Here is an 87291-nt window from a genome sequence, read left to right as displayed (position 1 = left end):
GCGATAAAATAAGGAGCTAGAGCATTTTCGGTGAACCGGAGTTCACCGAAAATGCTCTAGCTCCCACACCGGACCCCGCCATGCCCATTCCGACCTACACCCTACACCCCGTCACACCCGCCGACCGGCCGGCCATGGCCGACCTGTGGGTGGCGAGCTGGGTGAAGACCTTGCCGGAGATCGATTTCGAGGCACGCCGACCTTGGCTCGAAGCCCATCTGGACACGCTGGCGGCGGGCGGTGCCCTCACCTGCGCGGCGGAGCGGGATGGGGTCGTGGCCGGCTTCGTGGTGATCCATCCCGGAACCGGATACCTGGACCAGATCGCCGTCGCCCCCGCCTTCTGGGGCCAGGGCGCGGCCGAGGCGCTGATGGATGAGGCCAAGCGCCTCTCCCCCGCCCTGGTGGCGCTGGACGTGAACCAGGAGAACCCGCGCGCCGTGCGCTTCTACCAAAAGATGGGCCTTGCCGTCACCGGCGAGGGGGAAAACCCCATGTCCGGCCGCCGCACTTTCCGCATGGAATGGCGCGGCACCCCCGCGCGGTGAGCATCCGCGGCCGCCCCCTCACCCCGCCCCTCACCCCTCACCCCGCCGCGTTGAACTGGAGCGCGGCGAGACGGGCATAAAGGCCGCCCTTGGCCACCAGCTCGGCATGGCTGCCCTCGTCCACGATCCGCCCCGCCTCCATCACCAGGATGCGATCGGCGGAGAGCACGGTGGCGAGCCGGTGGGCGATGACGAGGGTGGTGCGACCCGCCATGGAGCGCTCCAAGGCGGTCTGCACCAGGGTTTCGCTCTCGGCATCGAGGGCGCTCGTCGCCTCGTCGAGCAGCAGGATGGGCGCGGCGCGCAGGATGGCGCGGGCGATCACGATGCGCTGGCGCTGGCCGCCGGAGAGGGTGACGCCCCGTTCCCCCACCTCGGTCTCCCAGCCGTGCGGCAGGCGCGCCACGAACTCGTCCACCAGGGCGGCCCGGCCCGCCGCCTCCACCTCGGCGTCGGTGGCCTCCGGGCGGCCGAGGCGGATGTTGCCGCGCACCGTGTCGGCGAAGATGGCCACCTCCTGGGGCACCAGCGCCATTTGCCGGCGCACCGCCACCGGATCGCAGCCATGGATGTCCACGCCGTCGAAGCTGATGCGCCCGGCCTGCGGGTCGTAGAAGCGTTCCAGCAGCTGGAACACGGTGCTCTTGCCCGCCCCCGAGGGGCCCACCAGGGCCACCCGCTCGCCGGGGCGGATCTCCAACGACAGCGCGTGCAGGGCCGCGCAATCGGGCCGGCTGGGATAAGCAAAGCTCACCTCGTCGAAGCGGATGGCGCCGGCGACCCGCTCCGGCAGCGCCACAGGCTTCGCATGGCCCTTCACTTGAGCCCTCACCTGAGGTTCCGCCTTGAGCAGCTCGGCGATGCGCTCGGCGGCGCCGGCGGCGGCGGCGGCCTCGCCCCAGGTCTGGGAAAGATCGCCCAGAGCGGAGGCGGCCAGAACGGCATAAAGCACGAACTGGCCCAGCGTGCCGGCGCTCATGGTGCCGTTCAGCACCGATTGCGCGCCCACCCACAGCACCGTCACGATGGAGGCGAACACCAGGAAGATGCCGACCCCGGTCAGGATCGCCCGCGCCCGCGTCGCGTCGCGGGCGGCCTCGAACGCCCGCTCCACCGCGCCGCCGAAGCGGGCGAGGGCCGCGCCCTCCGCGGTCGAGGCCTGGAGCGCGCGCATGGCGCCGAGCGCCTCGGCGGCATAAGCGGAGGCATCGGCCAGCGTGTCCTGGGCGGCGCGGGCGCGCTTGCGCACGCGCCGGCCGGAAGCCACCAGCGGCAGCACGATCACCGGAATGGCGATGAGCACCAGGCCCGAGAGGTGCAGGCTCGTCACCACCATCATGACCATGGAGCCGAGGCACAGCACGAGGTTGCGCAGGGCGGTGGAGGCCGAGGCGCCGACCGCCGCCTTGATCTGGGTGGTGTCCGCCGTCAGGCGCGAGGTCAGCTCGCCCGAACGCGCGGTGTCGTAGAAGGCGCCGTCGAGGGTCACGAGGCGGGCGAACACTGCCGTGCGCAGGTCCGACACCACCCGCTCGCCAAGCGTGGTCACGAGGTAGTAGCGCGCGGCGGACGCCGCCGCGAGCACGGCCACCACCGCCACCAGCACCTCGAAATAGCGGTCCACGAGGCCCGCCTGATCGGCCGCGAAGCCGAAATCGATCATCCGCCGCACCGCGAGCGGCAGCGCCAGGGTGGCGAGCGCGGCCACCAGAATGGCCGCCAGGGCGGCCAGCAGCCGTCCGCGATACCGCTTCAGAACGGGCCACAGGCCCTGAAGCGGCGCGAGTGAACGCCGCTTGGGGCGCGCCGTGGCATCAAATGCGCGTTCGGGGGCGGCTTCGGGGGCGAGGTCGGCTTGTGTCAAGGGTTGCTCTCGGCTATAGACCCGCCACTTCCGGCAGGAAACGAATTTGAGCGCGTCGGGGTCTTATGGGATCGTCTCATGAGCCCGGCGAGGCCAAAAGGATTGAAGACCATGAAGAGCGATATCCATCCCGACTACCACTTCATCAAGGTGGTCATGACGGACGGCAGCGAGTACACGACCCGGTCGACCTACGGCAAGGACGGTGACACCCTCCAGCTCGACATCGATCCGCGGACCCATCCGGCGTGGACCGGCGGCACCCAGCAGCTCATGGACCGCGGTGGCCGCGTGTCGCGCTTCAAGAACAAGTTCGGCGCGCTGCTGAAGGGCTGATCCGGACCAGGCTCCGCCGCCGGGAAAGCTGCGCGCTCCGCAGCTTCCCTCATATCGGCGCGGGTGATCCCCACGCTGCGGCGGCATGGCTCAAGGCAAGGTTTCGAGAGCCGGCCCAATTGAGAGCCAGCCGCGGAAGCCGACCCTAAGGGGCCTCTTCCGGAGAGACGAGACGAAGCCGCGGGTGTCCGGTGGGACGCTGACGCGGCTTTTCATTTTCCGCCTCCTCCAGCGCCACCCACGGGCCAGCGGCATCCAGCGCCGGGGGCAGTTCGGTGGATTGCAGCGTGCTCGCGTGCTGGGCCGAGTGCTCGGCCATGGCATCCAGCAGCGCCAGCACCTGGGCGGCAAGGCCGGAGACCTGCAGCAGCACAACTTGGAGCGCCGGCGCGCGCACCTCGCGCAAGGCGGGGGTCAGGCTGTCGGCCACCTGCTCCGGCAAGTCGAGCCGCGCCGCCTCGTCGCAGGCGGCCTCCGCCGCCATGTCGCCCTCGGCCACCGCGCGCAGCAGCATCAGGGCCGTGGCGAGATCCAACAGCAACACCGACAGGCCGGCGCGCAGACCTCCGTCGAGGCCGGCGGCCAGCCGCTCGTCGGACAGGCGCGCGCGCGCCTGCGACAGCAGCGCCATGCCGCCCGAGAACACCGGCTCCAAGGCCTCGTCCCCCATGTCCGCGTCTCGTCCCAAGCGCTGCCACTCCTCCGGGCCTGTCATGCGGCGTCACAAAACGCCGCCGCGCGCCAAAGGTAAAGGCCAAGGAACGGGTTCAGGCTGAGGAAATCGGGCACGGCGGCCGGCACGGCACCCCCGAAAGAAGAGCCGCCTCACGGCGGCTCATGGGTTGGCAGTCAAAACGCCAAGTGTCCGGGAGGACGCGTCGATTCGATCGACACCCCGATTTTCCCCCGGCGCGGTTAACGAAACATGAACGCCGCCCGGCCCCGATGCCGCCCGCGCCGGATCAGAGCTTGAACGCCGCCTCAGCCGCCGCGCGGGACGTTTCCTTCTGCGCCAGCGCCCCTTCGAGGCGCACGATCTCCGCCTTGAGCGCGGCGATGCGGGCGCGGATCTCGTCCACCGATAGGCGCGACACATCGGCGCCCAGCGGCCCGTCCGGCGGCGGCGCCGGCCTTTCCTCGTCCATGGGGGTCCTCTCCTCTCGCAGCCTGCCGCCCATGGTAGCCGGGCCGTCCCGCCGCTTGAAGGGGGAGACAGCGATGGCAGGCGCTTTGCCGCCACCGACGGGCGGGGTAAAAAGCGCCACCTGCGCCGTGTCGCGGGTCGGCCCCACGCGTCGCGGGCCGGCCCGCGCAGTGGCGCGCCACCTCGCCCGAAGCGCTCCAGGGAGCCCAACCATGACAGAGCCGGCCGTGCCCGCCACCATGACCGCCATCGCCATCACCGCCCCCGGCGGCCCCGAGGTGCTGGTTCCCGAGCAGCGCCCCACCCCAACCGCCGCCCCCGGCGAGGTGCTGGTGAAGGTGGAGGCCGCCGGCGTCAATCGCCCGGACGTGATGCAGCGCAAGGGGCTTTATCCCCCGCCCGCGGGCGCGTCCGACATTCCGGGCCTCGAGATCGCCGGCACCGTGGTCGCCCTGGGCGAAGGGGCGCGCCGGTTCCAGATCGGGGACCGCATCTGCGCCCTGGTCTCGGGCGGGGGCTATGCGCAGTATTGCCCGGCCCCCGAGGCCACCGCTTTGCCGATCCCCGCCGCCCTGTCCTTCGCCGAAGCGGCGGCGCTGCCCGAAACCGTCTTCACCGTCTGGAGCAACGTGTTCCAGCGCGGCGGCCTGAAGGCCGGCGAATGGCTGCTGGTGCACGGCGGATCGAGCGGCATCGGCACCATCGCCATCCAGCTCGCCAAGGCGTTCGGGGCGCGGGTGATCGTCACCGCCGGCTCGGATGAAAAATGCGCCGCCTGCCTCACGCTCGGCGCCGACGTCGCGGTGAACTATCGCGACACGGACTTCGTGCCGCAGGTGAAGAGCGCCACCGCCGGCACCGGCGCCAACGTGATCCTGGACATCATCGGCGGCCCCTACATCCAGAAGAATTACGAGGCCGCCGCCATGGACGGGCGCATCGTCCAGATCGCCTTCCAGAAGGGCTCCAAGGCGGAGGTCGATTTCATGCGGCTGATGCTGAAGCGCCTCACCCACACCGGTTCCACCCTGCGCTCGCGCCCCCTGGCGGAAAAGGCCGCGCTGGCGGCCGAGGTGGTGGAAAAGGTGTGGCCACTGGTGGAAGCCGGCACGCTGCGCCCGGTGATGGACCTCGCCTTCCCCCTCGCCGAGGCCGCCGCCGCCCATGCCCGCATGGATGCGAGCACCCATATCGGGAAGATCGTGCTGACGGTGGGGTAAGGCGCCCACTCCAGGCACCGGCTCCAACATCGGGCGTGCGCCCCTCCCCCGCACGCGGGGCGAGGGGACGCAAAAGCCCCGGCGCGCGCCGGAACGCCAAGGGCGCCCGGCTCAGCCCTCCAGTTCCTCCTTGAGGATCTCCAGCCGCAGCCATTCCTCTTCCGCCGCGTCCAGCTCGGCCTGGGTCTTGGCGAGATCGGCCGAGGCCTTGTCGAAGGCCGCCGGGTCGCGGGCATAGAGGCCGGGGTCGGCCATCACCGCCGCGCGCTTGGCGATCTCGGCGCGCAGCTTGTCCATGGTGGCGGGCAGGGTCTTCAGCGCGTGCTGCTCGTGGAAGGACAGGCGCTTCTTCCCCTTGTCCTTGACCGCCGGTGTCCCCTGGCCCGCCGGTGTCCCCTGGCCCGCCGGCGCCCCCTTGGCGGCCTCGGCCTTGCTCGCGTCCCCCTTGGTCGCATCCCCCTTGGTGGCCGCCTTGGCTTCCACCCCGCGCCCGCGCTGGGCCACCATGTCGGAATAGCCGCCCGCATATTCGCGGAACACGCCATGGCCCTCGGCCATGATGACGCTGGTCACGGTGCGATCCAGGAAGTCGCGGTCGTGGCTCACCAGGATCACGGTGCCGGCATAATCGGCCACCATCTCCTGCAACAGGTCCAGGGTTTCGAGGTCGAGGTCGTTGGTGGGCTCGTCGAGCACCAGGAGATTCGACGGCAAGGCCAGCGCCCGCGCCAGCATGAGCCGCCCGCGCTCGCCGCCGGACAGGACCGAGAGCGGCGTGTTGGCCTGGTCCGGGGTGAACAGGAAGTCCTTGAGATAGCCCATCACATGCTTCGGCTGGCCGCCCACCATCACCGTATCCGAGCCGCCGCCGGTCAGGGCGTCGCGCAGGGGGGTGGTGGGGGCGAGCGCGGCGCGCTTCTGGTCGAGAGAGGCGATCTCCAGATTGGTACCGAGCTTCACCGTGCCCGAATCGGGCGCGATCTCGCCGGTCAGGAGCTTGATGAGCGTGGTCTTGCCCGCGCCATTGGGCCCGACGATGCCGATGCGGTCGCCACGCTGGATGCGGGTGGAGAAATCCGTGACCACCGCCTGCTCGCCATAGGACTTGCAGATGTGCTTGGCCTCGATGACCAGCTTGCCGGAGGTCTCCCCCTCGGTGACCTGGAGCTTCACATTGCCCTGGGCGCGGCGCTCCTCCCGGCGATCCTTGCGCATGGAATGCAGCATGCCGAGGCGGCGCACATTGCGCTTGCGGCGGGCGGTGACGCCGTAGCGCAGCCAGTCCAGCTCGGCGACGATCTTGCGGTCGAGCTTGTGGCGCTCGGTCTCCTCCTGCTCCAGCACGCTGTCGCGCCACGCTTCGAAGCCCGCGAAACCCTGCTCCAGCCGCCGCGTCTGACCCCGGTCGAGCCACACGGTGGCGCGCGACAAGGTCTCCAGGAACCGCCGGTCATGGCTGATGAGCACGATCGCCGAGCGCAGCGACTTCAGCTCGCTCTCCAGCCATTCGATGACCGGCAGATCAAGATGGTTGGTGGGCTCGTCGAGCAGCAGCACATCCGGTTCCGGAGCGATGACGCGCGCGAGCGCCGCCCGCCGCGCCTCCCCGCCGGAGAGATGGGCGGGGTCCTCCTGGCCGGTCAGTCCCAGTTGCTCCAGGAGATATTGAGCGCGGTAGGCTTCGTCGCCGGGGCCGAGGCCGGCCTCGACATAGGCAAGCGTGGTCGCATAGCCGGTGAAGTCCGGCTCCTGCGGCAGGTAGCGCACGGTAGCGCCGGGCTGGAAGAAGCGCGTCCCGTCATCGGGCGCGATCAGTCCCGCCGCCACCTTCAGCAAGGTGGACTTGCCCGAGCCGTTGCGCCCGACCAAGCACACGCGGTCGCCGGCGGAGACGGAAAGCTCCGCCCCGTCGAGCAAGGGGGTGGCGCCGAAGCGCAGGTGGATGTCTTGAAGGAGGATCAGCGGAGGGGCCATGCCGCCCGGATTAAAGCCACCGGCGCCGGAACGCAAAGGGTGTGCGTCCGTTCGCTCAGGATAAGAACCGGCCTTGTCGCAGATACGACATTGCTGTGGCCGGCGCGCACCCGCGACGCCGTCGGCTTCAGCCGCAGTCCGCCGTCCGCCGCCGAGCCCCAACTCGACGTCGGCAACATCCTCACGCCAGCATCAATGAAACGTGATGGGTCCGCCCAGGCGGTTCATTTCGTCTTTGAGAACAAGCTTCTTGCGCTTGAGTTCCGCCACGCGGACCGAGTCCTTGGCGGGCGAGGCGAGTTCACGCGAGAGCTCCTGATCGAGAGCCGCATGGCGCCGCTTCAGCTCCTGAAGGTGCGACTGGATGGACATACTGAGCCACTCCCTGTCTGCATCACGACAGGAAGTCTGTCACGGGTTTGACGTGAAGTCGACCACCTTTCTTGCGGGCGGCGCGGGAAGATGTCTTGCAGTGCGAAAAGCCCATGCCATAGTCGTTTGGCGCGCGGATCGCGCGTCGCCGGCGGTCCCCTGGGGGCGAAGCCTGACGGATATGTGATCGCATGCAGGGCGGTCGCGGCCGGTCGTCATGGCGCGGAATGTCCCCAGGTGGGGGCGAAGGCGAGGCGGGACAGGCCCCGGCGATGCGCGGGAGGCGGCGGACAGGCCGCCATCGGCAAGGCTCCGGCACCGCCCTTTCAAGGGCGGAACCGGAGCGCGGATCACCGGGTACGGGTTGCGACGGATGGGTGCATGACCATTGACGAGGAACGGGATCTGAAGATCCTCTTGGAGCGCTTCCGGCAGGAGCATCGCGACCTTGATGTCGCCATCGAGGCGCTGACCGGGGTAACCGGCTCGGACGTGCTCCAGGTGCAGCGGCTGAAGAAGCGCAAGCTGCAGCTCAAGGACCGCATCACCCATCTCGAAGACCAATTGTTCCCCGACATCATCGCCTGAGGCGGGCGAACACCGCGCCCCGCGCGATGGGGCCTAGAGCATTTCCGGTGAACTCTCGTTCACCTGAAATGCTATAAGTCTTTGTTTTGTCGCAATTCCAGGCGCAAAACCGCTCCACACTTTTGCTGGAATTGCTCTAGAGCTGCGCCAGCAGCGCCGTGGCGCCGGAGATGTCGGCCTTGCCGGGGCTGTCCTCCACATTGAGGATCTTCACCACGCCATTCTCGACCAGCATGGCGTAGCGCTGCGAGCGCACGCCGAGGCCGGCGGCGGTGGCATCGAAGGTGAGGCCGAGCGCGGTGGCGAAGCTCGCATCCGGGTCCGACAGGAACAGGATCTTGCCACTGGCGCCGGACGCGGTTTCCCAGGCCCCCATCACGAACGGGTCGTTCACCGACACCACGGCGATGGTGTCCACGCCCTTGGCGGTGATGGCGTCCGCATGCGCCACATAGCCCGGCAGGTGGTTCTTGTGGCAGGTGGGGGTAAAGGCGCCCGGCACCGCGAACAGCACCACGCGCTTGCCCTTGAAGACCTCGTCCGTGGTCTTCTGCACCGGACCGTCGGTGGTCATCACGCGAAAGGTGGCGGGGGGCAGGCTGTCGCCGACCGAAATGGACATGGCACTCTCCGCAAGGACGCGGCCCGGAACGGCCGCGCGCGGACAATACGTGGTTTTACGGAGGAGGAAAGGGTGTGCGGCCGCCCCGACGCCACCACCTTGGCCGCTCACCGCGGCTGCGGCACCGCCGTCGCGGTCACCGAGCGCGGCGTGTCGGACAAGGTGAAGGTGAGCCGGGCATGGGCCAGGTCGGCATCCGCCGGCACCCCCTCCAGGGGCAGGCTGAAGCGGGCGAGACCGCCGGGCAGCGCCGTCTTCTGCGGCAGCGGCAACGCCCAGCGGGCATCGGGTCCCTCCACGAACAGGTCGGCCATGGGGGTCGCCACCCGCGCCTCCACCACCAGCTGAGGCGGGGTCGATGCCGGATCGAGGCGGGCGGAAAGGATGGCGGGCGCGCCTTCGGCGCCAAGCGCCGCCTCTTCCGGCACCTTGGCGCGGGCGGCGGCGAGACGCTGGGCCACCGCCGGATCGGCGGCGCCGTCGAGCTCCAGGGCGAGGCGCGCGTTGGCGGGCATGCACAAAGCCTCGCACACGGCGAAATCCATGATGAGATCCAGCCGCGCCGGCCGCGCCGGGTCCTTCAGCGTCACCTTCAGCGGAAACACCACGCTTGATTTGTAGCCGATGGAAAAGCCGTTGCCGCCGTCGGCGAAGCGCCGGGGCGCCGGCCACTCCACCCTGACCTCCGCCACATTTTCCGACCCCGAAAACGAGATGACCGGCGGCACACCGCTGTCGCCGGGATAGCGCCAATAGGTCTTCCACTGGGGCGCCAGGCGCATCTCGATGCCGGCTTCGCGCACCGGGCCATCCCCACCGGCGGAGACCAGCCGCACCTCGGCGCCGGGCAGGCTCACCGCATCGGTCTCGGCCGCCTCCGCGGGCGCCACGCACGCCGGGGCCACCGTCGCCAGGGCCACCGCCGCCAGCGGCCAAAGGCGGCGGCGGGCGCCTGAGCCGGACAAGGGGAAGCGCCGATGTGGCGGGCGGGCGGCGCGGCCGGGTGCGAAGCATGTCATGACTGTTGCCGGTACCGCCTCCCGCGCGCCCGGCAAAGGGCTTCCTGCGCACAAGCCTGTGAGCGCGCCACCGCTTCCCAGGCGCGGCCGGGGTGTCGGGCGACCGCCCGCGCGCAGGCGCATTTCCAAAACCCGCGATGCGCGGTAGGCTTGCGCCATGACCGCGACCGATACCCCGAACGCCCCGGCAGGCGGCCCCCGCTTTCTCGACGGGCAGATGCTGATCGCCATGCCCACCATGCGCGACGAGCAGTTCGCGCGCGCGCTGGTCTATGTCTGCGCCCACTCGGCCGAAGGGGCGATGGGGATCGTGGTGAACCAGCCCGCGAGCCATCTCGACTTCGGCGACCTCCTGGTGCAACTCGACGTGGTGCCCGCCGCCGAGCGCATCCTGCTCCCCAAGAGCGCCGGCGCCATCAAGGTGCTGAAGGGCGGGCCGGTGGAGACCGGGCGCGGCTTCGTGCTCCATTCGGCCGACTATTTCATCGAGAACTCCACCCTGCCCATCGACGACGGCATCTGCCTCACCGCGACGCTGGACATCCTCAAGGCCATCGCCGGCGGCACCGGGCCGCAAAGCGCGGTGCTGGCCCTCGGCTATGCCGGCTGGGCGCCGGGCCAGCTCGAATCGGAAATCCAGGCCAACGGCTGGCTCAACTGCCCCGCCGATCCGGACCTGATTTTCCGCAGCGCCATCGAGAGCCGATACGACGCGGCGCTGCGCAGCCTCGGCATCGACCCCGGAATGCTCTCCAGCGAGGCCGGCCACGCCTGACGGCCGCCGGTCGACCGCGCCCGCCGGGGGACGTCACGGCAGCGCCGCGAGCAACGCCGCCCTGTCCTGCCGCGAGGAGACGATCAGCCTCGGTCCCGTGAACCCATCGAACCGCGCCGCGTGACCCGCACGGGAGCTTGAAACGTCCCGCCGATCCTAGTCCCCCGCCCAGCGCATCAGGCCGTTCAGGTCGTCCATCCCCGCCCCCGTCGCACCCCGCGCCGGCGCAGGTTGTCAAGGCATTCCGCGACCGGGATCGCGCTCCAGATCATGGCCGTGGCGCGCGGTGCGGCGATCCGCGCCAGGCGACCAGAGACGCCTTCGATGATCCAGCACGCGCCGGCGGCCGCGTCGCGCACCAGGGCGAGCGTCGCCGCCTTGTCGCGCGCGCGGCCATATCCGCCTGGCTCCCAATGGATGTGGTCGAGGTCAAAGGCGGGACACCGGAGCCGTGCCGCCAGATGCTGCGCCAGCCCGCTCTTGCCGGCGCCGCTGTTGCCGATGATCAGGGTGCGGGTCAGGACGTCGGCCGGCAGCATCTCGGCCTCAGCGGCGGGGCGCAGGCGCTATCCCGCGCCATGATCGGCGCGAGCCCATCCAGGCCGCGCGATGTCGGCAGCCGGGACCTGCACCGGCCTCCCCCTCACTCCGCGGCGGCGCGCTTCTTCTTGGTGTCCACCGGCGCCGGCTCGATGAGCGCGCGGCAGTCCTCGGCGGTCAGCGGCTCGCCGAACACCACGCCCTGGGCGTATTCGCAGCCGTAGCGCGCCATCTGCGCGGCCTCGCCCTCGCGCTCCAGGCCCTCGGCGATCACGTCCATGCCCAGCTCGTGGGCCAGTTCCACCAGGGAATTGATGATGACCGGACGCGCCGCCCGCGCCGGCCCCTTGGCGGTGTCGCGGACGAAATGCTGGTCAATCTTGATGGTGTCGAACGGGAAGCGCTGGAGATAGGACAAAGAGGAATAGCCGGTGCCGAAATTGTCGAGCACGAGGCCGGCGCCCAGCTCCCGCACGCGGCTGAGCAGCACCGCGGCATATTCGGGATTCTCCATCACCAGGGTCTCGGTGATCTCCAGCTTCAGGGAGCCCGGCGCCAACTGGTTGCGGGTGAGCACGGATTTGAGATCCTGCACCAGATCATGCCGCAGGAGCTGGCGCGAGGACACGTTGACGTGGACGAACAGGGGCGGGTCCACCCGCAGCATGCGCTGCCAGACGGCGAGCTGCCCCGCCGCCATCTCCAGCACATGGAGGCCGAGCTCCAGGATCAGCCCCGTCTCCTCCGCCAGCGACAGGAACTCGGACGCCGCCAGCTCGCCAAGGCGCGGATGGTTCCAGCGCATATAGGCCTCGAAGCCGCCGATGGCGCGATCGTTGAGGCGCACGATGGGCTGGTAGCGCACGAAGATTTCGCCGTTGTTCAGCGCCTCCGCCAGCTCCGCCTCCAGCGCCACCCGGTCGATCTTCTGCTGGCGCATGGCCGGGCGGAACACCTCGATCCGGTCGCCGCCGATGCGCTTGCCGTAATACATGGCAAGCTCCGCGTCCTTCATCACCTCGTCGCGCTTGCCGACCTCCGGTCCTGACAACAGGAGACCGATGGAGGCGGTGACGAACACTTCCTTCTCGGCCAGCGCGATCGGCGCGCGCAGGGAGCGCCGCAGGGTGTCGGCGAAGGTGGTGATGCGCTCGGGATCGCGCTCCGACAGCAGGATGAGGCCGAACTGATCGCCGGCGATGCGGGCCAGCGTGTCCTGCGGCCGCAGCAGGCGCATGAGGCGGCGGGACACCGTGAGCAGGATGGAATCGGCCACCGCCATGCCCACCTGCACATTCACCTGCTTGAAGCGATCGAGGTCGATCACCATCACCGTCGGCTTCACCTTCGGATCGATGCGGGCGAGGGTCAGGGCCTGTTCCAGCCGGTCGAGGAACAGTTCGCGGTTCGGCAGGCCGGTCAGGTTGTCGCGCACCGCGTCGTGCAGCAGCCGCTCGGCGGCGATGCGCTCCCCGGTGACGTCGAACAGGGTGCCGACGCAGCGCACCACCTCGCCGTCGGCACCCACCACCGGGCGGGCCTTCAGGTTGAAGGTGAGATAGTGGCCGTCGATGGCCTTGAGGCGGAAATCCTGGTCGATGCGGCCGCGCCGCTGGTCGATGATGCCGTCGAGGGTGGCGCGGAAGCGGTCGCGGTCGGCCGGGTGCAGCACCTCCAGCCAGCCGGCGGCCTCGGTTTCCAAGGAATGGCGCTTGAGGCCCAAGGCCTCCTCCGCCTCCGGAGAGGTGTAGATGCGGTCGGTGTCCACATCCCAGTCCCACACGATGAGGCCGGAGCCGGCCAGCGCCAGCGCCCGGCGCTCCAGCTCGGAGGTCGACCCCTGGATGCCGCCGATGCCGGCGAACGCGTGCTGCATGACGGTGAAGCCGATCAGCATCACGATCAGCACCAACCCGCCGGACAGCGCCGGCGCAGCCAAGTCGTTGCTGATGGTGCCGGCCACCGTCAGGCCCGCCATCAGCACCCACACCAGCAGCAGCGACCAGGTGGGAATGACGAGCACGGCCCGGTCATAGCCGTGCTGGGACAGCCACAGCACGATGCCGAACCCGAACACCGCCACCGCCAGCAGGGACAGGCGGGCGATGCCCGCCGCCACCGGCGCGTCGAGCAGCGCCACCACCACCAGGGCGGCAAGGAACGCCAGCCAGCCGGCGGCCACATGCACATAGCGCACATGCCAGCGGTTGAGATTGAGATAGGCGAACAGGAACACCAGCAAAGTCGCGGTCAAGACCGCCTCGCCCGCCGCGCGCCAGAACTGCTCGGCCACGGGCGAGAGACCGAACACCTTGGACCAGAAGGCGAAGTCGAGCCCGATATAGCCCAGCACCGCCCATGCCAAGGCGGCCGCCGCCGGGAACATCACCGAGCCCTTCACCACGAACAGGATGGTGAGGAACAGGGCCAGCAGGCCGGCGATGCCGATGACGATGCCGTGGTAGAGGGTGAAGGCGTTCACCCGGTCCTTGTAGGCGTCGGGTTCCCACAGATAGAGCTGCGGCAAGGTGGAGGTACCTAATTCCGCCACGAAGGTGACGGTGGAGCCGGGGTCCAGCGTCACCAGGAACACGTCCGCGTCGGGCGAGTTCTGGCGCTCGGGCTTGAAGCCCTGGCTCGGGGTGAGGGAGACGATGCGCCGGTTGCCGAGGTCGGGCCAGAACAGGCCCGAGCCCACCATGCGGTAATGGGGGGCGACGATGAGCCGGTCCACCTGCTCGTCGGTATTGTTGGTGAGGGCGAAGGCGATCCAGTCCACATGCTGGCGCCCATCGGCGCTCTGCACCTCGATGCGGCGGACCACCCCTTCCGAATCCGGTGCGGTGGACACCTGGAAGCGGCCATTGTCGGTGGTCTCGCGCTCCACGGCCGGGGCAAGGTTCGTCACCTTGGCGTCCAGCCGCAGCGCGACGGGCTCCAGCGCCCGCGCCGGGTCGCTCCCGAGGGACGCCAGGGCCAGGGCCAGGACAAAGGCGAGGATCGCGGCGATGAATGAACGCAACGTCAGGTCTCCGCACCCGGAAACGATCGGGCGGCTGTTCGCTCACTAACGACGGCATACGGCCGGAGCAAGGCGGCCCCTGCCGTAACGTGATACTCCCACGCACGGCACCAACGCAGCCCGGACGACGGCTTCACCGCGCCGGGCGGCGGGGCAGTCTAGAGCATTTCCGCGCTCCGAAAATCGCGAACATGCGTTTCACTCTCGCGTGAGGCCCGCCCCTGCGCCGGCAAAGCCGGGGCCATCAATCCCCTATAGCGGCCATGGCGCGCGATGGGAATCCCTGCCCGAGCGGCAATGGCCGCCCGATCCTCTTCCACGCCCCGCCCGGCGCCCGCGCGGAATTTGCGCCAGATCAAAAAGCGGCCTGCTTCTTGCTGCGCCGCACTCACATATGCCGCAGATGCCGGAGCCCGTCGCTTTTGTCGGAGGCCGGACATCGCTTGTGACTATGAGGTCATCGATGAAGCTCATCGTCGAACGTCTGGTCGTCGAATCCCTGGTGAACGCCTTTCCCGGTCAGGCCCACCTGCTCGCCCAGCCGCGCTTTTCCAATCGGGTCGAGGTCGGCCTCGACACCCTGAAGCCGGAGGAGCTGTGTCACCTGCACGACCTGGTGCAGAAAAACGGCGGCACCCCGGTCCGCGGCCAGGACGAACAGCTCGCCAATCTGGTGCGGGTGTTCCAGTACGAGGGGGCCACCTTCGGCCCCGACGACCTGGAGGAATTGGCCGGCGCGATGGCGCTGTTCCTGGTGGACAATTGCATTCGCGGCTGGCTGTTCCGCATGAACCCCGGCGGCAAGCCCGAGCCCTATCTCATCACCCGGCTCGATTTCACCCCCGCCGGCGAGGAGGAGGCCGGGCGCGTCATCATCGAGCTGAAGGCCAACAACCGCGGCCGGACCCACATGGAGAACCTGCTGATCCGCTCCAAGGATCTGCGCGGCCTCACCATTCCCGGCACCTTGGCGGCCAAGGGCTGGCTTTTGGAAGACCCCGGCCTGCTGCGCTCCTTCGACGAACAGATGGTGCTGTATTTCGACTGGCGCGCCCGCTACGGCCAGCAATTTTCCGCCACCGGCACCGGCATTTTCGCCGAGGACCCCACCGCCAACCGCCGCGACACCGATTGGGCGCGCAAATCCACCATCGTCCTGTCCTCCTCCGGCGCCGAGACCCGGCTCGTGAACGACGAGGAGCTTCTGGGCGAGCGCACCCTGGGCGCGGAGACCTCCGGCTTCTTCCTCGACAAGCTGGTGAAGAAGGCGGAAAAGCAGAACTGCTTCGACATGGCGGTGGACGAGGCCTTGAAGAAGGCCAAGGACAGCGTGCCCAAGGGCGCCTTCACCGACATGCCGGTGCACCCCCTGATCCTGATGTTCCACCTGGAATTGCACCACCATGTGTGGGTGCATGTGGACGACATCAAGCCCTACCAATACCACCCCGAGCTCAAGCAGAAGCTGGTTCTGCCCCCCGAGCAGACCGACCTCATCGACATTCTGACCGCCGAGATGAACACGCTCATGGACGACATCGTCGTGGGCAAGTCCGGCGGCACCACGGTGCTGTGCGCCGGCCCGCCCGGCGTCGGCAAGACCCTCACCGCCGAGGTCTATTCGGAGATCATCCAGCGCCCGCTCTACCGGGTGCATTCGGGCCAGCTCGGGCTCGATGTCTCCACCATGGAAAGCCAGCTCAAGGACGCGCTCACCCGCGCCCAGCGGTGGGGCGCGGTGATGCTGATCGACGAGGCCGACGTCTACATCAAGCGGCGGCAGGACAACCTCACCATGAACGCGGTGGTGGGCGTGTTCCTGCGCGTACTCGAATATTTCAACGGCCTTTTGTTCCTCACCACCAACCGGGTGGACGATATCGACGAGGCGATCATTTCGCGTTGCATCGCCCTCATCAAATACCATTCCCCCGGCCCCGACGACCGCCGCCGGATCTGGAGGGTCATGGCCGACCAGTTCGCCTTACCCCTCTCCGACGCACTGATCGACCTCCTGGTGGAGCAGTTCCCGGAGACCTCCGGCCGCGACATCAAGGGCCTCGCCAAGCTGGTGTCCAAATTCTGCTCGCAAAAGCAGGTGCCGCCGACCATCGAAGTGTTCCGCCGCTGCGCCATCTTCCGCGCGCTCGACGTGCCGCCCATGGCGTGAGGCGGCGCTGCCTGCCCCCCCGAGACGCCCGCGCGCCGCCGCGCGGGCGTCTCCCCTCGCCGGCACGAAGCTATAGTTGACGCGACATAACTTCGCAGCGCCGCGACGCAGCGCCTTGACCCCGCTGGCCATCGGCCGCCGGCGGGAAAGCACGGGTATTTTCCGCATATTGTTTCAGCTGCGGCGCATGACTAGCTAAGTCCGCACGGACCAGCCCGCTCTTCACGGCGTCCGGCGAGAGGGTCGCATATGAGCCCCCCGCGTGACCGGCTTCGCAAAAGGGCCGTCAACCGGGGGCGCCATCCGAGCGCCGTCCGCCGGGCGCCGTCATCCTGGCGATGCCTCCGCTGCATCGAGCAAGGGAGATAAAAATGAAAGTTTCCGCGCGCAACGCTCTTCCCGGCAAGATCGTCGAGATCAAGAAGGGCGCCACCACCGCCCATGTGGTGATCGATGTGAACGGCCTGAAGGTAACCGCTTCCATCACCAACGAATCCGTGGACGAACTCGACCTCAAGGTGGGCGGCGAAGCCACCGCCATCGTGAAGTCGTCCGACGTCATCATCGCCGTGGCGTGATCCCCCGGCCGGCGGGCGCCCGCGAGGACGGCCCGCCGCCTCGCCCTCCCATGCCCGCCCGCGCGGGGCCCTTGCGCAGGCGTGGCAGGGCGTCACCCGCTGCGGTTCATCGATGTCACGCGTTGTCTTCACACCGGGCGCTCGTCCCCGCCCAGGGATGCGCCCAGGGACGCGCCAAAGACAGGGAGAACATCATGAAGGTTTCAGCCCGCAACGCATTCCCCGGCAAGATTGTCGAGATCAAGACCGGTGCCACCACCGCCCATGTCGTGCTCGACGTGAACGGCCTCAAGATCACCGCCTCCATCACCAATGAGGCAGTGGAAGACCTCGGCCTCAAGGTGGGCGGCGACGCCACCGCCATCGTGAAGTCGTCCGAGGTCATCGTCGCCGTCGACTGATGACGGCGGCGCGGCCGCCCGATCGGCAATCGGGCGGCCTTCCGCTTCCGCGATGCGCGCCGGAGCCCTGCGCCTCTCGACCGCGCCGGGTCGCTCAGCGCCCGTTGAAATGCACCGTGCCGAAGCCCGACAGATCGTAACCGCCGAGGGCCTGCGCCCGCGCCGCGAAGGCCGGTGTCCGGCAGAACGCGACCAGCTTCTGGAACGGCGGGTCGAAATAGGCCTTGCGCCAGACCAGAAGGTCGAAGCGCTCCTCCACCAGCGGCACGAAATCCAGATTGAGCTGCCGGGCCGCCGCCTCGATACCAAGGCCCACGTCCGCCCGGCCGCCGGCGATGGCCATGGCGAGATCGGTCTCCGAGCGCTCCACCGTATCGACCGCGCGCAGGTCCGCCCGCGCCATCTTTTCCGCCTTCAGCAACCGGTCGAGCACCATCTCGCTGCCCGCCTCGGGCTGGCGCGGCTGGAACCTGAGGCCCCGAATGTCCCGCATGCAGGTGGGCGCATGGGGCAGGTCCGGCCGCGACATGAGCCCGCGCGTGCGCCGCGCCCACTCCAGCATCACCCACGGCTGCGCGCCGAAGCGCTCCGCCACCATCGAGACATTCCAGTCATCCCCGTCGGGGATGTGCAGGCCGGCGGCGATGCAATCCCCCGCCGCGGCGCGATTGAGCCCGTCGAGCGCCCCGTCGAAGAAAGCGGCGATGCCGGAGCGCGATTCCCGCAGCGCCCATTCCAACAACGGATCATGCCCCCCCGCCATCACCAGGGCGCGCGGGGCTTCCAGCTGCGGCGGCGCCTCCTCGTCGTTCGCCCCCTCCGTCTCCGCGCCGAGCCAGGTTTCGATCTCCTTGCGCGGGAACAGCAGCTTACCGGTGACCTTGCGGAATGGCAGCGTGCCGGACGACACCAGATCGTAAACCTTGCGCTCCTTCACCCTCAGAAGCGTAGCCAACTCACGCGTGGTGAGAAAATCCGACATGACGGAATCCAGAAAGACACAAGGGCCGGAAAGAACGACACTGAAAACCTATATCCGCATAGATACGATGTCATGGAAGTGACGCAACAAAAACCCGTCGCGCCAAGTCGCCACGCCGACCACCCCCTTCCCGCGCCGCCTTGCCCCGCGGCCTTGCCCCGCGGTCTTGCGGCGCCTACAGCGAAAGCATCCGTGACGCGGCGGCTCCGAAGGGCGCCGCCGGCCGCACCCCATCCGCACCGGAGACACGATCGTGGCCCGCATCGGCATCGTCACCATTTCGGATCGCGCCAGCCAGGGCACCTATGAGGACAAGAGCGGTCCCGCCATCGAGGCGTGGCTGCGGCATGCCATCACCAGCGCCTGGACCGCCGACTACCGCGTCATCCCCGACGGGTTCGAGAGCGTGCGGGACACCCTGATCGACATGAGCGACCAGGAGGGGCTGGACCTCATCTGCACCACCGGCGGCACTGGCCCCTCCCCGCGCGACCTGACCCCGGAAGCCATGGCCGCGGTGATCCACAAGCCCCTGCCCGGCTTCGGCGAGCAGATGCGGCGCATCTCCCTCCACGAGGTGCCCACCGCCATCCTCTCGCGGCAGGAAGCCGGCGTGCGGGGCAAGACCCTGATCGTCAACCTGCCCGGCAAGCCGGCATCCATTTCCGTGTGCCTGGGCGCGGTGTTCCCGGCCATTCCCTACTGCCTCGACCTGATCGGCGCGGCCCGCATCGAGACCGATCCGAAGGTGGTGGTGGCGTTCCGCCCCAAGGGCGCCTGATCGCGCCTCAGACCACCACCACGCCGTGATGCTGGGCTTCCGCCTCCGGCTCCACATGGATGGTGAGGATGGCGTCCTTCATCTCCTCGGCGAAGGCGGTCTCGATGCGGTCGCAGATGGCATGGGCCGCCGCGACCGTCATCTGGTCCGGCACCACCATGTGGAACTGCACGAAGGTCATGCGCCCGGCGTGGCGGGTGCGCAGATCATGCACCTCCAGCGCGCCTTCCGCATGGGAGGAGACCAGCTGGCGGATATGCGCCACCACCTCCGGCGGGGCCGCCTCGTCCATCAGGCCGGCCACCGATTCGCGCATCAGGCCCCAGCCCATCCACAGCACATTGAGCGCCACCAGACCGGCGATCAGCGGATCGAGCTGCGGCCAGCCGGTCAGGGGCACCAGCACGAAGCCCACCAGCACCCCCACCGACGTCACCACGTCGGAAAACAGATGCTTGGCATCGGCGACAAGGGCGGGAGAACGATGCGCCTTGCCCACCCGCAGCAGCACCCAGCACCACGTCCCGTTCAACACGGTGGCGGCGCCGTTGAACAGCATGCCGGTGAACGGTTGGTCTGGCAGGCGCGGGTCCATGAGCCCGTTATAGGCCTCGCGCAGGATGGTGAGCGCGGCGAGGATCACCAGCACGCCCTCCACCACCGCCGAGAGATATTCCGCCTTGTAGTGGCCGAACTGGTGGTTGGCGTCGGCCGGGCGCGAGGACACATGCAGCGCCACCAGCGCGCCGAGGGAGGCCGCCACATTGATGATGCTCTCGAGCGCATCGGACAACAGCGCCACCGAACCGGTGACCCACCAGGCCATGGTCTTCAGCCCGAGCACGACGACGCCGACGAGCACGCTCGCCGCCGCCACCCAGAGGGCATTGCGCGACATCGGGGGGTTCTCCTGTCCTTGCCATATAGGCGCCCGGCCTGCGCCACACGGCAGGAAACGGCACGGACACCCAAGACTCAGTTTGTAACAATTCTAAAGTTGCGCCGCAACACACCCCCGGAGGCACCGTGCCTTCACTGCAGCATCTGGCTCAGCGCGTTCTGCATGGCGTCGCTCGGCACGCGGATGATGCCGTCGAAGGGGCCGCTCATTTCCAGAATCAGGAACAGCGCGCCGGCCAGCGACACCGAACACAGGAAGAACACCACCAGTGACACCCCGTTGACGGGCGAGAACAGGCCGAAGCTCACGAAAATGAGAGTTAGCCACACGATCAGCACCGCGATGAAGACGGGCGGCACCGTGGTGACGCTCTCGGCCGCGACGGTCCAACGCAAGATGGCGATCGCCTTGTAACGGTCGAGGGCCTCCGCGCGCAGTTCCGACAGGACCGGCGTCGCCGGGGCAAGGCTGCGAATCTGCCGGCCCACGGCCTCCAGCAAGCCTTCCGATGGCGTTCCCCGGCTTGCGTCCGACCCGTTTTCGTGTGGTCCGGCCTGGCCCCCGGACCAGGTCGTCTCCAGCATGCGCTGCGTGTAGGCGATCAGCCCCTTGCGCGCGTCGTCCGCGCCCGGCCCGTAGGTGCGCAACACCACGTCCAGGGTGATGAGATCGGTGGCGAACTGCTGCACATCGCGCGCCGTGGTGTCGAAATTGCCCTTCACCGAAGCCGTCATCAGGCCGAGAATCAGTGACGACATGGCCGCCACCATGCCCACCCCGAGCTTCACCGCCTCCTGAGTTTCCTTGGAAAGGTGCTCCTCCCGCAGCCGCCGGGCGCCGAACATGCCGGCGCACACCCCCCCGAACAGGCCGACGAAGACGATGGCCGACACCAACAGGGCCTGCATGTCCTTCCCCCCACCGGGACCAGGCACCGGCGCCGTTTTGCATGTCTTGTTTCGCGCCCCTCCACGGGCCCGCCAAAGGGGCGGCGGCAGCGGTGACGCGGCGCGTCACAAATCATGAAATGCAGGGGGATTCAACAGCGCTGACGGGCCATGACGAATCAGGCTGCCCGGCCGGGCAGCCGCCACGTCGCAACGCGCGGTCGGAGCGACCTATTCAGCCGCCTTGGAGGGGGCTTCCGCCGCCAGCTTGGCTTCGGCGTCTTCCTGGGTCTTCAGCACGTCGGGATGGGGCATGGACATGATGTTATAGCCCGAATCCACGAAGTGGATCTCGCCGGTGACGCCGGTGGACAGGTCGCTGAGCAGATAAAGCGCGGAGCCGCCCACCTCCTCGATGCTGACCGTGCGGCGCAGCGGGGCGTGGCGCTTCTGATAGTTGAACATGAGCCGCGCGTCGGCGATGCCGGCGCCCGCCAGGGTGCGCACGGGACCGGCCGAAATGGCGTTCACCCGGATGCCGGCCGGACCGTAATCCGCCGCCAGATAGCGCACGGAGGCTTCCAGCGCCGCCTTGGCCACGCCCATCACGTTGTAATTGGGCATCACCCGCGTGGACCCGCCATAGGTCAGGGTGATGAGCGAGCCGCCGTTGGGCATCAGCGCCGCCGCGCGCTTGGCGATCTCGGTGAAGGAGAAGCAGGAAATGACCATGGTGCGCGAGAAATTCTCGCGGCTGGTATCCGCATAGCGGCCCTTCAGCTCCGACTTGTCGGAAAAGGCCACCGCGTGCACCAGGAAATCGATGCTGCCCCATTTGTCCTTGAGGGTCTCGAACACCGCATCGACGCTCTTGATGTCCTCGACATCGCATGGCAGCAGGATGGAGGAGCCGATGCCCTCGGCCAGCGGCCGCACCCGCTTGGCCATGCCTTCGCCCTGGTAGGTGAAGGCGAGTTCCGCCCCCTGCCCCGCCAGTGTCTTGGCAATGCCCCAGGCGATGGAGTGGTCGTTGGCGACGCCCATCACGAGGCCGCGCTTGCCTTTCATCAGGTCCTGCATCACCCACCCTTAGAGCATTGTCCCGCGAAGACACGCGACGGACCGGGAACGCGGCGCGAGAAGCCCGCCCCCAACACCCGGCGCCGACGCGACACGGCGGCAAATTCGCACATCACCCGCCGATAGCAGACGCGGCCCAGCCGCGCCACGCCTTCGGTGTCACCTCTTCCGACCGATCTTTACAATACGTGTACGCCGGAGCACCGGTCACGCATCCGGATGCTTGATGACGAGGCTCGCATTGGTGCCCCCGAAGCCGAAGCCGTTGGAGAGCACATGGCCGAGCTTCGCATTGTCGATGCGCTGGCGCACGATGGGCATGTCGGCGAACGCCGGGTCCATTTCCTCGATGTTGGCGCTCTCGCAGATGAAGCCGTTCTGCATCATCAGGATCGAGTAGATGGCCTCGTGCACGCCGGTGGCGCCCTGGGAGTGGCCGGTCAGCGACTTGGTGGCCGAGATCGGCGGGCACGCGTCGCCAAACACCGCGCGGATGGCCTCGATCTCCTTCAGGTCGCCGATGGGGGTCGAGGTGGCGTGCGGGTTGATGTAGTCCATGGGCGCCTTCACCGTGCTCATGGCGAGCGCCATGGCGCGCGCGGCGCCCTCGCCCGAGGGAGCGACCATGTCGGCACCGTCGGAGGTCGCGCCATAGCCGACGATCTCCGCATAAATGCGGGCGCCGCGCGCCTTGGCGTGCTCCAACTCTTCCAGCACCAGCACCCCGGCGCCGCCGGAGATGACGAAGCCGTCGCGATTCTTGTCATAGGCGCGGGAGGCCACCTGCGGCCGGTCGTTATAGGCCGAGGACATGGCGCCCATGCCGTCGAACAGCACCGACAAGGTCCAGTGCAGATCCTCGCAGCCACCGGCGAAGATGATGTCCTGCTTGCCGTACTGGATCAGCTCATAGGCGTTGCCGATGCAGATGTTGGTGGTCGCGCAGGCGGCCGAGATGGAATAGCTCAGGCCCTTGATCTTGAACCAGGTGGACAAGGTCGCCGAGGCGGTGGACGCCATGGCCTTGGGCACCGCGAACGGCCCCACGCGCTTCGGCCCCTTCTCGCGGGCGGTGTCGGCCGCCTCCACGATGGTCTTGGTGGACGAGCCGCCGGACCCCATGATGATGCCGGTGCGGATGTTGGAGACGTCGTTCGCCTCCAGCCCCGCATCGCGGATGGCCTGGTCCATGGCCACGTGATTCCATGCGGTGCCGCCGCCATGGAAGCGCATGGCGCGGCGGTCCACCAGATCTTCCGCGTTCAGGGTCGGCGCGCCGCGCACCTGGGAGCGGAAGCCCAGCTTGGCATAGTCCTCCGCGAACGAGAGACCGCTCTTGGCCTCGCGCAGGCTTGCGAGAACCTCCTGCGTGGTGTTGCCGATGGACGAGACGATGCCCATCCCGGTGACGACGACGCGGCGCATGTCAAATCCCCATTGGAACGCACGGTTCAGACCCTCGGCCCCGTCAGCGCGGCGTCGAGGGGTCGGGCTCGATCACCGCGCGGGTTCGCCGATGCCCGACTCGCCCGCGCCGTCGCGATCCCGGACGGGACCACGGCGGGCGTGGGCATGATGGCTGCGGATCGTGGCGGCGCCTTGTCAGGCGCCCGCCGGCTCCGTCGCCGCGTCGGTCTGGAACAGGCCGACCTTGAGATCATGGGCGCGATAGATAACGGTACCGTCCGCGGAGAGCCAGCCGTCGGCGATGCCCAGCACCAGCTTGGACCGCATCACGCGCTTGAAATCCACGCCGTACACCACCTTCTTCACGGAAGGCAGCACCTGGCCGGAGAATTTCACCTCGCCGAGGCCCAGCGCCCGCCCACGTCCGGGCGAGCCCAGCCAGCCCAGGAAGAAGCCCACCATCTGCCACAGGGCGTCGAGCCCCAGGCACCCGGGCATCACCGGATCGCCCTTGAAGTGGCAGCCGAAGAACCAAAGGTCCGGGTTCACATCAAGCTCGGCGCGGACCATGCCCTTGCCGAATTCCCCGCCGGTCTCGGAAATCTCGGAGATGCGGTCGAACATGAGCATGGGCGGCAGCGGCAATTGCGCATTGCCCGGCCCGAACAGCTCGCCACGTCCACATGCGAGGAGATCCTCATACCCGAAGCTGGTCTGCCGTTCCGCCATTTCTGAGCTTAATCGCCTTGCTGCCCAAGAGGGTGTCTTCCCAAAAAAGGGTCGTTTGCCCAAGAGGGTCGTTTCCACCGGGCCATGCGGCCCACCCCCGAAATCGATTGCTCCGATCCCGTGGGCGGGCCCTCCCTAACATAGGCGGGAGCGCGCTCAAAGTCATGAAAGCGTCACGGCGTCGAAAGAGCCGACTGAAGGTGCGATCGATGCCGCGCGCGGGCGCGCTCTGCGCTCGGAGGTGGCAAGGTATGCCAGACACCGCCTTGCCGCAACGTTCACGATCGAGTGAGATGCGCCGCGGCGCCACGGGCGCCCATGCGACAAGACACGGAAAGGAGCGCCGCAGCATGGCGATCTTGAAGGAATTCCAGGAGTTTGCCGTCAAGGGCAATGTGGTGGATCTCGCCATCGGCGTCATCATCGGCGCCGCCTTCGGCAATATCGTCACCTCCCTGGTGGGCGACATTTTCATGCCGGTCATCGGCGCCATCACCGGCGGCCTCGACTTCTCGAACCACTTCATACCGCTAGCGAAATCGGTCACGGCCGACAATCTGGCCGACGCCAAGAAGCAGGGTGCCGTATTGGCTTACGGCGCCTTCATCACCATCGCCATCAATTTCCTGATCGTGGCCGGCGTGCTGTTCCTGCTGGTGCGCGGCATCAATATCCTGCGCCGCCGACAGGAGGCGGCACCGGTAGTCCCGTCGCGCTCGGAAATCCTGCTCCAGGAGATTCGCGACCTGCTCGCCAAGACCGGCGCCGGCAAAGGCGCGCCGGGCGCCTGAAGCCGGCCCGCGCGCCGCAGCACGGCGCGGGCGTCAACGCACGTCTGCGCCCACCGCATCGCTGATGCAGCGAAAACCATCCGCCTTGAGGCGCGCCGCAAGATCCGCCTTGATGCGGTTCACCAGGCCCGGACCGTGGAACACCATGGCCGAATAGAGCTGCACCAGGCTCGCGCCGGCGCGGATCTTGGCATAGGCGTCCGCGCCCGAGGCGACGCCGCCGGCGCCGATCAGCGGCAGCTTGCCCTCCACCAGCCGCGACAGGGCGGCGAGGCGCTCGGTGGACAGGGCCATCAGCGGCTTGCCGGAGAGGCCGCCGGTTTCGCCCTTGTGGTTGCTGCGCAGCGCGGCCGGGCGCGAGAGGGTGGTGTTGCCCATGATGAGACCGTCCACGCCGGTCGCAAGCGCCACCTCGGCCACATCCGCGAGCCCGGCATCGTCGAGGTCGGGCGCCACCTTCACCAGCAGCGGCGGACGGCCCACTGGATCCGGAATGGAGGCGTTGCGCACTTCCAGCACCTGGGTCAGCAGGGCCGACATCTCGGAGCGCGCCTGCAGCGAGCGCAGCCCCGGCGTGTTGGGGGAGGAGATGTTGCAGACGATGTAATCGGCCAGCCGGCAGGTGGCCGAGACGCCGACCACATAATCCTCGATGGCGTCCTCGCTCTCCTTGTTCTTCCCCACATTGGCGCCGACGATGCCCTTGGCCCCCGCCGCCCGGCGCTGGCCCAGGCGCGAGACGAACGGCGCCAGTCCCTGGCTGTTGAAGCCGAAGCGATTGATGACGCCTTCGTCCTCCTCCAGCCGGAACAGGCGCGGCTTGGGATTGCCCGGCTGCGGCCGGGGCGTGACCGTGCCCGCCTCGACAAAGCCGAAGCCGAGCTTCAGCACGGCACCCACCACCTCGGCATCCTTGTCGAAGCCGGCGGCCAGCCCGATGGGGTTGGGAAAATCGATGCCCCACACGCGGGTGGCCAGCACCGGATCGTCCGGCCCGGCCAGGCGCGGCACCAGCCCCTTGCGCAGGGCCTTGATGGTCAGGCCGTGGGCGCGCTCCGGCGAGATGAAGCGCAGCAGCGGCCGCGCGAGCACGTAAGGATCCATGGCGATCACTCGCCGGTGACGGCGGTGCCTCCATGGGCCTTCGACCAGCTGTGGGGATCGTGCAGGAACGATTCGATCTGCGCGACCTGCGCGCTCTCGAAGCGGTTGGACTTCTTCACCTCGGCCAGAATGTCCCACCAGGTGGCGAGCCGATGCAGCGTGAGGCCAGCATCGTTGAGGATGCCGGCGGCCTCGGAGAAGATGTCGTAATAGAAGAAGACAAAGCAGTGGTCGCATTCGGCGCCGGCGGTGCGCAAAGCGTTGACGAAATTCACCTTGCTGCGGCCGTCGGTGGTGAGATCCTCCACCAGCAGCACCCGCTGGCCGGGGGCCAGATGCCCCTCGATCTGGGCATTGCGGCCGAAGCCCTTGGGCTTCTTGCGCACATATTGCATGGGCAGCATCATCCGGTCCGCCACCCAGGCGGCAAACGGGATGCCCGCGGTCTCGCCGCCGGCCACCGTGTCAATCTGCTCGTAGCCGATCTCGCGATAGATGGTGGAAACGCCGAAATCCACCAGCGTCTGCCGCACGCGGGGGAAGGAGATCAGCCGCCGGCAGTCGATATAGACCGGGCTCGCCCAGCCCGAGGTGAAGATGAAGGGCTCACCCGACGAAAAGCGCACCGCCTCCACCTCCAGGAGCATCCGCGCGGTCTGCTCGGCGATGGTCGCCTGATCGGCAAAAGCTGTGACATTGGCCATGTGCGGCGCGCCTCTCGGTCCAGGTCAAAATGCGGGGCGAGCGAAGGCCGGCCCAAATGCGGGCATATATCAGAGCTGCGGCTTCGCGCCACCCCGCCTGCGACAACGGGCGCTGGCAAAATCACCGGAACCGGGGTCGCCCCGCGTCCCCTGCGGGCCTGCCCCGCGCCTCACGCCGCCTTGGCGAGGCGGGCGGCATGCTCCAGGGCCATTTCCAGCCGGTCGTTGCCCCAGAACAGCGCGCCATCCGAGGTGATGAAGCTCGGCGCGCCGAACACGCCGCGGGCCTTGGCCTCCTGGGTCTGGGCGCGCAGGCGGTCCTTGTTGGCGGGGGCTTCGGCCTCGGCCATGATGTCGGCGCAGAAATGGCCGAGGGACGCCAACACCTGCCGCACCGTCTCCCGCTCGCCGATGTCCCGCCCGCCGGAAAACTCCGCCTGGAACACGGCGCGGGAGAAGGACGGGCGGGACGCATCGTTGAGGAAGATCGCCACCCGCGCCGCCAGAAGGCCGTTGGCCGGAAACGGATCGGGCCGCGTCACCGGCGGCAGGCCGTCTCGGGCGACGAGGCGGTCCATGTCCACCCACATATGCGCGCCCTTGATGGGGAAGACGTTGAAGGGCGACGAGGTGTAGCCCTGGTCGGAAAAGATGGGACCGAGCAGAAACGGCTTCCACCGCACCAGGACACCAGCGGCTTCCGCCAGCGGCGTGATGCGCATGGCCGTCAGGTAGGAATAGGGCGAGGCGAACTCATAGTAGAAATCGAGCGTGGCGCTGGTCATCGCTCCCTCCTCCCTGTAGATGCGCAGGCGATGCGGCTGCGACTGTGCGTCCGCGCGGTGGACCTCGGCAAGGTCGGGGTGTTCCGTATTGTGATGCCGCGCGCCGCATGCGCAAGCAGGGAGTCGGCGCCAGGGCCCCGGTCCCCGGCGTCGGCGTGAGGAGAAGGTGACGCCTTGAAGTGGGTGCTGTTCTTCGCGCTGGTGATCGGCGCCGCGGTGGCGATCCTGTTCACCGTGTTCCCCGAATGGGACCTCGCCATCACCGGCCTGTTCTGGGATGCCTCCCACCGCTATTTCCCCCTGGCCGGCACCGGCTGGGCGCGAACGGCGCGGTCGCTCGCCAATTATATTCCCTGGGCCATCGCCCTGCCCGCCTTCGCCGCGCTGGCGCTGAAGGTCATCTTCCCGCGGCGGCGCATGTTCATGCCGGCGCGCGCGGCGGTGCTGCTGGCGCTCACCATGGCGCTCGGGCCGGGGCTGGTGGTGAACGGTATCCTGAAGCAGGAATGGGGGCGCCCCCGCCCCGTGCATGTGGATGATTTCGGCGGCAAGGCCGAGTTTCGGCCCTGGTATGCCACCGACGGCACCTGTCCCGGCAATTGCTCGTTCGTGTCGGGCGAAGGCGCGCTCGGCTTCTGGCTGGTGGCCCCGGCGAGCCTTCTGCCCCCCGGCCCGCTCCGGGCGGTGGCGCTCGTGGGCGCGGTGGCCTTCGGCGCGGCGGCGGGCGGGCTGCGCATCACCTTCGGCGGACATTTCTTCACCGACGTGGTGTTTTCCGGCGTGCTGGTGGTGCTGATCGTGGTGCTGGTCCGCCTGTGGCTCTACGATCGGCGCGGCGCCCCGTCCGATGCGGTGGTGGAGCTCGCCATCGGCCGGGTCGCCCTGAAGCTGCAGAAAGGCGCGCGGGCATTGTGGCGGCGCGCGTGCGCCGCGCTCCGGCGCAGGCTCACCCGCGCCGGCCGATAGCCCATGCGACGCGGCGGCGTCCGGCGATGCAATGAAGCGACGCAATGAAGTGCTGCAATGAAGTGCTGCAATGACTTGCCAGCGCGGCGCGCGGGCCTATAGTCCGCGCCAGCTTTCCGTTAAATCCTCACATGCTTCGAGAGACCTGATGGCGCGTGACGTGAAGAAGGTGGTGCTGGCCTATTCCGGCGGGCTCGACACCTCCGTGATCCTGAAATGGCTCCAGACCACCTACAAATGCGAGGTGATCACCTTCACCGCCGACCTCGGCCAGGGCGAGGAGCTGGAGCCGGCGCGCAAGAAGGCGGAGCTCCTGGGCATCAAGCCGGAGAACATCTTCATCGAGGACGTGCGCGAGGAATTCGTGCGCGACTATGTGTTCCCCATGTTCCGCGCCAACGCGGTCTATGAGGGGCTGTACCTGCTCGGCACCTCCATCGCCCGGCCGCTGATCGCCAAGAAGCAGATCGAGATCGCGCGCAAGACCGGCGCCGACGCCGTCTCCCACGGCGCCACCGGCAAGGGCAACGACCAGGTGCGCTTCGAGCTCGGCTATTACGCTTTGGAGCCGGAAATCACCGTCATCGCGCCCTGGCGCGAGTGGGACCTGACCTCCCGCACCCGGCTGCTGGAGTTCGCCGAACAGCACCAGATCCCGATCTCCAAGGACAAGCGCGGCGAAGCCCCGTTCTCTGTGGACGCGAACCTTCTGCACTCCTCCTCCGAGGGCAAGGTGCTGGAGGACCCGGCCGAGGACGCCCCCGAATACGTCTACCAGCGCACCATTTCTCCGGAAGCCGCCCCGGACGAGGCCACCCTCATCACCATCGCCTTCGAGAAGGGCGACGCTGTGGCCATCGATGGCGAGGCGCTCTCGCCCGCCACTCTGCTCACCAAGCTGAACGCACTCGGCAAGGCCAACGGCATCGGCCGCCTGGACCTGGTCGAGAACCGGTTCGTGGGCATGAAGTCGCGCGGCGTCTATGAGACCCCCGGCGGCACGATCCTGCTGGCGGCCCACCGCGGCATCGAGAGCATCACCCTGGACCGCGGCGCCGCCCACCTCAAGGATGAGCTGATGCCGCGCTATGCGGAGCTGATCTATAATGGCTTCTGGTTCTCCCCCGAGCGGGAGATGCTCCAGGCCGCCATCGACCACTCCCAGGCCTATGTAACCGGCGAGGTCACGGTGAAGCTCTATAAGGGCAACGCCACCGTCATCGGCCGCAAGAGCCCCTATTCGCTCTACAATCAGGAGCTGGTCACGTTCGAGGAAGGGGCGGTCGCCTACGACCATCGCGACGCGGCGGGCTTCATCAAGCTCAACGCCCTGCGCCTGCGCACCCTCGGCAGCCGCGCCCGGAAGATCTCCGAGTAAGCGGCCGGGCTGAGATGGGAACGCGACCGGGACCATGTCCCGGTCGCTTCTTCGTCAGCTGGCGCTCTGGTTCATGCCAAATGCCGCTTGAAGCGAGGCAAGGGCTTGGCCGTCAATATACACGGACCCGTCCGGATCGTTAGCACTCTCCCATTCATCATCATCCCAGAATACCAGCGTCGCAGAGCTGTTCTTGGAAAGGGTACGCAACGCCCGCGTGAGCCCTTTTCCAAACCGAGAGCTATATTCCACCCATTTCGTGATCTGGAAGACGCTCTTCATCTCGGAAAAAGTAATCTCGCCATTGTTAGCCGCGATAACTCTCAGGAACTCAACGGTCTTGGGATCAACGTTCCGTAGCAACTCCTGTGCCTGATCCACTTTCAGTGGGAAACTCCTCTCTGGCACGATCGTCGACTGTAGTGCGAGTTTGACGATCTCCTGCAGGACCTGGGGGAATATCGTACCCTCAAACACGGTCTTGCCCGCGACCTGCAGCGAGAAGGGAATTGACGGAACTGCTTCATTATTCATGATGGCAACTCTCCTGAGTATGACATTGGCTTCGGAGAGCCCTGCCTGGGCGCCTTGACTCACTCAGGCAGGGCGTCACCGCTGGATAGCGGCGACCGACCGACCGTATAGCGAGTCATATCGGCCGTCAACCATATACAGACTGCCGTCGCTCGGAAATCACGCGCGCCTAAGAGATCTGAGCTCCACCCTAACCTCTTAGAGAGCAAGGGCGGCCACCAAGTTATTCAGATGCCTTATATGCGCTAGCGTTCAAAAAATCGGAGTTCCCGCGATGATGTCGTTTTTCCCCGGCCGCCGCCGCTTCTCCGACCTTTCGGAAAAGGAAGTGCTCGCCCTCGCCATTTCCTCGGAGGAAGACGACGCGCGGGTCTATGCGGACTATGCCGACTATCTGCGCAAGGATTACCCTGACACCGCCAAGGTGTTCGAGGCCATGTCGAAGCAGGAGACCGGGCACCAGCGCAACCTGACCCGCGAGTTCGAGCGGCGGTATGGCCCCCACGTGCCGCTGATCCGCCGCGAGAGCATCGCCGGCTACTATCAGCGCCGGCCGGTCTGGTACGTGTGCAACCTCGGCATCGCGCGGATCCGTCAGGAAGTGGGCCTGATGGAGGACGAATCGGCGAACTTCTATCGCCACGCCAAGGAGCGGGCCACCGATCCGGAAACCCGCGCCCTTCTGGAGCGCCTCTATGGGGAGGAGCTCCAGCACGAGGAGATCGCCGGCGAATTGGCCGCGCGCTATCTGCCCGTGGACAAGAAGGAGGAGGAGGACGAAAAGGCCCGGCGCCAGTTCGTGCTCACCTGGGTGCAGCCGGGCCTCGCGGGCCTGATGGACGGCTCGGTTTCCACCCTGGCCCCCATCTTCGCCACCGCCTTCGCCACCCAGAACTCGCACACCACTTTGCTGGTGGGCCTCGCCGCCGCCGTGGGCGCGGGCATTTCCATGGGCTTCACCGAGGCGGTGCATGACGATGGCGTCATCTCTGGGCGCGGCTCGCCGCTCAAGCGCGGCATCGCCTCCGGCTCCATGACCGCGCTGGGCGGCCTGGGCCACGCCTTGCCCTATATCATCCCCGATTTCTGGACCGCGACCGCCATCGCCATCGCCGTCGTGTTCGTGGAATTGTGGGCCATCGCCTTCATCCAGAACCGCTTTATGGAAACGCCTTTCTGGCGCTCGGTGATGCAGGTGGTGCTGGGCGGCGCGCTGGTGCTGGCGGCCGGCATCTTCATCGGCGGAAGCTGAGCCGAACGGATCGGGCGGCCTGACGCAAGATCGTGGCCCCGGCGGGCGCCATTGGCGCTACCATGGGGCCACGCGCAGGAAGGAGGCCGCCATGTTCGCCATGGTTCTCAACCGCCCCGGGGAAAAGCTCATCGGCGAGAGCCGGCCCGATCCCGTGCCCGGCCCCGGCGAGGTGCTCATCACCGTCACCGCCTGCGGGGTCTGCCGCACCGATCTGCACGTGTTGGACGGCGAATTGCCCCAGACCCGCCCGCCCATCGTGCCCGGCCACGAGATCGTCGGCCGGGTGGCGGCGCTCGGGGCCGGGGTGTCCCACCTCAAGCTCGGGGAGCGGGTGGGGGTGGGCTGGCTTGGCCATGCCTGCGGCACCTGCCCCTATTGCGCCGCGCAGGAGGAGAACCTGTGCGACACGCCGGAATTCACCGGCTGCACCCGCGACGGCGGCTTCGCCACCCACACCGTGGCCGATGCCTCCTTCACCTATCCCCTGGGGGAGGAGGGCGACGACGCCGCGCTGGCGCCGCTGTTGTGCGCCGGGCTCATCGGCTGGCGCACCTTGAAGATGGCGGGCGAAGGCCGGCGCATCGGCATTTACGGCTTCGGCGCGGCCGCCCACATCATCGCCCAGGTGGCGCGCTGGCAGGGCCGCGAGATCTTCGCCTTCACCCGCCCCGGCGACACCAAGGCCCAGGACTTCGCGAAAAGCCTCGGCGCCGTCTATGCCGGCCCCTCCGACGCGCCGGCCCCGGAGCCGTTGGACGCGGCCCTCATCTTCGCTCCGGCGGGCGAGCTGGTGCCCCAGGCCCTGCAGGCGGTGAAAAAGGGCGGGCGCGTGGTGTGCGGCGGCATCCACATGAGCGATATCCCCGCTTTCCCTTATCGCTGGTTGTGGGAGGAACGGAAGATCCTGTCGGTGGCCAACCTCACCCGCGCCGACGCCCACGAGTTCCTCGCTCTTGCCCCGAAGGCCGGCGTGACCACCCACGTCACCCCCTACCCGCTGATAAAGGCCAACGAAGCCCTCGACGACCTGCGCACCGGCCGCCTCACCGGCGCCGCCGTGCTGGTGCCGGGGCACTGACGCCAAGACCCGGCACGGGGCTTCGCATCGGGACCGGAAACGGCCCCCCTCGCGTCGGGGCGGGGCGAGCGCGCCCCTTCAGCGCTCCATCACATAGGTGCCGGGGGCCGGGCAGATGGGGGCGTAGCCGGGGCCGCCGAGGGGCGGCAGGCCGAAGGTGCCGGGCGCGGAATGGGCGCTGAGCCACTCTTCCCACGCCGGCCACCAGGACCCTTCCGCCGGCACATTGGCTTCCACCCATTCGTCTGCCCCGAGATGCAGCTCGCCCAGCTTGGTGGTGTGGATGCGATAATGCCGGTGCTTGTGCCCCGGTTCGCTGACGATGCCCGCATTGTGCCCGCCCGAGGCCAGCACGAAGGTGACATCGGTGTCGGTGAGCTGGTGGATCTTGTAGACCGACTTCCACGGCGCCACATGGTCGCGCTCGGTGCCCACCACGAACAGCGGCACCCGCAGGTTCAACAGCGACACCGGCCGCCCGTCCACCTCATAGCGCCCGGCGGCGAGGTCGTTGTCCATGAACAGCTTGCGCAGATAGTCCGAATGCATGCGATAGGGCATGCGGGTGGCATCGGCGTTCCAGGCCATGAGGTCGTTCATGGGCGCGCGTTCGCCCATAAGATATTCATGCACCAGGCGCGACCACACGAGGTCGTTGGAGCGCAGCATCTGGAACGCGCCCGCCATCTGTCCGGCCGACAGGTAGCCCTGGTTCCACATCATGCTTTCGAGCACATAGAGTTCGCTCGGGTCCACGAACAATTGCAGTTCGCCGGGCTCCGAGAAATCGGTCTGGGCCGCGAACAGGGTCACGGACGCCAGCCGGTCGTCATTGGCCCGCGCCATGGCGGCGGCCGCCACCGAAAGGATGGTGCCGCCCAGGCAATAGCCCACCGCATGCACCTTGCGGCCCGGCACCACCGCGCTCACCGCGTCGAGGGCGGCCATGACCCCGAGCCGGCGATAGTCGTCGAGCCCCAGGTCGCGGTCTTCCTCCCACACATTGCGCCAGGAGATGCAAAACACCGTGTGGCCCTTCTCCACCAGATAGCGCACCAGGGAGTTATGGGCCGAGAGGTCCAGGATATAATATTTCATGATCCAGGCGGGCACGATCAACACCGGCTCGGCCTTCACGCCGGGCGTTGTGGCGCGATACTGGATCAGCTCGATGAGATGATTGCGGAAGATCACCTCGCCGGGAGTGACAGCCACGTTCTTGCCGGGCACGAATGCCTCGGCGCCGGCCGGTGGCTGGTTGGTGGCCTTGCGCATCATGTCGTCGAGGGCGTTGCGCCAGCCCTGGACCACATTCATGCCCCCGGTCTCCAGCGTGCGGCGCACCACCTCCGGATTGGTGAAGGGGTTGTTGGAGGGGGAGAACATGTCGAGCATCTGGCGTGCCCCGAAGGCCACCACCGCCTCATTGTGGGGGGCGACGCCGGGCACGTCATGGGTGGCGTTGTGCCACCATTGCTGCTGGAGCAGAAACGCCTGCGACCAGAGGCGATAGGGCCATTCCTGCCATTCCGGCGCACTGAACCGCTCGTCGCCTTCCAGCGGCGAGATGGCGGGAGCGACACTGCGGTCAAGGGCGGCCGCCAGCATATTGGTGGCGAAGCGGGCGGTCTTGCGGCCGGCCTTGATGGCCAGTTCCGAGCGCTTGCCGGGCGCGGCGGACAGATGCAGCCACCAGTCCATGAAGGCGAGGGTGAGCGCGGTGGGCGAAAAGCCGGAGGTCATGTGCGCCACGCAGGCAGCCACCGCGCGATCCACCGCCCGCAGCGCCTCCAGGCCGCTGCCGCGGTCGAAGTCGGCGTCGTCGAGGCGGCTCAGCTTGGCGAGCGCCTGCGCCACCAGCTTGTCGGGCCGCGCCAGATCGGCGACGGCGGGCGCATCCTTCACACTCGACACGGCCTTGGCACCCGGCACGGCCGGCGGCACCACAGCCGGGAGCTGCGGCGCCGGGGCGGGCTGAAAAACGGGCGAGAGAGCGTCTTGCACGGCGCTGCGCGCGCCATCACCGGCTTGATCGACGGACACGACGGGATTTTCCGGAGACATCGACGGCTCATCCTCACGTCTGGGTGCGAGCACCCCGCACCTCTTTACATTCTGGCCCCGGCCGCGTCACAGCAGCGGTCCCCCGGGGCATCACCACGCCAAGACACGCGCCAAGACACGCGCCAAGACACACACGGAACCAAGACACACGGAACCAGGACACGCGCGCGGGAACCGCAATCATCGCGATCCGCGCCCACCGCCGCAAGGGCATGTCGCCGTGCGCGGCATCACGCCGCCCGCGCGGCGGCCAGGCGCCGCCGCCACTTGCGCGCAAAATGCCGCGACGACGCGTGGAACAATGTCCGATGCAGCGCCTGCGCCCGTCGCTTCAGACGTTTCTGCAAGCGCGCCATGGCGACACCGAGGCGCGCCACCACCCCCTCCTCCAGCGGCGGTGCGGCATCGCGCAGCATCCGTCTCAGGACTTCCATGTCGTGATGGGCCCCGAGCAGATCTCGCAGGCGCTGCGCGCGACGGGCCCGGGTCGCCCCCCGCCCCGCGGCCGCGCCGGCGAGAAAGCCCATCTGATACCGGTGCGCCACCACCCGCTTGCGGGTCTCGTGCATGGCGAGCGGATCGCCGAAGCGCCCGCGCCGCGCCGCGCGATAGCTCCGGCGCAGCCCCTCGACAGGGTCCACCCCTTCGGCTTCCGCGCCGAGCCCGCCATCAAGGCGGGCGCGGGCATCGGCGATGAAATCCATAAGCCGCGCACGCAACGGCGCCGCATCCAGGGCGGCGGGCGTGCCCACCACCGCGCGGGCGGCCTGAAGATCGCACAGCAGGATGACGCCGGACTGATCCAGAAGATCGAGCGCCTCCTGCGCGGCCGCCGCGTCGCGGGCCTGGGCAAGGCCGCGCGCCACCTCCGCCGCGGCATGCCGGGCGGCGCGGGCCAGCTCGCTCTCCAGAAGGCGCAGCAAGGCGCGATATTCTTTCAGGCCCTTGCGGGCGTCATGCACCATCTCCACGCCGTCGGGCTCGGCCGCCGCCCGCGCGATATGGCCGACCGCGGCACCAAGCGCCGCCCCCAGCGTCGCCGGCACGGCGGCGTCGAAGGAAGGGGGCTCCAGCTCGGGGCTGGCCAGATCGGTGGCTGGAACAGGAGGAGGGGCATCGCCGGTGTGTGTCATCGCTCGCCATCCAGATGAAACCATGCGGCCCCTGAGGGACTGCGAAAAAGGGGGCCGGCACCGCCGGGGCAACAGCGGACCATGCGCCTCGACCGCCCCGGCCGGAACCTGCCGCCCACCCATGCGCCCGGCACGCGCCATCATGTCATAACGCCAGCGCGACCTTCGCGTTCCCCGGATACCTCAGATTCGCTTACACCGCGCCGATGGCAGCGGGGTGACGCGATCTCAAGGGCGGTGCGGCACCCGCCACGGACGCAGCACGGTGGTCGCGAGCAGCGCGGCGGCCACCGATTTCAACACATCCCCCGGCAGGAACACCGCCGAACCGAGCGCCGCCTGCCTCAGGCTCAGGCCGGCGATGCCCGCCAGCGCCGGAATCCCACAGGCATAGAGCACCAGGACACCGCCCGCGAACGCGGCCACCAGCGCCCCGGCGAAAGCCGGCAGCCGCAGCCGTTCGGCCAGCCACCCGGTGACGAAGGCGCCGGGAATGAAGCCCAGGAAGAACCCCACCGTGGGACCGGCCAGAAGGCCCAGCCCGCCGCGCCCGCCGGTGAGCAGCGGCGCGCCGAGCAGCACCACCAGGACGAACAAGCCGCTGGCCGCCGCTCCGCCCCGCGCGCCCAGGACCAGGCCCGCCAGCATCACCCCCAGGTTCTGGGTGGTGATAGGCACCCCCGGCAGCACCGGCAGGAAAAACGGCGGCACCAGCCCCAGCGCGCCGATGAGCGCCGCCATGAGGGCGATGCGAACCAGCATCCGTGTGTCCACCTCAGTCCTCCCTTTGGCGCGCGGAAAAGCCGCGCGCATCCAGCGCCTCGGCCACCTGGTCGGCCCCCTTCAGCGCGCCGGTGAAGAACGCTCCCACCAGCGCCAGCCCCGGCCGCCGCGGGCTGCGGGCGCGCCATGCCTCGGCCCGGCCGTGCCAGCTCGCGATCAGCACCGGCACGAACCGCAGCACCAGCGCCACCGCCAGCGACAGCCGCCGGGCATCGAGGCCGAAGCGCTCGAACGGGCGCAAGGCCACCATCAGCGCATCCATCATGTCCTGAAGGCGGGTGGAGAGGGTGACGAGATCCGCCAGCAGTACCATCAACAGAATGCGCAGCAGGCTTGCGGCCGCCACCGTCGGCGTGGTCGCCCAGAGCTGCAACGCCCCGATCACCACCAGCACCGGCAGCAAGGCCCGCCATTGGAAAAGGCGCGCCACCCCCGCCCGCCCGAGGCCGGCATAGACCAGCACCACGCCCGCGAGCGCCAGCGCCAGCACGAACGGATTGTCGAGCGGCACCAGGAGGACGGAGAGCAGCGCGAGCCCGATGAGCTTTGCCCCCGCCGGCAGGCGGTGCAGCAGGCTGCGGCCCGGCAGGTAGCCGCCGATCATCGCGACCTCGGTCCCGGCAGGTTTGCGCCCTGGACGTGCCGCGCCGTGGAGACGCCCCCTCCCCGCTCAAGCCGTGCCCGCGCAACTCGTGCCCGTGCATGGGCCTCGTAAAGGGGCAGCACCTCGCCCGGCGCGCCATCGGCGGCGACCGCGCCCGCATGCAGCCACACCACCCGATCGAAGCCCGCGAGAAGCCCCAGGTCATGGCTTGCCATGAGCACCTGCTGATCGAGACCGGCGAGCCGCTCGGAGAGGGCGAGCCGCGTCGGCAGGTCGAGCGCGGAGAAGGGTTCATCGAGCAGCAGCACGCGCGGCCCCGCCGCCAGCGCGGCAAGGATGCACACCAATTGCTTCTGCCCCTCGGACAATTCGTCCACCGCGCGCTCGCCCCAGCCGGCGCAGCCGTGCTCGGCCAGAAGCCGTTCCGCCGTGGCGCGCGCGGCGACCTTGGATTGCCCCTGCTCCAGGGGGCCGAACGCCATCTCCTCGCGCACCGTGGGGAAGATGATCTGGTGATCCACGTTCTGGAACACGAAGCCCACATGGGCCGGCAGCACCCGCCGGTGACGCCGGGTGTCCAGCCCCACCACCTCCACCGTGCCGGCGTCGGGCAGGATCAGCCCGTTGAGGAGCCGCAGCAGGGTGCTCTTGCCGGAGCCGTTGTCCCCCACCAGGCCGATACGGCGCTCGCCGAGGGTCAAATTGAGGCCGGAGAACACCACCCGCGTGCCGCGCGTCACCTCCACCGCGTCAAGGCGCGCGCCGCCGTCGGGCAGGGGCGGGGCGGCAGGGGGAGAGGACGGGAAGGGCGAAAACGGCATGCGCGGCACCTGTCGGCTCCTCGATATACCGATCCCCGCCCGGCGCAACCCCCCAACAGCACGCGCGGCGGGCGCGACGGCCGCGCCAGTGGCACCCGGTGCCGGGGTGGCGTATCACCCGCCCATGCGGGCCGCCCGCGCGCGGCCTCGACCGACGTGTGACCCCAAGGGGGAAGCGATGACCGACCGGGAACCGATGACCGACCAGGGGCCGGCGCCCCACCTGCCCCTCGGCGCGCCGGTGGCGGGGCCAGCCGCCCGCCGCCCGGCGCCGGTGACCCTGGACGGGCGCCATGTGCGCGTGGTGCCGTTCGACGTCGCCCGCCACGGACCGGACCTCCACGCCTTGTCCCACGGCCCGGACCACGCGGCGCTGTGGGCCTATCTGAGCCCCGAGCCGTTCGCCGATCTTCATGCCTTCACCCGCTATTATGCCGAAGCGGCGGCCAAGGCCGATCCGCTGCTGTTCGCCATCGAGGAGGCCGACACCGGGCGCGCGGTGGGCCACGCCACCTACATGCGGGTGGAACCGACGCATCGGGTGGTGGAAGTGGGCAATATCCTGTTCACGCCGGCGCTTCAGGCGCGGCCGGGCGGCACCGAGGCGATGTTTCTCATGGCGCGCCACGCCTTCGAGACCCTCGGCTTTCGCCGCTATGAGTGGAAATGCAACGCGCTCAACACCCCCTCCCGGCGCGCGGCGGAGCGGCTCGGCTTCACCTTCGAGGGGGTGTTCCGCCAACACATGATCGTCAAGGGGCGCAATCGCGACACCGCCTGGTTCGCGCTGCTCGACCAGGACTGGCCGCGCGCGAAGGCGGCCTTCGAGGCCTGGCTCGACCCCGGCAATTTCGACGCCGAAGGCCGCCAGCGCCGCACCCTGCGGGAGATTCGCGCCGGCCTTCCGAACCGGATGTGAGGCGCCCTCAGGCGGCGGCGGGGGTCAGGTCCCGCTCCACCAGGGCGCAGATGGCGGCCCGCAGTTCGGGCATCATGCGGCGATAGGCCCGGCGCCGCTCCTGCGGGTCGGGCAGGCGCGCGACGTCCTCGAAGCCCCAGCCACGCAGGCGCAGCAGGTGCATCCAGGGCAGACGCCGCGCCGCCCGGTGCGCGTCCGGCACCAGCGCCACCACCGCGTCGACCCGCGGCGCACCGGAAAGCCCGAACAATTCCACCGGCTTGGAGGACAGGCCGTCGATCGCGACACCGTCCCGCTCCAGGCAGTCGAGGGCGGCCCCGTCCACCGGCCCGGCCAGCGCCGTGGCCGCGCTGAAGGCGCGCACCCGCGCGTAGATGTGCATGGTGAGGGCCTCCGCCATCAGGCTCAGCCCGGCATTGTCGCGGCAGACGAAGAGTATGGACGGACGCGTAATCATGAGGCCCCTCCTGTTGCCGGATCGCCGCGCACACCCCGATCCGATTCGGCTCGGGCGGGAACCTAGGCGCATCCCTCGACGCAGGCATGACACTCGCAGTCGGCGCGACGGCCGGGGCGCGCGGATTTCGGCGTCCCGCGATGAAAAGCGCGTGCCCGCGCCGCTTCCGCGCCTGACATCAAACCTTGATCTGGCGTTAACCATTCCGAAGTCGTTCCACGAGATCAATGGGATGCTGGCGGAAACACTGATTCGCGAACTCTTCGCCGGCTGGCAGATGTGGAGGCGAGAATGGCGAAGACAGAAGTCACCAGCGCCGCGGTGAGCAAAATCGCAGCGAAGGCGCTCAAGGATCCCGGCAGCGTGACCCACGACGAGATCAAGGCGCTGGCGGCATCCTGCCTGACCCAGGTGCCGGACAAGCCCAAGGCCGAGCCGAAGGTGACCGCGTCCAAAAGCGCCGTTTCCAAAAGCGCGGAGTCGCCGGTGAAGGCGACCGCGGCCAAGACCCCCTCCCCCAAGGCCGCCACACCCAAGGCCGCCCCCCCGAAAGCTGCGGTCGCCAAGGCCACCGCACCGAAGGCAACCGCGGCCAAGACTGCCGCGGCCACCACGCCTGCACCCAAGACCGCAGCGCCGACCAAGAGCGCGGTCACTGTGGCCCCGGCGAAGCCGGTGGCCAAGGCTGCCGCGAAACCGGCGGCCAAAGCCGAGACCAAGCCGGCCGCAAAGGTCGCTGCGGCGAAAACGCCGGTAGCCCAGCCAATGGCCAAGACGGCGACGAAGACGAAGACCGTGGCGAAGACGGCGGCCGCGCCCGCGGTGACCGAGACGACGCCGGCCGCTGCTCCGGCCACGGATGCGCCGGCCCCAGCGGCCGCCAAGGCCGGGGCCAAGACCGTGGCCAAAACGACCGCCAAGAGCAGCGCCAAGGCCCCGGTAGCCAAGGCCCCGGTAGCCAAAGCTCCCGCGATCAAGGCTCCCGCGACGAAGGCCCCCACCTCCAAGGCCCCCGCGAAGGCACCCCGCAAGAGCTGATGGCCCCGCGCACCGGGGCGGAGGGTTGAAACCGTTGCCATTCGGCCTCGGCCGAGGCCGGCGGGCGAGGCCCGGGCGTCGGGCTCCCGACCTCATCCTCAAGCGTGGCGGATACCGCCGCGCTTGAGGGACGGCCGAGCGATCACGCACAGGGAAAAATGTCCGTACGCCTCGCGCGCACGGAAAGCCCATAAAGGTAAAGGCCCATAAAGCCAAAGGCCCGCGAGTGAAGCTCACGGGCCTTTGGTCTGGAATGCGAGCCGGCCGGCATGACCGGCCGGGGTTTTGTCACTGCTGTGGCAGCGGGCCGGTGCGACCGATGTTGAAGATCTGCACCCGGCGATTGATGGCCGCGTCCGGATTCTTCGTGTTCTGCAACGCCTCTTCGCCCAGCCCGACGGACTCGATGCGGCGCGGGTCCACCCGGAAGGTGCTGGTGAGCGCCTGGGCGATGGCGTCGGCGCGCTCCTGACTGAGCTTCATGTTGTATTCGCGGGTGCCGGTGGCGTCGGTGTTGCCGACCACCAGGAACTTGTAGCCGAGCAGCACCGGATTGTGCATGGCGTCGGCGATGGCGCCGAGGGTGCGGTAGGACGAAGGCTTCACCATCGCCGAGTTCAGGTCGAACTCGATCTCCACATTGATCTGCGCCAGCTGGTCGAGCTGCAGCGCCAGCGGCGGGCGGCTCTCGGGCGGGCCCTGATACTGCATGTGGGCCTTGGCGAGGTCGCGCAGCGCCTCCGCCGACACGCCGGGCACATCGCTCACCGAGCTGGTGAGGCCCTGGACGATCTCGGCATTGGGCGTGAAGGCCTGGGCCGCCGCGGGCGAAACCGCGCCGAGCGACAAGGCCGCGCCGGCGCACAGGGCGCCGAAGGCGAGGGTGACACGCGAAAGGGTCATGGTGCCCATCTCCTGCTTCTTTGCGGCGCGCATCAGCGGTAGCCGGCATTGGTGAGGGCGGCGGTGCAGGCCTGGCTCACCACCTTGGACGCCTCCAGGAGGCAGGACACCAGATTGCCGTCGCCGGGCACCACGCCGGGACAGAACTCGGCCCGGTCGCGGTCGCAGACCTTGTACACGGCCTGCTGGGCGGCGGCACGGGCCTCGGTCATCTGGCGGATGGATTCGTGGTTGGCGGCGCAGGCCGGCGACAGCTCTGCCTGATGGGCCGCGAGGCACTGGTTGATGGCCCCATCGCCGAGATTGACGCCCCGGCAGTGCCGCATGATGTCTTCGCCACAATGCTGGGCCAGAAGGCCGGCGGCTTCGGCGTAGCTGACCGTCTGCGCATGGGCCGACGCCGCTGGCAGCGCCAGCAGCGCCGCCAGGACAAGTCCTGCGAACTTCATCTAGATCTCCCCCTCACCCCGGACCGCTGCGCGGCCCCGCGGAAGATTGACCATGACCATGGGAGAACGGTCAACCGCGAACATCGGCCGGGCGCCGGGAACCGCCTAATTCCGGTGGCCGTAGGTCTTCACCTCGATTTCCTCGCCGGCGGCACCCACCACGCCGAGGGGATCGGCCGCGAGCTCAAGGTCGGTGGCGTCCACCGCCGCCGCGCCGGGCGCTTCCATCTCCTCCGGCATCCGGGTGCGCGGCCGCAGCAGCACATGCCCGCCCACCGCCACCAGCGCCATCACCGGCACCAGCGTGACCAGCCCCGCCAGCGGCGCGGGCAGGAGCGCCGCCACCGCGGTGCCGAGGAAGCCGCCGCCGATCTGCATGAAGCCCATCAGGGCCGAAGCCGCGCCGGCGATGGTGGGAAAGCCCGCCAGCGCCGCCGTGGTGCACCCCGGCAGCAGCATGGCGATGCCGCAAGCCCACAGCCCGACGGGCCCCATCACGGTGAGCGTCGAGGGTTCCAGAATCCGCAGCCCGATCGCCAGCCCCGCCGCCCCGGCCAGCACCAGCACGAGGCCGAGGGGCACCAGAGCGGAAGCGCTCATGCGCTTCAGCAGGCGCCCGGCCACCAGCGTGCCGAACAGGAACGAGCCGGTCTGCCCGAGCATGGCGAGGCCGAACTCGGTGGGGGTGAGCCCCACCTGCTGGATCAGCACGAACGGCAGCAGCGCGGAGAAGGTATAGATGGCGCCCAGGCCACCGCCCAGGACGAGGCTGGCCCGCATGAAGGTGCGGTCGCGGAGAAGCCGCGCGTAGCTCCGGGCGATGCGCCCCGGCGCGGCCAGGGCCGGATCCCGCGCGCGGTTCGTCTCCGGCACGAAGAATGAGAGCAACCCCAGCAGCACCACGCCATAGATGGCCATGGCCACGAAGATCATGTGCCAGCCCGCGGCCCCCAGGATCAGCCCGCCGAGGCTGGGCGACACCGCCGGCCCGATGGCGAGCATGGTGCCGATGAGGTTCATGATGCGGGCGGAGGTCTGGCCGATATATTGATCGCGCACGATGGCGCGCGAGATGGCGATGCCGGCCGCGCACCCCACCCCCTGCAGGCCGCGCCCCAGGATCAGCCAGCCCATGGTCGGGGCCCAGGTCGCGACCAGCGCGCCCAGCATGTAGATGCCGAAGAAGGACAGCGCCACCGGCCGCCGCCCGAAGGCATCCGACAACGGCCCGCAGGCCAATTGCGAGAATGCGAAGCCCAGGAAGAACACCGTGAGCGTCAGCTTCACGGTGGCGGGGGTGGTGTCGAACGCGCTCACCAGGGTCGGCATGGCCGGCGTGTACATGGCCAGGCTGATGGGACCGAGCATCACCATCAGCGCGCCGATGACGGCGACGCGCAGCTCCGACATCATCGGCGTCGGCGCGGGCGAGAGCGATGCGGTGGTGAACGCGGCAGGCTTCATTTGTCGTCCTTGTCCCCGTCGTCCCGCCCCTCCTCCTCGCGGCAACGGGCGAGGTTGTCGCGGATGAGCAGGAGAAATGCGCGCAGCCGGGCCTGATCGGCTTCGGAAAAGCCGGTGAGTGCCTCGCCCCGGGCCACCGCCGCCGCCGCCTGCACGCCAGCAAGGTAAGGTGTTGCCGCCGCCGTGAGGCGCACGATCTTGGCGCGCCGGTCGCGGGGGTCGGTCTCCCGCGCCACCAGCCCTTGGCTTTCGAGCGCGTCGAGGAACCCCACCAGCGTCATGGGCTCCACATTCATTTTCACCGCCAACGCGCTCTGCCGCAGACCCGGATGCAGGTCCACATAGGCCAGCGTCCGCGCCTCTCCCGCCGTCAGGCCGAGGCCGGCGTGGGTGAAGGCGCGGTCGATGCGGGCGCGATAGAGGCGCGCCGCATCGACGAGCAGGAAGCCGAGAGGAGTGTCCGCCATTTCATTGCCAATCTTATTGTAAGGTAGCCTTAGCTTCAATACTCATGCGCCGCGTATTGCGTCGCCGGACGAGGGGTCTATGTGTGGAACGCCCCTTTGGAGAGCCCCCATGCCCTGGTCAGTGACCATCGGACGCCTCGGCGAGACCGCCATCCGCATCCACGTGACGTTTCTGCTGTTCCTGGTGTGGATCTGGGCCGCCTACTATCGCACCGGCGGAGCCGATGCGGCCTGGCAGGGGGTGTTGTTCGTCGCCCTCCTGTTCGCCTGCGTCCTGCTGCACGAACTGGGGCACGTTTTCGCCGCACGTCACTTTGGCGTGAAGACCCCTGACATTACCCTGTGGCCATTCGGAGGCATCGCCAGCCTGGAACGCATTCCGGAGAAGCCTTCCGAAGAGCTGCTGGTGGCCATCGCCGGGCCGCTGGTGAATGTGGCGATCGCCGCCGTCCTGCTGCTCATCCTCGGCGCCAGCGCCAATGTGGAGGACCTGTCCAAGATCGAGGATCCCGGCACCTCCATGCTGGTGAAGCTGGCGGGGGCCAACATCTTCCTGGTGGTGTTCAATCTCATCCCCGCCTTTCCCATGGACGGCGGGCGGGTGCTGCGCGCCCTATTGGCCATGAACATGGGGTTCGGCCGGGCCACGGCTGTGGCGGCCTCGATCGGCCAGGGCATCGCCATCGCGCTCGGGCTCGCGGGCATCTTCTTCAATCCGATGCTGATGATCATCGGCGTGTTCGTGTTCCTCGCCGCCTCCGGCGAGGCCGGGCAGGTGCAGCTGAAGGAAGCCTCGCGCGGGCTCAGCGTGGCCGACGCCATGATCACCCATTTCGAGACCCTCGGCCCCACCGCCACCGTGGACGAGGCCGCCGACGCGCTCATCCGCACCACTCAGCGGGAGTTTCCGGTGGTGGACGGCGCCGGCCACCTGCGCGGCGTGCTCACCCGCGACGCCATGATTCGCGCGCTGAAGGACGAGGGCCCGCAGACCCCGGTCATCGCGGTGATGCAGAAGGACATTCCCACCGTGGAGGCCCGCGCCCGGCTCGATGCGGCGCTGAAGCTCATCACCTCCACCCAGGCGCCGGCCGTGGGCGTGCTCGATGGCGGCGGACGCCTGGTCGGCCTGCTCACGGCGGAAAACGTGGGCGAGCTGATGATGCTCCACGCCGCCCGCCCCGATCACGGCGCCAGCCTGTTCCACCGCGCGGGCTGACCGCATCGCGCGCCTGGATTGAAGCGTGTCCGGCTGAAGCGCTCTCAGATAAAGCGCTCCGGCACCGGTCGAGGACCGGTGCCGGCGGGATCAGATGCGCTCGGCCACCAGAAAATAGTTCACGTCGAGATCCGGCGAGAGCTTGAACGCGCGGGTCAGCGGATTGTAGGCGAGCCCCGCCTTCTGCGTCGGCGCGTAGCCGGCCGCCGCCAGCGTCGCCTCCAGCTCGTCGGGGGTGATGAACTTGTCCCACTTGTGGGTGCCCGGCGGCAGCCACCGCAGCACATATTCGGCGCCCACGATGGCCAGGGCGAAGCTCTTGGCGGTGCGATTCAAAGTGGAGAGGATGAGCAGTCCCCCCTCCTCCACCAATTGCCCGGCGGTGCGCACGAACAGGCCGACATCGGCCACATGCTCCACCACCTCCAGCGCCACCACCACATTGAAGCGGGAGCCGCGGGCGGCCAGCTCCTCCGCCGTGGACGGCAGGTATTCGATATCGAGGCCGGAGGCCCGGCCGTGGGCGCGGGCCACGTCGATATTGCCGGGGGCCGGGTCGATGCCGGTCACCTGCGCCCCCATGCGCGCCAGGGGCTCGCTCAAGAGGCCACCGCCGCAGCCGATGTCGAGAACGCGCAAGCCGTGAAGCGGGCGCAGAGCCTTCTCGTCCCGCGAGAAATGGCGCACCAGGGCATCCCGCAGGAAGGTGAGACGCGCCGGGTTCATGGCATGGAGCGGGGCCATCTTGCCCTTTTCGTTCCACCACTCCGCGCCGAGCGCATCGAAGCGGGCGACCTCCTCCGGATCGACCGTGGCCTGGTTGAGCGGCATGTTCGGCCTCCTTCTCGCCGTCGGGGCAGTGGAACCAGATGGTGAGCTTTACGCACCCCACGGCGGCGCCACAAGGGCGCTGGAACAAAGCGCGGCGCGGCCGCGTGCCGCGATTCGCGCACCCTTTGTCCGCGTTTCGTTCCGCGTTCCGCCATCCACACCTTTCGCCATCGCCCCCGCGCCCCAATATGGTACAGATCCCCCACACGGAAGCTGACGAAGCCAAAGCCGATGGACGACATCACCCAATGGGCCGTATTGCCGCGCACCGTGAGGGCGCGGGGGGTGAGCGCGGTCCTCGGCCCCACCAATACGGGCAAGACCCACCTCGCCATCGATCGCATGCTCGGCCATGAGAGCGGCATCATCGGTCTGCCGCTGCGCCTGCTCGCGCGCGAGGTGTACCAGCGCATGGTCGAGCGGGTGGGCGCCGACAAGGTGGCCCTCGTCACCGGCGAGGAGAAGATCAAGCCCAAGGCCGCGCGCTACTGGGTCTCCACTGTGGAGGCGATGCCGCGCGACCTCGACGTGTCGTTCGTCGCCATCGACGAGATCCAGCTCGCCACCGACCTCGACCGGGGCCACATCTTCACCGACCGCCTGCTGAACCGGCGCGGCCGCCACGAGACGCTGCTGCTCGGCTCGGCCACCATGCGCCCGCTGATCGAGAAGCTGCTGCCGGGCGTCACCGTGATGATGCGTCCGCGCCTGTCCACGCTCTCCTTCGCCGGCGAGAAGAAGATCTCCCGCCTGCCGCGCCGTTCGGCCATCGTCGCCTTCTCCGCGGAGGAGGTCTACGCCATCGCCGAATTCATCCGCCGCCAGCGCGGCGGGGCGGCGGTCGTGATGGGCGCGCTCTCCCCGCGCACCCGCAATGCGCAGGTGGAACTCTACCAGTCCGGCGACGTGGACTATCTGGTGGCCACCGACGCCATCGGCATGGGCCTCAATCTCGACGTGGACCATGTGGCCTTCGCCGCCGACCGCAAGTTCGACGGCTGGCAGTTCCGCCGGCTCAACCCGTCCGAGATGGCACAGATCGCCGGCCGCGCCGGCCGTGCGCTGCGCGACGGCAGCTTCGGCACCACCGGCCGTTGCCCGCCATTCGAAGAGCAATTGGTGGAGCAATTGGAGGCGCACGCGTTCGACACCGCGAAGGTGTTGCAATGGCGCAACTCCGTGCCGGATTTCAGCTCCATCCGCGCGCTGCTGGCCTCATTGTCGCAGCCGCCGCGGGAGGAGGGACTGACCCGCGCGCCCACCGCCGACGACGTCGCCGTGCTCGAAATCATGAGCCGTGACATAGAGGTGGCGGCGCGCGTGACCGCGCCCGCCCAGGTGGAACGGCTGTGGGACGTCTGCCAGGTGCCCGACTATCGCAAGGTGTCGCCGGGGGCCCACGCGGAGCTCGTCGCCACCCTGTTCGGGCATGTGGAAGGGGGGGGTTTCATCCCCGATGATTGGTTCAGACGTCAAATCGCCTTGACCGATCGCCCAGAAGGCGACATCGACACATTGTCGAGCCGGATCGCGCAGGTGAGGACTCTCACCTTCGTGGCCAACCGGCCCGACTGGCTCAAGGATCCGGAGCACTGGCAAGGCGTCACGAGAGGGGTCGAAGACAAGCTGTCAGACGCACTGCACGAAAGGCTGGCACAGCGTTTCGTGGATCGGCGGACCAGCGTGCTCATGCGGCGCCTGCGAGAGAAAAAGATGCTCGAAACTGAAATCAGCAAGACCGGCGACGTCACCGTCGAAGGACACGTGATCGGCCACCTCCACGGCTTCCAATTCCAGGCGGAACCCACCGCCGGCGGAGAGGAGGCCAAGGCGCTGCGCGTCGCCGCCCAGCAAGCGCTGGCCGGCGAGATCGAAGCGCGCGCCGCCCGCCTCGCCCAGGCGGTGGACGAAGCCTTCGTGCTCACCAACGACGGCACCATCCGCTGGACCGGCGAGGCGGTGGCCAAGCTCATTCCCGGCGACGAAGTGCTGAAGCCCCGCTTCAAGGTCATCGCCGACGAGCACCTGAGCGGCCCCGCCCGCGAGCAGGTGGACGCCCGCATCACCCTGTGGGTGGCCGCGCACATCGACAAGCTGCTGGGCGCGCTGTTGAAGCTCCAGGCGGCCGAGGATGTCACCGGCATCGCCCGCGGCATCGCCTTCCAGATCGTCGAATCACTCGGCGTGCTGGAGCGCGCCCGTGTGGCCGACGACATGAAGAGCCTCGAGCAGGCCGCCCGCGCCACCCTGCGCAGCCATGGCGTGCGATTCGGCGCCCACCATATTTACCTTCCGGCCCTGCTGAAGCCGGCGCCGCGGTCGCTGGCGCTTGAGCTTTATGCGCTGAAGCATGGCGGCCTCGCCCAGAAGGGCATCGACGAATTGCCGCACCTGGCGGCGTCGGGGCGCACCTCCATTCCCGTGGATCACGAGATCCAGAAGGGGCTCTACCGCGCCGTGGGCTTCCGCGTGTGCGGCGAGCGGGCGGTGCGCGTGGACATTCTGGAGCGCCTTGCGGATCTGATTCGCCCGGCCCTCGACTGGCGCCCCGCCTCGCCCGGCCCCAAGCCCGCCGGCGCCGTGGACGGGCGCGGGTTCACCGTCACCGTCGGCATGACCTCGCTGGCCGGCTGCTCGGGGGAGGATTTCGCCTCCATCCTGAAGTCGCTCGGCTACCGCATGGAGCGCCGCGCCCCGCCGCCGCCGGAAGAGGCCACCGCGGCCGAGCCGGCCGCCCCCGCGGAGCTGGCTCCGGCGCCCGAAGGCGCCATCGAGGCCGACCTGTTGTTCGATGCCCCGGTCGAATCGGATGCCCCGGCAGCGGAGATCGCGGCCCAGGGAATCCCGGACGAGACAAGCACGGACGAGGCGATCGCCGATGCGGCGGGCCCCGCCGAGGAGATCGTGGCGGCGGAAGCCGCCGCCGTTGAAGGCGAGGCCGAGCCGGTTCCCACCGCCGACGCCATCGAGGCGGAGATCGCCGTGGAGGCCCTGGAGGCCGCTGGCGACCCCACCGCCGCCGAGGTGGCGGCCGAGGTGGAGACGCCGGCCGCGCCCGGCGGTGCCGAAGCGGTGGAAGGCGCGCCCGCCGAGCCCGAGATGATCGAAGTGTGGCGGCCGGGCCGTCCGCCCGGCGCGCCGCGTCGCGATCGTCCCCAGCGGGAGGGTGCGCGCTTCGGCGGCAGGGATGGCGAGCGCAAGGACGGCGAGCGCAAGGAAGGACACCGTCGCGGCGGCGAGCGTCGCGAGGGCGGGCCTGGGCATCGCCGGCCCGAACGTCCGTCGGAGGCCCCGGCCGTGGAGGGCGCCGAGGGCGAGCGCGCGCCGCGCCCGCCGCGGGGCGAGCGTCCGCCGCGCGGTCCGCGCGAGGACAACCGCGCCCCGCGCCCCGAGCATCGCCCGCCCCACCAGGAGCGTCGCCGCGACAAGCCGGTGGACCCGGACAGCCCGTTCGCCGCCCTGGCCGCCCTCAAGGCGCGCATGGAATCGGACAAGAAGGGCAACTGAGCCGGCGAAGCCTAACGCCGGCACCCCACCAGGATCACGGACCGGGGCGGCCTCCCGATGGAGCCGCCCCGGCGCCTTGCGATGCAAGACGGAGTGTCGGTTCGCGTGAGGAAGCCGCGGTCTCGGGACAAGTTGGCGCAGGCGCCCGGCGATTCGGCCGGCGCCCAGACACCGGGCGATGACGCACCGGTAACGGACGGCGTCCCCGGCCGCCAGCGCCTCGACCGCTGGATCTGGCATGCGCGGGTGGTGCGCAGCCGCGCGGATGCCGCGGATTTGATCCGCGCCGGTCATGTGCGTCTCGACGGTACCCGCGTCACCACGCCGGCGCAGGCGGTGCGCGCGGGGCAGGTGCTCACCATCGCCCTTGATGCCCGGGTGCGGGTGCTGCGCGTCTTGAGCTTTTCTGAACGGCGCGGAGATGCTACATCCACCGTCGCGCTTTTCGATGAAATCACTGACAACTGAAGTGCAATAGGAGAGCGCGGCAAGCGCGCGCTTGCGCCCCGAGGACGGGTGCGCTACGCGAAGCCGCGAAAGGGATTGCCATGGCTTACGTCGTCACCGAGAACTGCATCCGCTGCAAGTACACGGATTGTGTCGCGGTGTGCCCCGTGGATTGCTTCTACGAGGGCGAGAACATGCTCGTCATCCACCCGGACGAATGCATCGACTGCGGCGTGTGCGAGCCGGAATGTCCGGCCGAGGCCATCAAGCCCGATTCCGAGCCGGGCCTGGAAAAGTGGGCGGCGCTGAACGCCCAATATGCCCAGGTGTGGCCCAACATCACCATCAAGCGCGACGCCTTGCCCGACGCCAAGGAATGGGACGGCAAGCCCGGCAAGGAGCCCCTGCTCTCCCCCGAGCCCGGCACCGGGGACTGAAGCCTTTTCCCGACCGCATCGCGCGCCCGACGGCACCCAGCGGCCATCCCGCGCGGCGCCGACGCGTGAAGCCGTGGCCTGCCCCAGCCGCGACAACCGCACCCTTCCGCCCGACCGGGAGCGCGCCGCACGGTGATTTGTGCGCAACGTCGTCTCGCGCGCCCGCGTACGGGGACCGCCCCGGTGTTCCCGATCGTTCTCGAGACGGTCAAGTTTCGATCCCCGCCGCCGCACGGGGGCGCCCCCGTCTCATTAACTCATGACCAGCACAAACAAAGTGGTGCCCTGTGCGCGAACCGGTCCGGGGAGGCTCCGGCCGCGCGGTGGGAGCCTCACGGCAGCTGGGTCAGTTGCTCGTATTGAGACACCACCACATGTCCCTCGGCATCGAGCCACGCGCGGCCATATTTGGACACGACCAGCTTGTCCACCTGCTGGTAAATGGTCCCGCCGGGGGGAGGCTGAGCGCCGGCCTTCATGCAGGGCACGTCCAGCGCCACCGCCATGCCGGGCTTGAAGGTGCTTCCCCGCTCCACCCGCCGCACGACGCCCTTCACGAGGCAGACGCCGTAACCGCCCGCGGGCGTGGTCACGGTCTTCACCCGCAGCACGATGATACTGGCGGCATCCCGCCGCGCATTCTCATAGACATAGGGCGGCATGAGCGCGAAGGCCGGTCCGGCCGCAAGCGTCGCAAGCACGGCCATGGCGGAAGCGAGCCCCTTGCACGCGCCTTGCCGCCCCCGCGCCGGAAGCGCCGCGTCGCCGGCCCGCATACCGCCTTGTGAAATTCCCCGGTCCATGGGTCCGTCTCCCTCGCGTTGGCCGTTTATCGGCGCGCGGTTTCGAACTATATAGCGGCCATGCTCGAAACACCTGAACACGGCACGGCACGCGCGGCCGCCAAGCCGGGCGATTTGCCCGATTATGCCCGCCGGCGCACCTTCGCCATCATCTCCCATCCGGACGCCGGCAAGACGACGCTCACGGAAAAGCTGCTGCTGGCCTCCGGCGCCATCCGCATGGCCGGCCATGTGCGCGCCCGCGGCGAGCGCCGGCGCACCCGCTCCGACTGGATGGAGATCGAGCAGCAGCGCGGCATTTCGGTGACATCCTCGGTGATGACGTTCGAAAAGGACGACATCGTCTTCAACCTGCTCGACACGCCCGGCCACTCGGACTTTTCCGAGGACACCTACCGCACCCTGTCGGCGGTGGATGCCGCGGTGATGGTGATCGACGCCGCCAAGGGCATCGAAAGCCAGACCCGCAAGCTGTTCGAGGTCTGCCGCCTGCGCGACATTCCCATCTTCACCTTCGTCAACAAGGTGGACCGCGAGGGCCTCGACCCCATCGCCCTCATGGACGAGGTTTCCTCCACCCTGGCGCTGGATCTCACCCCCCTCACCTGGCCCATCGGCCTCGGCGTGGACTTCCGCGGCCTGATCGACATTCGGGGCAAGAAGGCGCTGCTCGCCACCGAGCGCGGCGGCCCCCTGGTGCGCGAGGTGCCGTTCGACACACCGGAGGACCTGATCGGCCTTGACGGGGTGGAAGAGCGCATCCTCACCGAATCCATCGAAAGCCTGACCCTCGCGCTGGGGGTGCTGCCGCCGTTCGACCTCGCCGCGTTCCGCGAGGGCCACCTCTCGCCGGTCTATTTCGGCAGCGCGCTGAAGGAGGCGGGGGTGGCCGAGCTGCTCCATGGGCTCGGCGCCGTGGGCCCGAGCCCCCTGCCCCGCTCCGCCGCCGGAGGGCGCATCGTAGAGCCGCAGGAAGACATGGTCTCCGGCTTCGTCTTCAAGGTGCAGGCCAACATGGACCCGAACCACCGCGACCGGGTGGCCTTCGTGCGCCTGTGCTCGGGCCGCTTCAAGCGCGGCATGAAGCTCTACAATGCCCGCGAGAAGCGCCAGATGGCCATTGCCAACCCCATCTTCTTCTTCGCCCAGGAGCGCGAGACGGTGGACGAGGCGGTGGCCGGCGACATCATCGGCATCCCCAACCACGGCATGCTCCGGGTCGGCGATACCTTGTCCGAGGGCGAGACCATCCGCTTCGAGGGCCTGCCCGATTTCGCCCCCGAAATCCTGCGCCGGGTGCTGCTGGCCGACCCCATGAAGGCCAAGCAATTGCTCAAGGCCCTGCAGGACATGGCCGAGGAAGGCGTGGTGCAGGTGATCAAGCCCATCTCCGACCCCTCGCCCATCGTCGGCGTGGTCGGCCCGCTCCAGCTCGACGTGCTGGCCGCCCGGCTGGAGAAGGAATACGGCGTGCCGATCCGCTATGAGACGGTGTCCTTTGTCACCGCCCGCTGGATCGTCGGCGAACGGACCGAGGTGGAGCGCTTCATGGAGGCCAACCGCTCCTCCACCGCCCGCGACCGTGACGACGCCCCGGTCTATCTCGCCCGCAGCCAGTGGGTCCTCGATCGCGCCATCGAGGAATGGACCAAGCTGAAATTCCTGGCGGTGAAGGAACGCGGCTGACGCCGCCTCCCCGCCTTCATCTTCACCTGACCGCGAGGCGCCAGCCCCGCCCGGCGCGATACGTTTTCCGGAGGAAACCCATGTCCGACCTCAAGTCGACCGACCTCAAGCCGACCGACCTCAAGCCGCTTGAATCCATCATCGATGCCGCCTTCGAGGCGCGCGCCGACATCGGCTTTTCCACCATGGGCGAGGTGCGCCAGGCGGTGGACACCGCCCTGGACCTGCTCGATTCCGGCAAGGCGCGGGTGGCCGAGCCCCGGCCCGACGGCGGCTGGCAGGTGAACCAGTGGCTGAAGAAGGCGGTGTTGCTCTCGTTCCGCCTCAACGACATGGCCGAGATCGGCGGCGGCCCCGGCGGCGCCCATTGGTGGGACAAGGTGCCCTCCAAGTTCCTGTCCTGGAGCGCGGCGGATTTCCGCGCCGCCGGCTTCCGCGCGGTGCCGGGCGCCATCGTGCGCCGCTCCGCCTTCATCGCGCCGAACGTGGTGCTGATGCCCTCGTTCGTGAACCTCGGCGCCCATGTGGGCGAAGGCACCATGGTGGACACCTGGGCCACGGTCGGCTCCTGCGCACAGATCGGCCGGAATGTGCATCTGTCCGGCGGGGTGGGCATCGGCGGCGTGCTGGAGCCGTTGCAGGCGGGGCCGGTCATCATCGAGGACGATTGCTTCATCGGCGCGCGGTCCGAAGTGGTGGAAGGCGTGGTGGTGCGCACCGGCTCGGTGCTGTCCATGGGCGTGTTCATCGGTGCCTCCACCAAGATCGTGGATCGCGAGACCGGCGAGGTGTTCGTGGGCGAGGTGCCGGCCTATTCGGTGGTGGTGCCCGGCGCGCTGCCCGGCAAGCCGCTACCGAACGGCCAGCCCGGCCCCTCGCTCTATTGCGCGGTGATCGTGAAGCGCGTGGACGCCCAGACCCGCTCCAAGACCTCCATCAACGACCTGCTGCGCGACTGAGCGCCGCCGTTCGCCTCAACATGGGCGTCGCGCCGGGTGTCGCCATCGGGCGCGACGCGCCCCGCTCGTTTTCATCGCGCGCGCCTATCGCGCCGTGAACCGGCCCGGCCCGCCCCGTTTCTGAAGGGCGCGGGCTTCAGCACGCCGGATCGAAGAGGGGCGTGCGCCATGGTCCGCGGGCATCTGGGGACACTTTGTGAACGGCATTGCAAGGACCCCAGAATCCCGCTTGCGCAACGCGAACGAGGCTGTATATTCCGCGACCTCGCCAGGATGCAGCGCACCAACCAGCGCTGTGCGTTTCCTTTGTTTCCAAGGGATCAATCCGGCGTCGCCGTGGGCGCGAGGCACACGGCGGGGCGAACTTTCAGACCGCTTGGCCGGTCGAAGGAACGCCCGGCAGCTTCGACGCGCGTTCAAGCGCGCGCGGCTGGAGAGGTGGCCGAGTGGTTGAAGGCGCACGCCTGGAACGCGTGTATACGGGAAACCGTATCGAGGGTTCGAATCCCTCTCTCTCCGCCAGCCCTCATTTTCACCCCCTCTCATAAAGCCTCAGAACCCTTGCCAGCGCTCGATTTGCGCGCCATATCGGCTGCAGGGCGTCTCACGATATCGCGCTAAAGCGCAATCGATCCCGGGTAAAAGCCGGGTAAGGCCGCCTCCGGAAACCGGGTAAAGGGGAAGGCCGGGTAAATGCCGCTCACCGATATGCAGATCCGCAAGGCCAAGGCGGCCGAGAAGCCCTACAAGCTGACCGACGGCGGCGGGCTGCACCTCGCCATCTCCCCGGCAGGGGGCAAGGTCTGGCGCCTGCGCTATGAGATCGCCGGCAAGGAGAAGCTCCTCACGATCGGCCCATACCCGGACATCAGCCTTCAGGAAGCCCGTGAGGCCCGCATGGCCCAGAAGAAGCTGCTTCGCGAGGGCAAAGATCCATCTGCAGAGAAGGCAGATCGTAGGCGCGTGACGACCGCCCCGGCGCATGTGACCTTCGAGCACCTCGCCCGCGAGTGGTACGGCATGAACAAGCCGCACTGGACGTCGACCCACGCCTACGACGTGATCCACACGTTGGAACGGGACGTGTTTCCGCAGTTGGGCACCAGGGACATCCGAACCATAACGGTGCCGGAAGTGCTGGCGGTCCTGCGCGAGATCGAGGACCGGCCGGCCATCGAGACAGCCAAGCGTGTCCGCCAGCGCATGTCGGCGGTGTTCGTTCATGCCATCGCGTGCGGCATCGGGGAGAACGATCCGGCGGCCATCGTTCAGAAGGCGCTAAAGCCTCTCAAGAAGGGCCGCCAGCCAGCCATCACCGATCTGGATCAGGCCCGCGAGATCATCAAGCGCGTGGACGAGACGCCGGCGAACCCAGCGACCAAGCTCGCCCTGCGCCTGCTCGCATTGACCGCCGTACGGCCTGGCACCCTCATTACGACGCCATGGTCCGAGTTCGCGGATCTGGATGCTGACAAGCCTATCTGGCGGATTCCCGCGGCACGGATGAAGCTGAAGCTCGCCTACAAGGACGACACGTCGCGCGACCATTTCGTACCACTGGCCAAGCAGGCCATCGAGACCATCGAGCTGCTTCGCTCAATCTCCGGCAGGGGGCCATATGTCCTCCCAAACGGACGGAACGCGCACAAGCCCGCCAGTGAGAATGCGCTTGGATATCTGCTGAACCGCGCCGGCTATCACCGACAGCATGTTCCGCACGGATGGCGGGCAACCTTCAGGGCCGAGCCGAAGAGCTTGTTGCGCACGACATTCTTCTGCCCCTGGTAGTCCTGCCACCATTCAGCCTGAGGCGCGGAGCTGCCCCCGAAGGTTCGTCCGACCGCGTTCCAGGCCCCCCCAAGAACCGGCTGGCCGGCGTATCCGTCGTCAAAGGTGTTCGACAGGCGGCTGACGTTGGTCGCGCCCTCGCCCGCGGATGCGAGATTGTTGATGGCGGAAGAGGGCAAGGGCCGCTCCTGCCGCTTCAGCTCGGCCTCTCCTGCCGCTTCTTCTCCAACTCCGCCTGCGCCTGCCGCTGCGCCTGGATCTGCTCCATGCCGTGCTTCACCAGCTCAGGCGGCGCAAGGAAGTGGCTGGATGTCTTCAGGAGGTCGTTGACGCCGACCGTCTCCGATTTTTTCTCGCCGGTCCGGTCGTTCACGAACTCCACATCCACGGTGTCGATATTTCCGGTGTTCGCATCGCGGTTCTTTTTCAGGATGTTGACCGAATATCCGTCATCAAAGTATCCGCGGGAGTTGTAGGCGGAACCAAGACTGTCAATGGCGCCGTCGATATCGCCGACCTTCCATTTGCCCATGGCATTGGCGTAATGCTTGACGCCAGTCTGCACCCTCTGGTCGGCGATCCATTTGGGATAGGCTTCCGCGAGCTGTGTGTTGCCGGCCTGCATGGCCGACTGGACCACCTTGTCCACATGATCGCCGGTGATGTACGTGTACAGGCTGTTCGCCATCCCCTCCGCGCGCTTGCGCACGCCGGGATCGGCGCGCAGAGCATCCACATTGAGATAGGTTTTGTCCGTGCCGGACGCCCCGTAGTGGAGGGGAAGCGCCCTTGCGATTGGGGTTGTCGAGAACCGGCCCCTGCTCTTCAACCTCGAAGATGGACTTGCCGATATTGGAGCTGATCGCCTCTTGGCGGGCGGCGGCGCCCTGGGCTTCGGCGTCACGCTGGGCGCTCAGCACCGCCTCGTTCCGACCGTCCTGCCGCCGCGACCGTTCGGCGGCCTCGCGCGCGGCCTGGCTGCTGGTGCGCAGATTGCCGAGCTGCTCCTGCTGAATGGACAGCTCGCCGGGGCGCATCTCGTCCTGACGCTGGATTTCCCGCTGGAGCCGGATCCGCTCACGTTCGTTCTGCTCATCGCGCAGGGTGCGAAGCTGTTCGCTGTCCTCGCGTTCCCGGCGCGCCTTCATGCCCTTGCCGAGGCCATCCATGAAGGAGCCAATGCCAATGCCAAAATCGACCATGACGGCCTCCTTTTCTTGCAGCCGGTCAGCGACTGGCCAGATAAGCGTCGAGTTCTGTCGGGCTGAGTTTCGCGAGCGCCTGCTCGAACTCTTTTGGGTTGTTCTCGGAGAGCGCGTCGAGGGCTGCGAATTTGCTGTCGTTGGCAGCTCCCGCACGCCGTTTCGCTTCCGTCCGCGCCTCAGCGGTGCGGGTCTCGCGGGCGAATGGCCGGTGCGTCATTTCAATTCTCCTTCGGCTTGGCGGCCAGCGCCGCGTCGATCAGCGCCCGCGTGTTCGCGTCCAGCACCTTCGCCGGGAAGGCGTGATAGCCGGTCTGCGGGACATGGCTGATGGTTGCCATCTGCCCTTTGGCCGCGAAACGCTGGGCCAGGAACGCGCGATGGCGAATGCTGCGCATAATCTGCTTTGCAGCGGTGCCACTGCTCTTTGTCATGATTGGCGCCCCATCTGCGTCATGTGATCCAGCACCGGCGCTTCAAGCACGTCCGCGAGGGCCGCGCCGGCTTCAAGGCGCCCCTTCAGGCGGGCCGCATTGTCTTCGACATGGTCGCGGCTGCGCCGGCCTTCCAGCGTGGCAAGGGCCAGCAAAGCGATGGCCGGCACGCTGTATTGAAGGGCGATACCCCTGATTTCGCCATCCGAGGCGTCGGCGCGGGTCTCGCCATAGGTGGGCCAGCGCACATCACGCTTCGGCTCACCAAACGTCTGGATGCGCCGGAACATGAAAATGGCGTCCATCGCCTCCGGATCGGGGCCGGAGACAAGGTCGCGGGCGAATGCCGGAAGGTCAGGCGCGGGCGAAGGCGCGGGGGTGCGCATCCTGCGCTCCATCGATCGGAGAGATGGGGTCGGCGCGGCGCGGAATGACAGCCCCAGAAGGCTTGCGCAGCTCGAAGCGAAGGGTGTCGGGGCCGTCCACCAACAGGCGCGCGTGATGACCACCGTTACGCCGTTCGGCAAGCATGATGGTCGCATCGCCAATGACGAGGACTTCGCCCATGTGGAGGCTGAGGCACTTCATGGGCGAATCACAAATGAATCAAAAAATATAATTATTATCATGTAGTTATGTGGACTCGATCGGACGCAGCGGGACTTGCCAAATATCGCTTTTGCGCTATATTGACGCAGATGAAGTGTATCGCCGCGACACTCGAATGCGTGGATGCCGAGATTGAGGCACCCCCAAAGGGCTCCAAGCTCGCCTCATCCGCTCATGGAGATTGAGTGTGCTGGCTTTGCCAGCATCGCGAAGCGACCCACGAGGGGGAAATGGCAGGCCACTTGAAGGAGCTGGGCGAAGATGTCTGAAGGCGAGTTGATTCTTTATAATACGCAAGACGGTGCCACGACGATCGGCCTACGCGCGATCGACGGCACAGTCTGGTTGACCCAGATGGAGATGGCTGAGCTGTTCGACACGTCCAAGCAGAACATCAGCCTACACATCAATAACATCCTCTCCGAGGGCGAACTGGCGGAGGAGGCAGTTGTCAAGGAATCCTTGACAACTGCCGCAGACGGTAAGGCATACCGAACGAAGGTCTATAATCTGGATGCCATTTTAGCAGTTGGCTACCGCGTCCGCTCGCCGCGCGGCGCCCAGTTCCGCCGATGGGCCACCACCGTCTTGCGCGAATATCTGGTCAAGGGCTTTGCCATGGATGACGCTCGACTTAAGCAGGCCGAGCAATGGGACTATTTCGACGAGTGGCTTGCCCGCATTCGGGACATCCGCGCTTCGGAAAAGCGCTTCTACCAAAAGGTGCGAGACCTCTATACGACTGCTATCGACTACGACAAGAATTCGGAGCACGCACAGGCATTCTTCAAGAAGGTCCAAAACAAGATGCTATGGGCGGTGACCGGCAAGACGGCCGCCGAACTAATCGAAAGCCGCAGCAACCCGGATGCCCCCAACATGGGCCTGACCAGTTGGAAAGGCGCAGTCGTGCGTAAGGACGATGTCGGCACCGCCAAGAACTACCTCAAGACCGATGAGGTTGAGGAGCTCAACCGCATCGTCGTGATGTATCTCGATTATGCAGAGGATCAGGCCAAACGCCGCCGCCCGGTCACCATGGCGGAATGGGCCGACAAGCTCGATGCTTTCCTGTCCTTCAACGAGCGTGATGTGCTGACACATGCCGGGCGGCTGCGGATGGACGTTGCTCAGAAGCTCGCAGCCGAACGCTTCGAGGCGTTCGACGCCAGCCGCCGCTCCGCCGAAGCGCTGGCTGCGGACGCGGACGACATCGCCGAGCTTGAGCAAATCGAAAAGATCGCGAGAGGGCGGGAGAAGAGGGGTGGCGATGCCTAAGAAGCAGGTGACACCATGACCAAGCTGGCTGATCTGAAAAAGCGCCTTGGCGCCGACCCGGAGTTCAAGGCCGAATATGAGAAGGCCGACGTCGAGTACGCGCTCATCGAATCCATGATCCGAGCGCGCACGGCTGCAAAGCTCACACAGGCAGAGCTGGCGAAGAAGCTAGGCACCACGCAGTCGGCCATTGCCCGGCTGGAGGGTGGCCGCACGTCGCCATCCATCTCCACGCTGAAACGCTATGCGGAGGCGACGGGGGCACGGCTGCAAGTCGGGTTGGTGCGGGCGCGGTGAATATCTTCAACGACAACAGTGCGATTCAAGGTAAAGGATATCCAACCCGAATGGCTCCGCCTTCTGTAATTTTACGATCTATATTGTTCTTTAGTTCGCCGATCTTACGCTCAAACCAAAAATCACGATGAACCGGGCTAAAACGCATATAGAATGGCGCAGACCCAATAGCAGAGCGCCAATCAGACTCGTCATCAACATCCAATCTGGACACGCTCAAATACATTGTCGTTCCATAAGGAACAACTGCACGCCACGCTCCATAATCATGAAGCATATTTTGTTCCAATGGAGGCAATCCTCCTATTCTGACAGGACCATCCCACTGTAAATATATTTTTGCACCACGTCCTTCAATGTTTTGGCCTCTATTTTGCGGCGCTCCACAAATTAATGCATTAAGGCCAGAATCTCCGGCGCCGACATCATTGTAACATGGAATAAAATGGCCGCTATTTATGATGGAAATAGCGCTCATCAAGTCCGTCTCGTGCACAATAAGTGGCATTTCGCGGCCCCCTATGGGTCTATATTTTTCATAGTAACGTTGTTTTTGTGACACTTTATTTTCGTTCGGCCTTCGGCGCCGAGAGGCAGAACGTCGCCCATGCTGTCATCAGCTCGCGCCGCTTCTCCAGCGCATCGCCGCGCCGGTACGCCCGCTCGGTGGTGTCCCCAACCACATGCGCCAGGGCCGCCTCCGCGATCTCCCGCGGGAAATGCGTTTCCTCCGATACCCAATCGCGGAACGACGAGCGAAAGCCACGCACCGTGATCTCCAGCTTCTGCCGGCGCAGCAGCATCTCCATGGCCATGCCGCTCAGGGGCCGCCTGGGCCGCTGGCCAGGGAAGACGTAAGCCCCACCATCGTCATCGGCCGGTCGCAGGGCCGCCACCTCATCCAGGATCGCGGCAGCGGCGTCGGACAACAGCACGCGGTGCTCACGGCCGGCTTTCATCCACTTCGCCGGCACAGTCCACACCTGGGCTGCAAGGTCGATCTCCCGCCAGGTAGCTTCCAGCACCTCGCCCGAGCGTGCAGCGGTGAGGATGCCGAACTCCAGGGCGCGCGCAGCCATCGCCTCGCGCAGGCGCAGGGCGGCGATGAAGGCTGGCACCGCCGCATACGGCATGGCGGCATGGTGGCCGCGCTGGAGCTTCTGGCGCTTGCCCAGGCTGTGCTCCAGGTTCCCCTTCCATTGCGCCCGGTTCTCGCCTGAGCGCCACCCCGCCACCTTCGCCGCGTCGAGAACACGCTCGATCCGCCCCCGCAGACGGGAGGCCGTTTCGTTCTTTCCCTGACACACGGGTTCCAGCACCGCGAGCACGTCAGCGGCCGTGATGTCCGCAAGCTTCTTGTCTCGGAGCTTGGCGCAATAGGCAGACCCCAAGGTCATCTTCCATTGGGCGGCATGCTTCTCGTTCCTGAATTCCCTCGACCACTTCTCCACCATCTGGTCGGCGAACTCGCCGAAGGTGGGTGCCGCGTCAGCCTCCCTGCGAACCGCCTGGGCGGCGTTACGGGCCTGGAGAGGATCTCTCACCGTCAGCAACGATGCGGCGAGCTTCCTCGGCCTTCTGGCGCGCTTCGGCAAGGGAGGTGTCCCCGAGAGCACCCAGCCCCATCTCGCGACGCTTCCCATCCCGCTTGAACATGAAGAGCCAAGACCTCGTGCCGGTAGGACCGATCTGGAGATAGAGGTTCCCGCCATCGGGATGCCTACCTGGCTTTTTCAATCCAGCCACGGTGCGGGCTGTCAACTTGTTCATCTCCCGCGCCATCTGCGCTCCCCGGCACCAAACAAGGCCTTGTCGGCGAGCAGTTCGCCCGCCGGCGGTACCGCATCCAGCATGACCGGCAGCATCTTGATGTCGGCGGCCTGGCCGGAGGTAAGCGCAAGCACGAGGGGCCGACCCTTGCCGTCGCTCAGGGCATGGATCTTAGTCGTTCGACCGCCGCGGGAGCGACCAATCGCCTGACGTTGGTCCCCCCTTTTTCGGCACCGGCCGCGGAGCGATGCGCCTTTACATGGGTGCTGTCGGCCAAAAGCTGGCGGGGTGTGCGCTCATCGCCGGTGATCGCGGCATAGATCTTCTGCCAGATCCCCTTGCGGGACCACCGGTTGAAGCGGTTGTAGACGGTTGTGTAGGCGCCGTCGTCAGACGGGCAGTCGCACCAGCGGCAGCCGGACCGCAGCACATGGATGATGCCGCTCAGAATGCGCCGGTCATCAACGCGGGGCGGGCTGCCGTAATGCGGCAGAAGTGGCTCGATCTTGGCCCACTGCTCTTCGTTCAACCAGAACAACCGGCTCACGGCGAATCATCTTCCATGAGCCAATTGAATCACTATACTGTCGTTGAGTTTAGACTCTAGTGGATTGACCGAGACTGAAGAGACCGCGGGGGGATTCCGTTCGACGGTAAGCCGTGCGAGCTTGGCCCATGCGTAACGGGATCACGATCACTCTCAATGAGGCCGATCGGCAACGGCTCCTCGCCCTGGTTGCGGATCGCAATACGCCCCAGAAGCACGTCTGGCGCGCCCGGATCGTGCTGATGAGCGCCGACGGCGCCGGCACCCACGCCATCATGGCGCAGACCGGCACCGCGAAGACCACGGTCTGGCGCTGGCAGGCCCGCTTCATGGAAGAAGGCGTCGACGGGCTGCTGCGCGACAAGACGCGCCCGCCGGGCCGTCCGCCCGTGGCGGAAGACAAGGCCTCGGCCGTGGTCGCGCTGACGCTGAAGCCGCCACCCCACGAGGCCACCCACTGGACCACGCGGGCCATGGCCAGGGTCGCGGGGCTGGCGGTCTCCACGGTGCGGAAAATCTGGAAGGCCCATGGCCTCGCCCCCGCATCGCTGGCGGCAGTTCAAGCTCTCCAACGATCCCGCCTTCGCCGAGAAGCTCAACGACGTCGTCGGGCTCTATGTCAGCCCGCCGGCCCATGCTTTGGTGCTGAGCCTCGACGAGAAGTCACAGATCCAGGCGCTCGACCGCACCCAGCCCGGACTGCCGCTGAAGAAGGGCCGCGGCGCCACCCTGACCCACGATTACAAACGGAACGGCACCACCACCCTGTTCGCCGCGCTCGATGTCCTGACCGGCGCGGTGTTCGGACGCAACATGCAGCGCCACCGGCATCAGGAGTTCATCCGCTTCCTCAATGCCCTCGAGCGCGACATCCCGGCCGGCAGGCTGGTCCACGTCATTCTCGACAATTACGCCGCCCACAAGCGCGAGAAGGTGCGGGCCTAGCTTGACCGCCATCCACGCTGGACCTTCCACTTCACGCCCACCTCCTCATCCTGGCTGAACGCGGTCGAGGGCTTCTTCGCCATCCTGACCCGCAGGCGGCTCAAGAATGGCGTCTTCCAGTCCGTCGTCGATCTCCAGGCCGCCGTCAACCGCTTCATCGGCGAGCACAACCAGACCCCGAAGCCCTTCATCTGGCGCGCCAATCCAAACGCCATCATCGCTGCAAGGAACAAAGGGGTCCAAGCGTTGGCGTCAATCCACTAGGCGGGGACCTGGACTGTCAGGAAGCGGGGTACGTCGTCCGCCTTCATGGGCTTTGCGTAGCAGTATCCCTGGCCGAAATCACAGCCAATGGAACGGAGGTATTCTGCCTCGGCGGCCTCTTCTATGCCCTCGGCGGTGGTGGTGATGCCGAGGCTGCGGCTCAGTGCGAGGATGCCGGAGATCAGCTTCTTCGAGTTCGCGTCGAGGCTCATGGACCTTACGAAAGACTTGTCGATCTTCAACTTGGTCACCGGGAACATGCGCAGATTCTGCAGGCTGGAATAGCCGGTTCCGAAATCGTCAAGCGCGATGTCGATGCCCATGGCGCGGAAACGCGACAGAATCGCGTTTGCAGTCCGGTTGTCGTTTACGAGCGCGGTCTCGGTGATCTCCAGCTCCAGCCGCTGGGGCGGGAATCTGGAGATTTTCAGCGTGTGCAGGATCTGGTCGGGCAGCGTGGTGTCCTTGAGCTGGATCGGCGACAGATTCACCGCGATCTTGATCTGGTCCGGCCATTTGGAGGCGTCAACGCAGGCCTGCTTCAGGATCGACTGGGTGAGCTGGCCGATGAGGCCAGCGTCCTCGGCGATGGAGATGAACACCTCCGGCGAGATGGAACCCAGCATGGGATGGTTCCAGCGGGCGAGCACCTCGAAGCCCACCACCACCCCATCCTTCAGACGCACCAGCGGCTGGTAGTGGGGAATCACGGCGTCGGCTGCGATGGCGTTGTGCAGGTCACGCTGAAGCCGCTGGGACTGCTTCAGCTCGCGATCCATTGCCGGTTCGAAGAAGCGATAGGTACCCGTGCCCTTGGCGCGGTAGAGCGCGGCTTCCGCCGAACGCATTACCTCACCCCCGTCGGTGCCGTTCTCGGGCGTCACCGCGATGCCGATGGTGGCACCAAGGCGGGCGTCAAGGCCGGCGAGCTGATAGCGCGCGGAAAGCTCGGAGATGAACTGCTGGGCTATCTTGCCGAGCGCCTCCACTGTGCGCGGGCGCGGCAGGAAGGCCGCGAACTCCTCCTCGCCCACGCGCGAGGCGATGGCGTCCGGTGGCAGCAGGCGTCTCATGCGGTTGGCGATCTCGATCAGCAGTCGGTCACCCATCTGGTGGCCGTGCAGATCGGTGATGGCCTTGAACCGTTCGATATCGATGAGCAGCAGGGCGTAGCCGCCGCTCCCTGCCGCTCCGGCGAGGCGCCTGCGCATGTGCTCGTGCAGCATGCGGCGGCTTGCGAGCCCGGTCAGCGGGTCGTGGCGGGCGAGCGCGTCGGCCTCCTCACGCGCCTTGATGACGGCGATTCGCGCCCGATCCAGGCGACGCATCAGGCGGAACAGCAGCAGAGCCGGTCCAAGCTGGCTCAAGGCGGCGAACACCACAGCTGTGATGATGAAGCGCCAGCGCGACGGATCATCGAAACAATCGCTGACGAAGATGCCAAGCCGCGGGAGGACGCGTTCCTGAAGCGCGAACTCCCACGTCATAGAGGTGATGCCCATGATCGCCAGCATGGCGGCGAAGGAGAGCAGCACGGAACGCGGCGTAACGAGAGGACGCGTGCTGTTACCACCTAGGGCGACCGCGCCGCGGTTCACGCCGCGAGGTCGCCGAGAAATGTTGTCCTGACGGGCCATCCGGCACGCTCCTCCCTCGCCTCCTGAGCTGAATGGAGTATGAGACAGACTTGGGCAAGATGCCCGCTTCTCGTTCCCGCGGGCTCATCGGCAGGCATCGCCTCAGTGGGGCGATATATCTCTCACAGCTGGCAAAGGACCACGCGATGGCCAGGAAGACGTTCTATGTGGTCCAGGTTGCCAATCGGCGGTGGAAGGGGACGATGGCTTTGCAACCGTCCTCGATGAGAGCCGGGCCTGCTTCTCCAACAATGCAGCGGAGCGCGCCCTGCGCGGCTTCGCCGTGGGAAGAAGGGCATGGCTCTTCGCCGGCTCCCACCGCGGTGCCCGGCGCGCCGCCGCCATGGCGACGCTGATCGCCATGGCGAAACACAGCAACGTCGACCCGCAGGCCGGGCTTGCCGATGCGCGCGCCTGCATCGCGGGACTCCGCAGAGCCGCCTCGCCGAACGGCTGCCATGGAGCTGGCAAGCGGGCAGCGCCGGCAAGCGCGAAGCCGCCTGACGGCATGGCCGCCGACGCCAACGTCGTCACCATCGCGCTCGCAACCCAAATGCTGTGCGAAACCGACGATCGGCTCTGGGCACTCGCCGATCAGATGGACCCGGAGGACGGCCTTGTCTGGATCCACGCCACGGATGAACGCCAGACCGCGGCCTTTAGGTCCGTCGGCATCGAAAACCTCAAGGATCTGATCGCAGATCAACACACGACTGAAAGCTGAGGTCCGGTCGCCATCGCCGGATGCTTACGTTATAGGCCCGCTCCCGGCCGACGAAGATCCTCTCCACCGCCGCCTTCATGTTGTCGTGGATGCTGACATTGCCCCCAACGTCCATCCAGCTGTGCGTTCGTTCCGGCGGTCGGATTTGGCCTTGTCGGCCGGGTGAGCGGCGGGATCCGGCGCGGAGCTTTTGGCTGGGCGCAGCGGTAGATCCCGTCTCGGGTGGAAGGTTGCGGCGAAGGCGGCCGGGGTCTGCCAGCCGAAAGCGGAGCACGGGCGTGATCCATTGTAATTCGGATCTCCACCTGCTCAGAGCCGCTCTGGCCAGGATGAGGGGCGAGAGCAGCGTCTCGTTGGGAAGCTCGTCGCCGAGGCGGCCGTTGAAACTCTCGATGAAGGCGTTCTGCATGGGCTTGCCCGGTGCGATGTCGTGCGACTCGCACCTTTGCCGCATCCACCCAGCCGTCGACATCCGGCGCCGATCAGGACATAGGCATGTGGTTGACACGAGTGAAAGCCCCGCCATGGCACGCAAGCCAGCCCTTTCCATCGAAGCCTTAACAGCCCTGGGTGCCGCAAAGCTGGCGCGGCTGGTGCTGGACGAGGCGGAGCGCAGCGCGCCGTTCCGCAAGCTGGTGTCGGCCGCGCTCGCGGGGCGGAAGGGGCCGGATGCCATCGCCGGGATTATCGATCGGCGCCTTTCCGCCCTGGAAAAGGCGCGGGGCTTCATCGACTGGGAGAAGGCACGGGCCTTCCGCGATGATCTGGCCGCGACGGTCACGGTGATGTCCAATGAACTCGGGGAGGTATCCCCGGTTATGGCCTTCGACCGCCTGCTGCGCTTCATCGCGACCCATGAGAGCGTGTTCGAACGGATCGACGATTCCTCCGGCCGCGTCCAGGATGTCTATGACCAGGCCATCACCGCCGCCGGCGCGGTCACGCCGAGGCTTGCGCAGCCCGATGCCGCGCAATTGCCGGCACGGGTCATGGCGGCGTTGGGAAACACATCCCACGGCTATCTGGTGGAGGTCGCGCGGGCCGTGGCGGACCACTTGCCGCAAGAAACGCTTCGCGCGTGGGATGCCGATCTCGGCGCACGCCAGAGCGCACAGGAGGCGAAGGCGCATCGCAACCATGGCTCGAATGTCTCGCAGTATCGCGAGATCCGGCAGATCATCGCCGAGAAGCTCAGCGACCTCGACGGGCTGATCGCCCTGGAGGCGAAGAAGCATCCCAACCTGCAGGACACCATCGGCGTCGCCGCACGCCTGCTAGAGGCTGGCCGGGCGCAAGAGGCGCTCGATTGGATCCGGCGTCCCACATCCCGACGGATCGCCTATCTGTCGGCCGAGAATCTTGCCGATGGGATGGGGCCGGACAATGACCCGTTCTGGCGGCGTACCAGCGTCGAGGCGAAGATACTGGAGGCGCTTGGAAAGAAAGTGGATGCGCAGGCGCTGCGTTGGTCGGCGCTCGAGACCTCGCTCGATGCCGGCATCCTGCGCGAATATATCGCTGCGCTGCCCGATTTCGAGGACTTTGCCACCCTCGACCGAGCCTTCGCCCATGCGTTCTCCTCCAGGCACATCTACAACGCGCTCGCGTTCCTTGTGGAATGGCCGCGGCTCGATCTTGCCGCCCGGCTGGTGATCGCGCGCCGGAGCGAGTGGGAGGGCCGCCAATACGACATGTTGCCAAAGGTGGCCGACGCGGTGGCGGCCCATCACCCGCTGGCCGCCACCATCCTGTACCGGGCACTGCTGGACGACATCCTCGCCCGTGCCCGCTCCAAAGCCTATCCACATGCGGCGCGCTACCTCGCCAAGCTCGAGCAACTGGCGGCCGGTGCCGCCGCCGAGGCCGGCACGCTCAAGGCTTGGGCGCATCATGAGGACTACCGTGCCGGCCTGGAAAAGGCCCATGGACGCAAATCCGGCTTCTGGTCGCTGGTGAAGTCCCGTTGAGGCGCCTCTTCGCGATCCGGCGGATCCCGATTCACAGAAAAGGTCGCCCGGCGACACTGCATTCCGTCCGGGTCGGCGCCCGAGAGTGAGAGGATGGATCGGATTACCGTGATGGTTCACCGGCCGGCGGAGAGGCTCCCGGCACCCGTCATGGAAACGCACCATGACCCAGGTGGAATTTCTGGACGCCGCGCACGACGGCGCGCGGCGACAAGGTGGACGTGAGCGGCGGCGAGCGGATCGGCCGTGTGTCCTCGGGTGGTTCTCCCGGTCCGATGACGAGCACGACCTGTCCCTATCGGACCTCCATGGAACCATGCTCGGCCGGACCCGCACGGTCCGGAGCACCGCCATCCGGGTGGAGGCGAGCCGCGAGGATGCTGAGCACCTGACGCCGATGTTGCCAGGATCGGAGCATCCCGTCGCGCCCACCCATTGGAGCTTGGTCCAGCCCGCGAGCCTCGTCGGCGCGCCGGCGACCTATCTGCGCCAGTTCCCCGCGCCCCTCGCTGGCATCAACCGGCAATGCTCCGCCCCGAGAAGCGGTCTCATTCAAGAGCAATTTTCGGTTGCGACCATTGCAAGGACATTTGCCGAACCCTCTTCACCCTTACGCCGCCCGCGCCTGCTGCCACCTGGCGGCGTAGGTGCTGCCGTTGCGCACGAAGGTGGCGGAGCCCAGGATCTGGGAGCCGTCGGAGAAGCTCTGCTCGTTGTCGTCAGGCGTCACCGAGATCTCGGTGATGCCGAGCTCGGCCAGGGTCTTGAGCACCTTGCTGTTGTTGCTGTTGGTCACCAGCACCTTGAATTTCGACCATTCGTCGTCGGCGGCGCTCAGCTTGCCGTCGCCATTGGTGTCGAACACGTCGGCCAAGGCCTCCATGTCGCTCTCGGCGCCGGGGCTGTATTGGGTGAACTGGAACGCCTGCGGATTGTCCACGTCGCCCGATCCGGTGCGGTCATACACCAGCACCCCATCGCCCGCCCCCGCCCAGGCCGTGCGATGCTGTGTGCCGTCGCCTTCCATGTCCATATAAGTGTCGGAATCCGTGCTCTCGATGATGCTCACACCATCGCCATTCAGGTCCAGCACAACCGGCGGAATGTAATCGTTGGGGTTGTTGGCGGGACTGAGGTCAAAGCTGAAGGAGCTGTCACCCACGTACCACGAGCTGAAATCGTAGCTGCCATAGTCGACGACACTCACCTCCGGAAGCATGATGTCGCCAGAACCGTAGTCACCGAAACCATAACTGCCACTAAATTCCGTGGGTCCGGATATGGAGATCTGTGGGGCTTCGGCAACCGCCCAATCGACGGCGCTCGTCACATCCCCGCCCCAGGGGGTGGCAAAGGAGAAATCGGTGGCGTTGGTGCCTTGCGAAGCGGAGCCAACAATATCGACTGATGAAATATTCGCAAGGGCGGAATTCGGCGTTTCAACTGTCAGCAGCCGAGCAACATCCGAGTATGCGGCACTGAAGGCATCTCCACCGAGATATGCACCAAAAGCCCCACCGACAGCGCCAGCGACCAGCGCGCCCACAGGACCGGCGAGCCCGAAACCAAAGGCCGCCAAGGGCTGACCAACGGCGATCGCGCCCGCCAGCCGTCCACCGAACCCAGCAATTTCGCGTCCTGCGGAAATATTATCCCCCGCCTGAGCGTCGGCGATCACGGCCGAGGAGGTGCTATAAACATCCCACGCTAACGCCGCCACACCAATCGTCGCACCACCATTGCGCGCCCACTTGCCAACTGGTCTAAAAATCATTTTATCTCTAGAATATTTTAACCTAAACTGATTATTAACATCAGATATTGCCTGATTAATAACTTTTTTATTATTTGATAGAGATCCGCCGGTCTTTATTTCAACGTAATTAAGCTCAGATCCGCTCCACCAGTGTCTTTCAAGATATACTGCATCCATCCATCTCGGTGCGCCCCTTACATTTCTAAGAATCGGAACATCAGCGCGAGCCGTCAATCTCCATGCAATTCTATCATTATTTACACGAGATAAATAATCATTTAGAGCGAACTCGTGATTTAAAAAATTGTTCTTCGCAATTCCGTCATTTGCTACGGAGCCTAAGATCGAATCTGGTGCAATATATCTATTTTCTATAATATTTACATCTCCTAATTCTAATATTTCTCTAACTATAGCGGTTGGACCAATATTTAATAAATTATTTGGCTGTGGATAAAATGCCCATGAAAACCTTATCTCCGGATAGGCATGCAACAACCCAACCCCACCAACAGAGCTCCACAACCCAAAGCCATATATAACGCCTGGATTAGATCCGATGACTACGTTATTCGAGCGGTCCATCTTTTACATCCTCTGTTATCTGCATTTGTGCACGCGCTGGGATGTCGGCCATATATATAGCCTGACTAACGAATGCCCTAAGTGTATCTGATTTATTTATTTTCACATTACTAAATATTAATTCAGATCCCAATGCATTCGAACACTCCCAAAATGGACAAAAAATAACATTTCCAATTTCATAAAATGATCCGGCTATAAATGGCTTGTTATAAAATTGAGATTTATTCATATCTCCAATTACATTGTTGTATCTATACATATCCCAATGCAAAAAACTTCGTTTTTTAATCAAATACTCTCCTATATACAATCCAATATCGAATATTAAATTACACCCTATAAACTTTCCATTCCACTCAGGATTATATGTATAATAACTTATAAAGAAATCTTTCCTAACTCTAACTATTATTGGTGCATAAATCGCCATCCAATCGGATAGTTTTTCTATAGAAGCCGCACTATAATCTAGATTAATATAAAAATTATCTTCAATCCATTTTCTAAATATTCTAACTCTATTATTTTTTGAGATAACAAAAAAATCAAAATTTTCTTTCGCCTTTTCTTCTGTCAATGAAGACTCGTTACTTTTGTGTGGAGGACTATACATATCGTATCCATGAAGCGCACTTGATATCTTCATATACGGGACATAATATTTTGGATTTAATATTTTCATGTTATATCCTTTTCTTTTTATAAATTTTGGAATTTTGGGCTCATCATCCGCCACGCCTCACCTCACCTCTCCCTTCCTCCTTCGTGTGCATATCTGAGGAGGGGGGAGAGGAGGAAGTCGAGGATGCGGCGGCGGCCGGTCTTGATTTCGGCGGTCACGGACATGCCCGCCTCCAGGGGGCGGAAGCCCTGTTCGGTCTCAAGGCCGCTCTCCCGCACCGACAGCCGCGCCACATAAGTGGGCTGGCGCGCCTGGCGGGCCGTCTCGTCGGCGGCGGCCTCGCCCGGGCGCGGCGCCGGCCCGCCCGTCACCGCGTCCCGGCTCACGCTCTCCACAACCCCATGCAGCAGGCCATAGCGGGTGTAGGTGAAGGCCTCCACTTTCACTTCCGCCTCCTGCCCCGCGTGCACGAACCCCACGTCCCGGTTCATCAGCTCCGCCTCGATCTCCAGCCGCCCGTCGCGGGGCACGATCACCATCAGTTGCTGCGCCGGCGTCACCACCCCGCCGATGGTGTGCACCGCCAATTGCTGCACGGTGCCGTCCACCGGCGCGGTCAGGGTCTGGTCAAGACGCCGCCGCGCCGCCTTCACCTTCTCCTCGCCGTGCTCCACCGCCTGCATCTGCGCCTTGGCGAGGTCCGACAACAGGCTCTTGCGATATTCCGAAGCCGCCTCCAGCCGCTGCTTCTCCAGCGCCCCGAGCGCCGCCGCCGCCTCCTCCGCCCGGTGCGCGTCCACCAGCAATTGCTGCTCCTGCTCCACCACCTTCTGCTGCGCGTCCAGATACAGCACTTTGGTGCCGAACCCTTTCGCCATCAAGGTCTCGCGCATGTCGCGCTGGTCTTTCAACAAGGGCAGCAGCGCCTCCCCCTTGGCGATGGTCGCCGCCACCGCGCGGCGCTCCGCCTCCTTCTGCGCGATCTGCCGCTCAAGGGTGGACAGCCGCGCCTGATGCTCGGCCCGCTGCGCCTCCATCTGCCGCCGCGCCGTCTGCGCCAGCTCCACCGCCACCCCCGGCGGCGGCGCGAACGCAGCCGGATCGTCCGCCAGCAGCGCTGCGAGCCGGGCGATGATCCTCGACCACCTGCGCTCCATCGACGATCCGGAAGACCAGTCCTTTCTCAACGATCGCAGCCTCTCGCGCATGCTGGAGGACACCCGGCAGCGTGGTTTCGCCGTGCGCGAGGGCGGCGAGTTCCGTCCCAAGACCTCCAGCATCGCGGTGCCGATACTGTCGTCCGGCCGTGTCGAAGCCATGATGTCGATGATCTGGATCCGGTCGGCGCTCACGCTAGACGCTGCCATCCGAGCCCATGCCACCACGCTGCATAAGATCGCACAGGCCATATAGACGGCGGCCTGCCCGGCTGCCCGGAGAGCCACCCGGCATTGGCGCCTGAGCCCGCGCAGCGTCTGAACGAACCCACTTGGCGCCGGTCGAAGACCGGGGCCGATGGTATAATGCTGGCATGGACGCCGCTACACGGGAAACCGGCGGCAGTCATGACGTTTCCCGACGAGAGCGATGGGCCGTTCTGCGCGACACCCGTTTCAGCGCGCAAGGGCAACCGAAGGGATAGGGTGGATGCCCCCTCCGGCGGCGGACTGATCGCCCTCAGCGCACCAGGCCGCGATGGCGCACCCACTGTTCCAGCATCAGCAGCAGCGCGTTGCAGGTGACCGCGAACGCCGCCAGGAACAGGCCGATGGCCATGATGGTGTCGATGTCGCCGAGGTTCATGGCGTTGACCGCCGCATAGCCGAGCCCGCGCTTGGAGGCGAACATCTCGCCGATCAGCACCCCGAGCAGGCTCAGCGCGAAGCCGATGCGCACGCCGGCGATGAGCTCGGGCAGGATGGCGGGCAGCACCACATGGCGCACGGTGCTGGCATAGCTCATGCGCAGGGCATGGGCGGTGCGCCAGTAGACCGGCTTCACCTGGCTGATGGCGTTGCGGGTCATCAGCGTGATGGGCACGAGGCCATGCATCACGCCGAACGCCACCTTGGCCGACATGCCGAGGCCGAACACCAGCAGCACCAGCGGATAGAGCGTGACCTTGGGCAGCGAATAGAAGGTGACGAGGATCGGCTCGAAGGTCTCGCCCAGCCCCCGGCTGAGGCCGAGCACCACGCCGAGGGCGACGCCCGCGATCACCGCGATGATGATGGCCGCCAGGAAGGCGAGGCCCGTTTCCTGCACGTCGAGCCAGAAGCGCGGCGTGCCCATGAGCGTCGCCATGCGCTGGGCCGTGGCGGCGGGCGAGGAGATGGCGAAGAAGCCGGTGGCCGAGTGGAGGATCTGCCAGCAGGCGAGCAGGGCCAAGGCGACGACGAGCGGCGGGAGGACATTCTTCATGGGGCGTGGCCTTCAGCGCCGGATGCGCGCCTGCAGGCGCCGATCCACGGCGCTGAGCGCCATGTTCGTCACCGTGACGAGGAGGATGATGAGCAGCATGAGCCCGTACATGGTCCGGTTCTCGAACATGTTGTAGGCATAGGCGATGGCGTAGCCGAGCCCGTTGCCCGAGAGCAGGAACTCGGAGGCGATGACGCCGATGAAGGCATAGGCCACCGACAGCCGGGCGCCGGTGAACAGATAGGGCGCCGCCGCCGGCAACTTCACCAGGAATGCGGCCTGGATCGGCGACAGCTTCAGGACGCGGCTGGTCTTGCCCAGCACCGCGGGCACCCGGTCGAGGCCGTTCAGCGTCGCGGTAATCATGGCGACGATCGAAAGCAATACCGCGATGGCGATGATGGAGGCGTTGCCGACCCCGAGCAGCACGATGAACACGGGATAGAAGATGAAGGTCGGCACCGCGTAATAGCTGGCGAGGAACGGTTCCACGCCGCGGCGCAGGAAGTCGTTGGCATGGATCACCACGCCGAGCAGGAACCCGCCGATGACCGCGAGCACCGTCGCCACCACCACGTTCGACACCGTCACCGCGATCGCGCTGTTGAACTGTCCGGAGACGAGGATCTCGATGAGGCTCACCAAGGCGACGCTGGGCGGCACCAGAACGGTGGGGGCGATCCAGCCCAGCCGGCAGGAAAGTTCCAGCAGCAGGACCAGCCCGACCACAACCGCCGGCGTCGCGATCTTGCTATAGGTCATGCCTCCCCCCTCGCCTCCCCCTGCATGTGCTTCATGGTCTCCACCCGCAGCTTTTCCCACAGCCGCGCCGTAAGCTCGCCGAAGTGGGGATGGGTGACGATCCGGCTGTCGCGATCCTTGGGCCAGCCGGTTTCGAAGGTGCCGATGAATTTGCCCGGCCGCGCCGACATCACCCCCACCCGGTCCGACAGCATGGCGGCTTCGTCGAGCGAATGGGTGATGAGCAGAACGGTGGCATGGGTCTCGCGCCACATCCGCAGCAATTCGTCGCCCATGATGAGGCGGGTCTGCTGGTCGAGCGCGCCGAACGGCTCGTCGAGCAGGATCAGCCGCGGCTGAAGCACCAGCGTGCGGGCGATGCAGACGCGCTGGCGCATGCCGCCGGAAAGCTGCACCGGATAAGCGTGGCGGAAGTCCTTGAGGCCCATGAAGGCAAGCGCATAGTCCACCCGCCGCCGGATCTCGTCGGCGGGAAGACCCTGGCGTTTCAAGCCGAAGGCGATGTTGGCCTCCACCGTGAGCCAGGCGAACGAGGCGTCTTCCTGGAACACGACGCCCACATGGTCGGGCACGCCGCGGATGGGTTGGCCGTCGAACTCGGCGGTGCCCGCGGAGGGCGGGTTGAGACCGGCGAGGATGTCCAGCAAGGTCGACTTGCCGCACCCCGAGGGTCCCACCACCGAGAAGAACTCGCCCGCCCGCAGCTCCAGGCTCACCGGCCCCAGGGCGTGCACCCGCTTCGGCGAGCGCGGGTCGCCGAACACGCGGGTCACCTCGGTGAGGCGCACGGCGACCGGGTGCGGCGATGCCTCGGTGCCCGGAGCAGCCTTCGGCTTGGTCAGCATCTCACTTCCCCTGAAGGTCGGCCGGGAGGAAGGAACGGTCGATCATCTTGTCCCAATCGGGGGTGCTGGTGATTTCGCCCACCAGCACCAGACCCTGGGCCAGCGCCTCGAGCTCGGCGGGGTTGAAGTCGCCCTCGCTCCACATGCGCGGCGCGATCATGTTCGCCACCGCGACCTCGGCCAAGGCGGAGTCCATGTTGAACTGCTTGGCCACCAGGGCGGCGGCGGCCTTGGGGTCGGCATAGATGCTCTTCACGCCGGCGCGGCGGCCGGCGATGAGGGCGCGGAGCTTGTCGGGGTTGGACTTGGCGAAGGCGCGGGTGGTGATGCCCACGGAGGTGGTCATGGCCGGCAGCAGATCCTTGGCCCGAACCACGGTCTTGAACTCGTCCTTGCGGGTGATGGAGAGAGGCTCGATGAGCACCGCCGCGTCCACCGCGCCCTGCTTCAGCATGGTGAGGCCCTGGGTGTAGCCACCGGCGGCCACCCGCTGGATATCGCCGGGCGCAAGGCCCTCCTTCTGCATTTCCAGCAGCAGGATCATCTCGGACGAGGACTTGGGATTGGTGATCGCGACCTTCTTGCCCTTCAGGTCCTTCAGGCTGTTGATCTTGGAATCGGGCAGGGTGACCAGGGAGGCCTCGGCCACGGTGCGGGTCGCGGCGTTCACGATCACCACGTCGAGGCCCTGGCGGGCGGCGGCGAGCGCGGCGGAGGTGGCCACCTCGCCATAGGGGGTGGCGCTGGCGAGGGTGTTGCGCACGCTGGTGCCGCCGCCGCCCGAGCCGATGACGCCGGTGACGTCCACGCCGGCTTTCTTGAAGGCGCCGTCCTCGATCGCCACGGCATAAGGCGCGCCATAGAGGCTGTTGCCCCACTGGGTCACGGAGATCTCGTCCGCTCGCGCCGCGGTGGCGAAGCCGCCGGCGACGGCCGCCGCCATGAGCAGGCAGCGCGCGGTCCTTGCAGTGTTCGTCAGCATCGTCATATGACCCTCTGGCAGCTTGTTATTTGAATGGATACGCGGCAACTCCACGGAAAACGGAAAGCCCCCTTCAGGCCGGCACCTACACCGCGGACGGCCCGAGCGCGATGCCCGGATCGGCACCGGCCATCTCCACCGCCGCCTCGAATTCCGCCGGCGATGCGGCATGGATGGTGTAGAGCGCACCGTGCGCCGCGACGGTGTCGCCCCGGCGCACCAGGAGATCGATGCCCGCGCCCTTGTCGAGCGGCGCGCCGGCGCGCCGGGCGATGCCGGCGAGGTGCCAGCCGTCCACATCGCTCACCGTCGATGCGGCGGGTGCCCGCACGGTGTGCTGCAGCGGCCCCGGCATCACCAGGGGCACCGGCCCCTGGGCGGCGACGATGCGCATGAAGCGCGCCTTGGCCGCACCCGAGGCGAGAAGCGCCTCGGCCCGCACGCGCCCGGCCGCCACCGAACCCACGCCCGGATCGAAGCTCAGGATCTCGGACGCGAACAGCAGCGCCTTTTCCCGAAGATCGGAGGGGGCGTCCTGGGCATTGTCCAGCACCTTGACCACGTCGCGCAGCTCCAGCGCCGGCCCAATGCCACGCCCTACCGGGCCGCTGCCGTCGGTGGCCTTGGCCCGCACCTCTAGGCCCAGGCCCCGGCCCACCAGCTCGAACGCCCGTCCGAGTTGGTGGGCGTCCTCCAGCGTCTTGAGCTTGGCCCGTGGGCCATAGGGCATGTCCACCACCACATGGGTGGAGCCGGCGCTCCATTTCTTCGACAGGATGGACGCCACCGACCAGTAATTGTTGTTGATGTCCAACGGGCGGGTGATGGAATTGACGATATCGTCCAGCACCGAATGATTGAGACGGCCGTTCCAGGCGATGCAGCCGCCGACCTCCTCCACCACCCGGCGCACCCCGGCCGCGTCGAGATCGATGCGGGCGATGGCCTCCATGACGTCGGCGGTCCCGGATGCCGAAGTGATGGCGCGCGAGGAGGTCTTGGGCATCAGGAGGCCGTGGGCGGCCACGATCGGCACCACGATGAGGGTGATGCGGCTACCTGGAATGCCCCCCAGGGAATGCTTGTCCACCACGATCGGCTTGTTCCAGGCGATGCGCGGCATGAACTGGGTGCGGGCGCGGGCCACCGCCACCACCTCGCTCTCGTCCAGGGTCTGGATCATCTTGACCAGGAAGGCAGCGGTCTCGCTTTCCGGATAGCGGCCCTCCACCACATCGCGGAACAGCACCGCATAATCGTCGGCGGTGAGGGCCTCGCCGGCGATCTTGCGTTGCAGCAGCTTGCGGCTTGCGGGGGAAGGCGTGCGCTGGATCGCGACCAGAGCGCCGTCGGGCAGGCCAAGGGCCGCATGGGCCTCGCGAGTGAGGCCGATCTCATGCGGGGCGAGGCCCGCCCCCGGCTCAGCGATATTGACCGCGGCGCGCACGCTCGCGCCCTTGCCGATGACGTCGATGCGGCTCACGTCCGCATAGGCGCGCGCATCGACCAGCCGGCCGTCCGCCGGCAGGTAGGCGATGTGGCCATGGGCGCTGGAGATGGGCATGCGGCGCACCGCGAGGCGCGCCGCATGGGTTTCCAGCGCGGCTACCAGGCGGGCGGCGCCCTCCTCGATATTGGCGTCGTTGACAACCGTGACCACATCGAGCCGCTCCGGCAGCGGCGCGACATGCCGCGTCAGCCGCGCCTCGATGTCGGCGTCGCTCTCGCGTCCCCGCTCCAGCAGCCGCGCCTTGAGCACCGACGCGGGCGCGGTGATCTCCACCACCACGAACCGGTCCACCACCCCCGCCAGGTCCGGCAAGGTGCCGCGCGACCCGTTGGCAAGCACGTTGCGGCCCGCCCGCAGGTCATCGAGGATCGAGATCGGCAGCCCGTATTTCAGCCCGTGCGCCTCCCACATGTGGAGGAAACCGCCGGCGCGGCGCCGATGCTCGAAGGCGGCATCGTCGACCGGCTCGTGATCCTCTCCCGGCCCCTTGGGCCGCGTGATGGCGCGCCGCGCCTGCACATAGCGGCCGGTGGGGGCCAGCATCGCCATGGCCTGCGAGATCAGGGTGTCCTTGCCGACACCGCTCGCGCCGACGATGTAGAAGAGGGTTCCGGTCTGCATCTGCGCCAGCTCCCCGCTCAGGCGGCGTCGTCGAGGCCGATGTCGACGGCCGGCGCCGACTGCTGCGGACGGCTGGTGGAAATGAAGTCGACGCCGGTCTCGGCCTTCGCCGCGATGGTGTCGAGCCGGATGCCGCCGGAGGCCTCGAGCAGGGCACGGCCCGCCACCATGTCCACGGCGGTCTTCATGTCGGCGACGCTCATGTTGTCGAGCATGATGACGTCGGTGCCGGCGGCGAGCGCCTCCTGCACCTGGTCGAGGCCGTCGCACTCCACCTCGATCTTGGTGAGGGCCGGCACCTTGCGGCGGGCGATGCGCACCGCATTCTCGATGGAGCCGCACACGGCGATGTGGTTGTCCTTCAGCATCACCCCGCTGTCGAGGCCGAGCCGGTGGTTCAGCGCCCCACCGCAGGCGGAAGCATGCTTTTCCAGCATGCGCAGGCCGGGCGTGGTCTTGCGGGTATCGAGCAGGCGCGCCTTGGTGTGGGCGATGGCGGCCACATATTTCGCGGTCTCGGTGGCGATCCCGGACAGGCGCTGCACGATGTTGAGGGCGGTGCGCTCGGCGGTGAGCAGTGCCTGGGCGGGACCGGAGACCACCAGCAGGATGGCGCCCTTTTCCACCTTGTCGGCGTCCGCCACCTTCAATTCCACCTTGCAGCCCGGCTCGTAGCGGGTGAACACCGCGGCGGCCACCTCGATGCCGGCGATGGTCATGGGCTCGCGCGCATTCATGTAGAACGTCGCGGTGGAGGCCGGATCGATCATCAGCTGGGCGGTCAGGTCGCCGCATCCGACGTCTTCGGTGAGCCACTGATCGATGAGCCGCAGGGTGACGAACTTGTCATACATGGACTTGGGCTCCGCTCTATTTGCTTTTGAATCGGAATGACTGCCGTGAATGCTGCGCGGAGAGCCCACCGGCCCTCATGTCGTGGGTACGCCGTCGCTGCGACGCGCCAGCCCGAAAGACCTGGGACGCCATGCCCGTTTCAGCCCCCTGATGGCCGCGCCACACCCTGGACCCGGCACCTGATGATGGAATTTTTGTAGTGCGTACACTATTTCTGCAAGCCCAAAAGATGGGCGCACTGCAGTTCAAGACTGTATAAAAATGTGTCATGGTGCAGTGCATTAAGGCATTTGCACTGCATTGACGCTTTGAAGTCAGTTGATATATGTAGTGTGTACGCTTTTTTGGCGGCCTCGCCGCCGGCGTGCGTCGCACGGCATGACAGCGATGGCAACGTCACAGACCAAAACGCAGAAGACCGCACCGGCGGAAGCGGGCGACGGGCAGGTGCCTTATGCCTTCTCGGAGCAGGTGGGCTATCTGCTGCGCCGCGCCTATCAGCGCCATCTGGCGATCTTCCAGGCCCATGCCTGCGATCCGCAGCTGACTTCGGTGCAGTTCTCGACCCTGTGCGCGCTGAAGGACAGCGGGCCCCAGTCGCAGAGCGCGCTGGTGCGGGCCACCGGAGTGGACCAGGCCACCATCCGCGGCATCGTGGAGCGCCTGAAGGGGCGCGGCCTCATTCAGCTGTCAAAGGACAGTCATGATGCGCGCAAGGTCATCATCTCCATCACCGCGGAGGGACTGGAGCTCCTGGCGCACATGATCCCGTGCGCCCGGCTCATCACCGAGCTGACCATGGACAATCTCAATCCAGCCGAACGGATGGCCCTGCTCCACACCTTGCGCCGCATCGCCGGCACAGAGGAGCCGGGTTAAGGTGGATCACGCGGCGGCCGGGTCTCCATGGCCAACGGCAGGGCTCGATCATCCCGTCGGAGCCGGCCTTGAACGTAAGAAAAGGGAGCCGGCGTGTACCCAACTTGCGGCACACGCCGGCGGTCTTCGCATCTCATTTCGACGCGTCGCGCGCGTTTTCAAGCGACATCACGACTGTATGCGCAAGAACAAGACGCACAACGTCAGCGGTCCGGAGCGATTGCCGTGCGCCGAGGCGCACACGACATGCTCCGGCACCGGATGGTCCGATCGACGCGGGCGCTCGGCTCAGGCCGCCTCATAAAGGCGGCGCTCGAACAGCGCGCTGCCCTTCCACTTATGGAGCGCCTTGGCGGCGGCCAGAACGGCAAGGTCCACCAGCGGCTCGACGATGATGACAAGCATGTAAGCGACGCCGAAGGACGAGATCGAAGCCGCGTTCTCCACGGTGAAGCCCTGGCCATAGAAGGCCCAGAAGGCCACCCAGGCGACAATGCCGGCCTGGTAGGTGGTCGAGAGCGCGAGCGCCTGGCGATACTTCAGCTCCACATAGGGCGTGTTCGGCGCGATGAGCCGGGGCGCCAGCGCGGTGAGCGCGAACAGCGGAACCAGCAGCGTGGTGACGTTCATGCCATATTGCGGCAGGTCGAATGGAGCGAAGAACAGCCCCTGGATCAACAGGCCCAACGCGAGCCCGATGGCCGCCGGCGCGGCGCCGAACATCAGGAACAGGGTCGAGCCGAGGATGAGATGCACTTCCGAGACGCCGACCGGATAGTGCGGCAACACCTCGAAGAAGGAAAACACCAGCGCCGTCGTCACCACGCTGCGCGACAGCAGGGAGAGCGCGCCGCGATCCCGCAGCGTCTCATAGGCGAGCTTCAGCGTGTAGCCGCCCGCGCCCGCGGCGGTCGCATAGCTGAGCCAGATCTTTCCACTGTCCACGAGGCCAGGTTCGATATGCATTGAAAGCTCCTGTGCCGTCTCACCCGACGGCGTGAGATTGAACGCTTGCCCATGGTCGGTCTCCTGACTCGCGGGTCGCTGCAACTTTCCGCCTTCCCAGACCCGGCCGCGAAAGCCTTGGGTCCAGTGGCATCCTGGAAGTCGCTCACCGCTCACAGTCGCGGGGGCGGTCGAGGCTTTGGGCGGTCAAGCCCTTCCTCGTTCCCATATCGATGGCGACGCGTCGCCGCTCCGCCATCGAAAACCATGTGCAGTCTTCAGAAACAGCCCCTTACGCCGCCCGTGTCAAGCAGGAACGCCGTACCGGACACGTCATTTCACGGCGATGCTCAGGCCCAGGGTGAACTCGCCCAGCGTGGCGTCCCAGGCTTGTTTGAGGCCGCCCGTGGCGGTCTGGTTGGCATTGGCGAAGCGGATCGCATAGGCCGCACGCGTGGCGATGGAGGCGGACAGGTCCGGCGCGGCAACCGACAGACTGTAGGTTCCCACCGCGAGCGACGCGGGCACGGACCACGTCCAGCGTTCCGTGCGGGCGCTTCCCGGCCCCACCGCCCGCAGATCGCCTCCGGCGATCACCTTCACCAGCTTGCCTTTCGCATTGCGGATGCGCAGAACCAGTTGGCGCGGATTGATCGGCGCCGCCCAGCCGACGTTCTTCAAGGCCACGCTCACCCCGGCGGTTCCCCCGCGCGCAACCGTTGCGGGAGCGAAGGCGCGGGTCAGCACAAGGCGATAGCCCATGGTCCGGCTGACATCGTCGAGGCACCCGCCGGCTTTCCAGATGTCGTGGAAACTGGTGTACCAGTCGCGGCCGAGAAAGCTGAGATGGAAGCGCTTGCCCTCCGACAGGATCGCCGGGCAGGAGGTTCGCGCGCCCACCGTGGACGCGTCGAAAAAACAGGTCTCGCCGCCGAACGGCGCGCGCTCCGTCATCGAAGCCAGATAGGCCTTCTGTGCCGATCGGGTCGCCGCATCATCCGCGAAGGTGCCGACGTCGGTGGTGTCGGACAGGAAACAGTCGTTGAACATGCCGATGCGCGGGCGCACCGTGGCCGCCGGCACGGTGGGATACCAGAGCTGGAGATCGCGCGGCGTGCGCCACATCAGGCTCCGGTCCGACGGCAGGGCGGCCAGCAGCGCGTCGCCGATCTTCTTCTTGTTGGCGGTGCTGCTCAACCCGTTGGACGAGGAATGCCCCTCACCCCATGGCCCGATGAACCCCATTTCCCAGACGAAGACCACGTCCTTGTTGGCCGCCACCACCGGCTTGACCTGCGCGATGTGACGCAAGACCTGCGACAGCTTGGCATCGAGCCCGACCGATCCCGTGAACCCGCCATTATAGGCAAAGCGCAGGATCACCTTCAGCCCCTTGGCGCGGACCTGCGCCAGTTGCGCGGCCAGGGTGTCGAGCACGGATTGCGGCAGGTCCCGGCTCCGATAGGCATCGAGCCGCACCGGAGCATAGACGATGCTTCCCGCCTGCGCCGCATAATCTAGATCGGACGCGGTCGCGGCCAGGAAGTCGCCATTCGCCTCCCGCCAGAAGCCCCGCTCCGGATTGCGGAAATCCGCATTCGACGCCGAGAAGGTCACGGACGCCGCGTCGGCCGGGCGGGCGCACCCGAGGACGACGAGCAGGGCAATGGCGATCAGACGCAGCATGTGTCATCGACCTCCGCGCAGCCGAGAGCGCCCAGGCCACAGGGCGCGCCATCCTGTGACGCTCTTGGCGCCCTTTCGTCAAGGGTAACATGAAACCCGAGAAAAGCCGCCATGGCCAGCCCGCTTATGGTGGGGCGGCCACGGGCTTCGCGGTCCTCGAGGTTCCAGCCTCGATCTCGCCCACCACCCGGCGGATGGCGGCCAAGTGGCGGCTGGCAGCGGTTTCGATGCTCATGGCGGAGGCCATGTAGACGAGGCCGAGACATCCCAGCAACCCGTCCCCGCCGCGAATGGGCACCGCGATGCCGGCCACCTTCGGCTCGTCGCTCCACGCCATGTAGTTCTCGCCATAGCCGCGCTGCACCACGCGGGCGAGGAGATCGTCGAGCGCGGGACGGTCGCGGGCGACGCGATACTCCATCTTCGGCCGCCGGGCGAGAAGATCGATAATGCTTTCGCGTTCCGCCTCGGGACAGAAGGCGAGGTAAGCAAGGCCGCTGGCGGTCTGCAACAACGGCAGGCGCCGGCCGATCATGGAGCGGTGAAACGACAGCTTGCTGAAACGATGGGTGGTCTCGCGCACCACCATGGCATCCACATCAAGGGTGGTGAGATCCGTCGGCCAGACCACTTCCTTCAAGAGTTGCCCCAGCAGCGGCGAGGCCAGCGCGGAAATCCACTGCTCGTCACGAAACCCCTCGCTGAGCTCGCGCACCCGCAGGTTCAGGTAATAGCGGTCATCGGACCCGCTTCGCCGCACATAGCCTTCGTCCCGCAGGGTCTCCAGCAGCCGATGCACCGTGGTCCGGTGCAACTGCGTCAGTTCGGCGAGGCGCGCCACGTTGGCGCCGCCGTCGATGCGGTTCAGCACATTGAGCAAGGCAAGGCCACGGCTCAGCCCGCGCACGCTCTTGTAGGGGCTCGCGCCCTCCATGACGGTCCTCCCGCGTTTCGCCCAGCATATCGCAAAAGATCGCCGTACCGGCCCCGGTCGGTCCTTCTCCTCCCACCCGCGCGATGAGCCGAAAACGCGCGCCGATACACGATCTTGCGCGCCGCAGCACGAATGTCCGCCGCATTGCGAAACGAGAAATAACTTTCATTTTCAATGCCGTGCACCTGGTGCACATCGTTCGGGTTTGTTGTTCCCGTCCGCCCGCCGCCGCTCCTATCCTGCGCTCCGCTTACAACGAAAAACACGACCGGGAAGGGAGGAGCGCGCTGCCGCATCACGGCGGCTGGCCGCTTCCACGGTTGAGGAAGCCACCATGACCATTAAGCTCAAGTGCCTGTCGCACACGCCGCTGCGTGGGCTCAACGATCCCGGCGCCGAGGTCGTCTCGGAAGTGGACGCGGTGATCGCCAGCGCCCGCGCCGAGGTGGAGACATTCGATCCGGAGCTGATCGTGATCTTCGCCCCGGATCACTACAATGGCCTCTTCTACGACCTGATGCCGCCGTTCGTCATCGCCACCGCCGCGGAATCGGTCGGCGATTACATGACTCAGCTGGGCGCCCTGTCGGTGGACCAGAAGCTGGCGCAGGAGCTGGCCCGCTTCATCCTCGATCATGACGTGGACATCGCTTTGTCCCATCGCCTCCAGGTGGACCACGGCTGCACGCAGACCCTGGAGGAACTGACCGGCAGCCTCACGCGCTATCCGGTCATCCCGATCATCATCAATTCGGTGGCGCCGCCGTTCGCGCCCTATCGGCGGGTCCGCCGGCTGGGCGAGGTGGTGGGCCGCTTCCTCGCCACCCTCGACAAGCGCGTGCTGGTGGTGGGCACGGGCGGCCTGTCCCACGAACCACCGGTGCCGCTGCTGGACGGCGCGCCCGAAGCTATCAGCGAGTTCCTGATCTGCGGCCGCAACCCGACGCCCGAGGCCCGCGCCGCGCGCCAGGCCCGCACCATCGCCGCCGGCAAGATCTATGGCACCGAGCTGAGCACGCAGACCCCGCTCAACGCCGAATGGGACCAGGCCTTCATCGATCTCCTGCTGTCCGGCCGGCTCGACGCCGTGGACGACTTCCGCATCGAGGACATTTCCAAGGCCGCGGGCCGCTCCACCCATGAGGTGCGCACCTGGGTCGCCGCCTTCGCGGCGCTGGCGGCGGCGGGTCGCTACAGCGCCCGCAGCGACTACTACCGGCCCATCAACGAATGGATCGCCGGCTACGGCGTCATGAGCGCCGAACCATGCTGACCGCGCCGTCAGCTCTCAGTGCCCAGCAAGAAAAGCCAGGAGGAACCCAGATGTTGGACCGGTCGAGATGCACCCCCACCGAAGCCGAGCTCGTCGCCCGCGCCGAGGCCATGATCCCCTGGCTGCGCGAGAAGGCGGACGCGGTGGAGAAGGCGCGCATGGTGCCCCGCGACACCATCCAGGCGTTCCAGGATGCCGGCTTCTTCCGCATCCTCCAGCCGCGCCGCTGGGGTGGCTATGAGATGAGCCCGAACGTGCTCAACCGCGTGCTCATGGAGCTGGCGCGCGGCTGCCCGTCCAGCGCCTGGAACGTGATGGTGCTGGGTGTCCATCCGTTCGAGGTGGGCCTGCTCGATCCGCGCTGCGGCGACGAATTGTGGGGTGAGGACGACAGCCGGCTGGTGTCGTCCTCCTATGCCCCGTTCGGGACCGTCAAGGCGGTCGAAGGCGGCTATGTGCTCAACGGCGAATGGCTCACCTCCTCGGGCTGCGACCATGCGGCCGGTGGCGCCTTTCTGGGCGGTCGCCTGATGGAGAATGGCGAGGGCGTGTTCCGTTCCTTCTGGGTGCAGGCGTCCGATTTCGAGATCGTGGACGACTGGCATGTGGTGGGCCTCGCCGGCACCGGCAGCAAGAAGCTGGCGGTGAAGGACGTGTTCGTTCCGGCCCACCGCAGCCACATCATCGCCGCCTATGGAGAGGACACCCACGGCCATGTGGAAAACCTCTACAAGATGCCGTTTTTCTACGTGTTCTACGCGGCCGTGTCTTCGGTCATCGTCGGTATGGCGCGCGGCATGGCCGATCTCTACATCGAGCATATGAAGCCGCGGCAGAACCTGAACCAGGCCATCGGCGCGGCGGTCAACGACCCCTTCATCAAGGGCCGCCTGGGGGAAGCCTCGGCCAAGATCCTGGGCGCGGCGACCCGCATCCTGCACAATACCGACGAAGCCTGGAGCTATGTGACGCGCGGCGAGCTGGTGCCGCTCGACGTGCGCGTGCGCCACTTCGCCACCAACCAGTTCACCGGCGGCGAATGCTTCGACGCGGCCCACATGATCTTCAAGAAGACGTCCACCCGCGGCGTCTGGCTGAGCAATCCCATGCAGCGCCAGCTGCGCGACATCCTGGTGGGCGCCAACCACATCACCCAGAACCAGGACAACATCGGCGACCTCCTCGGCGGCCAGATGCTGGGCAATCCCATGCCGGCGGCGAACCCGTTCGGCGTGCGCGCGTGAAAGACAGGCGGTCATGACAAAGCACATCAACCAGCGCCTTGACTGGGAAACGAACGCGGACCTGCAAGGCCTGCCCGTGGTCAGCGCCGATCTGCATCGCGGCGGCATGCGCCATTTCGCGGCCGGCGTGTCCCTCATCACCAGCCGCGACGGCGAGACGCCGGTGGGGCTCACCGCCACCGCGGTGTGCTCGGTCACCGTCGATCCGCCGCGCATGGTGGTCCTGGTGAACAAGAAGGTCGCCGCCGCCGACGCCATCCTGGCCAGCGGCGCCCTGTGCATCAACGTGCTGGCGGCCGAGCAGGAGCCGCTCGCGCGGGTGTTCGCCGGCATGGTGGAAGGCGTGTTCGGCCCCGCCCGCTTCGAGCACGGACGCTGGCGCACGCACATCACCGGCGCGCCGGCCCTGGAGGGCGCCCTCGCCACCTTCGATTGCCGCGTGGTCAAGGTCTTCGACGAGAGCACCCACCACGCCTTCCTGTGCGAGGTGCTGGCCGCGCCCGAGCCCGCCGGCGGCGAACCGCTGATTTATGTGAACGGCGGCTTCCACCGCGCCAGCCCCCTGGAATCCTGACATGGTCCAAACCTTTACCGAAGCAGAGACCAGCCGGTTCGCGCGCATCCGCGAGGGTGAGGGCGAGCTGAACATCCACTATAACGACTGTGATCCCGGCAGCGCCCGCGAGACCGTCGTCATGCTGCACGGCTCCGGACCAGGCGCCTCCGGCTGGGCCAATTTCAATCGCAACATCGAACCCCTGGTGGCCGCCGGCTACCGGGTGATCCTGCTGGACTGCCCCGGCTGGAGCAAGAGCGACAGCATCGTCTGCAACGGTTCGCGCTCCAACCTCAATGCGCGGGTGCTGGCCGGGCTCACCGAGGCGCTCGGGCTCGCGCGCGTGCACATCCTCGGCAATTCCATGGGTGGCCATAGCGCGGTGGCGTTCGCGCTGGACCACCCCGAGCGCGTGGGCAAGCTGGTGCTCATGGGCGGCGGCACGGGCGGGGCGAGCCCGTTCGTACCCATGCCGACCGAGGGCATCAAGCTGCTCAACGGCCTATACCGCGACCCGACCATCGAAAACCTGAAGGCGATGATGAATGTCTTCGTCTTCGACCCGAGCGACCTGACCGAAGACCTGTTCCAGACCCGCCTCGACAACATGCTCAAGCGGCGCGACCACCTGGAAAATTTCGTCAAGAGCCTGGCCGCCAACCCGAAGCAGTTCCCCGATTTCGGACCCCGCCTCGGAGAAATCGCGGCCCCGACCCTGGTGATCTGGGGTCGCAACGACCGCTTCGTGCCCATGGATGCGAGCCTCCGGCTCCTGGCCGGCATCCCCAACAGCGAGCTGCATGTGTTCAACAATTGCGGTCACTGGGCCCAATGGGAGCATTGGCAGGCGTTCAATGCCCTCGTGCTCCAGTTTCTTTCAAGGTGATCTGAGATGACCGCGGAACATATTCTGGCGGCGGCGGACCGGCTGGCGGCCGCCGCGCGCGCCGGCCGGCCGTGCGAACCCGTGCGCGACCTGATCGGCCTCGACCTCGATGCCGCCTATCAGGTCCAATTTGTCAACACCAGCCGTGCCCTGGACGAGGGGCGGCGGCTGGTCGGCCGCAAGATCGGCCTGACCTCGAAGGCGGTGCAGCAGCAGCTCGGCGTCGGCCAGCCGGATTTCGGCGTGCTGTTCGCAGACATGGAATATTGCGACGGCGAGGAGGTGCCCTTCGTCCGCCTCATGCAGCCCAAGGCGGAAGCGGAGATCGCCTTCGTCCTCGGGCGCGACCTCGCCGCGCGCGATGTCACGCCCACCGAGGTCATCGGCGCCATCGATTACGTGGCCCCGGCCATCGAGATCGTCGGCAGCCGGGTCGAGAACTGGGACATCCGCATCTCCGACACCATCGCCGACAATGCCTCCAGCGGCTGCTACGTGATCGGCGGCCCCATCCGCCGGCTCGACGGCATGGACCTTGCCGGCACCACCATGGCGCTCCACCGCAACGGCCTGGCGGCATCATTCGGCGGCGGGGCCGCCTGCCTGGGCAATCCGTTGACGGCGGTGCTCTGGCTCGCGCGCACCTGCGCCGCCCTCGAGATGCCGCTCAAGGCCGGCGACGTGGTCCTGAGCGGCGCGCTCGGCCCCATGGTGGCGATCGCGCCCGGCGACGTGCTGGAGGCCCGCATCGGCGGCCTCGGCACGGTGAAGGTTTCCATCGGAATACACAGCACGGCGGAGAAAAACCCATGAGCGCGCCCAAGATGAAGGCAGCGATCATTGGATCTGGGAACATCGGGACGGACCTGATGATCAAGATCCTGCGGACGGCGCGGCACCTTGAGATGGGTGCGATGGTGGGGATCGACCCGCGGTCG

General features: G+C 67.0%; 87 protein-coding genes, 1 tRNA gene, 6 pseudogenes and 1 riboswitch. Of the genes and pseudogenes, 40 read left to right on the top strand and 54 right to left on the bottom strand.

Annotated features, from left to right (window positions below):
- Window positions 1–80: 80 nt before the first annotated feature.
- Window positions 81–548 carry a GNAT family N-acetyltransferase gene (locus HUW53_RS15500; protein ID WP_237346663.1) on the top strand — a complete coding sequence of 156 codons (468 nt, stop codon included), beginning with the start codon at window positions 81–83 and terminating at the stop codon, window positions 546–548.
- Window positions 549–585: 37 nt separating this feature from the next.
- On the opposite strand, the gene HUW53_RS15495 is transcribed toward HUW53_RS15500, so the two are convergent.
- Entirely contained in the window at window positions 586–2412 is a 1827-nt protein-coding gene (locus tag HUW53_RS15495) for an ABC transporter transmembrane domain-containing protein (protein WP_237346662.1), read from the bottom strand.
- A gap of 111 nt (window positions 2413–2523) precedes the next feature.
- Here HUW53_RS15495 and rpmE point away from each other — a divergent pair, with 111 nt between their 5' ends.
- On the top strand, window positions 2524–2748 hold the full coding sequence (gene rpmE, locus HUW53_RS15490; protein WP_234051330.1) for a 50S ribosomal protein L31: 225 nt from the start codon (window positions 2524–2526) through the stop codon (window positions 2746–2748).
- Between the two features lie 145 nt (window positions 2749–2893).
- Here rpmE and HUW53_RS15485 read toward each other — a convergent pair whose 3' ends face one another.
- Together HUW53_RS15485 and HUW53_RS15480 are read right to left on the bottom strand one after the other, a co-directional pair.
- A complete protein-coding gene (locus HUW53_RS15485; protein ID WP_237346661.1) occupies window positions 2894–3436 on the bottom strand; it encodes a DUF1465 family protein in 543 nt (180 codons plus the stop codon).
- A gap of 274 nt (window positions 3437–3710) precedes the next feature.
- A complete protein-coding gene (locus tag HUW53_RS15480; protein ID WP_237346660.1) occupies window positions 3711–3893 on the bottom strand; it encodes a DUF1192 domain-containing protein in 183 nt (60 codons plus the stop codon).
- Window positions 3894–4104: 211 nt separating this feature from the next.
- On the opposite strand from HUW53_RS15480, the gene HUW53_RS15475 reads away from it, so the two are divergent.
- Entirely contained in the window at window positions 4105–5112 is a 1008-nt protein-coding gene (locus tag HUW53_RS15475) for an NAD(P)H-quinone oxidoreductase (protein WP_237346659.1), read from the top strand.
- A 111-nt stretch (window positions 5113–5223) separates the two neighbouring features.
- On the opposite strand, the gene HUW53_RS15470 is transcribed toward HUW53_RS15475, so the two are convergent.
- Both HUW53_RS15470 and HUW53_RS15465 read right to left on the bottom strand, forming a co-directional pair.
- Entirely contained in the window at window positions 5224–7086 is a 1863-nt protein-coding gene (locus HUW53_RS15470) for an ABC-F family ATP-binding cassette domain-containing protein (RefSeq protein ID WP_237346658.1), read from the bottom strand.
- Window positions 7087–7278: 192 nt separating this feature from the next.
- Complete coding sequence (locus HUW53_RS15465; protein WP_237346657.1) at window positions 7279–7458, bottom strand: YdcH family protein; 180 nt, start codon at window positions 7456–7458, stop codon at window positions 7279–7281.
- 381 nt (window positions 7459–7839) lie between these two features.
- Between HUW53_RS15465 and HUW53_RS15460 the strand changes: the two genes are divergently transcribed.
- Window positions 7840–8046: a YdcH family protein gene (locus HUW53_RS15460; protein WP_237346656.1), complete on the top strand. Its 207-nt coding sequence runs from the start codon at window positions 7840–7842 to the stop codon at window positions 8044–8046.
- A gap of 136 nt (window positions 8047–8182) precedes the next feature.
- Here HUW53_RS15460 and HUW53_RS15455 read toward each other — a convergent pair whose 3' ends face one another.
- Window positions 8183–8668 carry a peroxiredoxin gene (locus HUW53_RS15455; RefSeq protein WP_237346655.1) on the bottom strand — a complete coding sequence of 162 codons (486 nt, stop codon included), beginning with the start codon at window positions 8666–8668 and terminating at the stop codon, window positions 8183–8185.
- 107 nt (window positions 8669–8775) lie between these two features.
- Entirely contained in the window at window positions 8776–9687 is a 912-nt protein-coding gene (locus HUW53_RS15450) for a protein-disulfide reductase DsbD domain-containing protein (protein WP_237346654.1), read from the bottom strand.
- A gap of 157 nt (window positions 9688–9844) precedes the next feature.
- Between HUW53_RS15450 and HUW53_RS15445 the strand changes: the two genes are divergently transcribed.
- Entirely contained in the window at window positions 9845–10462 is a 618-nt protein-coding gene (locus HUW53_RS15445; protein ID WP_237346653.1) for a YqgE/AlgH family protein, read from the top strand.
- A 185-nt stretch (window positions 10463–10647) separates the two neighbouring features.
- Here the strand turns inward: HUW53_RS15445 and HUW53_RS15440 are convergent, their stop codons facing one another.
- Both HUW53_RS15440 and HUW53_RS15435 read right to left on the bottom strand, forming a co-directional pair.
- Window positions 10648–11001, bottom strand: coding sequence for a P-loop NTPase family protein (locus HUW53_RS15440; protein WP_237346652.1), 354 nt, complete (start codon window positions 10999–11001; stop codon window positions 10648–10650).
- A 104-nt stretch (window positions 11002–11105) separates the two neighbouring features.
- On the bottom strand, window positions 11106–14024 hold the full coding sequence (locus HUW53_RS15435; RefSeq protein ID WP_237346651.1) for an EAL domain-containing protein: 2919 nt from the start codon (window positions 14022–14024) through the stop codon (window positions 11106–11108).
- Between the two features lie 463 nt (window positions 14025–14487).
- Between HUW53_RS15435 and HUW53_RS15430 the strand changes: the two genes are divergently transcribed.
- The 3 genes from HUW53_RS15430 (at window position 14488) to HUW53_RS15420 (ending at window position 17173) form a co-directional block, all read left to right on the top strand.
- Window positions 14488–16194: an AAA family ATPase gene (locus HUW53_RS15430; protein WP_237346650.1), complete on the top strand. Its 1707-nt coding sequence runs from the start codon at window positions 14488–14490 to the stop codon at window positions 16192–16194.
- A gap of 371 nt (window positions 16195–16565) precedes the next feature.
- Complete coding sequence (locus HUW53_RS15425) at window positions 16566–16772, top strand: TOBE domain-containing protein (protein WP_237346649.1); 207 nt, start codon at window positions 16566–16568, stop codon at window positions 16770–16772.
- A 194-nt stretch (window positions 16773–16966) separates the two neighbouring features.
- Entirely contained in the window at window positions 16967–17173 is a 207-nt protein-coding gene (locus HUW53_RS15420; protein WP_237346648.1) for a TOBE domain-containing protein, read from the top strand.
- Between the two features lie 94 nt (window positions 17174–17267).
- Here the strand turns inward: HUW53_RS15420 and HUW53_RS15415 are convergent, their stop codons facing one another.
- Window positions 17268–18155: a helix-turn-helix transcriptional regulator gene (locus HUW53_RS15415; RefSeq protein WP_237346647.1), complete on the bottom strand. Its 888-nt coding sequence runs from the start codon at window positions 18153–18155 to the stop codon at window positions 17268–17270.
- 253 nt (window positions 18156–18408) lie between these two features.
- On the opposite strand from HUW53_RS15415, the gene mog reads away from it, so the two are divergent.
- The gene (mog, locus tag HUW53_RS15410) at window positions 18409–18936 is read left to right on the top strand and encodes a molybdopterin adenylyltransferase (protein WP_237346646.1); all 528 of its coding nucleotides are present in this window, start codon (window positions 18409–18411) and stop codon (window positions 18934–18936) included.
- A gap of 7 nt (window positions 18937–18943) precedes the next feature.
- On the opposite strand, the gene HUW53_RS15405 is transcribed toward mog, so the two are convergent.
- From HUW53_RS15405 to fabA, 5 genes are all read right to left on the bottom strand, one after another.
- Window positions 18944–19834 (bottom strand): cation diffusion facilitator family transporter, encoded by an 891-nt coding sequence (locus HUW53_RS15405; RefSeq protein ID WP_237346645.1) that lies wholly within the window; start codon window positions 19832–19834, stop codon window positions 18944–18946.
- Between the two features lie 134 nt (window positions 19835–19968).
- The gene (locus tag HUW53_RS15400) at window positions 19969–20745 is read right to left on the bottom strand and encodes a bestrophin-like domain (RefSeq protein WP_237346644.1); all 777 of its coding nucleotides are present in this window, start codon (window positions 20743–20745) and stop codon (window positions 19969–19971) included.
- A gap of 210 nt (window positions 20746–20955) precedes the next feature.
- Window positions 20956–21804, bottom strand: a complete 849-nt coding sequence (gene fabI, locus HUW53_RS15395) for an enoyl-ACP reductase FabI (RefSeq protein ID WP_237346643.1) — start codon at window positions 21802–21804, stop codon at window positions 20956–20958.
- A 207-nt stretch (window positions 21805–22011) separates the two neighbouring features.
- Window positions 22012–23229 (bottom strand): beta-ketoacyl-ACP synthase I, encoded by a 1218-nt coding sequence (gene fabB, locus HUW53_RS15390; RefSeq protein ID WP_237346642.1) that lies wholly within the window; start codon window positions 23227–23229, stop codon window positions 22012–22014.
- 177 nt (window positions 23230–23406) lie between these two features.
- Window positions 23407–23940, bottom strand: a complete 534-nt coding sequence (gene fabA, locus HUW53_RS15385) for a 3-hydroxyacyl-[acyl-carrier-protein] dehydratase FabA (protein WP_237346641.1) — start codon at window positions 23938–23940, stop codon at window positions 23407–23409.
- A gap of 356 nt (window positions 23941–24296) precedes the next feature.
- On the opposite strand from fabA, the gene mscL reads away from it, so the two are divergent.
- Window positions 24297–24731, top strand: coding sequence for a large conductance mechanosensitive channel protein MscL (mscL, locus tag HUW53_RS15380; RefSeq protein WP_370877836.1), 435 nt, complete (start codon window positions 24297–24299; stop codon window positions 24729–24731).
- A gap of 33 nt (window positions 24732–24764) precedes the next feature.
- Here the strand turns inward: mscL and HUW53_RS15375 are convergent, their stop codons facing one another.
- The 3 genes from HUW53_RS15375 to HUW53_RS15365 form a co-directional block, all read right to left on the bottom strand.
- Window positions 24765–25835: a quinone-dependent dihydroorotate dehydrogenase gene (locus HUW53_RS15375; RefSeq protein WP_237346639.1), complete on the bottom strand. Its 1071-nt coding sequence runs from the start codon at window positions 25833–25835 to the stop codon at window positions 24765–24767.
- Window positions 25836–25840: 5 nt separating this feature from the next.
- A complete protein-coding gene (locus tag HUW53_RS15370) occupies window positions 25841–26539 on the bottom strand; it encodes an orotate phosphoribosyltransferase (RefSeq protein WP_237346638.1) in 699 nt (232 codons plus the stop codon).
- A gap of 170 nt (window positions 26540–26709) precedes the next feature.
- The gene (locus HUW53_RS15365; protein ID WP_237346637.1) at window positions 26710–27324 is read right to left on the bottom strand and encodes a 2-hydroxychromene-2-carboxylate isomerase; all 615 of its coding nucleotides are present in this window, start codon (window positions 27322–27324) and stop codon (window positions 26710–26712) included.
- 183 nt (window positions 27325–27507) lie between these two features.
- On the opposite strand from HUW53_RS15365, the gene HUW53_RS15360 reads away from it, so the two are divergent.
- Window positions 27508–28290, top strand: a complete 783-nt coding sequence (locus HUW53_RS15360) for a phosphatase PAP2 family protein (RefSeq protein WP_237346666.1) — start codon at window positions 27508–27510, stop codon at window positions 28288–28290.
- A gap of 148 nt (window positions 28291–28438) precedes the next feature.
- The gene (locus HUW53_RS15355; RefSeq protein WP_237346636.1) at window positions 28439–29668 is read left to right on the top strand and encodes an argininosuccinate synthase; all 1230 of its coding nucleotides are present in this window, start codon (window positions 28439–28441) and stop codon (window positions 29666–29668) included.
- A gap of 54 nt (window positions 29669–29722) precedes the next feature.
- Here the strand turns inward: HUW53_RS15355 and HUW53_RS15350 are convergent, their stop codons facing one another.
- Entirely contained in the window at window positions 29723–30202 is a 480-nt protein-coding gene (locus HUW53_RS15350; protein WP_237346635.1) for a hypothetical protein, read from the bottom strand.
- Between the two features lie 274 nt (window positions 30203–30476).
- Here HUW53_RS15350 and mbfA point away from each other — a divergent pair, with 274 nt between their 5' ends.
- Window positions 30477–31454, top strand: coding sequence for an iron exporter MbfA (gene mbfA / locus HUW53_RS15345; RefSeq protein ID WP_237346634.1), 978 nt, complete (start codon window positions 30477–30479; stop codon window positions 31452–31454).
- 91 nt (window positions 31455–31545) lie between these two features.
- Window positions 31546–32535: a zinc-dependent alcohol dehydrogenase family protein gene (locus HUW53_RS15340; RefSeq protein ID WP_237346633.1), complete on the top strand. Its 990-nt coding sequence runs from the start codon at window positions 31546–31548 to the stop codon at window positions 32533–32535.
- 78 nt (window positions 32536–32613) lie between these two features.
- Here the strand turns inward: HUW53_RS15340 and HUW53_RS15335 are convergent, their stop codons facing one another.
- From HUW53_RS15335 to HUW53_RS15315, 5 genes are all read right to left on the bottom strand, one after another.
- Window positions 32614–34392, bottom strand: coding sequence for a PHA/PHB synthase family protein (locus tag HUW53_RS15335; RefSeq protein WP_370877837.1), 1779 nt, complete (start codon window positions 34390–34392; stop codon window positions 32614–32616).
- 437 nt (window positions 34393–34829) lie between these two features.
- Window positions 34830–35732: a CHAD domain-containing protein gene (locus HUW53_RS15330; protein ID WP_237346632.1), complete on the bottom strand. Its 903-nt coding sequence runs from the start codon at window positions 35730–35732 to the stop codon at window positions 34830–34832.
- 228 nt (window positions 35733–35960) lie between these two features.
- Window positions 35961–36494 (bottom strand): biotin transporter BioY, encoded by a 534-nt coding sequence (locus tag HUW53_RS15325; RefSeq protein ID WP_237346631.1) that lies wholly within the window; start codon window positions 36492–36494, stop codon window positions 35961–35963.
- Window positions 36495–36507: 13 nt separating this feature from the next.
- Window positions 36508–37119: an energy-coupling factor transporter transmembrane component T family protein gene (locus HUW53_RS15320; protein WP_237346630.1), complete on the bottom strand. Its 612-nt coding sequence runs from the start codon at window positions 37117–37119 to the stop codon at window positions 36508–36510.
- Window positions 37116–37940 carry an energy-coupling factor ABC transporter ATP-binding protein gene (locus tag HUW53_RS15315; protein ID WP_237346629.1) on the bottom strand — a complete coding sequence of 275 codons (825 nt, stop codon included), beginning with the start codon at window positions 37938–37940 and terminating at the stop codon, window positions 37116–37118. Before HUW53_RS15315 ends, HUW53_RS15320 begins: the two co-directional genes overlap by 4 nt.
- 178 nt (window positions 37941–38118) lie before the next feature.
- Here HUW53_RS15315 and HUW53_RS15310 point away from each other — a divergent pair, with 178 nt between their 5' ends.
- Window positions 38119–38859: a GNAT family N-acetyltransferase gene (locus HUW53_RS15310; protein ID WP_237346628.1), complete on the top strand. Its 741-nt coding sequence runs from the start codon at window positions 38119–38121 to the stop codon at window positions 38857–38859.
- Window positions 38860–38866: 7 nt separating this feature from the next.
- On the opposite strand, the gene HUW53_RS15305 is transcribed toward HUW53_RS15310, so the two are convergent.
- On the bottom strand, window positions 38867–39316 hold the full coding sequence (locus tag HUW53_RS15305) for an arsenate-mycothiol transferase ArsC (protein WP_237346627.1): 450 nt from the start codon (window positions 39314–39316) through the stop codon (window positions 38867–38869).
- 291 nt (window positions 39317–39607) lie between these two features.
- Here HUW53_RS15305 and HUW53_RS15300 point away from each other — a divergent pair, with 291 nt between their 5' ends.
- The gene (locus HUW53_RS15300) at window positions 39608–40354 is read left to right on the top strand and encodes a hypothetical protein (protein WP_237346626.1); all 747 of its coding nucleotides are present in this window, start codon (window positions 39608–39610) and stop codon (window positions 40352–40354) included.
- Window positions 40355–40642: 288 nt separating this feature from the next.
- Here the strand turns inward: HUW53_RS15300 and HUW53_RS15295 are convergent, their stop codons facing one another.
- From HUW53_RS15295 to HUW53_RS15280, 4 genes are all read right to left on the bottom strand, one after another.
- The gene (locus HUW53_RS15295) at window positions 40643–41257 is read right to left on the bottom strand and encodes an OmpA family protein (protein WP_237346625.1); all 615 of its coding nucleotides are present in this window, start codon (window positions 41255–41257) and stop codon (window positions 40643–40645) included.
- Between the two features lie 32 nt (window positions 41258–41289).
- On the bottom strand, window positions 41290–41706 hold the full coding sequence (locus HUW53_RS15290) for a hypothetical protein (protein ID WP_237346624.1): 417 nt from the start codon (window positions 41704–41706) through the stop codon (window positions 41290–41292).
- Between the two features lie 105 nt (window positions 41707–41811).
- The gene (locus HUW53_RS15285; protein ID WP_237346623.1) at window positions 41812–43170 is read right to left on the bottom strand and encodes a multidrug effflux MFS transporter; all 1359 of its coding nucleotides are present in this window, start codon (window positions 43168–43170) and stop codon (window positions 41812–41814) included.
- Window positions 43167–43637, bottom strand: coding sequence for a MarR family winged helix-turn-helix transcriptional regulator (locus HUW53_RS15280; protein WP_237346622.1), 471 nt, complete (start codon window positions 43635–43637; stop codon window positions 43167–43169). Before HUW53_RS15280 ends, HUW53_RS15285 begins: the two co-directional genes overlap by 4 nt.
- A gap of 109 nt (window positions 43638–43746) precedes the next feature.
- Between HUW53_RS15280 and HUW53_RS15275 the strand changes: the two genes are divergently transcribed.
- Entirely contained in the window at window positions 43747–44856 is a 1110-nt protein-coding gene (locus tag HUW53_RS15275) for a site-2 protease family protein (RefSeq protein ID WP_237346621.1), read from the top strand.
- Window positions 44857–44946: 90 nt separating this feature from the next.
- On the opposite strand, the gene ubiG is transcribed toward HUW53_RS15275, so the two are convergent.
- A complete protein-coding gene (gene ubiG / locus HUW53_RS15270) occupies window positions 44947–45687 on the bottom strand; it encodes a bifunctional 2-polyprenyl-6-hydroxyphenol methylase/3-demethylubiquinol 3-O-methyltransferase UbiG (protein ID WP_237346620.1) in 741 nt (246 codons plus the stop codon).
- Between the two features lie 231 nt (window positions 45688–45918).
- Between ubiG and HUW53_RS15265 the strand changes: the two genes are divergently transcribed.
- The 3 genes from HUW53_RS15265 (at window position 45919) to fdxA (ending at window position 50078) form a co-directional block, all read left to right on the top strand.
- Window positions 45919–49194: a helicase-related protein gene (locus HUW53_RS15265; protein WP_237346619.1), complete on the top strand. Its 3276-nt coding sequence runs from the start codon at window positions 45919–45921 to the stop codon at window positions 49192–49194.
- A 132-nt stretch (window positions 49195–49326) separates the two neighbouring features.
- Window positions 49327–49662: an RNA-binding S4 domain-containing protein gene (locus HUW53_RS15260; protein WP_272904267.1), complete on the top strand. Its 336-nt coding sequence runs from the start codon at window positions 49327–49329 to the stop codon at window positions 49660–49662.
- 80 nt (window positions 49663–49742) lie between these two features.
- Window positions 49743–50078 carry a ferredoxin FdxA gene (fdxA, locus tag HUW53_RS15255; RefSeq protein ID WP_237346618.1) on the top strand — a complete coding sequence of 112 codons (336 nt, stop codon included), beginning with the start codon at window positions 49743–49745 and terminating at the stop codon, window positions 50076–50078.
- A gap of 332 nt (window positions 50079–50410) precedes the next feature.
- On the opposite strand, the gene HUW53_RS15250 is transcribed toward fdxA, so the two are convergent.
- Window positions 50411–50785, bottom strand: coding sequence for a hypothetical protein (locus tag HUW53_RS15250; protein WP_237346617.1), 375 nt, complete (start codon window positions 50783–50785; stop codon window positions 50411–50413).
- Between the two features lie 156 nt (window positions 50786–50941).
- Between HUW53_RS15250 and HUW53_RS15245 the strand changes: the two genes are divergently transcribed.
- The 4 genes from HUW53_RS15245 to HUW53_RS15230 all read left to right on the top strand — a co-directional run bounded on the left by HUW53_RS15245 (window position 50942) and on the right by HUW53_RS15230 (window position 55314).
- Window positions 50942–52567, top strand: a complete 1626-nt coding sequence (locus tag HUW53_RS15245) for a peptide chain release factor 3 (protein ID WP_237346616.1) — start codon at window positions 50942–50944, stop codon at window positions 52565–52567.
- A gap of 80 nt (window positions 52568–52647) precedes the next feature.
- Window positions 52648–53526, top strand: coding sequence for a 2,3,4,5-tetrahydropyridine-2,6-dicarboxylate N-succinyltransferase (gene dapD, locus HUW53_RS15240; RefSeq protein ID WP_237346615.1), 879 nt, complete (start codon window positions 52648–52650; stop codon window positions 53524–53526).
- Window positions 53527–53958: 432 nt separating this feature from the next.
- Window positions 53959–54048: transfer RNA gene (locus HUW53_RS15235), tRNA-Ser, on the top strand.
- 171 nt (window positions 54049–54219) lie between these two features.
- Window positions 54220–55314, top strand: coding sequence for a tyrosine-type recombinase/integrase (locus HUW53_RS15230; RefSeq protein WP_237346614.1), 1095 nt, complete (start codon window positions 54220–54222; stop codon window positions 55312–55314).
- Between the two features lie 196 nt (window positions 55315–55510).
- Here HUW53_RS15230 and HUW53_RS15225 read toward each other — a convergent pair whose 3' ends face one another.
- Window positions 55511–56023 (bottom strand): hypothetical protein, encoded by a 513-nt coding sequence (locus tag HUW53_RS15225; RefSeq protein WP_237346613.1) that lies wholly within the window; start codon window positions 56021–56023, stop codon window positions 55511–55513.
- Between the two features lie 160 nt (window positions 56024–56183).
- On the opposite strand from HUW53_RS15225, the gene HUW53_RS15220 reads away from it, so the two are divergent.
- The gene (locus HUW53_RS15220; RefSeq protein ID WP_237346612.1) at window positions 56184–56582 is read left to right on the top strand and encodes a hypothetical protein; all 399 of its coding nucleotides are present in this window, start codon (window positions 56184–56186) and stop codon (window positions 56580–56582) included.
- Here HUW53_RS15220 and HUW53_RS15215 read toward each other — a convergent pair.
- Genes HUW53_RS15215 through HUW53_RS15200 form a run of 4 tightly spaced genes read right to left on the bottom strand, consistent with a single transcriptional unit; the run spans window position 56542 to window position 57538 of the window.
- Window positions 56542–56736, bottom strand: a complete 195-nt coding sequence (locus HUW53_RS15215; protein WP_237346611.1) for a hypothetical protein — start codon at window positions 56734–56736, stop codon at window positions 56542–56544. The genes HUW53_RS15220 and HUW53_RS15215 overlap by 41 nt on opposite strands.
- Before the next feature lies 1 nt (window position 56737).
- A complete protein-coding gene (locus HUW53_RS15210; RefSeq protein WP_237346610.1) occupies window positions 56738–56950 on the bottom strand; it encodes a hypothetical protein in 213 nt (70 codons plus the stop codon).
- On the bottom strand, window positions 56947–57336 hold the full coding sequence (locus tag HUW53_RS15205) for a hypothetical protein (RefSeq protein WP_237346609.1): 390 nt from the start codon (window positions 57334–57336) through the stop codon (window positions 56947–56949). The genes HUW53_RS15210 and HUW53_RS15205 overlap by 4 nt, the downstream gene beginning before the upstream one ends.
- Entirely contained in the window at window positions 57305–57538 is a 234-nt protein-coding gene (locus HUW53_RS15200) for a hypothetical protein (protein ID WP_237346608.1), read from the bottom strand. Before HUW53_RS15200 ends, HUW53_RS15205 begins: the two co-directional genes overlap by 32 nt.
- 282 nt (window positions 57539–57820) lie before the next feature.
- Here HUW53_RS15200 and HUW53_RS15195 point away from each other — a divergent pair, with 282 nt between their 5' ends.
- A complete protein-coding gene (locus tag HUW53_RS15195) occupies window positions 57821–58837 on the top strand; it encodes a virulence RhuM family protein (RefSeq protein WP_237346607.1) in 1017 nt (338 codons plus the stop codon).
- Window positions 58838–58852: 15 nt separating this feature from the next.
- Window positions 58853–59134 (top strand): helix-turn-helix domain-containing protein, encoded by a 282-nt coding sequence (locus tag HUW53_RS15190; protein WP_237346606.1) that lies wholly within the window; start codon window positions 58853–58855, stop codon window positions 59132–59134.
- A gap of 25 nt (window positions 59135–59159) precedes the next feature.
- Here HUW53_RS15190 and HUW53_RS15185 read toward each other — a convergent pair whose 3' ends face one another.
- The 4 genes and pseudogenes from HUW53_RS15185 to HUW53_RS15175 all read right to left on the bottom strand — a co-directional run bounded on the left by HUW53_RS15185 (window position 59160) and on the right by HUW53_RS15175 (window position 61451).
- Window positions 59160–59696 carry a hypothetical protein gene (locus tag HUW53_RS15185; RefSeq protein WP_237346605.1) on the bottom strand — a complete coding sequence of 179 codons (537 nt, stop codon included), beginning with the start codon at window positions 59694–59696 and terminating at the stop codon, window positions 59160–59162.
- A gap of 1 nt (window position 59697) precedes the next feature.
- Window positions 59698–60916: pseudogene (locus HUW53_RS15180) on the bottom strand (tyrosine-type recombinase/integrase).
- Window positions 60901–61074 carry a hypothetical protein gene (locus HUW53_RS22115; RefSeq protein WP_419836128.1) on the bottom strand — a complete coding sequence of 58 codons (174 nt, stop codon included), beginning with the start codon at window positions 61072–61074 and terminating at the stop codon, window positions 60901–60903. Before HUW53_RS22115 ends, HUW53_RS15180 begins: the two are co-directional and overlap by 16 nt.
- Entirely contained in the window at window positions 61062–61451 is a 390-nt protein-coding gene (locus HUW53_RS15175) for an IS5 family transposase (protein WP_370877833.1), read from the bottom strand. Before HUW53_RS15175 ends, HUW53_RS22115 begins: the two co-directional genes overlap by 13 nt.
- Window positions 61452–61579: 128 nt before the next feature.
- On the opposite strand from HUW53_RS15175, the pseudogene HUW53_RS15170 reads away from it, so the two are divergent.
- Window positions 61580–62660: pseudogene (locus HUW53_RS15170) on the top strand (IS630 family transposase).
- Here the strand turns inward: HUW53_RS15170 and HUW53_RS15165 are convergent.
- Window positions 62657–64195 (bottom strand): putative bifunctional diguanylate cyclase/phosphodiesterase, encoded by a 1539-nt coding sequence (locus HUW53_RS15165; protein ID WP_237346604.1) that lies wholly within the window; start codon window positions 64193–64195, stop codon window positions 62657–62659. The pseudogene HUW53_RS15170 and the gene HUW53_RS15165 sit on opposite strands and share 4 nt — an antisense overlap.
- 304 nt (window positions 64196–64499) lie before the next feature.
- Between HUW53_RS15165 and HUW53_RS15160 the strand changes: the two are divergent.
- Both HUW53_RS15160 and HUW53_RS15155 read left to right on the top strand, forming a co-directional pair.
- Window positions 64500–64801, top strand: a pseudogene (locus tag HUW53_RS15160) (IS66 family transposase); the annotation flags it as partial.
- 4 nt (window positions 64802–64805) lie between these two features.
- A complete protein-coding gene (locus tag HUW53_RS15155; protein WP_237346603.1) occupies window positions 64806–65021 on the top strand; it encodes a hypothetical protein in 216 nt (71 codons plus the stop codon).
- Window positions 65022–65096: 75 nt separating this feature from the next.
- On the opposite strand, the pseudogene HUW53_RS15150 reads toward HUW53_RS15155, so the two are convergent.
- Window positions 65097–65482, bottom strand: a pseudogene (locus tag HUW53_RS15150) (integrase core domain-containing protein); the annotation flags it as partial.
- Between the two features lie 63 nt (window positions 65483–65545).
- Here HUW53_RS15150 and HUW53_RS15145 point away from each other — a divergent pair.
- Window positions 65546–66988 (top strand): DUF6880 family protein, encoded by a 1443-nt coding sequence (locus HUW53_RS15145; protein WP_237346602.1) that lies wholly within the window; start codon window positions 65546–65548, stop codon window positions 66986–66988.
- A gap of 163 nt (window positions 66989–67151) precedes the next feature.
- Window positions 67152–67514, top strand: a pseudogene (locus HUW53_RS15140) (DUF932 domain-containing protein); the annotation flags it as partial.
- An 84-nt stretch (window positions 67515–67598) separates the two neighbouring features.
- Here the strand turns inward: HUW53_RS15140 and HUW53_RS15135 are convergent.
- Genes HUW53_RS15135 through HUW53_RS15125 form a run of 3 tightly spaced genes read right to left on the bottom strand, consistent with a single transcriptional unit; the run spans window position 67599 to window position 71111 of the window.
- On the bottom strand, window positions 67599–69329 hold the full coding sequence (locus HUW53_RS15135; RefSeq protein ID WP_237346667.1) for an EF-hand domain-containing protein: 1731 nt from the start codon (window positions 69327–69329) through the stop codon (window positions 67599–67601).
- Window positions 69313–70068, bottom strand: a complete 756-nt coding sequence (locus HUW53_RS15130; protein WP_237346601.1) for a hypothetical protein — start codon at window positions 70066–70068, stop codon at window positions 69313–69315. Before HUW53_RS15130 ends, HUW53_RS15135 begins: the two co-directional genes overlap by 17 nt.
- Window positions 70069–70076: 8 nt before the next feature.
- Entirely contained in the window at window positions 70077–71111 is a 1035-nt protein-coding gene (locus tag HUW53_RS15125; protein ID WP_442478253.1) for an HlyD family type I secretion periplasmic adaptor subunit, read from the bottom strand.
- Here HUW53_RS15125 and HUW53_RS22190 point away from each other — a divergent pair.
- A complete protein-coding gene (locus HUW53_RS22190) occupies window positions 71086–71367 on the top strand; it encodes a hypothetical protein (protein ID WP_442478254.1) in 282 nt (93 codons plus the stop codon). The two genes, HUW53_RS15125 and HUW53_RS22190, sit on opposite strands and share 26 nt — an antisense overlap.
- Before the next feature lie 264 nt (window positions 71368–71631).
- Here the strand turns inward: HUW53_RS22190 and HUW53_RS15120 are convergent, their stop codons facing one another.
- The 6 genes from HUW53_RS15120 to nadC all read right to left on the bottom strand — a co-directional run bounded on the left by HUW53_RS15120 (window position 71632) and on the right by nadC (window position 77949).
- Window positions 71632–72375 (bottom strand): ABC transporter permease, encoded by a 744-nt coding sequence (locus HUW53_RS15120; protein WP_237346599.1) that lies wholly within the window; start codon window positions 72373–72375, stop codon window positions 71632–71634.
- A gap of 12 nt (window positions 72376–72387) precedes the next feature.
- Window positions 72388–73137: an ABC transporter permease gene (locus HUW53_RS15115; RefSeq protein ID WP_237346598.1), complete on the bottom strand. Its 750-nt coding sequence runs from the start codon at window positions 73135–73137 to the stop codon at window positions 72388–72390.
- Window positions 73134–73982, bottom strand: a complete 849-nt coding sequence (locus tag HUW53_RS15110; RefSeq protein ID WP_237346597.1) for an ABC transporter ATP-binding protein — start codon at window positions 73980–73982, stop codon at window positions 73134–73136. Before HUW53_RS15110 ends, HUW53_RS15115 begins: the two co-directional genes overlap by 4 nt.
- 1 nt (window position 73983) lies before the next feature.
- Complete coding sequence (locus HUW53_RS15105) at window positions 73984–74970, bottom strand: ABC transporter substrate-binding protein (RefSeq protein ID WP_237346596.1); 987 nt, start codon at window positions 74968–74970, stop codon at window positions 73984–73986.
- A gap of 79 nt (window positions 74971–75049) precedes the next feature.
- Window positions 75050–77095 (bottom strand): phosphonate metabolism protein/1,5-bisphosphokinase (PRPP-forming) PhnN, encoded by a 2046-nt coding sequence (phnN, locus tag HUW53_RS15100; protein WP_237346595.1) that lies wholly within the window; start codon window positions 77093–77095, stop codon window positions 75050–75052.
- Between the two features lie 17 nt (window positions 77096–77112).
- Complete coding sequence (gene nadC, locus HUW53_RS15095; protein ID WP_237346594.1) at window positions 77113–77949, bottom strand: carboxylating nicotinate-nucleotide diphosphorylase; 837 nt, start codon at window positions 77947–77949, stop codon at window positions 77113–77115.
- 388 nt (window positions 77950–78337) lie between these two features.
- On the opposite strand from nadC, the gene HUW53_RS15090 reads away from it, so the two are divergent.
- Window positions 78338–78829, top strand: a complete 492-nt coding sequence (locus HUW53_RS15090) for a MarR family winged helix-turn-helix transcriptional regulator (RefSeq protein WP_237346593.1) — start codon at window positions 78338–78340, stop codon at window positions 78827–78829.
- Between the two features lie 288 nt (window positions 78830–79117).
- Here HUW53_RS15090 and HUW53_RS15085 read toward each other — a convergent pair whose 3' ends face one another.
- The 3 genes from HUW53_RS15085 to HUW53_RS15075 form a co-directional block, all read right to left on the bottom strand.
- Entirely contained in the window at window positions 79118–79795 is a 678-nt protein-coding gene (locus HUW53_RS15085; RefSeq protein WP_237346592.1) for an energy-coupling factor ABC transporter permease, read from the bottom strand.
- 36 nt (window positions 79796–79831) lie between these two features.
- Window positions 79832–80059, bottom strand: a riboswitch (cobalamin riboswitch).
- A gap of 48 nt (window positions 80060–80107) precedes the next feature.
- Complete coding sequence (locus HUW53_RS15080) at window positions 80108–81460, bottom strand: DUF4832 domain-containing protein (protein WP_237346591.1); 1353 nt, start codon at window positions 81458–81460, stop codon at window positions 80108–80110.
- A gap of 124 nt (window positions 81461–81584) precedes the next feature.
- The gene (locus tag HUW53_RS15075; protein WP_237346590.1) at window positions 81585–82394 is read right to left on the bottom strand and encodes a DNA-binding transcriptional regulator; all 810 of its coding nucleotides are present in this window, start codon (window positions 82392–82394) and stop codon (window positions 81585–81587) included.
- 334 nt (window positions 82395–82728) lie between these two features.
- Between HUW53_RS15075 and HUW53_RS15070 the strand changes: the two genes are divergently transcribed.
- The 6 genes and pseudogenes from HUW53_RS15070 to HUW53_RS15045 all read left to right on the top strand — a co-directional run.
- Window positions 82729–83667 carry a 3-carboxyethylcatechol 2,3-dioxygenase gene (locus tag HUW53_RS15070; RefSeq protein ID WP_237346589.1) on the top strand — a complete coding sequence of 313 codons (939 nt, stop codon included), beginning with the start codon at window positions 82729–82731 and terminating at the stop codon, window positions 83665–83667.
- A 50-nt stretch (window positions 83668–83717) separates the two neighbouring features.
- Window positions 83718–84911: an acyl-CoA dehydrogenase family protein gene (locus HUW53_RS15065; protein WP_237346588.1), complete on the top strand. Its 1194-nt coding sequence runs from the start codon at window positions 83718–83720 to the stop codon at window positions 84909–84911.
- Between the two features lie 13 nt (window positions 84912–84924).
- Window positions 84925–85485: a flavin reductase family protein gene (locus HUW53_RS15060; protein ID WP_237346587.1), complete on the top strand. Its 561-nt coding sequence runs from the start codon at window positions 84925–84927 to the stop codon at window positions 85483–85485.
- A gap of 1 nt (window position 85486) precedes the next feature.
- Window positions 85487–86353, top strand: coding sequence for an alpha/beta fold hydrolase (locus HUW53_RS15055; protein WP_237346586.1), 867 nt, complete (start codon window positions 85487–85489; stop codon window positions 86351–86353).
- Between the two features lie 6 nt (window positions 86354–86359).
- The gene (locus HUW53_RS15050) at window positions 86360–87166 is read left to right on the top strand and encodes a 2-keto-4-pentenoate hydratase (protein WP_237346585.1); all 807 of its coding nucleotides are present in this window, start codon (window positions 86360–86362) and stop codon (window positions 87164–87166) included.
- Window positions 87163–87291: pseudogene (locus HUW53_RS15045) on the top strand (acetaldehyde dehydrogenase (acetylating)); the annotation flags it as partial. The gene HUW53_RS15050 and the pseudogene HUW53_RS15045, both read left to right, overlap by 4 nt.

The organism is Xanthobacter agilis (genome assembly GCF_021730435.1).
Classification (GTDB): Bacteria; Pseudomonadota; Alphaproteobacteria; order Rhizobiales; family Xanthobacteraceae; genus Xanthobacter; species Xanthobacter agilis.
Note: the sequence above shows the minus strand (reverse complement) of the source record. Positions and strands in the feature narration are given on the sequence as shown.

Excerpts from the sequence above, each read along its gene's own strand:
- HUW53_RS15320 (WP_237346630.1), bottom strand. The coding sequence starts at position 37,119 with ATGATCGGCGGCTACCTGCCGGGCCGCAGCCTGCTGCACCGCCTGCCG.
- HUW53_RS15265 (WP_237346619.1), top strand. The coding sequence starts at position 45,919 with ATGGACGACATCACCCAATGGGCCGTATTGCCGCGCACCGTGAGGGCG.
- rpmE (WP_234051330.1), top strand. The coding sequence starts at position 2,524 with ATGAAGAGCGATATCCATCCCGACTACCACTTCATCAAGGTGGTCATG.
- HUW53_RS15070 (WP_237346589.1), top strand. The coding sequence starts at position 82,729 with ATGACCATTAAGCTCAAGTGCCTGTCGCACACGCCGCTGCGTGGGCTC.
- HUW53_RS15060 (WP_237346587.1), top strand. The coding sequence starts at position 84,925 with ATGACAAAGCACATCAACCAGCGCCTTGACTGGGAAACGAACGCGGAC.
- HUW53_RS15420 (WP_237346648.1), top strand. The coding sequence starts at position 16,967 with ATGAAGGTTTCAGCCCGCAACGCATTCCCCGGCAAGATTGTCGAGATC.
- HUW53_RS15280 (WP_237346622.1), bottom strand. The coding sequence starts at position 43,637 with ATGGCGGACACTCCTCTCGGCTTCCTGCTCGTCGATGCGGCGCGCCTC.
- HUW53_RS15115 (WP_237346598.1), bottom strand. The coding sequence starts at position 73,137 with ATGACCTATAGCAAGATCGCGACGCCGGCGGTTGTGGTCGGGCTGGTC.
- HUW53_RS15190 (WP_237346606.1), top strand. The coding sequence starts at position 58,853 with ATGACCAAGCTGGCTGATCTGAAAAAGCGCCTTGGCGCCGACCCGGAG.
- HUW53_RS15075 (WP_237346590.1), bottom strand. The coding sequence starts at position 82,394 with ATGGAGGGCGCGAGCCCCTACAAGAGCGTGCGCGGGCTGAGCCGTGGC.
- HUW53_RS15065 (WP_237346588.1), top strand. The coding sequence starts at position 83,718 with ATGTTGGACCGGTCGAGATGCACCCCCACCGAAGCCGAGCTCGTCGCC.
- HUW53_RS15475 (WP_237346659.1), top strand. The coding sequence starts at position 4,105 with ATGACAGAGCCGGCCGTGCCCGCCACCATGACCGCCATCGCCATCACC.
- HUW53_RS15055 (WP_237346586.1), top strand. The coding sequence starts at position 85,487 with ATGGTCCAAACCTTTACCGAAGCAGAGACCAGCCGGTTCGCGCGCATC.
- HUW53_RS15295 (WP_237346625.1), bottom strand. The coding sequence starts at position 41,257 with ATGACCCTTTCGCGTGTCACCCTCGCCTTCGGCGCCCTGTGCGCCGGC.
- HUW53_RS15290 (WP_237346624.1), bottom strand. The coding sequence starts at position 41,706 with ATGAAGTTCGCAGGACTTGTCCTGGCGGCGCTGCTGGCGCTGCCAGCG.
- HUW53_RS15310 (WP_237346628.1), top strand. The coding sequence starts at position 38,119 with ATGACCGACCGGGAACCGATGACCGACCAGGGGCCGGCGCCCCACCTG.
- HUW53_RS15125 (WP_442478253.1), bottom strand. The coding sequence starts at position 71,111 with ATGGAGCGCAGGTGGTCGAGGATCATCGCCCGGCTCGCAGCGCTGCTG.
- HUW53_RS15400 (WP_237346644.1), bottom strand. The coding sequence starts at position 20,745 with ATGCAGGCCCTGTTGGTGTCGGCCATCGTCTTCGTCGGCCTGTTCGGG.
- HUW53_RS15285 (WP_237346623.1), bottom strand. The coding sequence starts at position 43,170 with ATGAAGCCTGCCGCGTTCACCACCGCATCGCTCTCGCCCGCGCCGACG.
- HUW53_RS15370 (WP_237346638.1), bottom strand. The coding sequence starts at position 26,539 with ATGGCCAATGTCACAGCTTTTGCCGATCAGGCGACCATCGCCGAGCAG.
- HUW53_RS15050 (WP_237346585.1), top strand. The coding sequence starts at position 86,360 with ATGACCGCGGAACATATTCTGGCGGCGGCGGACCGGCTGGCGGCCGCC.
- nadC (WP_237346594.1), bottom strand. The coding sequence starts at position 77,949 with ATGTATGACAAGTTCGTCACCCTGCGGCTCATCGATCAGTGGCTCACC.
- HUW53_RS15155 (WP_237346603.1), top strand. The coding sequence starts at position 64,806 with ATGGCCGCCGACGCCAACGTCGTCACCATCGCGCTCGCAACCCAAATG.
- HUW53_RS15250 (WP_237346617.1), bottom strand. The coding sequence starts at position 50,785 with ATGGCCGTGCTTGCGACGCTTGCGGCCGGACCGGCCTTCGCGCTCATG.
- HUW53_RS15455 (WP_237346655.1), bottom strand. The coding sequence starts at position 8,668 with ATGTCCATTTCGGTCGGCGACAGCCTGCCCCCCGCCACCTTTCGCGTG.
- HUW53_RS15465 (WP_237346657.1), bottom strand. The coding sequence starts at position 7,458 with ATGTCCATCCAGTCGCACCTTCAGGAGCTGAAGCGGCGCCATGCGGCT.
- HUW53_RS15085 (WP_237346592.1), bottom strand. The coding sequence starts at position 79,795 with ATGCATATCGAACCTGGCCTCGTGGACAGTGGAAAGATCTGGCTCAGC.
- HUW53_RS15500 (WP_237346663.1), top strand. The coding sequence starts at position 81 with ATGCCCATTCCGACCTACACCCTACACCCCGTCACACCCGCCGACCGG.
- HUW53_RS15300 (WP_237346626.1), top strand. The coding sequence starts at position 39,608 with ATGGCGAAGACAGAAGTCACCAGCGCCGCGGTGAGCAAAATCGCAGCG.
- HUW53_RS22190 (WP_442478254.1), top strand. The coding sequence starts at position 71,086 with ATGATCCTCGACCACCTGCGCTCCATCGACGATCCGGAAGACCAGTCC.
- HUW53_RS15405 (WP_237346645.1), bottom strand. The coding sequence starts at position 19,834 with ATGTCGCGCAATGCCCTCTGGGTGGCGGCGGCGAGCGTGCTCGTCGGC.
- HUW53_RS15195 (WP_237346607.1), top strand. The coding sequence starts at position 57,821 with ATGTCTGAAGGCGAGTTGATTCTTTATAATACGCAAGACGGTGCCACG.
- HUW53_RS15205 (WP_237346609.1), bottom strand. The coding sequence starts at position 57,336 with ATGCGCACCCCCGCGCCTTCGCCCGCGCCTGACCTTCCGGCATTCGCC.
- HUW53_RS15090 (WP_237346593.1), top strand. The coding sequence starts at position 78,338 with ATGGCAACGTCACAGACCAAAACGCAGAAGACCGCACCGGCGGAAGCG.
- HUW53_RS15215 (WP_237346611.1), bottom strand. The coding sequence starts at position 56,736 with ATGACGCACCGGCCATTCGCCCGCGAGACCCGCACCGCTGAGGCGCGG.
- HUW53_RS15135 (WP_237346667.1), bottom strand. The coding sequence starts at position 69,329 with ATGGACCGCTCGAATAACGTAGTCATCGGATCTAATCCAGGCGTTATA.
- HUW53_RS15275 (WP_237346621.1), top strand. The coding sequence starts at position 43,747 with ATGCCCTGGTCAGTGACCATCGGACGCCTCGGCGAGACCGCCATCCGC.
- HUW53_RS15450 (WP_237346654.1), bottom strand. The coding sequence starts at position 9,687 with ATGACATGCTTCGCACCCGGCCGCGCCGCCCGCCCGCCACATCGGCGC.
- HUW53_RS15325 (WP_237346631.1), bottom strand. The coding sequence starts at position 36,494 with ATGCTGGTTCGCATCGCCCTCATGGCGGCGCTCATCGGCGCGCTGGGG.
- fabI (WP_237346643.1), bottom strand. The coding sequence starts at position 21,804 with ATGCAGGACCTGATGAAAGGCAAGCGCGGCCTCGTGATGGGCGTCGCC.
- HUW53_RS15080 (WP_237346591.1), bottom strand. The coding sequence starts at position 81,460 with ATGCTGCGTCTGATCGCCATTGCCCTGCTCGTCGTCCTCGGGTGCGCC.
- HUW53_RS15330 (WP_237346632.1), bottom strand. The coding sequence starts at position 35,732 with ATGACACACACCGGCGATGCCCCTCCTCCTGTTCCAGCCACCGATCTG.
- HUW53_RS15355 (WP_237346636.1), top strand. The coding sequence starts at position 28,439 with ATGGCGCGTGACGTGAAGAAGGTGGTGCTGGCCTATTCCGGCGGGCTC.
- HUW53_RS15415 (WP_237346647.1), bottom strand. The coding sequence starts at position 18,155 with ATGTCGGATTTTCTCACCACGCGTGAGTTGGCTACGCTTCTGAGGGTG.
- HUW53_RS15470 (WP_237346658.1), bottom strand. The coding sequence starts at position 7,086 with ATGGCCCCTCCGCTGATCCTCCTTCAAGACATCCACCTGCGCTTCGGC.
- HUW53_RS15210 (WP_237346610.1), bottom strand. The coding sequence starts at position 56,950 with ATGACAAAGAGCAGTGGCACCGCTGCAAAGCAGATTATGCGCAGCATT.
- HUW53_RS15445 (WP_237346653.1), top strand. The coding sequence starts at position 9,845 with ATGACCGCGACCGATACCCCGAACGCCCCGGCAGGCGGCCCCCGCTTT.
- HUW53_RS15480 (WP_237346660.1), bottom strand. The coding sequence starts at position 3,893 with ATGGACGAGGAAAGGCCGGCGCCGCCGCCGGACGGGCCGCTGGGCGCC.
- HUW53_RS15440 (WP_237346652.1), bottom strand. The coding sequence starts at position 11,001 with ATGCTGCCGGCCGACGTCCTGACCCGCACCCTGATCATCGGCAACAGC.
- HUW53_RS15245 (WP_237346616.1), top strand. The coding sequence starts at position 50,942 with ATGCTCGAAACACCTGAACACGGCACGGCACGCGCGGCCGCCAAGCCG.
- HUW53_RS15365 (WP_237346637.1), bottom strand. The coding sequence starts at position 27,324 with ATGACCAGCGCCACGCTCGATTTCTACTATGAGTTCGCCTCGCCCTAT.
- fabA (WP_237346641.1), bottom strand. The coding sequence starts at position 23,940 with ATGGCGGAACGGCAGACCAGCTTCGGGTATGAGGATCTCCTCGCATGT.
- HUW53_RS15145 (WP_237346602.1), top strand. The coding sequence starts at position 65,546 with ATGGCACGCAAGCCAGCCCTTTCCATCGAAGCCTTAACAGCCCTGGGT.
- HUW53_RS15230 (WP_237346614.1), top strand. The coding sequence starts at position 54,220 with ATGCCGCTCACCGATATGCAGATCCGCAAGGCCAAGGCGGCCGAGAAG.
- fabB (WP_237346642.1), bottom strand. The coding sequence starts at position 23,229 with ATGCGCCGCGTCGTCGTCACCGGGATGGGCATCGTCTCGTCCATCGGC.
- HUW53_RS15375 (WP_237346639.1), bottom strand. The coding sequence starts at position 25,835 with ATGGATCCTTACGTGCTCGCGCGGCCGCTGCTGCGCTTCATCTCGCCG.
- HUW53_RS15110 (WP_237346597.1), bottom strand. The coding sequence starts at position 73,982 with ATGCTGACCAAGCCGAAGGCTGCTCCGGGCACCGAGGCATCGCCGCAC.
- HUW53_RS15200 (WP_237346608.1), bottom strand. The coding sequence starts at position 57,538 with ATGAAGTGCCTCAGCCTCCACATGGGCGAAGTCCTCGTCATTGGCGAT.
- ubiG (WP_237346620.1), bottom strand. The coding sequence starts at position 45,687 with ATGCCGCTCAACCAGGCCACGGTCGATCCGGAGGAGGTCGCCCGCTTC.
- HUW53_RS15460 (WP_237346656.1), top strand. The coding sequence starts at position 7,840 with ATGACCATTGACGAGGAACGGGATCTGAAGATCCTCTTGGAGCGCTTC.
- fdxA (WP_237346618.1), top strand. The coding sequence starts at position 49,743 with ATGGCTTACGTCGTCACCGAGAACTGCATCCGCTGCAAGTACACGGAT.
- HUW53_RS15350 (WP_237346635.1), bottom strand. The coding sequence starts at position 30,202 with ATGAATAATGAAGCAGTTCCGTCAATTCCCTTCTCGCTGCAGGTCGCG.
- HUW53_RS15340 (WP_237346633.1), top strand. The coding sequence starts at position 31,546 with ATGTTCGCCATGGTTCTCAACCGCCCCGGGGAAAAGCTCATCGGCGAG.
- HUW53_RS15120 (WP_237346599.1), bottom strand. The coding sequence starts at position 72,375 with ATGAAGAATGTCCTCCCGCCGCTCGTCGTCGCCTTGGCCCTGCTCGCC.
- HUW53_RS15305 (WP_237346627.1), bottom strand. The coding sequence starts at position 39,316 with ATGATTACGCGTCCGTCCATACTCTTCGTCTGCCGCGACAATGCCGGG.
- HUW53_RS15315 (WP_237346629.1), bottom strand. The coding sequence starts at position 37,940 with ATGCCGTTTTCGCCCTTCCCGTCCTCTCCCCCTGCCGCCCCGCCCCTG.
- HUW53_RS15425 (WP_237346649.1), top strand. The coding sequence starts at position 16,566 with ATGAAAGTTTCCGCGCGCAACGCTCTTCCCGGCAAGATCGTCGAGATC.
- HUW53_RS15105 (WP_237346596.1), bottom strand. The coding sequence starts at position 74,970 with ATGACGATGCTGACGAACACTGCAAGGACCGCGCGCTGCCTGCTCATG.
- HUW53_RS15430 (WP_237346650.1), top strand. The coding sequence starts at position 14,488 with ATGAAGCTCATCGTCGAACGTCTGGTCGTCGAATCCCTGGTGAACGCC.
- dapD (WP_237346615.1), top strand. The coding sequence starts at position 52,648 with ATGTCCGACCTCAAGTCGACCGACCTCAAGCCGACCGACCTCAAGCCG.
- mbfA (WP_237346634.1), top strand. The coding sequence starts at position 30,477 with ATGATGTCGTTTTTCCCCGGCCGCCGCCGCTTCTCCGACCTTTCGGAA.
- phnN (WP_237346595.1), bottom strand. The coding sequence starts at position 77,095 with ATGCAGACCGGAACCCTCTTCTACATCGTCGGCGCGAGCGGTGTCGGC.